Raw genomic sequence first — 81,835 nt, 5'->3', positions numbered from 1 at the left:
GCCCGCTGCTGTGAGCGGGCTTAATCCATATCAGGAGGAGACATGGAGGAGACAGGAACCACTATACACAGCGGTCTGACGCGACGCAACAAGTTTTTAAGGGAAAACCCGCAATCGTGCCAAATTGCCGCACTTGTTGTCGCACCTCTATGGTAGTTGGGCGGCAGCCAGGTAACGGCGGCGACTCAGCGGTGCCAGATCAGCCATCCGACCGCACCCCGCCGGCCGCACCTGATCCTCAGCAACGGAACGACAGCGCAAGATCCGGCAGGCCGTCATGCGTACAAGCCGTTACAGTGGGACCATCAAATCCGCCATTTGCGGGAGTCACGAAATGAACGCCATCCCGACCGCCGCTCACGGCGAGCTCGCCGCCGACTTCGACAGCACGCTTGCCCCCGGGTCTGCCACCGCATTTACCACCGACAGCGAGCGCTGGGCCGCCATCGCGGCTCGCGACGCGCGTGCCGACGGCCAGTTCTTCTATGGCGTGCGCACGACCGGCGTGTTTTGCCGCCCGTCCTGCGCGTCGCGCCTGCCGCGCCGCGAGAACGTCGAGTTGTTCGCCGATGCCGACGCCGCGCGCGCCGCCGGCTACCGCGAATGCAAGCGTTGCCGCCCCGGCGGTCTGCCGCGCGAGCTCGAGATCGTGCGCCGCGCCTGCGCCGCCCTCGACGCCGATCCGCAGGCGCGCCTCACGCTCGCGCAGCTCGGCGAGGCCGTGCATCTGAGCCCGTTCCATCTGCAGCGTCTCTTCAAGCGCGTGCTGGGCGTCTCGCCGCGCCAATACCAGGCCGCGCGCCGCGGCGCCGTGCTGCGCGACGCGCTCGCGCACGGCGCCGACGTCACGCGCGCGAGCGCCGACGCCGGCTTCAACTCATCGTCGCGGCTCTACGAGAGCGTGGCGGGCGAGCTGGGCATGGCGCCGTCGGCGTTCCGCCGCAAGGGCGCGGGACTCACGATCCGCTATGCGAACGCGGCCACGCCGCTCGGGCGCGTGCTCGTCGCGGCCACGGACAAAGGCATCTGCCGGATCGCATTCGGCGACGATCCGGGCGAGCTGAGCGCGAGCCTCGCCGCCGACTTCGCGAACGCGCGCTGCATCGAGGACACGGCGGGACTCGCGCCGTTCGTCGCGCAAATCGACGCCTATCTGCACGGCCGCCGCGAGCGCATCGAGCTGCCGCTCGACATTGCCGCGACGGCGTTCCAGCAACGTGTCTGGGACGCGCTCCAGCGCATTCCGTACGGCGAGACGCGCAGCTACACGCAGATCGCCGAAACGCTCGGCGCGCCGCGCGCGGTGCGCGCCGTCGCGAGCGCATGCGCGTCGAACCCGGTGGCGCTGGCGATTCCGTGTCACCGCGTCGTGCAAAAGGGCGGCGCGCTCGCGGGCTACCGCTGGGGACTCGAGCGCAAGGCGGCGCTCATCGATGCCGAGGCGCGGGCGGGCGAAGTCCACGTAGCCGAACCAGGACTCGCCGATGACCCACCGGCGCGGAGTTCGAAGCGCGCCCGCGCCACTGCCACGCCGGAGACCACCGCTTGAGCGCCGTCCTGCCGAACGAGGCGCTGCAATCGCGAAACGCCGGTCCGCAGCCGGATGCCACCGTCGAGCTGCCGTTTCGTGCGCCGTACGACTGGCCGCGCATGCTGCGCTTTCTGGCGGGGCGGGCCACGCCCGGCGTCGAGACCGTGGAGGACGGCGCGTGGCTGCGCGCGATCGATTTCCAGGGCGCGAGCGGCACGCTGGCCGTGCGCCGCCATGCGCGAAAGCGCTGCCTCGTCGTCGAAATCGACGGGCCGGTGAGTGCTCATGCAGCCGCGCTTGCCGCACCGCTCGCACGCATCTTCGACGTAGCAGCGGATCCGGCTGCGATCGGTGCGGGTCTCGCCACCGATCCGTGGTTCGCGCCGCTCGTCGCCGCGGCGCCCGGGCTGCGCGTGCCGGGCGCGTGGTCGGGCTTCGAGCTCGTGGTGCGCGCGATCGTCGGCCAGCAGGTCAGCGTGAAAGCCGCGACGACCATCGTGGGCCGCCTCGTCGAGCGCGTGGGCAAGCGCATCGACGGCCACGCGCACACACGCACCGCGTGGCGCTTTCCAACGCCGGCCGCGCTGGCCGCCGCGGACCTCGCTGGCATCGGCATGCCAGGCAAGCGCGTGGCCGCGCTACAGGGCTTCGCGGCCGCGGTGGCAAGCGGTGAACTCGCCATCGAGCGTGCGCCGGCGCAAGACGCCGCGCCTAGTGCAGCCAGCAAGCGCCGTAATCGTCCGGTCGAGCCCGGCGCCGACACGGCCGCCGAGCGCGCCACCCTCGACGCCATGCGCGCCGGACTGCTCGCGCTGCCGGGCATCGGCCCCTGGACGGTCGAGTACGTGGCCATGCGTGCGTGGCGCGACGCCGATGCGTGGCCCGCCACCGACCTCGTGCTCATGCAGGCCATCGCCGCGCGCGACCCCGCGCTCGTGCGCGCGACGCAGCAGCGCGCGCGCACCGACGCGTGGCGGCCCTGGCGCGCCTATGCCGCGATGCATCTCTGGAACGAGATTGCCGATCGCGCTGGCGCGGCGCGCGGCGGCTAACGGCCCCGCGATACCCATCCGCTAGCGGCGCTCGCACGAGCGCCGCCGCGAGCGCGCGAACTGCTCGTCGATCCGTGCACACGATCAGTCGGGCAATCGGGGGCAATGGCGGGCGCGTCGCGCGCACCGCCGGATCAGCCGCAAAACCCCGCCCGAAGGGGCCTCAAGCAGGTCTTCCGGCGAGATGTTAAAGTGCCCGCTACCGAAAATCCCTTGTCGGCGGCGTGCGCAGCACGGCGTCGCCGGCCAGAGCCCGACCTGCCTTCAATGCCAGATACGACCTCTACACGCACGAACGACGTTCTCACGCAGCGCCTTTCCGTGCTGAGCGCCGGGCCGCATCGCGACGCGCTCACGCGCGGTCTGCGCGGCATCGAAAAGGAAAGCCTGCGGGTGACGCGTGACGGCCATCTCGCCATGACGCCGCATGCGGCGGCGCTCGGCTCGGCCCTCACGCATCCGTCGCTCACGACCGACTACTCGGAAGCGCTGATCGAGATCATCACGCCCGCCGAACACGACGCGTCCATCACGCTCGCGAAGCTCGACGAGCTCCATCGCTACGTCTACGGCGTGCTCGCGCGCGACGGCGAGATGCTGTGGAACGAATCGATGCCGGGCCTCTTGCCCGACACCGACGACGGCATTCCCATCGCACGCTACGGCAACTCGAACATCGGCCGCCTCAAGTACGTCTACCGCATGGGGCTCGCGCTGCGTTACGGCCGCACCATGCAGTGCATCGCGGGCATCCATTACAACTATTCGCTTAACGAAGACGTGTGGCACGCGCTGCACGCGCACGAGCAGTCCACCGCCACTGAGACGGACTATCAGTCGGAGCGCTACCTCGCGCTGATACGCAACTTCCGCCGCACGAACTGGCTGCTGATGTATCTGTTCGGCGCGTCGCCGGCGCTCGACGGGCGCTTTTTGCGCGGCCGCGCGCATGCGCTCGACACCTTCGACGCGGACACGCTCTATCTGCCGTACGCGACGAGCCTGCGCATGAGCGACCTCGGCTACTCGAACACCACGGGCCAGTCCGCGCTGCGCGCCGACTACGACACGCTGCCGGGCTACCTCGACGCGCTCGCGCAGGCGGTGAGCCAGCCGTATCCGCCGTACGAGGCCATCGGCACGCACCGCGACGGCGAGTGGGTGCAGATCAACACCAACGTGCTGCAGATCGAAAACGAGTTCTATTCGACGATCCGTCCCAAGCGCGTCACGTACCCCGGCGAACGGCCGCTGCACGCGCTCGCCGCGCGCGGCGTGCAATACGTCGAAGTGCGCTGCATGGACATCGATCCGTTCGAGCCCATCGGCATCTCGCTCGAGACGGCGCGTTTTCTCGACGCCTATCTGCTTGCTTGCGCGCTCGAAGAGAGCCCGCTCTTGCCCGCAGCCGAATATGAGCAGGCGAACGAGAACTTCGGCCTCGTCGCGAAAGAAGGGCGCCGGCCGGGCCTCGAACTCAAGCGCGGCAATGCGACGATCTCGCTGCAGGATTGGGCCGCCGAACTGCTCGAGAAGATCGAGCACAGTGCAGCCGTGCTGGACGCGCTGCACGGTGGCGACGAGCATGCGCGCTCGCTCGCGACACAGCGCGCGAAGCTCGCCGATGCGTCGCTCACGCCTTCCGCACGCGTGCTGCAAACGATGCGCGACAACCAGCAATCGTTCCTGCAATTTGCGCTCGCGCAAAGCGAGCGTCATGCGGCGCATTTCCTCTCGCGTCCGCTCGACACGCAAGCGATGGCACAATTCGAAGCGCTCGCGCGCGAGTCGCTAGACGAACAGGCGAAGCTCGAGCGTGAGGAAGTCGGCTCGTTCGACGCCTTCGTGACCGCGTATCGCGCCTACACGCTCAATCGCTACAGCGTTTGACCCGTTGCCATACAGCGTTTTGCGCCGCATTTCGCGCGGCGCAAAACGCCATTGGCTGACGCGCGACGGCAGCGCGCGCCATGGAGCGCGCTGAGTCGCCCGATTCGGGCATCCCATTTGCTTGAAACACGGACGCGCGTGCGCGGTCCAATGTTTTATGAGCATGGCGCGCTGAAATACGCCGATGCCCCGCATGCCAACGACAAAACGACCGGGCCGCGCGCGACGCGTGCCCATTCAGGGAGGAACCCACGCGATGAAACGAACTCTGCCGATCCTGCTTTGCGCGGCGCTTGCGGCCTGCGCGCCACGCGGCCAGGTGAATCCCGACGTCATGCAGATCGCCACCGCGCCGCTCACCTGCAGCGACAAGCCACAGTGCGACATCTGGTGGCAGCGCGCCGAGGACTGGGTGCGCGGTCATTCGAAATACGAAGTGCAGACCGTGACCGACACGCTGATCCAGACCGCCGGCCCCGGTGGCGGCAAGCGCGCGCTCGCCTACGAAATCACGCGGACCCACAACAGCGACGGCACAACCACCATCGGCTTCGCGGCGCATTGCGACAGCTCGCTCGGCTGCAAGCCCGACCCGTGGGCCGCAGGCGCGGCATTCAAGCAATACGTACGCACCGGCATCGAGCAGCCGATCCAGGGCGCTGACAACGACCCCGCCGACACGAGCGCGGCGCCCGCCCAGATACCCGATCAGGCACCCACTCAGGCGCCCGCATTGGCGGTGCCGGGCGCGGCCCCCACGGCCTCCTCTCCTTGAATCCGCGTGATGAATCTGCGCCCTGACGACGCACCACGTCTGTCAGGGCGAGCGCCGCGAAGGAGACAAGGCGGCCCGCTCACTGCGATCGCGCGGAGTCCGAATCGAATCACTTCGATTGTGCATTTAAGCATTATCTGATTGGGTGACGTGTCGAGGGATCGTATCGTGGCACTGCTTCGGCGTGCGCCGGACGACAGTACATTCCTCTTCCATCATTCGAATCGAAAATGAAAATGCGACTTCTGCCAGCCAGCGCACTGGCTGCCCTTATCGTCGTCGCGGCTGGTTGCACGACCGCGTCAGGCCCGACCTACAACCTCGACATCGTGACGCTCGCCAACGGCACGCAGGCCTATCGCGTACAGTGTCTCGGCCTGCTCGAAAGCTCCAAGGCCTGTATGGCGAAGGTCACCGAGATTTGCGGCGACAAGGAGCCGCTGCGCGTCTCGTCCACGGATCGCGCCGTGTCGGGCTTCAAGCCCGAGAACGATCCGCGCGAGATCATGTTCATTTGCCAGGCGCCGCAGCCCGTTGTCCAGACGCCGCCCCCGCCGCCCCCGGTGCAGCCGCAGGTCAACACGACGCCGCAAACCATCACGCTGAGCGCGGACGCCAACTTCGCCATCAACAAGTACGATCTGCTGCCGGCAGGCAAGCAGGCACTCGACAAGTTCATCGCGGACAGCGACGGCGTGAACATCGGCACGGTCGTGATCGACGGCCATACCGATTCCACGGGCTCGACTGCGCTGAACGACCGCCTCTCGCTGCGCCGTGCGCAAACCGTGCGCAACTACCTGCAGTCGCACGGCCTGCATGTCGGCCAGTATGAAGTGCACGGCTACGGCAAGACGCGGCCGATCGCATCGAACGCCACGGCCGAAGGCCGCGCGCAAAACCGCCGCGTCGAAATCAAGACCAGCGGCATCACGGCACGCTAATCAGCCCACGTCGTCACGGCTGCAACAGCGCACACCGCCCGCGCATCTCGCGCGGGCGGACACCTCGGGACCGTCAGCAGGCCATCAATGGCCCATTGCCGGTCCCGCTCCTTTTCTGGGCTTCGTGATCCAGACCAGCGCCGCGAGCACGATGAACACCGCGCACGAAATGCGGAAAAAGTCGTTGGTCGCCATCATGTAGCCCTGCGCCGTCACCACTTCATTGAGCTTCGCGGTCAGGCTCGCCCCCGCATAGCCCATGCCCTTCAATGCGTCGCTGTACGCATTGGTGTTCGGCGAATAGACGCTCACCGACTCCGATAGCACCGCGTGGTGATAGATCGCGGCGTTTTCCCAGAACGTCGTGCTCGCCGCCGTGCCGATCGCGCCCGAGAGCGTGCGCAGGAAATTGGACAGCCCCGAGGCGCTCGCGAGGCGTTCGTCGGAGATGCTCGATAGCGTGATGGTCGTCATCGGCACGAAGAAACACGCCACGCCGATGCCCTGCACGAGGCGCGGCAGGATCACCGTGCTGAACGGCACGTCGAGCGTGAAGGTGGAGTTCCATAACGAAACAAACGCAAACACGATGAACGCGAGGCACGCCACCATGCGCAGATCGAGCCGGTGCATGTTGCGTCCGATCAGCGGCGAGAGCACGAGCGCGAGCAGTCCCACCGGCGCAGTCGCGAGGCCTGCGATTCCGGCCGTGTAGCCCATCACCGTCTGCAGCCAGAGCGGGAAGATCACGACCGAGCCGAAGAACGCCATGAAGCCGAACGAAATGATCAGTGCGCCAAGCGCGAAGTTGCGGTCGCGAAAGAGCGAGAGATCGACGACGGGCTCCTTTTCCGTGGCTTCCCACGCGAGCATGAACGCCAGCGACACGGCCGCGATGATCGCGAGCGCGACGATGAACTTCGAGTTGAACCAGTCGCGGTCCTTGCCGAGGTCGAGCATCATCTGCAGGCACGACACGCCGATCACGAGCAGCGCGAGGCCCACGGCGTCGATGCGCTGCTGCGTGGTTTTCGTCTCGCGCCCGCGCAGCAGCAGGTACGCGCACGCGCCCGAAAAGAGGCCGATCGGCACGTTGATGTAGAAGATCCACGGCCATGTGTAGTTGTCCGTGATCCAGCCGCCCATGACCGGACCGAAGATGGGTGCGACGATCACGGTCATGGCCCAGAGCCCCAGCGCGAGCCCCCGTTTCTCGGGCGGATAGGAGCGCATGAGGATCGTCTGCGACAGCGGCACCATGGGGCCGGAGACGAGGCCTTGGACGAGACGGAAGGCGATCAGCGTCTCGAAGTTGGAGGCAAAGCCGCAGGCCGCCGAGGCGAAGGTAAACAGGATCACCGAAAGGGTGAAGAGCCGCACTTCGCCCACCCGCCGCGCGAGCCAGCCGGTGAGCGGCACGGCGATCGCCGAGGCGACCGAGTACGAGGAGATGACCCACGTGCCTTCGCTATTGGCGACGCCGAGATTGCCGGAGATGGTGGGCACGGCGACGTTGGCAATCGAGGTGTCGAGCACCTCCATGAAGGTGCCGAGCGCGAGGCCCACGGTCAGCAATGCGAGCGTGGCGCCGGAAAACGGTGCGGGCTGCGCACTGGCAGGCGCGGGGGAGGGCGCGGCGGTGGAAGCGTCCATCTTCGGGGTCCTTGCTCAGCTTCGTGACTGATGTTTCTGGTTCAGGCGGACCATTGCTGCTGCAACGAGCCGCCCGCAGGTGGCGATCCGCAATTTCATGTCAAGGCATTGTCTGCCCAGACAGTAATCTATCCGCAATACGATGTGATAGAGGCGACGTCTATCCAGCGCAAAGGGTGCTGCGAAATCCGCCCTATGTCTCGTCGCGATCTTCGCCGGGTGCCCGGGATAGCCCATCCGTCGCGCTTTGCGCAGGGCCGCACACCATCGTCGCATCGACGTCGTTCGCGATGAAACGTTGCAAAAGATGGACGAGCGTCGTGACCTCGTCGGCGGAAAAGCCGCGCAGCTGGTCGCTCATCACCGAGGCAATCCGATCGGGCAATTGTTGCGCCGCGTCGCGCCCGAGTGGCGTAAGCGCGAGCTCGACCACGCGGCGATCGGCATGACTGCGCTGGCGCACGAGAAAGCCCTTCTTTTCCAGCCGGTCGAGCATGCGCGTCATCGAACCGGTGTCGTACGACAGCACGCGCGACATCTCGTTGGGCGTGCTGGCACGCTCGAACCACAGCAGCAAAATCACGCCGATCTGCGACGACGTCAGCCCGAGCGGCGCGACGGCGCGGTCCATCCGCGCAGCCAGCACGTTGCGCGCCGTCGACAGGAAATAGCCGAGGCTCGGCTCGACACCGACCTTGCCTGGCACGTACGAGCCCTCGCTCATGGGGAAGTCGTTCTCATGCATCTCGAAGACAGGCGAATTCTAGCCCGTTATATGTCTGCCTGGGCAGGCAAATTGAGTGACGCATCGATCATGGGTTCGTTGCTATAGCAGCGTAAAAACAACAGCACAATTGATGCGATGCAAAGTATGTTGTGGTTTGATTGCATAGTCAATATTATGACAGGCAAGCACTTCGACTCCCGGTAATCCCCAATTCTCCTGATCATCGCGCCATGCTGTACCTCAAGAACGCGCTCGGCGGCATCGGCCGCTCGGTCTCCTGCACTGCCCGTCTTGCCTTCGCGCAAACCGGCGGGGTGGCGCGTTGGCGCAAGCTCGCGGTCTACGCAGCGATGTTCGTCCTGCCCGGCGGCTCAATTGCCGTCGTGCTGATGATGTGGGCCGACCGCCGCCGCGCTCAGCGAGGCGAGGCGGGCACCTCCGTGGCCACCGGCGCCATGACGCCCCGGGTAGCGGATTCGGCCGTGGTCACCGCGGCCATGAGCGCAGCGGCGGCCACTACGGCGGCTGCAAAGGCTGCCTGTTCCGGTGTCCAGGTTGCGTGCCGCCGGGCCAGCACCACGCATGGCGCGCGTACGCGCGCGGGCACGGCAGCCCTTCACGCCGTCCATGCGCTGCGCCGCTGGCGCCGTAACGACGCGTAATTTGCGGCCGGCGCGCCGTAACACATCCTCAGACACTTCCGGCTTACGCTTGCCGGTTCCGCGCTGCGCGCGGCGTGTGCGCTACCATTGCCGCAATTTGCTGGCCCCTCGACCCGAGCCGGGCCTGGCGTAGCTCCGCACACAATGACAATGGCGCGCACCGCTGCGTGCTTGCGCGCGCTGGCCATTCGCGATCTTCGCCCTGGACTTTCGCCTTGATCGCCAGCCGCATCGACAGGAATTCCTTGCATGTCTTGCCGTTTCGTCCATCCCGACCGCCATCTTCAAACACTGAGCCGCCCGCGCGAGGGCACGCTCGCCGATGACGCCGCCCACGTCAGCCGTAGCGCGCGTCGCGCGCCGAGGCTCGCCCTGCTATGCGCGGCGGCGGCGCTCGCGTTTCAGTTGAGCGGTTGCGCCGTGGGTCCCGACTATCACAAGCCGGCCGCCGCGGTGCCTGCGTCCTACAAGGAGGCGCCGGAAGGCTGGAAAGTGGCGCAGCCGGGCGACACCACCGATCGCGGGTCCTGGTGGCTCATCTATGACGACGCGCAGCTCAACGGGCTGATGGATCAGCTCAATGCCAACAACCAGACCGTCGCGCAATACGCCGCCGCATACCGCCAGGCGCGCGCACTGGTGGGCGAGGCACGCGCCGCCTATTTCCCGGTGGTGAGCGCCTCGTTCTCGGGCTCGCGCTCGCGTACCCCCTCGCGCGTGTCGAGCTCGAACAGCGGCTTTACGGGCGGCAGCTCGATCTCGAACAACGTCAACCTGGGCCTGGACGCCACCTGGGAGCCGGATCTCTGGGGCAAGGTGAGCCGCACGGTCAGCGCGCAGGAAGCCGGCCAGCAGGGCGCCGCCGCCGACCTGGCCAACGCGCGCCTTTCCGCGCAGGCCACGCTCGCGCAGACGTACTTCACGCTGCGCTCGCTCGATGCGCAGCAAAAGCTGCTCGACGACACCGTCGTGGCGTATCAGAAGTCGCTGCAGCTCACGCAGAACCAGTACGCACAGGGCGTGGCGGGGCGCGCCGACGTGATTCAGGCGCAAACGCAGCTGCAGTCAGCGCAGGCCGCCGCCATCGACAATGGCGTGGCGCGCGCGCAGGACGAACACGCGATCGCCGTGCTGGTGGGCCAGCCGGCCTCGGCGTTCTCGGTTCCGCCGTCGCCGCTGACGGCCACGCCGCCCATCGTGCCCGTCACGATGCCCTCGGCGCTGCTCGAACGCCGCCCCGACATCGCCTCGGCGGAGCGCAAGGCCGCAGCGGCGAACGAGCAGATCGGCGTGGCGATCTCCGCGTTCTTTCCCACGCTAACGCTCTCGGCCAGCGGTGGCTTCGAAAGCTCGGTGCTCTCGCAGCTGCTTTCCATGCCGTCGCGCTTCTGGACGCTCGGGCCGTCGCTCGCGGCCACGGTGTTCGACGCGGGCTTGCGCAGCGCGCAGACCGAAGCGGCGCGCGCGGCCTACGACCAGCAGGTCGCGGTCTACCGCCAGACCGTGCTGGCCGCGTTCCAGGACGTCGAGGACAATCTCGCGTCGCAGCGCATCCTCGCACAGGAAATCGTGGTGCAGCAGCAGGCCGTGGAGTCGGCGCAACACGCGCTGCAGATCGTCACGAACGAATACAAGGCGGGTACGACCGATTACCAGAACGTGCTCTCCTCCCAGACCACGGCATTCACGGCGCAGCAGAAGCTCGCGAGCATTGCGGGGGAGCGCATGGTGTCGTCGGTGGGCCTCGTGAAGGCGCTCGGCGGCGGCTGGGACGTCGCGCAGATGGATCGGGAAACGGGAGCTGTTGCAGCGCCCGCGCCTGTCGCGGCATCGGGCGCGCAAGGCTCGGTGTCATCCACGCACGGTGCGACGCAGGACGCGGCAGCGCAACGCACCCGGTCGGAGTAAGCCCGCAGACGCATGCGGCGCCACGGGCTAATTCGTGCTGATTTGTGCTGCTTCGGGCCGCTTTGCGCGGCGCGAGCTTGAGTTCGAGAACTGCGGACCTCAGCGCATGAAAGTCAACGCCACGGTTCCTTCGCCAGTGGGCCGTCCCAGCAGGTTCAGCAATCCCGCCAGATTCTCGCGCTGATCGGGCGTTGCGCTCGCAGTGCCGTTGAACGACGCCGACGCGCGTGAGAACGTGCCGTGCCCATCGAGCAGCAACGGCCCCTTCTGCGTGCTCAGATCGAGCGTGGACGACGCCCCTTGCGCCTGGAGCACCGCCTCATACGACCCTAGCGGCTTCACCAGCGAGACGCGCGAGCTCATCTCCGCGAGCGTGACGGTGAGCCTCCCGAATGCATCGGTGCCGAATACGCGCCAGGGGCTCCACGCGAGCCGCACGTTGCCATCGAGATCGAGCGTGTTGAACGGCGCGCCGAGCCCCGCGAGCAGCGACGCGGGAACCACGATCGCGCCCGGCGTGACGGTCGCGCCGCGCAACGTCGCTTCGACGTCGACGGGGTCGGGCATGGCCTCGGTCTGGCGCATCTGCATGCGCACCCGGCCCGTGAGGAGCGCCCAGAACGACGTGCGCCATTCGATGCGGCCCGGCAGAAGTGTTGCCCCCTGCACGTCGTGGCCGGCGGCGAGCATGAGCGTGGCGGAGCCGCGCCAGAGCGAGCCTTGCGGATCGACGAGATTGATGTGGCCTTGGGTCGCGCGCGCGAACTGCGGCGCGATCCATGCGGCGGGCAGACGTACGAGCAGCACCACGCCCACCGACAACACGGCTACGAAGAGCCAGGGCAATACGGCGCTAGCGCGCCGCATCCAGTAAGACATGCTAAGGATCTCCTGTCGACCAGAGTTGGCGCTTTAGCGCCTTACTCTGGTCCCATGCTTCGCGGTCGGCCGCACTTGGCGCTTTAGCGCTTAGTGCGGCCCCATGCTTCGCGGTCTATCGGACTTGGCGCTTTTGCGCCCGGTCCAATCCCATGCAAAACCGGCCCGCGCTCAACGCGCGTTCGCCGGCTGCAGCGACGCAGTCAAATCAACCTGACCGTCGGCCTTGAGCGCCGTGATGTGCGCCTCGACCACCTGCACCTTGTACTGCTTGCGCACGTCGTCGAGCCAGGCCGACCAGGCCGGGAACGATGCATTCTTCATCTGCACCTGCGCCGTCGTGCCGATCAGCTGCACTTGCGCGCCCGGCATGCCGTGGTCGGAGAGCGAAGCGGTGAGCGCGTCCTTCAGCGCCTGGCCGTCCGGCGCCACGCTCGCCGCCGCGCCGGCGAGCGCGCGGGCCTCGTCGGCCTGCGCGGTCATCTGCGCGAGCCCGCGCTGCAGCGCGGGCAGGCTCTCGCGCAGGCGCGCGCGGCCGTCCGCCGCCGGCTGCCACAGCACCGAATAGCCGATCGCGACAGCCAGCAACGCGCCGCCCCACGTCAGGAGCACTTGTTCGCGCGCCGTGCGCGCCTCCCAGAAGTTGCTCCACTGCTCGCTCAAAGCCTGAGCCCACGCGCCGTTCGAGTCCGATGTCTTCACGATGCGCTCCTGATCGTCCATTTGCCGCTGCTGCTGTCCTGCGTGCCCGCAAGGCCATTGCGCGCGAGGCGCTTGTTGAGGTCTGCGTCGATATTGACGCCCGGCTTGAAGGTCACGTCGAGACGCCGGTCGTGATAGTCGAGCGCCGCAATCCCGTTCAAAGGCACGGGCCCGAGCGAGCGTGCGAGGCCATCGGCGAGCACGAGGAAATCGTCGGGCGAGGGCTCGCCCGCGGCCACGCGCAGCTGCGAGAGCTGGCGCGACATCTGCCCGGCGGGGTCGAGCACCACGGTGGTCTTCGGGAAGGCGTTGAGCAGCAATTCCGTCATCTGCGTGTTGATGGCGTCGCGCTGACGCGCAAGCATCAGCCACTGCACGTTCGCACCCACGATCGCCACCACGAGCGAGGCCGCCACCAGTGCGATGGGCACGCGCAGCCGGCGTAGCGTCGCGCGGTCGAGGCGCCACGGCTGCACCGCTAACTCGAACTGGCAGAGGTCGAATTTGCACGCGAGCGCGCGCTTCGCGAGCGTCTCGAAGCCGAGCGGCTGTGCGCCGGGCAGCGTGGCGGCGAGCGCGGCTTTCCCGGCGGCGCTCGAGGGCTCGCCCGGCACGCCGGTCAGCACGTAGCGCGTGACGCTAGCGTCGCCGGCCAGCGCCTCGACGGTCGCGGCGAGACTCGCCGCCGGCACCGCGAAGCCTTCCGCCGACGGGCCGCGCACGATCGTGAGCTCGAGCAGCGCGCCCAGCGCCGTTGCAGCGGTGCTGGCCGTGGGCGTTGTCATGTCCGGCAGCAGCGCGGGCGCCGTCGACATGACCGGGCCGAATACGCAAGCCGTCACCGGGACGCTGGCGCTGCCGGCCGCTTCTGCCGGTGCGGCCGATCCGGCAGGCTCGCCCGCATGCGCGGCGGGGGTATCTGCTCCGGTCTGCGCAGCGGCTGCCGCCGCGGCGCCGGCTTCCCCCCGGACGACGGGAACGGGCAGGCAGCACGCCACCGGCACCGCGCGCAGGTTGCGGTGCCCCGTGCCCGTGAAGGCCTCGACGAGGAAGCGGAACCAGCCGCGGTCGATCGCCGCGACGGTCTGCTTCCCGTCGGGCAGCCGCGCGGGATCCAGCGCGAGATGGCAGGTCTGCGGATCCTGGATCAGATGATCCTCGACGACGTTCGGCAGCGCCTGGCGCAGCCGCGGCCCTTTGAGCGGCGGCACCGTGGCGGCGACCGTGAGCAGGTCGCGCGCGGCGATCAGCAACACGGTGGCGGAGGCCTTCGGCAAGAGGCCGAGCGCCGCGCGGCCCGCGCGCTGCGTCTGGCCCGCCTTGTCGAGCAGCACGAACGGCAGCTCCGGCAACTGCCATTCCTGCGAGTGGACCGCCGGATCGCGCGGCGGCATCAGGACGATCAGCGTGCTCAAACGCACCTCTTTTCGATGTTGGACGGGTACGGTTTCATGGTTCGTCGCGCACGCGCACGATGCGCGTCGTATGGGTGAGCGGGTCGCGCCACACGAGCGTCATGCGGTCCACGACGGCGCGCTCGTGCTGCACGCGCCCATGGACCAGAAAATAGCTCGTATTGACGTCGCAGAGCGTCGAATCGACGCTGCTCTGTGGAGCGCCGGCGCCTTGCAGCGCGAGCTGCACGTCGGCGAGGTTATGGAAAAACACGGTCTGGCGCCGCGCCACGAAGGCTTGCGCACTCGAGAGGCTCATGCCCGGCACGATCGCCGCAATCACCTCGGCGCTGGCCGTGTTCATGTTCACGGGCGTCGTGGTGGGCAGGATCGTCACGAAGGGGCGCAGACGCGCGACGGCGTCGGGTGTGAAACCCGGCACGTCGAGCAGCGCATCGATGCTCGTCATGAGCAGCGGCGCGACGGCGCTGTCGGTATCGGCGTCGGACAGGCCGGGGTTGTCGGTGAAGTTCGCACCGCCACCCGCGCCACCCACGAGCTGTTGCGTGCTCGATGTGGTCGCCGCCGTGCCTGTGCCGCCCGTCGCCGTGGCGCCGGTCTGAAAGCGCGTGACCGAGTGGGCGAGCCCCGAGCGCAGATAAACAGCGGTGTTCTTCGCGAGCTGACCGTTGAGGCCGAGCAGCTGCAAGAGGCGCGCGAACGCCTCGATCTGCGTGAGATTGAGTTGCAGCGCGCCGGGCGCGGCCGCCGACACGAGATTGCGCAGATTGAAGCGCGCCTGGGCGTCTTCGATGGAGCCGGAGAGCCAGGTGTCGGCGCCCTGTTGCGCGCGCGTCTCGCCGATCTGCCCGAGAAAGTCCGAAAGGCGCGTCTTCGCGACCGGCATGCCCCACGCGCCGCCCAGATAGGTGATGCCAGGCGCGGTATCGGCTTCGGAGCGCAGCACGAGGCGCGTCCAGTCGAGCGCGGCGCGCGCGATCCATTGCGCTTGCGCGAGCAGCCGCTGGTTCTCGATGCGGCGCACCTGCACCTGCTGGCGCCACAGCATGCCCGAGACGAGAATCGCGGCAAGCGCGGCCACCAGCAGCGCGCTGATGATCGCCGCGCCGCGCTGCGGGCCGCGCGCGACCGCGCGAGCGGCCGGGCGAGCAAGGGAGCGGGAATGTCGATGCCGGCGCACGCTCATTCCCCCACTAGAAAGACGCGCGTGACCGGCCGGGCGAGCGAGCTGGCGCCCACGCTCACCTCGAGCCCCGTCACCGCGCGCGGCACGGGAGCGTTGCCGAGTTGCGGCACCTTCACGCTGTCGGCACTCGCCGCGATCTGTTGGCGCACCTCGTCCATGTTCGAGGTCCACCCTTCCTTCGGCACGTAGAGCCGTGCGTCGATTGAGCCCACGCCCTGCATCATCGGCAAGGCGCTCCATGTGCCGCTTTCGCCGCCGCGCAAGGCGCGCTGCAGCTCCCCGAAGTTGGCGAGCGGCGGCGATGCGTAGCGCACCACCTGGCCGTTGCTCACCCGGTAGCGCACCACCTGCAGGCGCGGCGGCGCGCCGGGCGGCACGGCGAACGCGCGCACGATCTGCAGCGCGCCGCCGTCGACGGAGACGGCGGGCGCGCCCGCTTCGTCGTCGCTGACGGCCTGGCGCGCGTCGATGCGCATCTGGTCGAACATCTGCGCGAACACACGCTCTTCGGCCATCGAGCGCGTCACGACGTCACGGCCGCGCACGATCTGGTCGAGGCCGCGCCACGACAAGATCGCGACCACGGCGAGAATCGCGATGGCGACGAGCAGCTCGATCAGCGTGAAGCCGGCGGCACGGTGCGCGCGCGCAGCGCCGGGGACCGCGTGCCGGGTGTGGCACGCAGGCCGCCGCGCGAGAGGCACGCGCTTTTGGCTCATCGAAACCTCACAGCGACCGGTTCGTCTCATTGCCGAGCACCGTGACGAGTTGCGCGAGATTGCCGTTGCGGCCCGGCATCGTCACTGAGACCTCCACGCGGCGGAAGACGGGATTGGGCGTGGCCGTGACGTGCTGCGTGCAGACGAGCTGCAGGTTGCCCTGCGAGCAGTCGAAGCTCTGCTCGCCGAGCTCGGGCCACGCATGCGCGAGACGCAGCTGCGCGAGCGCGTTGTCGGCGCTCCATCCCGCGAGCAGGCGCTCGTGCAGCTCGGCCTCGCTCGCCGCGAGGCTGCCCACCGCACGCAGCGAAGCCGCAAGCGCGATCGCCACGATGGCGAGCGCAACCAGCACCTCGATCATGGTGAAGCCGCGCATCGCGGCGCGGCGCGGCGGCTGCCGGCGCACGAGGCACCAAGCCAGGGGGCGGGCACCGCAACGGACGATGCGCATCTCAGCGGACCTCATACCGGCCCGTGCCGGTACCGATGATGGTGGCGCGGCCCGCCGCGGAGAACAGCGTGATTTCGACCGGCTGCTCGACCGCCTCGGTGCCGAACACGACGCGGTTCGCATGCAGGTCGTCGTCGCCACCGGGGTAGGTGATCGATACGCCCGTCACGCCGCCTTCCCACTTGCGCGGGCCGAGCAGGTCGTCGCGCAGCGGGCGCCAGCCGTCCTCGGTATGCACGTCGAAGCGAAATCCGCCCTCGACGGGCTGCCATGCGATGGGGCGCGCACGCACCTGCGCCTCGTCGCCGGCGGATTCGAACAGCAGTGCAAGGCGCTGCGCTTCTTCGTTCAGGTCGGTGCGCGGATTGCGCGTGAGCGAGAGCGAGGCGAGCGACACCAGCAGCCCCGCGATCATCAGTACGACCAGCATTTCCAGCAACGTGAAGCCCGCCGAACGCGCGTGCGCCACTTGCGCGGTGCGCATGGGCGTACGGTCGCGACGGCGGAAAGGGCGGGCGTGCATGGGGTGGAGGAACGCGAAGCTGGAGATGAACGGGAAACGAGGCGCGGGCGGCTTGATCAGGCGTGGGTCCGGGCACAGGGCCGCCGTTTCACGCGGCGGCCGGCCACGGTGGGTCCCGGATCTCCTCAGTGCTCTATTGCCAGGACCCGATGTCGGCGTCGTTGCCTTCGCCGCCCGGCTTGCCGTCGGCGCCATAGCTGAAGACGTCGATCTCGCCGTGCACGCCCGGGTTCAGATACTGATACGGATTGCCCCACGGATCGTTGGGCAGGCGCTCCAGATAGCCGCCGTCCTTCCAGTTGTTCGGCACGGGGTCGGTCGTCGGCTTTTGCACCAGCGCCTGCAGGCCCTGATCCTGGCTCGGGTAGCGGCCATTGTCGAGCCGGTAGAGCTTCATCGCCTGCATGATCGTGCCGATGTCCTGGCGCGCGGCGACGCGGCGTGCTTCATCGGGACGGCTCATGATCTTCGGCACGATCAGCGCCGCGAGAATGCCGAGGATCGCAATCACGACCATGATTTCGATCAGCGTGAAACCGCGCTGGCGACGGGCGCGCAGACGCTCGATTTCGGTGCGGCTGCGTAGCTCACGACTGTGGGTCCATATGGACATGAGTTCTTTCCCTCCTGGCGAATGATCGTTGCGGCGCACCCGTGTGCGCCCTGCATCGTCGTGCGCGCGAAACCCGTGTTCGCGCCCACATGACGGGTCATTGTAATGTCACACGATGACGCGCTTGAGTACCGGGTCGAGACCCGAGTCGCTTACCCAATGTGCGCCATCAAAACGCCCCCAATACTTCGTACAATGGAGCGCATGAACCCACTGCAAATCCGCCTTCTGTCACTCGCCGCGTTCGCGGTGTTCTGCGCCACGGCTGCGTGGTGGACGCTCGAAATCGCTGCCTCGCGCGCCGCTCCCGTGCAGGCCGCCGCCGCCCAGGCGCCCGTCTCGGTCGCCGAGGCCGGCACGCTCTTTGGCGGCAAGCTCGAGCACAACGTCGTGCAGGACATCCACCTCTTCGGCATCCTCGCGCTCCAGCAGGGCGCGGCGGCCATCGTGAGCGTGGGCGGCGACCCCGCGCGGGCCATCTCGCTCGGCGGCCCCATCGGCCAGGACGCGACGCTTGCCGAAGTGCGCGCCCGCTCGATCGTCATCGACCGCCACGGCGTGCACTCCGAAATCTTCCTGCCGGCCAACGCCGCCGGCCCCACCATCTACGTGCGCTGATCCGCCCCGCGCGGCGTGGCTCCACGAGCCGCCGCGCGATTCACTGCACAGCGCACCGCCGCGCTCACTGCACGAGGTTGTTCAGCTCGATGATCGGCAGCATCACCGCGAGCACGATCACCAGCACCACGCCGCCCATCGCCAGAATCAGCAGCGGCTCGAGCAGGCTCGTGAGAAACATCGTGCGCCGCTCGAGTTCGCGCGCCTCGCCTTCGGCGGCGCGGTCGAGCATGGTGGTGACGTCGCCGGTCGCCTCGCCCGAGCGGATCAAGTGCACCAGCACGGGCGGAAACGTCTTCGTATTGCCTAGCGCGCGAGAGAGCGACGTGCCTTCGCGCACGCGCACGATGGCGTCGTCCACGTTCGCGCGCATGGCGCGGTTCGAGAGCGTCTCGCCCGCCGCCTGCAGCGCGCGCAGGATCGGCACGCCCGCCGCGCTCAGAATGCCGAGCGTGCTCGCGAAGCGCACCGTGTTGTAGCCGCGCACGAGCTTGCCCGCGAGCGGCGCCGTGAGCAGCCACCGGTCGAACGCGAGGCGCGGCCCGGGCCGGCGCAAGATCCCGCGCACGATCCACGCGACGATGGCCACCGCGATCAGCACGGCCCACCACCATTGCCGCACGAATGCCGAGAGCGCCATCATCACGATGGTCAGAAACGGCAGCTGCTGCTTCGTGCTCGCAAATACGTTCACGACCTGCGGCACCACATAGCTGAGCAAGAATGTGACGATGCCAAACGCGATGATCGTGACGATCGTCGGATAGGTGAAGGCCAGCACGATCTTCTGCTTGAGCGCGTTGCGCTGCTCGATGTAGTCGGCCAGACGCGAGAGCACGATGCCGAGCTTGCCCGTGTGCTCGCCGGCCGCCACGAGCGCGCGGTAAATATCGGGAAAATCGCGCGGATGCTGCGAGAGCGCGTTGGCGAGCGAATGGCCGCCCAGCACTTCGGCGCGGATCGCGGCCATCAGCTCGCGGATGTAGTCGCGCTCGGCCTGCTCGGTGAGCACCGCGAGCGCCTCGCCAAGCGGCAGCCCCGCCACCAGCAGGCTCGCGAGCTGGCGCGTGAGAATCGCCTGCTCGCGCTGCGAGAGGCGCCGCCCGAGCGCGAGGCGCTGAGCGCGTGCGCCGCGCGTGCGGGTCGCGGCCGGCTCGACCACGAGCGGCGTGAGGCCCTGGCCGCGCAACTGCGCACGCGCGCCGCGCGCGCTGTCCGCGTCGAGCACGCCTTTTTGCGCCTTGCCCGCGGCGTCGATCGCTTCGAAACGGAATGCCGGCATCGTGCTGATCGCCCCCGGTCAGGTGCCGCCGGTCACGCGCAGCACCTCTTCGAGCGAGCTCGTGCCCGCGTCGAGCCAGCGCTCGCCATCTTCACGCAGCGTGCGCATACCCTGCGCGCGGCCCGCGGTGAAGATCTCGGCGTCGGCGGCGTTGCGGTGAATGAGGTTGCGGATCGGCTCGTCGATGAGCAGCAGCTCGTACACGCCGCGCCGCCCCGAGTAGCCCGAATGCCCGCAGCGCTCGCAGCCGACCGGATGCCAGCGCTTGCGCCCGTCGTCCTCCACGCGCACTTCCTTGCACACGGGGCACAACTGGCGCACGAGACGCTGCGCGAGCACGCCGAGCAGCGACGAAGCGAGCAGATAAGGCTCCACGCCCATGTCGGTCAGACGCGTGACCGCAGAGGCGGCGTCGTTGGTGTGCAGCGTGGCGAGCACGAGGTGGCCCGTGAGCGAGGCCTGCACGGCAATCTGCGCGGTTTCGAGGTCGCGGATTTCGCCGATCATGATGATGTCCGGATCCTGACGCAGGATCGAGCGCAGCGCGCGCGCGAACGTCATGCCGATGCGCTCGTTCACCTGGGTCTGGCCGATGCCCGCGAGGTCGTACTCGATCGGGTCCTCGACGGTCATGATGTTGGTCGTGGTGGTCTCGAGCCGCGACATCGACGCATAGAGCGTGGTGGTCTTGCCCGAGCCGGTCGGCCCCGTCACGAGCACGATGCCGTGCGGCCTGGCGATCAGCCGATCGAACTGCTTGAGCGTATCGGCGGCCATGCCGAGCGCTTCGAGATTCAGGCGCTGCGCGTCTTTTTCCAGCAGACGCAGCACCGCGCGCTCGCCGTGGCCCGTGGGCAGCGTGGAGACGCGCACGTCCACGGGGCGTCCGCCCACGCGCAGCGTGATGCGGCCGTCCTGCGGCAGGCGTTTCTCGGCGATGTCGAGCTGCGCCATGATCTTGATACGCGAGATCAGCGCGCCGTGCAGCGCCTTTTTCGGGCGCACCACGTCGCGCAGCGTGCCGTCCACGCGAAAGCGCACCACCGAGGCATTCTCGAACGGCTCGATGTGAATGTCCGAGGCCTGCTCGCGCGCGGCCTGCGTGAGCAGCGCGTTGATCATGCGGATGATAGGCGCGTCGTCTTCGGACTCGAGCAGGTCCTCCACCTCGGGAATGTCCTGCATCAGGCGCGAGAGATCGACTTCGCCTTCCACCTCGCCCACCACTTGCGCCGCGCTGCCATCCTGGCGCGCGTACGCCTGATTGATGGCCTGCGCGAGCTCGTCCGCGGGAATGCGCACGAGCGAGATCGCCCCGAAATTGCGTGCGACTTCGGCAATCGCCGCGCCCGTGGTGCGCTCGCTGATCCACACCTCGAGCCCGTCGGCGTGCTGTTGCGCGACGAGGATCTGGCCGCTGCGCGCGAAGCCATACGGCACGAGCCGCGCCGCGACGGGCGAGGGCGCCTCGCGTGGCGCCGCGATCTCGCGCGCAGCCGCGGTGGACGGGCGGGGCGTGTCGGCCATGCTCAAGGCTGCACCCTCGGCTGGGCGGTGAGCGGTTGCTGCGCGGGCGGATATTGCGCAGGCGCCGTTGAAGGATAAGCCGGCTGCATCTGCGTGGCGCTTGCGGGCGACGTGCCCGTCGGCACCGCGTAGCTGTTGACGCCAGGCGTCGCGGCCGGTACTGCGCCCGCACCGTTTGCGGGAGCGCCAGCAGGCGCCGCGGGCAGCGACCGCATCGCCTGCTCGCGCCGCATCTTGTCGAGATCGAACAGGTTCATTGTCGATCCGCCTTCGTTCGGGCCAACCGGCATCGGCGGCACCACCGGGTCGTCGTTATCCTTGATCAGGTTGTTATCGGACTTGTATGCGCCCGTCACGCCCTGAATATAGTCGTAGCGGTTCGACGTCACCGCTTGCGCGGTGCTGCTGTCATTGATGATCACGGGACGCAGGAACACCATCAGGTTGGTCTTCGCGCGCGTCTTGTTTTCAGAACGGAACAACTGGCCGATCCAGGGAATGTCGCCGAGCAGCGGCACCTTGCTGTTGCTGACCTGGTAGTTGTCCTGCATGAGGCCGCCAAGGACGATGATCTCGCCGTTATCGGCCAGCACGGTCGACTGGATCGAACGCTTGGTGAACTCGGGGCCGGCCGGATTGGTCGTCACATTGGTCGTGCCGTTGACGATGGCCGAGTCTTCCGTATAGAGCTGCAGCTTCAGGACGCCGCCGTCGGTGATCTGCGGCTTGATGTGCAGTGTCAGGCCCACATCGACGCGGTCGTAGGTGTTGAACGCCGAGCTCGTCGAGCCGCTCGTCAGATTCGAATACGAGCCCGTCTGGATCGGCACGTTCGTACCGACGACGATCTTCGCCTCCTGGTTGTCGAGCGTGATGAGGTTAGGCGTGGACAGCACGTTGGCGTCGGCCGTCTGCGACAACGCCTGCAGCAACGCGCCGAGCCCCTGCACACCGAAGATATTGTGGACCCAGCCCACATTCAGGCCCTGCTGGAGGCCGCCGTTGGCGGCGAGCGCGCCCGCGAGGCCGCCGGTGGCGGCGCTGGCTGCCGCGGCCGCCGTCAGGTTGATGATGCTGTTGCCGCCGCCGGTGGCCAGATTGGTGCCGGCCAACACCGCGCCGGTCCCGATCTGCCACTGGATGCCGAGGTTGGCATTCGTGTTCGAGTTCAGCTCGACGATCAGCGCTTCGATGTAGACCTGGGCGCGCCGCGCGTCGAGCTGGTCGATCACGGAGCGCAGGTTCCGGTACACCGGATCCGGCGCCGTGATGATCAGCGAGTTGGTCGCCGCGTCGGCCTGGATCATGCCGCCCGGCTGATTGTCGTCGCCCTTGTCTTTGTCGCCGCCCAGAAACGGGGCTTCGTTGCTGCCGCCGCTGCCGCCGGACGCGCCGCCCGTCAGCGAGCTGCCTGACGACGTCCCGCCGCCGAACGAACTGGGCAGCGGCGGCGTGCCCGAAAGGCCCGTCGAGGTGCTGCCGCCGCCACCGCCACTGCTGCCGTAGCCGCCCGAGCCCTGGTTGAACGAGTTCGCGCTGTTGCCCGACGACGAGTCGTTGCCGCCTTTGCCCAGCATCCCGCGCAGCGTCTTGGCAAGCTGCACGGCATCGGCGTTGCGCAGCGTGACGACGTGCATGTTGCCCGGCATGCTCGTGGGCGCGTCGAGTTGCTTCGCCAGCTGGACCGCGGCGGACAGACGTTGCGCATTCGATGCGCGCAGCATCAGCGAGTTGGTGCGCGGGTCGGCGACGACCGAAACCTTCAGCGACGGGTCCGATGCGCCGATGGCGCCCGGATCGAGCATCTTCGCAATCTGCGGTGCGATGTCGAGCGCATTGGCGTTCCTCAGTGGCACCACCTGCACCTGCTGGCCCGCGGCCGTGTCCACGCCGGCAATGATCGCGGCGATACGGCGCACGTTGTCCGCGTAATCGGTCACGACGAGCGTGTTGTTGCCTGGATAGGCGGCGATGGTGTTGTTCGGCGAGATGAGCGGACGCAGCACGGGCAGCAGGTTGTTCGCCGACTCGTTCCTCAGCGTGAACACCTGCGTGACCACCTGGTCGCCACGCGCCGAGGGCGAATTGCCCACATAGGTGGGCACGCCCTGCAGCTTGGCGTCGGCCTCGGGCACCACCTTGAGCACGCCATGATCTTGAACGAGCGCGAAGCCCTGCATGCGCAGCGCCGATTGCAGCGTCTTGAGCGCCTGGTCCTCGGGCACGGGGTTCTCGGAAACGAGATTGAGCTGCCCCTTCACGCGCGGATCGACAATGATCGTCTTGCCGGTGGCCGCGCCGATTGCCTTCGCCACCTGATCGATGTCGGCGTTGACGAAGTTGAGCGTGACCTGGGCGTGCGCGACTTGCGCCGCCATGAGTCCGCTCACGAGCAGCGCCGTGGCGACGCGACGCAAAGCCATACGATTTATTCTCATGGGTGTCATATCGAAGCCGGGGACGGACGCCGCCAGCCGGTCGTACTTATCGTGCTCAACGTGCTTAAGGTGATCGTCGTGGCTTGTCAGGCCAGCCAGCCTGCGGGACACGCTCGCAAAGACCGTCGCTTGATCGCCCCATCATCGGCCTACCGGCCAGGGCCAGCCGGCGCCGCTCCTCCCAGCAACCGGCGACCACCAAAAAGTGCAACAGTAGCAGCTTTTCGTGTCGAATTTGTCACAAAGAAATAACGTCTGGGGATTTCCTCTAACTTGCCGCAACATCCAGAAGCATTATGTAAGGATTGGGAATAGCCCAGGCCCGCAGTCACACCGCTTCCCCGTTGGCAGACCGCGCCTTGCTTGGGCGGTGGCGGCTCGCGTGCCGTTCGGCTGGCTTGACGCGACTTCGTCGGCCGGTATGATACGGGCGGTCCGCTGAACACACTGCTCAGCGCAGAATACGCCGGGCTGGCACGTTTTTTCCCCATATCGGGCGGAGCAGGCCGCCGGCCTCACGTAGGGCAACATCCCTCGGCCATCTGATGAAAAAGGTTGCATCCGCCACGATTGTCGCTGCCCTCACGCTCGCCGCTTTCTGTGCGAGCGCGCCGGCACGCGCCGACTGTTTCGACGAGGCGGCCCGCTATCAGAAGGTCAATCCGCTCATTCTGCGCGCTATCGCCTGGCAAGAATCGCACAACACGCCTGACGCATTGCACAGGAATGCGAATGGTTCGGTCGACTACGGTGTGATGCAAATCAACTCGGTTCATCTGCCAACGCTTGCGCAATACGGCATTTCGTCGAGCACGCTCATGCAGCCGTGCAAGAACGTCTATATTGCCGCCTGGCATTTGCGTCAGAAGATGAACAAGTACGGCAACACCTGGGCTGCCGTGGGTGCGTACCACTCCGAAACGCCCGCATTGCGCGATCAATATGCGCAGCAGATCGCCGCCATCCTGCGCAAATGGAAATTGATGCCCTGAGCGGTACGACGCTGGCCGCCCTGCCACGAAAGCGCTAGCGCGGCCGCCGGCCGCGCTGGGCGCAGGTCCGAAGCGCAGTCGCGCCAAGCCCGGGCCGGACGCGCACCGACCACGATCCGTCAGCGCGCCGCGCGCGCATGGTGCAAAATGCAGGCTTGCGCCGCCCCGACCGCTTCCGGCATCCGCCGGACACTTGCCGGTCCAGGCGGCCCGACCTCCCGCCTTTCTTATCACACACTGCAATGAATCAGCCGCCACTGCCCGTCACCGTGCTCTCCGGGTTTCTGGGCGCGGGCAAGACCACGTTGCTCAACCACGTCCTCGCCAACCGCGCCGGCCTGCGTGTCGCCGTGATCGTCAACGATCTCGCCGCCGTCAATATCGACGCCACACTCGTGCGCGACGCCGCTGCGCTCTCGCACGTCGAGGAACGGCTCGTCGAACTGTCCAACGGCTGCATCTGCTGCACGCTGCGCGACGACTTGCTCGCCGAGATCCGCCGCCTTGCCGACCCGGCGCTGGCCGGACAGCGTTTCGACGCCATCCTGATCGAATCGACCGGCATCGCCGAGCCCATGCCCATCGCCGAAACCTTCACCTTCGCGGATGAAGACGGCGCGACGCTCGCCGACATCGCCCGTCTCGACACGATGGTGACCGTCGTGGACGCCTTCAACTTCCTGCGCGACTACGCGAGCGCCGACCCGCTCGCCGAGCGCGGCGTGGCGGCGAGCGACACCGACGATCGCACGATCGTCGAATTGCTGATCGAGCAAGTGGAGTTCTGCGACGTGCTCGTGCTCAACAAGGCCGATCTCGTGAGCGCCGACGAGCTCGCGCGCCTGCAGCGCATTCTCGCGCGCATCAATCCGCGCGCGGTGCAGGTGGTGAGCCGCTTTGGCGAAGTGCCGCTTGCCGAAGTGCTCGATACGGGCCGCTTCGATTTCGACGCAGCCGCGAGCGCGCCGGGCTGGCTCGCCTCGCTGCACGAGGATGATCATGCGCATGGCGAGGACGACGCCGCGCACGCGCATCACAGCGAAGCCGACGAGTACGGCATCGGCAACTTCGTCTATCGCGCGCGCAAGCCGTTCCATCCCGAGCGTCTGTGGGCGCTGCTCAACCAGGAGTGGAAGGGCGTGCTGCGCTCGAAAGGCTTCTTCTGGCTCGCCACGCGCAACGACGTGGCCGGCTCGCTCTCGCAGGCGGGCGGCGTATGCCGCCACGGCCCGGCGGGCACCTGGTGGGCTGCGCAGCCGCGCGAGGATTGGCCGCAGGACGCCGAGCTGGAAAAGGAGATCGCGGCCGACTGGTTCGGCGACGCGAACGATACGCGCATCGGCGACCGGCGCCAGGAGTTGGTAATGATCGGCGTAGATCTCGACCGCGAGGCGTGGCAAGCGAAGCTCGATGCGTGCCTCGTGACCGACGCGGAATTCGCTGCGGGCCCCGACGCCTGGCAGGCGTATGCCGATCCGTTCCCGTGCTGGGATTTCGAGGACGACGATCATGACCACGGCGGCGAAGGCGAGATCGTCCACGGCCACGACTGAGTCACCATGCCGCGAATCCATGCATCCGGATTCGCGGCCGCCCGCTGCATGCCTGAATCCGGCGGGCGAAAAAAAACCCGCCAGGGGCGGGTGTCAACTTAAAGCGGCAATGCCTTAGCGCTTGTTGACGGCGTCCTTGAACGCCTTGCCAGCCGTGAACTTGACGGTCTTGGCTGCGGGAATCTTGATGGTTTCGCCCGTCTTCGGGTTGCGGCCCGTGCGCGCCGCGCGCTTGCCCGAGCCGAAGCTGCCGAAACCGATCAGCTGAACGGCGTCGCCCTTCGACACCGACTTCTTGATCACTTCGAGGAGCGTGTCCAGCGTCTCACCGGTTTGTGCCTTGCTAGCGCCCGTCTGTCCTGCGACGGCGTCGATCAGTTCCTGTTTATTCATTGAGAAGTTCCTTTCTGTGTTTAGGTTGACACGAACAGCGCGAACGCGCCGATTATACGGTCGCGTGCCGCGCCGTCGAGCAGCATCGGATCCGGGGCACCCCGGCGATTTTCGTTGCGGCGGCCAGCTTCGCCACGACGTCCGTGCTGCCGCTTCCCTGGGCGGCGCTTGCTATGATAGCGCAGCGCAAACCCAATAACGACAAGGGTTTCGAAGATTTAGAGGGGTTCGCGCGGGTTTTGCGCGCCGCTCGCGTGTTTCTGACGGGCGGCGCATGGCAAAAGCACGCCGCCGTCAGCAGATTTAACCTTCCCGGCGTTGCGCGGCGCCAACGCTTTGTGCCCGCAAACCCAGTGCCCACGGGGCTTTGCCGCCGCCGCTCGCGCTTCGAAACCCGCCGCTTCCAGCCAACGCGCCAGTCATGACTGCCACACTGATCCCCGCCACGCTCGCGTTCCGCGAAGACGGCACGCCGTATTCGCCGCGCTTTGACGATGTCTATCACAGCACTTTCGGCGCCTTTGAACAGGCCGAATACGTGTTTTTGCGCGGCAACAACCTGCCTGAACGCTGGCACAACCGGCGCATTTTCACCGTGCTCGAGACGGGTTTCGGCATGGGCGTGAACTTCCTCGCGACGTGGGCGGCGTGGCGCAATGCGTCCGCGCGTTGCGAGCGCCTGCACTTCGTCTCGGTGGAAAAGCATCCGTTTTCGCGTGACGATCTGCGCGCGGCGCTCGACGCGGTGGTTGCGCACACACCGCATGCGTCGGCCACAGCGGGCGCGTCAGGCACGTCGATCGCGCGTCTTGCGCACGAACTCGTCGACGCCTGGCCGATGCTCGTGCCCGGTACGCACCGGCTCGAGTTCGAAGGCGGACGCGTTACGCTCACGCTCGCTTTCGGCGACGCAATCGAGATGCTTCCCAAAATGTGGTTACGCGCCGATGCGATTTATCTCGATGGTTTCGCCCCGGCGAAGAATCCCGAGCTCTGGTCGCCGGCGATCTTCAAGGCGCTCGCGCGCGTCGCGGGCGAGGAGGCCACCTTCTCGACCTGGAGCAGCGCCGGAGACGTGAAGCGCGCGCTCGTGCAGAACGGCTTCGAATACCGCAAGACGGCCGGCTTCGGGGCGAAATGGACGATGCTGGCCGGCCGCTTTGCGCCGCGCTGGCGCGTGCGGCGTTACGAGCCGCCGCTGCCGCTCACGCTCGCTGAACGGCATGCGGTCGTGATCGGCGCGGGGCTCGCGGGTAGCGCGCTGGTCGAGCGGCTCGCGGCGCGCGGCTGGCGCGTCACGCTCGTCGAACGGCACGCGGCGCCCGCGCGCGAAGCCTCGGGCAATCCCGCGGGCGTGTTCCACCCGCTCGTCTCGCGCGACGACAGCAGCGCATCGCGCATCACGCGCGCGGGCTTTCTCTACGCGCTGCGGCGCTGGACCGCGCTCGATGCCGTGGCGCAAACATCCGCACATGGCGCAATCGAGGCGCCGGCGCGCACACACGCAGGACTCCTGCATCTTGCTACGGACGACGAATCGCAGGCCGTCGCTGCGGCGCTCGCATCATTTGGCTATCCCGAGGAATTCGTGCGCGGCGTCAACCGGGCAGAGGCCGAGTCGATTGCGGGGGTCGCGCTCGCGCAGGGCGGCTGGTTCTATCCGCGCGGTGGTGCGATCGATCCGGCCTCGCTGTGCCGCGCGCAGATTGCCGCGGCAAGGGCACTCCCGGATGCGCTAGTCGACGTGCGTTACGGCGTGCAAGTCGAGCGCATCGAGCGTGCCGGTGACACCTGGCAAGTCTTCGATGAAAGCAGCGCGCTCGTCGCCCAGGCGGGCGTGGTGATTTTCGCCAACGCGCACGACGCCGCACGGGCCGCCGCGCTCAACTTCGCCCCCACGCGCAGCGTGCGCGGTCAGCTCACGCTGCTGGACGAGAGCCCGCTCGCGTCCCTGCGCGTACCCGTGATCGGCGACGGCTACGCGGTGCCGCTGCCCGGCGGCGTGACGCTCGCGGGCGCCACCTACGAAGTCGACGACACCGATATCGCCCTGCGCGAAGCCGGACACGTGGAGAACCTCGAACGCGTCGCGCAGATGCTGCCGGGCCTGCAAGGCGCCGCCGCGGATGCAGCGGCCGGCGCACATCCGCGCGCCTGGCAAGGCCGCGTGGCCTTGCGCTGCGTCACGAGCGACCGTCTGCCCATGCTGGGCCAGCTCGGCGACGAGGCCGCGGCGCGGCGCGACGCACAACGGCTCTCCGGCGCCTGGCCGCTCGACTTGCCGCGCGCCCCGGGGCTCTATGGCGCGTTCGCCTTCGGCTCGCGCGGGCTCGTGTGGGCCGCGCTCGGCGCCGAGCTCATCGCCTCGCAGCTCGAAGGCGAGCCGTGGCCCATCGAGCGCGAGCTTGCCGAACAGGTCGATCCCGCGCGCTTCCTGCAACGCGCCTTGCGCCAGCGCAGTCTCTAGTCAGCCGCGCACGCGGCGCCCCACGCACGCAATGCGTGCACGCCATTTTCCATACGAATACCAGTACGGTTGTCCACGCAAACCTGTGGATAACCGCGCAGATTGTGGGTAAATCCGATGTGGACGCGATGTGGACGTAAACGGGGTAACTCGGCGCCCTGGTCGGGCGGCCCAAAAGTTACTCTCGGATGCCAGCCCGACTCTCACACGCTACGCATGCGGTTGTGCGAACGCCAAGCCGATGATTCACATAGGTATACAGGGGTTATCCACAGAAAAACCCCGCCTTTGTTAACTTCTACTACGTATACATACGGTAAACCGTAAACCCGAAGCTGGCGCCATCGTCATCGGCCATAAAGGCGCCCAAGGCGCGGCTGCGCCGCTCGAAGACCGTTCGCCACCGAACAGGCGCAACGGTCATTTTTTCCTTATTGTCGGAAAAGGTCGTCGAAAACGGACGCATTTACCGGCTTCGCCAACCTTTGCCGGCAGATCGGGACAACTGCAAAAAAGCTATGGCACAATCGCCGTTCTTTTCCGCGTCATGCGCCGCAACAGATGGCCGACGTGTCCAAGGAACGGATGCCGCTTGTCCTGAATCTCAGTGCTCAGGAGAGTCGGCAGCGTTCGTTCACCCAACGCGGGCGCTGACAAACCACAAGAAAGCGCCCGTACCGGCTGTTCGCCGCGCGAGCGGCACCGGTGCAGAGGTTTCCCGTTGTTGTCCGTCGTGGCTGGCCGCCGCCCGATCAGGTTGCGAGCCTGGGCGTCCCGTCTGTCAGCGCTTGCGGCGTCAAGAGCGCGGCATGGCGCACGGGGCTCGGCGCCCGACGCGATAACGCGGGCGCAACCGTGGCGCGAGGCGCCTCGCGCGGTTGCGTCGCTCGCGCTGCGCCGGTCCGGCACGCGGCTTGCCTGTGTGCCGGGCGCGAGATGTCAGGTGTTGTGATGTCGAGCCGGACAGCCGGACTGTCTTCTGTGTCGACCAGCGTTGTCGCTTTAGATGTCGGCCGGAGTGAGTGCTTCAGCACTGATTCCGGCCCCATGCAAAGCGCTTGCTCTGGTCCCATGCAGAGCTGTCGATCGGACCCGGGGCTTTGGCCCTGGACCACAGTAAGTGCTTCAGCACATGCTGCGTGTCCCTGCGAAGCGCCGGATCCAATCCCATGCAAGATGTTCTGCCAAGGAGAAGCCATTACGATGAAGTCGGCGTTTTCGTTCTTTCCGAGCTGGCCGTTGCAGCCAGACGGCATATTCTGGGCGGGGCTAGCGTTGCTCGCCGCCGGTCTCGTCGGCGAGCTGTGTTATCGCGCCTGGCGGCTGCCGCGTATTTCGGGCTACGCGATCATCGGGCTGATTGCCGGCTCGGCGGGCTTTGGCGTGATCGGCCTCGAAACGGCCGACGCCGCGCGGCCGCTGCTCGATGTCGCGCTCGGCCTGCTGCTGTTCGAGCTCGGCAGCCGGCTCGACTTGCGCTGGATTCGCCGCAACCCGTGGCTCATCCTCTCGAGCCTCGCGGAAGCCACGCTGACCTTCGTGCTCGTGCTCGTCGTGCTGCTGTTCCTCTCGGTGCCGGCGATGGTCGCCATCGTCGTGGCCTCGATCGCCATGGCGACTTCGCCGGCGATGGTGATCCAGCTCAAGACCGAGCTGCGCGCCGAAGGCCAGGTCACGCAGCGCCTGCTCACGCTCACGGCGCTCAACAGCATGTATGCGGTCGTGATCGAAAAGCTCGCGTCGGGATGGCTGCACCAGGAGATCTATGGCAACGTTTTCGCCACCATCCTGCAGCCGCTCTACCTGCTGGTCGGCTCGATCGTCGTCGCGTATATCCTCGCGCGCGCCTGCACCTTGTTCTACCGGCACCTGAGCCCGCAGGACGAGCATTCGTTCGTCGCGCTGTTCGGCCTCGTGCTGCTGGCGATCGCCGTGGCGCACCTGCTCAAGCTCTCGACCATCCTGAGCCTGCTGGCCGCGGGCATCATCGTGAAGAACCTCGAGGCGCGGCCGCAATTGTGGCCACAGCATTTCGGCACGGCCGGATGGCTGCTCACCGTGATCCTGTTCGTGCTCACGATGACCACCTTCGAATGGCACGACATTCTCGTCGGCGGCGTGGCGGCGGCGGGGCTCATCGTTGCGCGGTTCGTGGCGAAACTCGTCGGCGTGCTGATCTTCGCCAGGCCGAGCGGACTCGAATGGAAGCAGGGCATCGCGCTCGGGATTGCGCTCACGCCCATGTCCGCGCTGGCGCTCCTGCTCGTGGAGGACACCTACGATCTTTACCCGTCGTTCGATCCGCGCCTGCGCGCGATCATGATGTGCGCCATCGTCGTGCTTCAGCTCATCGGGCCGTGGCTCGTCTACCGCGCGCTTGCGCTCGTCGGCGAACGCGGCGAAAAGTGAATTCGGCGGCCTCGGCCGCCTGGTAACACCGCCCGCCGTCCGGCGCGCCGACACGACAATCGGCATCCCGGGCGGCGCGGCCGAAAGAGGGGATGTCATGTCACTGGAAACTTTTGTCGATTCGAAGCCGTTCACGTTCGGCGTCGAACTCGAAATGCAGGTCGTCAACACGCACGATTACGATCTGACCAAGGCCGGCAGCGACCTCATGCGCCTCATCAAGGATCAGGAGATCCCGGGCAATATCACGCCCGAGATCACCGAAAGCATGATCGAGCTCTCCACGGGCATCTGCACGCACCATGAGCAGGCCGTGGCCGATCTGCGCAAGATTCGCGACGTGCTGGTCGCCGCCGCCGACCGTCTGAACGTCGGCCTGTGCGGCGGCGGCACGCATGCGTTCCAGCAGTGGAGCGACCGGCGCATCGTCGATACGCCCCGCTTTCAGTACCTTTCGGAGCTGTACGGCTATCTCGCGAAGCAGTTCACGGTGTTCGGCCAGCACGTGCATATCGGCTGTCCAGACGCCGACAGCGCGCTGTTCCTGCTGCATTCGCTCTCGCGCTTCATTCCGCACTTCATTGCGCTGTCGGCATCGTCGCCGTACGTGCAGGGCGTCGACACCGGATTTCATTCGGCACGGCTGAATTCCGTGTTCGCGTTCCCGCTGTCGGGTCGCGCGCCGTTCGTGCTCAGCTGGGAGGAGTTCAAGGAGTACTTCTCGAAGATGGTGCATACGGGCGTTGTCAACAGCATGAAAGACTTCTACTGGGACATCCGCCCAAAGCCCGGCTTCGGCACGATCGAGGTGCGCGTCATGGATACGCCGCTCTCGGTCGAGCGCGCAGCGGCGATCGCCTGCTATATCCAGACGCTCGCGCGCCATTTGCTGATCGACCGGCCGATCCAGCCGCTCGAGGACGATTACCTCGTCTACACGTTCAACCGCTTCCAGGCATGCCGCTTTGGCCTCGCCGGCACCTGCGTCGATCCGCAGACGGGCGAGCGCCGCACGATTTCGGAAGACATTCTGGCTACGCTCGACAAGATCGCGCCGCACGGCGAGGCGCTCGGCTCCACGCGCGCGCTGGCTGAAATCGGCACGCTCGCGCGCGCCCAGACCAACGATGCGAGCTGGCTGCGCAGCGTGGTCGCCGAGGAAAAATCGCTGCACGAGGCGGTGCGGCAACAATGTTTGCGCTGGCGCGCCTGAGCGCGCAGGCTGGCCATCCGGCCAGGCCGGCGCGGGCCCGGCAGCGGGATGAGCCGGCCAGGTGTGCGATCCGGGCAACGTCGTAACGCCGGAAAGCACACGAAAAAGAGGGCAGCCCGCGGGCTGCCCTTGCATTTTCAGGGCTGTTCGCGGAACCTTGTGCTGGATGAAAAAAAGATTTTTTTGTCCCAGGCAAGATACCAGGGGGTTCTTATTTTTTTGATGTTCGCGTATACAGAGTCAATCGTTGCTGGCCTGACGGACCCCATCCTGTGGGTAACCGTCAAAATGCCTGAAAACTCAATGGCCTGCGTGCGTGGCTCACGGGTAGACTTCAGTTGCGCGGGCAGAAAAAATGAGGGATAACCAGGTAACGGTGGACGCCGGTATTGAGCATCATCAAGATTTAGTCCACATACCAATGGTGTACTTACCAACTGGTTATCCACAATTCGCATTGGATAAGTTAGCTGTGCGATTCGCCACTCTCGCATAGAATATCGGTTTGCTGAGCAGGCGCGAGGTTGGGAAGGAGACTTTGGGCCTGCAGGCGAGACGGAATGACTGTGCGCAGCGTGCGTTTCTTGCGCCGGCGAAGCAGGAATTTTTTGAGATGGTGCGGCCGATTTCCTGGAATCGGGCGCGAACTTTCCCACAAGGCCGTCGCCCGGTGCGGCGGCTGACGATGCAGCGCAAGCTGCCAATAACCAGCGAAAGACTATGAGCGAAGGCGTATACGGAGAGCAGGCAGCCGGGCGGGTGACCCATAGCCTGCTGCGACTTAGCACGGCAATGCGGAGCCAGGCGTGGGACTGGGCCGAAGGGGCAGGACTCACGCCGACCCAGGGCGAAATTCTCGTGCTGCTGATGCAGCGCAAGGGGCCGATGCGCCTCGGCGAGATCGCCCGCGAGACGGCGCTGACTGCCGCCACGACCAGCGATGCGGTGAGCACGCTCGAAACCAAGGGTCTCGTCGAAAAGCGCCGTGCGCTCGACGACGGCCGCGCGCTCGCGGTGCGCCTCACCGCGCGTGGCCGTACGGCCGCGAAGAAGGCCGCGCAATGGCCTGACTTCCTCTCGAAGGCCGTCGGCACGCTGCGTGCCGACGAGCAGTCGGCGGTCTACCGCACGCTGCTCAAGACGGTCTACGTGCTGGAGTCGCAGGAAGCCATGCCGCAGCATCGCATGTGCCTCACCTGCTCGCACTTCGAGCCGAGCAAGAACCCGAAGAAGACGCCGCATCGTTGCGGGCTGCTCAAGATCGACATGTCCGACACCGACCTGCGTCTCGATTGCTCGGTGTACGAACAGGCCGACGCGACGACGCAGAAGAAGAACTGGAAGATCTTCGCGGCGTAATGCTCAGGCGGGCCCGGCGGCTGTTCGCGGCTGCGTGGTCCGCTCGCCCGAAGGATCCGGTTCTCGTCCGGTTTGGTCGTGCGCGCGGCGCGTTTGCGCCGGCGTGCTTATCGTTGCACGCACGTGCGTGCTCCAGCGTGTGCTTTTCGTGTGAGTCCGGCATGCATCCCGCATGCGGTTTGCGCGAGGCGTTGCATTGTGTAGCTGACCCAGGGATTTGCCGATGAATCGCGAAGTATTGGCCATTCGCCACGTATATTTCGAGGACCTCGGCAGCTTCGAGCGCGTGCTCGGCGAGCGCGGGCGTCCGGTGCGCTATGTCGATGTCGGCTTTGCGCGCGTCGGCGCGCTCAATCCCGTTTCCGCTTCGTTGATGGTGATCCTCGGCGGTCCCATCAACGCCTGCGACGACGCACGCTATCCCACCCTTGCGCCCATCGCCGCGCTGATCGAAAAGCGCATCGCCGCCGGTCTGCCCACGCTCGGCATCTGTCTCGGGGCCCAGCTCATCGCGCGGGTGCTCGGTGCGCGTGTCTATGCCGCCGGGCATCAGGAAATCGGCTGGACGCCGCTCACGCTGACCGATGCGGGCCACGCGTCGCCGCTGCGGCACGTCGATGGCGCAGCCACCTCGATGCTGCACTGGCATGGCGACACGTTCGATCTGCCGCAGGGCGCGACACGTCTCGCATCCACGCCGCTGTGTGAAAACCAGGCGTTCTCGTGGGGCTCGCATGTGCTCGGGCTGCAATGCCATCCCGAAGTGCGCGCCGACCGCTTCGAGCCCTGGCTGATCGGCCATGCCGCCGAGATCGACGCGGCGGGCATCGACGTCAACGCACTGCGTGCGCAGACTGCCCAGCACGGTCCGCGTCTCGAAGCGCAGGCGAGCCGCATGTTCGGCGAATGGCTCGACGCCGTCGACAACGCAAATACCAGCGTACCCGCGAAGTCGCCCTGAGGCTTCGGCCTCTCCTTCTGCTTTTCCCGCGCGCGCACGCTGGGTGCTGCGCGTCGTGCCCAGGGCGTGTTTTGGGTTCGCGTTGCATCGACTTTGCGGCCGTTCCACACCTGCCTCGCGCCTGTGAGCGTTGCCAGCAGCTGTCAAAGGCGCGTGCTATTCTCGAACGCTCCCACCACCGTTCGCACTCCTCCCATGAGCACGCTCTTCACTCCGCTCGAGCTGCGTGGCGTGACGCTCGCCAATCGCATTGTCGTGTCGCCGATGTGCCAATACTCGGCGGTGCGAGGCGAGGCCACCGACTGGCACATGATCCACCTCGGCCATCTCGCGCTTTCGGGCGCGGCGATGCTGTGTATCGAGGCCACGGCCGTCGAGCCGGACGGCCGCATCACGCCCGGCGATCTCGGCCTTTGGGACGACGTGACCGAAGCCGCACTCGAACCGGTGATCGCCGCCATTCGGCGCTATTCGCCGATTCGCATCGCCATGCAGATCTCGCACGCGGGACGCAAGGCGTCGAGCCACGTGCCCTGGGAGGGCGGCCAGCTGATTTCCGTGGCCGATGGCGGCTGGTTGCCGCACGCGCCCTCCGCGCTGCCGCACAAGGCCGATGAAACGCCGCCGCTCGCGCTCGATACGGCCGGCCTGAACCGCGTGCGCAATGCGTTTGCAGCGACGGCGCGACGGGCCGCGCGGCTGGGCATCGATGCGCTCGAAGTCCACGCGGCGCATGGCTATCTGCTGCATCAATTTCTCTCGCCGATCGCCAACCAGCGCACCGACGAATATGGCGGCTCGCTCGAAAACCGCATGCGCTTTCCGCTCGAAGTATTCGACGCGATGCGCGCGGAATTTCCGGACGATCGTCCGGTTGGCGTGCGGGTATCGGCAACCGATTGGGTCGAAGGCGGCTGGACGCCCGAAGACACGGTCGTGTTCGCTCAGGCGCTCAAGGCGCGCGGAGCAGACTGGGTCGACGTGTCGTCGGGCGGTGTTTCGCCATTGCAGAAGATTCCACTCGAGCCCGGTTATCAGGTGCCGTTCGCGCGCAAGGTGAAGCAGGAGACCGGCGTGAATACGGTCGCGGTGGGGCTCATCACCGATCCACTGCAGGCCAATCAAATCCTCGAAGACGGTGAGGCCGACATGATCGCGATGGCGCGCGCGATGCTCTACGATCCGCGTTGGCCATGGCATGCCGCCGCGCAACTCGGCGCGAGCGTGAACGCGCCGCCGCAGTACTGGCGCTCGCAGCCTCGCGAGCACAAGACGCTCTTCGGCGAGACGACGCTCGGCCAGCGCTGAACGCGTAGCGCCCGCGAATGGCGCGCGAGTTGAAGGGAAGAGGGGCTAACGTGTACGATGCCGGTTGCGGTGCGCGTCTCGATTGAACGCGTGCTCATGAGCGCGGCGCCGACAAGGCGCCGCGTTTGCATCGAAAGCTGACTTCACAAGGATTCATTCAATGAGTGTACGCAGGATCGTCGTGCGCCAGTCGGGCGTACACGGCAAGGGCGTATTTGCGGCCGGGGCGATCGAGGCTGGCGAACGCCTGATCGAATACAAGGGCGAACGCATCTCGTGGAAGGAAGCATTGCGGCGTCATCCGCATAATCCCGACGAACCGAATCACACCTTCTATTTCGCACTCGACGACGGCGACGTGATCGACGGCAAGGTGAACGGCAACAGCGCGCGCTGGATCAATCATTCGTGCGCGCCGAATTGCGAAGCCGAAGAGATCGACGGTCATGTGTACATTCACGCGCTGCGCGATATCGCCGAGGGCGAGGAGCTCTTTTACGACTACGGCCTCGTGATCGACGCGAAGCAGACCAAGAAGCTCAAGCGCGAATACGAATGCCGCTGCGGCGCGCGCAAGTGCCGCGGCACGATGCTCGCCCCGCCCGAGGAGGGCAAGGGCGGCAAGGCGAAGAAGGCCAAGAAAAAGAAGTAAGCATGGCGGCTGGCTGGGTCGTGCATGCGTGTTGTCATGTACCGCTGAAATGAATATGGGCCGCAAAGATGCGGCCCATATTTTTTCTGGATGCTGGACGCGAAGCGAATCGCGCCGCGTCAGTTATCGACAGGCGCCTGGTGCGTCGGTTTTTTCGCGGGCCACTGCGTCGACTGTCCAGATTGTGCGTCGGGACCCGCTTGACGATCGTCGGCGTGCGGCGCACTCATGCCCAGCGCGTGATCGCCCGCTACCGTGTCCTTCGTGCGTTTCATCTGCTTGCCGTCTTTCGCATCGAGTGCGGGATGGTTCGTGAGCGGCACGCGCACGATGAAACGCGCACCGCCTTCCGGCGCGTCTTCGTAGTGCACGCTGCCACGATGCAGCGTCATGATGTCGTGCACGATCGCGAGGCCGAGGCCCGCGCCGCTGTCCACGCCGCTCTCGGTCTGGCCGTCGCCGCGGAAGAAGCGCTTGAAGAGATCGGCCTGCTGCGCTTGCGGCACGCCGCGGCCGTTGTCCTCGACGACGATCTCCGCCATCGGCACGCCATCGGTGAGCGTCTCGGTCACGGTGACGGTGATGCGCCCACCCTCGACGCGCGCGGGCGGCAAATACTTCAGCGCGTTGTCGAGCAGATTGGCGATGACTTCGCGCAGCAGCACGGGGTTGCCGCGCACCATCAGTGGCGTGTCGTTTTCGGGGTCGTCGAGGCGCTGGAAGCCGAGGTCGACGTGGCTCGCGAGCGCGCGCGGCACCCACTCGGCGCCGGTCTCGAATGCCAGCGCGGCCATGTCGATGTCGACGAAGCGCGCCGCCTGCTCGCCCGGCTCGGCGCGCGCGAGCGAGAGCAGCTGATTCGACAGACGCACCGCGCGGTCTGCGGCGGCGCGCAGCTCGCGCACGGCGTCGCTGACCTTCTGCGGCTCGCGTGCGTTCACGGCTTGCTCGGCATGCAGCTTCACGGCCGTGAGCGGCGTGCGCAACTGATGCGCGGCGTCGGCGATGAATTTGCGCTGAGCGTCGAGCGCGGTCTTCAGACGTCCAAGCAGCGCGTTGAGCGCACCGGTGAGCGGACGGATCTCGACCGGCACGAAGGTCTCGTCGACGGGTTCGAGCGAGGTGTGCGTCTGGCGATTGAGCGAGTCGGCGAGATCGGTGAGCGGGTTGAGCTGCTGGTTCACCACCCGCCAGACGATCGCCCAGCCGGCGAGCAGGAGCAGCAAGAGCGGCATCATGATCGCCACGAGGAATTCGGCGGCGATGCGCGCGCGGTGATGCACAGGCTGGCCCACTTCCACGACGATGGGATTGCCTGTGGCCTGCGGCACGCGCACCTGCGCGACACGCACGCTCACCCCCTTGTAGACGGTCTCGAACACGAACGCATAGTGCATGCGGCGCACGTTGGTGCCTTGCAGCGGCAGGTCGTGGTCGCCGGCGATTTCGGTTTCGCCGTTGCTGATGCGGTAGACGAGGTGCTCGACGGGGTCGGAGAACATCGCCTGGGCGAGCGGTGGCACGGTGATGGGCGCTTCGGGACCGGCGATCTGGATCTGTTTGGAAATGGCGGTGGCGAGGTCGGCGAGCGAGCGGTCGACCACGTGCTGCGTGTATTGCCACGCGAGCCAATAGGCAATCAGGCCGCTCATCAGCGCGAGCAGCGAAAGGGGAGCGGCGAGGCGCCGCAATAGCGTGCGCCGCAGGCTCGTTGCGGCCGGTAGGGACATGGTCGGTTCGGGCGATGTTGGGGTCACGGGCACGGCGCAGCATCTTCGGGGCTGCGTGCCGCGCGGGCTCGGACCCATTTTACGCGGGTGGACGGGCGCGCGGCAGACCGGCGCTGGCCTGGGCGTCGCCGTGGCGCTCTGGGTGTGTTCCGGGTGGATGGCTGTTTGCGTGGCCGTTTGCACGGCTGAGCGACGCTCAGGAGCGCAGAGAGGCTGCATGGCGGGCGCCACGGGCTTCAGCCCGGCACGTGGCCAGGCTGGCAGCTCGAACGGGGCGTGCAGGAGCGCATGCGGACATGCGCTCCTGATCTGGCGCCTGACGGCGCGCGAGGGGGCTGATGCGGCCAAGCGGCCTTGACGGGCCCTGAGGGACCCTCAGGGGCCTTAAGCGGCCTGGCGGATTTCCTGCAACAGATAGCCGAAGCCACGCACCGTGACGATCTCGACACGGCAGTTCTCGAGCTTCTTGCGCACGCGGTGCACGTAGACTTCGATCGCGGTGTCGCCGAGATCGCCGCCGAAGTGCGTGAGGTGGTCCTGCAGTTGCGCCTTGCTCACGACGCGGCCATGACGCAGCAGCAGCATTTCGAGCACGGCGAACTCGCGCGGCGAAAGCTCGAGCGGCTTGTCGTCGTTGAAGATGCGGCGGTCGACGCCCGACAGGCGTACGCCGCCGAGCGAGACTTCGGGACGCGGCACGTCGCCGTGCGGGCCGCTGCGGCGCATCACGGCGCGAATACGCGCTTCGAGCTCGGCCGGTTCGAACGGCTTGAGCATGTAGTCGTCGGCGCCCGAGTTGAGGCCCTGGACGCGGTCGTTCAGTTCGTCGCGTGCGGTCAGCACGATGACGGGCGTGTGCCGGTTGCTCTGACGAAAGCGCGAGAGCAACGTCATGCCGTCGATGCCGGGCAGGCCGAGGTCGAGAATCACGAGCTCATGCCGGTTCTGTGTCAGTGCCTGTTCGGCGAAGATGCCGTCGTGGACCATGTCGACCGTAAAGCCGGCTTGTTCGAGGCTGGACTGGATGCCGCGTGCGATGGGGCGGTCGTCTTCGATCAGAAGGAGTCGCATGGGATTCGCTCAAGTACAAATGGGTTTAGCAGTCAGGCATGCGCGATCAACTTCTGGCGCAACCGCTCGCCCTCGAGTGGCGATGAACTTGCGTTGTGCCAGGAGGCGCGCTCCAGGCCCTATGCGCTGCTGATTGTACAGCGTCAGAACGTCTTCTCACCGGAACGGTTGGACCCCATTGCAAAGGCTGCCTGGGAGTCTTACGTATCCTTCAAGAATGGCCTTCAAAGCTGAAGGTTTGGACGCCTGATACCCTGCATTATGCTTTCATTGCGGCGCGTTTGCGTGCTGTGCGTCGTGCGGGCTTCTACCTGGCGCACGATGCACGACGCACGCAAACCGCTTGCACGTCTTCTATTCAGGCCGAGGCCGTGAGCGGGCCGGGCGCGATCGAGTCGATGAAGCGCGCGAGTTCGACGTCGCGCGCCGTGAGGCCGTCGGCCTCATGGGTCGAAAGGGTGATTTCCACGCGGTTGTAGACGTTGAACCATTCGGGGTGGTGGTTCATTTCCTGCGCCTTGATTGCCACGCGCGTCATGAAGCCGAAGGCTTCGTTGAAGTCGGCGAAACGGAAATGGCGCTGGATGGCGTCGCGGCCCGCGACGGCGTGCCAGCCGCGCAGTTCGGCGAGCTGCGTGGCGCGCTCTTCGGATGTGAGTCGGTTGATCATCGTGGCACCTGTATGCGTTACGTCTGTTCCGGGCCCGGCAAACGCGCCAGGCCGATGGGCCATTTTTTCACGGAAGTGCGACACGCGCGAGCGCACTCGACGGCGCTGCGGCAATTCGTGGCCGGCGGTCGGTCAGGTCGTTGGCTTGGAGCGTGCATGGCGTACGGGAGGCGCCGCTGGCCATGCTGAGGCTCGCGGCGCCTGCCGCTCAGACGTCGCCGCCTTCGAGCCAGCCTTCACCCGTGCCGCGGGTGTACACCGTGTCGCCATGCAGTACGTCGCCGGCGGTGTAGGGCTCCACGGCGATGAGCGGCGCGGGATCGGCGAGATGCGCGGCCATGCCGGCGCCAAGCGCGTCGAACAACTGCGCGAACGAGTCGATCACGAAGTAGGTCTTCTGGAACGTGTCGATCCGGTAACGCGTGCGCAGCACGCGCTCGAGGTCGAAGGCGAGCCGGTTGGGCGAGTCGCTCTCCACGCTGTAGAGCGACTCGCCCTTGCTCGACACGATGCCCGCGCCATAGATCTTCACGCCGTGTGTCGCGCGTGTTTCACCGCTTGCGTCGCCGCTTGTGTCACGCATCAGACCGAATTCCACCGTGTACCAGTAGAGGCGCGCGAGCAGCGGCAGCGCGCGCTCGTCCACGGCAAGCGCGGCACGACCGTAGGCGTGGATCGCGTCGGCGAACACGGGGTCGGTGAGGAGCGGCACGTGGCCGAACAGGTCGTGAAAGCAGTCCGGCTCCTGCAGGTAATCGAGCTGATCGGGACGGCGCATCCACCACGTCACCGGAAAGCGGCGGTGGGCCAGGTGCTCGAAGAAGATGCGATCGGGCACGAGCCCCGGCACCGCCACGATGCGCCAGCCCGTGGCGGCCATCAGGCGCTCGCTCACGGCCTCGAAGTCGGGCACGTGCGCGACGTTCAGCCCGATCCGCTGCGCCCCTTCGATGAACGCCTCGCACGCGCGGCCTTCGAGCAGCGCCATCTGCCGCCGGTAGAGCTGGTCCCAGACCGCGTGATCGACCGCGCCGTAGCGTTCGAGCGGCTGGTCGATGGTGAAGTCAGGGCGGGTTTCCAGGCCCGCATCGAACTGCTCCTGCAGTTTCGCGGTGGCGGCGATGGCCATGTTCGTAACGCTCCAATAAAAGCACTTGCTGATACGCAAGTCTAGAGCGGTTCGGGCGCAGGGTGCGCGCATTCTGGGTGGCTATTCGTTTGTGTATGCAATAATCGAGCATCAACAAGCCAATCAATGCAGGATTTTTTCATGCTCGAACTCGATCATTTCGATCTCGCGCTGCTCGACGTTTTGCAGCGCTTCGGCCGCGCCACGCATCAGCAACTCGGCGAGCAGGTGCCGCTCTCGCCCTCGCAGATCGGCAGGCGGTTGCAGCGGCTGGAGGCTTCGGGCGTGATCGACGGCTATCGCGTCGTGCTGCGGCCCGAAAAGCTCGGCCTTGGCGTGACCGCGTTCACGAGCCTGAAATTGAAGCACCACGGGGATTCGATCATCGAGCAATTCCAGCAGCAGATCGACGTGCTGCCGGAAGTGCTCGAATGCCACGCCGTGGTGGGCGACGCCGACTATCTGCTGCGCATCGTGGCGCCGGATCTGAACGCGCTGTCGTCGTTCGTGATGAAGAAGCTGATGCGGGTGCCCGGCGTGGACAGCGTGCGCTCGAACATCGTGCTCACGACCTTCAAGCGCAACGGCCCGCTGCCGCTCCGGCATCTGGAGCCCGGTGCGGCGGCGCCTTGATGCAGGCGCCGCGCGCCATGCGCCGCCGGGTGGCGCTGGGTGGCGCCGGGTCCCGTGAACGGGCCCGGGTCACCGTGGGGGGCTCATCGGATACTCAGGCCGCGGCGGCCGGCGTGTTGAGCAGATCGACGTAGGCCACGGCCACCAGATCGCTTTCATCCACGCCGAGCTGCCGGAACATGGCGTGCGCTTCGGCTTCGCCACCTTGCTCGTCGTCCTCGGGCCCGAGCACCACTTCGAGCTCGACGAAGTCGCCCAGCCCGTCCACGCGATCCAGATGGATGCGCGTGCGCCCGGCCAGATACACGTGGCGCTCCTTCGAGACGATGCCGCGCGTCGTGAGCGCCGTGGCGAGCAGCGAATGCATCGCCTCGGCATTGGTGACGGGGCTGCGCGTGTAGTAGGAGGCCTTCGGGCCGTCGCGGTCGTCGCGCTGGTAGAAGATCAGCTCGGGAGGCGTGCCGTCGTCGAACTGGCGCAGCTTCAGGCGCCCGCGCGGCACGTCGTAGAAGAAGTCCTGCTGGCGAAAGATCAGCGGCGCATCGGATGCGAGCTGGGCGGCGCGCTCGCGCAGGGCGTCGAAATGACGGGCGCGGGCTTTGATTTCGATGTTGCGGGCCATGCAAGGCTCCTGTGGAACGGGGGAACGAAGGGCGGGGCGCGGAACGCTCCGCGCCTCGACGTCTTGCGAGTCAGGCGTGTGAAAAACGCGGAGCGAATAGCGAATCTAGCAAAACTTGTGTGACCGCGCTGTTACACCGACGAACAGCGCACGTCGCGATAGATCAGACAAAAATTGCGCCATGAGCCGCGCGTTCATGAGCGCGGCTCATATCGCCCACTGCGTCTCGATGACCTTGAGCGCAGCCGCGATGGTGGGCTCGTCGCGCCGCGCGGCCAGCGTGATGAAGGTGAGCTCGGTGGGCACTGTCACGCCTTCGACGATGGTCAGTGCATGCGCATGCGCCTCGGCGAGCGCGGTCGCGTCGCGCGCGAGCGAGAGACCCACGCCCGATTTCACGAGGTCGATCATCGAGGGTTCCTGGTCCACCTCGGCGACTTTCACGGGCTTCGCGTGCGCGGCTTCGAAGCGCACCGAGAGCAGCCGGTTGTGCGCCGATGCGGGTGGCGTCCAGATCCAGGGCAGGGCCGCGAGTGCGCGCCAGTCGTGCGCACCCTTGACGCGGTCCTTCCAGCCGGCGGGCGCGAGCACGCGGTATTGAAATCGCGTGAGCGTGATCGTATGGAAGATCTCGGGGTCGGGGCTGGGCTGGCCGATGTAGTAGCCCACGTCCAGCTCGCGCGCGCGCACCTGGTCGAGCACCCAGCCCGACATACCGTGACGCAGCGCCGTCTCGATCTGCGGCCAGGTTTCCACGAGCTGATGCAGGAAGCCGCCGAGCCGCAGGAACGTGGGGTCGAGAATGGTGCCGATGCGCAGCCGCCCGCGCACCTCGTGGCGCAGCGCGGCGGCGGCGCGTTGCACGTCGCCGGCGGCGGTGAGCGCGCGCTCGGCGTGCGGCAGCAGCGCCTGTCCGTCGCGTGTGAGCACGAGGCCATGCGAGGTGCGGGTGAACAGCGTGACGCCCAGCGTCTCGTGCAGGTGCTTGATCTGCAGGCTCACGGCCGGCTGAGTCAGATGCAGGTGCGTTGCCGCGCGCGTGAGATTGCCCTCGCGCGCGACCGTCACGAACGCGCGTAACAAGGTCAGGTCCATGCGCTGATATTAACGCGCCTTATATCTCAGTTGAGGATTAATCATTGGATCGCCGATGCCCCGCGCGATTACGCTAATTGGAATCCATCGAGCGTTCGTTGCCCGTCGTTGGGCATGGCAATACGCAAACAAGCATAAGCGCGCGGCATAAGCCGCCATGGCTCACAGGAGACACATCATGGCCGCACTGAGCGATGCATCGGCAGGGCGCCGTCTCGAAGGCGAATTCGACTACGTGATCGTCGGCGCCGGCACGGCGGGCTGCGTCCTCGCCAACCGCCTGACGCAAGACTCCGATGTCTCTGTTCTGTTGATCGAAGCGGGCGGCAAGGACGACTATCACTGGATCCACATTCCGGTTGGCTATCTGTATTGCATTGGCAATCCGCGCACGGACTGGCTGTACAAGACCGCGGCGGAGAAGGGCCTCAATGGCCGCGCGCTCTCGTATCCGCGCGGGCGCGTGCTCGGTGGATCGTCGTCGATCAACGGCATGATCTATATGCGCGGCCAGCGCGAAGACTACGACGCGTGGGCGCGCGTGACCGGCGACTCGGGCTGGTCGTGGGAGTCGGTGCTACCCGTGTTCCGCGGCAGCGAGGACTACCACGGCGGCGCGAACGCGTATCACGGCGCGGGCGGCGAGTGGCGCGTCGAGAAGCAGCGCCTTAAGTGGAAAATTCTCGAATCGTTCGCGCAGGCCGCCCAGGAGCAGGGCATTCCCGCCACTGACGATTTCAATCGCGGCGACAGCGGCGGCCCGAACGGCGGCGTGGGCTATTTCGACGTGAACCAGAAGCGCGGCATACGCTGGAATACGTCGAAGGCGTTTCTGCGCGCCGCCATGAAACGGCCCAATCTCACCGTCGTCACGGGGGCGCTCACCGAGCGTGTGATCTTCGAGGGCACGCGCTGCGTGGGCGTGGAGTATCGCGGCGACGTTGCGTATGTCGCGCGTGCGCGCTGCGAAGTCATCCTGAGCGCGGGCGCGGTGAACTCGCCGCAACTGCTCGAGCGCTCCGGCGTGGGCGATGCCGCGCGGCTTGCGCGGCTCGGCGTCGGGGTCGTGCAGGACTTGCGCGGCGTGGGCGAGAATCTCCAGGACCATCTGCAACTGCGCATGGCGTTTCGCGTGAACGGCGTGCGCACGCTCAACACGGCCTCCGCGCACTGGTGGGGCAAGCTGATGATCGGCATGGAGTACGCGCTGTTCCAGAGCGGCCCGATGTCGATGGCGCCTTCGCAGCTCGGCGCGTTCGCGAGGTCGGATGCGAACATGACGCGCCCCGACCTGCAGTATCACGTGCAGCCGCTCTCGCTCGACCGCTTTGGCGAGCCGCTGCATCGCTTCAATGCGTTCACGGCGTCGGTCTGCAATCTGCGGCCCACGTCGCGCGGCAGCATTCATGCGGTGTCGGTCGACCCCAAGGACGCGCCCGTGATTGCGCCGAATTATCTGTCGACCGAGGAGGACTTGCGCGTGGCCGCCAATGCCATGCGGCTCACGCGGCGCATTGCGGCTTCGCCCGCACTCGCGCGCTATCGGCCCGAAGAGATTTTGCCGGGGCCCGCCTTCGAGAGCGAGGCGCAGTTGCGCGAGGCGGCCGGCAACGTGGGTACGACGATCTTCCATCCGGTGGGCACCTGCCGCATGGGCCGCGCCGACGACGCCGATGCCGTGGTCGATGCGCGTCTGCGCGTGCGCGGCGTGCAAGGTTTGCGTGTCGTGGACGCATCGGTGATGCCGTTCATCACTTCGGGCAACACCAATTCGCCCACGCTGATGATTGCCGAGCGCGCCGCGCAGATGCTGCGCGAAGACCGTCGTGCGGGCGCGTCCACGAACGTGCGCAACGATGCCGCCGCATCGGCGACGCCAGCGTGAAGCGCACGCTTAACATTGGAGACCGGCACGTGCCCGAGCCAGGCGAGCATCGAACCTGAGCAGGATCGGGGCGCCGTCATTCGCAACGGGCCTGAACAGGACGCGCGTTCCGGACCAGTATCCAGGACATGCGCCGCGTAAGCGGCGCATGCGCATTCGCATGTTTTGCGTGAAATTGTGATGCGTCGAACGCGTCGTCATTTCGACGTCATCGTGCTGCCATTTGTCGTCAAGTAGCGCGTCGTAGGCGCGTGGATATTGCCTCTCACCCGTAAGTGCAAATCCCAATGATTGCGCTGCATCATTGGCGAGACAATGGCGCGGAATGACAGAGCGGGCAAGCGCGCGCCCAAACATGGCGCGCCGTGCAAAGTCGTGCACAGCCCTGCACGAACGATCTGAAGTGTTACGCCTTACTTCGCGTGGAAGGGGACATGATTCTCGGCGACACGATTCTGGAGACACGCGGCCTCACGAAACAGTTCAAGGGTTTCACGGCCGTCAACGGGGTGAACTTGCGCGTGTGCCGCGGTTCGATTCACGCGCTCATTGGACCGAATGGCGCGGGCAAGACCACTTGCTTCAATCTCCTGACCAAATTTCTCGTCCCGAGTGCGGGGCGCATTGTCTTCAACGGCATCGACATCACGCATGAGCGGCCCGCGCAGATCGCGCGGCGCGGCATCATCCGCTCGTTTCAGATTTCGGCGGTGTTTCCGCATTTGAGCGCGCTGCAGAACGTGCGCATTGGCCTGCAGCGCCAGCTCGGCACCGCGTATCACTTCTGGAAGAGCGAGCGCTCGCTCGCCGAGCTCAACGACCGCGCCATGGACCTGCTCACCCAGGTGGGCCTCACCGATTTCGCCGACGTGCCCACCGTCGAGCTCGCCTACGGGCGCAAGCGCGCGCTCGAAATCGCGACGACGCTCGCCATGGAGCCCGAGCTCATGCTGCTCGACGAGCCCACGCAGGGCATGGGCCACGAGGACGTGGACCGCGTCACCGCGCTCATCAAGAAAGTGTCGAGCGGCCGCACGATCCTGATGGTCGAGCACAACATGAACGTGATCGCTGGCATTTCCGACACCATCACGGTCCTGCAGCGCGGCGAGGTGCTGGCCGAGGGCAGCTACGCGGAAGTGTCGAAGAATCCGCTCGTGGCCGAAGCCTATATGGGCAGCGCCGATGCGGCGCTCGCGGGGGCGCACGCATGAGCACCGTGACGGAGCGGGGGAACGAAGCGGCAGCCGATGCCGCGCCGGGCGAGAGCGCGCTAGAAATCGCGGGCTTGCAGACGTGGTACGGCGAGTCGCATATCCTGCATGGCGTCGACTTGTCCGTGAAACGCGGCGAAGTCGTCACGCTGCTCGGGCGCAACGGCGCGGGGCGCACCACGACGCTGCGCGCGATCATGGGCCTCACGGGCCGGCGCACGGGGTCGATCCGCATCGGCGGGCGCGAGACCATCCAGATGCCCACCTATCGCATCGCGCATTGCGGGGTGGGGTATTGCCCCGAGGAGCGCGGCATCTTCGCAAGCCTCTCGTGCGAGGAAAACCTGCTGCTGCCGCCCGCGATCGGCATGAAGGGCACAAAAGGCGCGGGGGGAATGTCGCTCGACGAGATCTACTCGATGTTTCCGAATCTCGCGGAGCGCCGCAATAGCCAGGGCACGCGGCTCTCGGGCGGCGAGCAGCAGATGCTCGCCGTGGCGCGCATCCTGCGCACGGGCGCGAACCTGCTGCTGCTCGACGAGATCTCCGAAGGCCTCGCGCCGGTGATCGTGCAGACGCTCGCCCGCATGATCCTCACGCTGAAGTCGCGCGGCTACACGATCGTGATGGTCGAGCAGAACTTCCGCTTTGCGGCGCCGCTCGCCGACCGCTTCTACGTAATGGAGCACGGACGCATCGTCGAGCGCTTCGGCATTGCCGAGCTCGAAGGCAAGATGCCGGTGCTGCACGACCTCCTCGGAGTCTAGTTTTCATGTTTGCCTCGCGCGCGGCGGTGGACCGCGCCGCGCGAACTGTTTTGCCTCCGCTTGTTCATGGAGTGTTCCTGAATAACAACGTAACCAATGAAGGAGACTGCAATGAAGAAAACCACGTTCGCACGGCTTGCGGGCCTGTTTGCTGCCTCGGCCGCCGTGATGGCGTTCAGCGCGGGGAGCGCGCAGGCCGCCAACGACGCGGTGAAGATCGGCTTCATCACCGACATGTCGGGCCTGTATGCGGACGATGACGGCCCGGGCGGCCTCGTGGCGATCAAGATGGCGGTGGCGGACTTCGGCGGCAAGGTGCTGGGCAAGCCGATCCAGGTCATGTACGCGGACCACCAGAACAAGGCCGATATCGCGGCGTCGAAGGCGCGCGAGTGGGCCGACCGCGACGGGCTCAATTTGCTGCTCGGCGGCACGAATTCTGCCACCGCGCTCGCGATGAATCAGGTCGCGCAGGAAAAGAAGCTTGTATACATCAACACCGGCGCGGGCACGGATGCGCTCACGAACGAGCAGTGCACGCCGTACACGGTCCACTACGGCTATGACACGGTGGCACTCGCGAAGGGCACGGGCCTCGCGGTGCTCAAGCAGGGCGGCAAGACCTGGTTCTTCCTGACCGCCGACTACGCGTTCGGCAAGTCGCTCGAGAAGAACACCGCGGACGTCGTGAAGGCGAACGGCGGCCAGGTGCTCGGCGAGGTGCGGCATCCGCTTTCGGCGTCGGACTTCTCGTCGTTCCTGCTGCAGGCGCAGGCTTCGAAGGCGCAGATCCTCGGCCTCGCGAACGCCGGTGGCGACACGGTCAACGCAATCAAGGCCGCCAAGGAATTCGGCATCAACAAGACCATGAAGACCGCGGCGTTGCTGATGTTCCTGCCTGACGTTCACAGCCTCGGGCTCGAGACGACGCAGGGCCTCGTGCTCACGACCGGCTGGTACTGGGATCAGAACGACGCGACCCGCAAGTGGGCGCAGCGCTATTACGACCAGACCAAGAAGATGCCGTCCGAGCTGCAGGCGGCCGACTATTCTGCGGTGACGTCGTATCTGAAAGCCGTGCAGGCGGCCGGCACGACCGATGCCGACAAGGTCATGGCGCAGCTGAAGAAGAACAAGATCGACGACATGTACACGAGCAACGGCTATATCCGCCAGGACGGCGTGCTGATCCACGACATGTATCTGGTCGAGGTGAAGAAGCCGTCGGAATCGAAGAAGCCGTGGGACTACTACAAGGTCCTGCAGACGATTCCGGGCGAGCAGGCGTACACGACCAAGCAGGAGAGCAAATGCGCGCTGTGGAAGTAACTACCCCCAAGGCTTGCAGAATCCGAAGGGTGTAATGGCTGTGTGTCAGGCAGGCGGCACGCGTCGCGGCGAGGAGCCCGCGCCGCGTGCCGCGTGTGTGCGTAACCGTTGTTGGCATTCATGGCGGCTTTCATGACGATCTTTGGCATTCCGCTTCCGGCAATGCTGAGCCAGTTGTTGCTCGGGCTCGTGAACGGTTCGTTCTATGCGATCCTGAGCCTGGGTCTCGCGGTGATTTTCGGCATGCTCAACGTGATCAACTTCACGCACGGCGCGTTGTTCATGCTGGGCGCGATGCTCACGTGGATGGGTCTCGCTTACTTCAACCTGCCGTACTGGGTGATGATCTTCGTCGCGCCCATCGTGGTGGGACTGGTGGGGATGGTGATCGAGCGCACAATGCTGCGCTGGATCTATCGGCTCGATCATTTATACGGACTCCTGCTGACCTTCGGGCTCACGCTCGTGCTGGAAGGGGTGTTCCGCTCCATCTACGGCTCTTCCGGGCAGCCGTACGACGTGCCCGACGCGCTTTCGGGCGCGACCAATCTCGGCTTCATGTATCTGCCCAACTACCGCGCGTGGGTCGTGGTTGCTTCGCTTGCCGTGTGCTTTGCCACGTGGTTCGTGATCGAGAAGACGCGCCTTGGCGCCTATCTGCGTGCGGGCACGGAGAATCCCAAGCTCGTCGAGGCGTTCGGCATCAACGTGCCGCTGATGATCACGCTCACCTACGGCTTCGGCGTCGCGCTCGCCGCGTTCGCGGGCGTGCTGGCCGCACCGGTCATCCAGGTCTCGCCGCTCATGGGCCAGTCGATGATCATCACGGTGTTCGCCGTGGTCGTGATCGGCGGGATGGGCTCGATCATGGGGTCGATCATCACGGGCCTCCTGCTCGGCGTGATCGAAGGCTTCACGCGCGTGTTCTGGCCCGAGGCTTCCGCGACCGTGGTGTTCGTGATCATGGCGATCGTGCTGCTGATTCGCCCCGCTGGTCTCTTCGGCAAGGAACGGTGATGCAAAGAAAAGTGCTTTATGGCCTGCTGCTGATCGGTCTGATCGCGGCGCCTTTCATAGGCGCGTACCCGCTCTTCGTGATGAAGGTGCTGTGCTTCGCGCTGTTTGCCGCCGCGTTCAATTTGCTGATCGGCTACACCGGACTGCTTTCGTTCGGGCATGCGATGTTCCTCGCGTCGGCGGGCTATACCACCGGCTATGCGATCCAGTCGCTCGGCTTCACGCCCGAGCTGGGCGTGCTGGCCGGCACGGCTGCCGCCACGCTGCTGGGGGCGATCGTGGGCATGTTCGCGATCCGCCGCCAGGGGATCTATTTCGCGATGGTCACCCTTGCGCTCGCACAGATGGTGTATTTCGTGTTTCTGCAGGCGCCCTTCACGCATGGCGAGGATGGTTTGCAAGGCGTGCCGCGCGGCAAGCTGTTCGGGCTCGTCTCGCTCGACTCCGATCTCGCGCTGTATTACGTCGTGCTCGTGGTGATGGTGCTTGCGTTCCTGTTGATCGTGCGGATCGTGCATTCGCCGTTCGGGCAGGTGTTGGGCGCGATCAAGGAGAACGAGCCGCGCGCCGTTTCGCTCGGCTATGACACCGACCGCTTCAAGCTGCTCGCGTTCGTGCTGTCGGCGGGTCTCGCGGGTCTGGCCGGGTCGCTCAAGGTCCTCGTGCTCGGTTTCGAGACGCTCGGCGACGCCTACTGGACCATGTCCGGCCTCGTGATCCTGATGACGCTCGTGGGCGGCATGGGCACGCTGTTCGGGCCGCTGCTGGGCGCGGCGCTGATCGTGGCGCTCGAAGACCGGCTTGGCGACATCGGCACGGCGCTCGCCCATCTGACGGGCGTGGACTGGTTCCGCTCGCTCGGCGAGTCGGCGACGATCGTCACCGGCCTCATCTTCATTGCCTGCGTGCTGGCGTTCCGGCGCGGCATCGTCGGCGAGATCGTGGCGCGCGTGCGGCCGCTGCGCGCTTGAAGAGGGCGGTGCGCGTGGCCTTTTGTTGCAGTCGGTGAGACAATGGGCGTTGAAGCGCCCCATTCGGGTGCCGCACTGCACCACTAGGGTAAATGCTAGTTGCCCGGAAGGGGCCTGAAGTTTAAAGTTCACCCAGTTCTGATGCACCGAATTTGCAGGTGGAGAACGAGGAGACAACTGAGGCACAAAGTGCCCGGACAAGGAAGCGCTGTTGGATGAGAGTCCAACAGCGCTTTTTATTTGTGCGCCATTTTTTGTGCGATGCACACACCTCGTTCTCCCGATTATCTTTTTCCTCCTCCGCTGTTCCTTTTTTCCACTCGCATTACGTTCGCCTGGCGTTTGCCCGCCGTTCGTCAATAATCGGCACTTCTGCGCGAGTTTTCCCCCTCTCCGAATTACGCAAATTTCTCCGCGGAGCGTGGAATGCCTGTCTCTGATGGCTTCGCGCGTTACGCATTGCACACGGCTTTGCATGTGCGTTGCGTTCGTGTTGTAAGCGAATGGAAAGCGCTTGCCGCGCCAAACATCACTCCGTTACACTCGCCATTCGCCGACCATGCGGTCAGCATTATCTGCTGGTTGCGCTTACCGATTCGCCGGTAAGTGAATCACGCGTGAAAACACGAACGCCACCGGATTGAAATCCGGTAGCGCTGAAAATCCGGGGCAATAAAGAAAACGATTTATCGAAGGAGTGGAGATGCAGTTGGTTTGGCGTTGGATGAGCGCGGCATGCGTCGCGACCGGGGCACTCGCGGCTACAGCAGGTGTGGCGCAGGCGGACGTGAAGATCGGTGTGACGTTGTCGGCCACGGGGCCCGCCGCCTCGCTGGGGATTCCCGAACGGAACACCATCGGCTTGTTGCCGAAGGAAATCGCGGGTCAGAAGATCGATTACATCGTGCTCGACGACGCGACCGATTCGACTCAGGCCGTGAAGAACGCGCGCAAGCTCACGAGCGAAGATCACGTGGACGCGCTGATCGGCTCGACCGTGGTGCCCAATTCGCTCGCGATGATCGACGTCGCCGCAGAAACGGCCACGCCGATGATCTCCATGGCCGCGGCGGCCTCGATCGTCGAGCCGATGGACGCGAAGCGCGCCTGGGTCTTCAAGACGCCGCAAAACGATCAGCTGATGGCCGGCGCCATCGCGCAGCACATGGCGGCGCACGGCGTGAAGACGGTGGCCTTCATCGGCTTCTCCGATGCCTACGGCGAGAGCTGGTACAAGGCGTTCGGCGCGGCGGCCGCGAAGCAGAACATCAAGGTCGTGGCGAGCGAGCGCTTCGCGCGCAACGACGCTTCCGTCACGGGCCAGGTGCTCAAGATGATCTCGCAGCATCCCGACGCCGTGCTGATCGCCGGCGCGGGCACGCCGGCCGCGCTGCCGCAGAAGACCCTCAAGGAGCGTGGCTACGCGGGCAAGATCTATCAGACGCATGGCGTGGCGAACAACGACTTCCTGCGCGTCTGCGGCAAGGATTGCGAGGGCACGTATCTGCCTGCCGGCCCGTTGCTCGTGGCCGACCAGTTGCCGGCCACGAACCCCGTCAAGCAATCGGCGCTCGCGTACACGGCGGCCTACGAGAAGGCCTGGGGGGCAGGGTCGATCTCGACGTTCGGCGGCCATGCGTGGGACGCGGGTCTACTGTTGCAGCACGCGATTCCGGTCGCGCTGAAGGCGGGCCAGCCCGGGACGAAGGCGTTTCGCGAGGCGCTGCGCAAAGCGCTTGAAGATTCGCATGACGTCGCGGGCGCGCATGGCATCTTCGACATGAGCGCGACCGATCACGCGGGCCTCGATCAACGCGCGCGCGTGATGGTGCAGATCACCGGCGGCAAGTGGAAGCTGGCCGGCGACTGAGTTTCACGAGGAACGCGCAAGCACATCAAGCAAGAGACCAAGAAAGGCACGCTCGAACGAGGTGCCTTTTTTGTTGCCGATGCAACGACGCCGTGCAACACGGCGCGGGTATAGAGCAGGGTGGCTTTGCATGGGACCAGAGTAAGTGCTGAAGCACCGACTCTGGTCGACAGCTGAAGCACTAACTCTGGTCGACAGGGCAGTAGACAAAACGGAACGCGCACCGTGCGCGCGGCGGCCAGTGCCGCGCTGCGGGCAGGGAAAACCATGCATCACACGCGCGATCCCGATTACTACACTCAGAGGCCGGCGCCGGGTTTACGAAGATCGTAGCAATCGGCGCGGCATGACTCGATAACACGCAGACAAAGCGTTTGGAGACGCGCAATGAAAACGAAGAAGTGGGTTTTGAGGTCGATTAGCGCGGGACTCGCAGCCGCGTTGATGGGCGTGGCAGGCATGGCCGCCGCGCAGGTGAAGATCGGCGTGACGCTGTCGGCAACGGGGCCGGCTGCGTCGCTCGGCATTCCGGAGAAGAACACCATCGCGCTGCTGCCCAAGGAGATCGCGGGCAAGAGCGTGCAGTACATCGTGCTCGACGACGCCTCCGACACGAGCAAGGCCGTGCAGAACACCCACAAGCTGATCGACGAGGATCACGTGGATGCGATCATTGGCTCGTCGGTGACGCCCAATTCGCTGGCGATGCTCGACGTCGTCGCGCAAGGCAAGACGCCGATGATCTCGCTCGCGGCGTCGGCGGCCATCGTGCATCCGATGGACGACAAGCGCAAATGGGCCTTCAAGACGCCGCAGAACGACAGCCTGATGGCCGATGCGCTCGCGGGCTATATGGAGAAGCACGGCGTGAAGACGGTGGGCTTCATCGGCTTTACGGACGCCTACGGCGACAGCTGGTACAAGGAGTTCAGCGCGGCGGCGGCGAAGCACAACCTCAAGATCGTCGCGAACGAACGCTATAACCGCACGGATTCGTCGGTCACGGGCCAGGCGCTCAAGCTGATGTCGGCGAACCCCGACGCCGTGCTGATCGCCGGCTCCGGCACGCCCGCGGCGCTGCCCGCGACCACGCTCAAGGACCGCGGCTACAAGGGCAAGATCTATCAGACGCACGGCGTGGCGAACAACGACTTTCTGCGCGTGTGCGGCAAGGACTGCGAAGGCGAGCTGTTGCCCGCCGGCCCGATTCTCGTCGCCGATCAGCTGCCCGACTCGAACCCTGTGAAGCAGTCGGCGCTCGCCTATAAGGCGGCGTACGAGAAGGCCTATGGCGCAGGCTCCGTGGCGACCTTCGGCGGCCACGCCTGGGATGCGGGCCAGATGCTCCAGCGCGCGATTCCGGTCGCGCTCAAGACGGCGCAGCCCGGCACCGAGGCGTTCCGCGTGGCGCTGCGCGATGCGCTCGAGAACGTCAAGGAGCTGCCGCTCTCGCACGGCATCATGAACACCACGCCCACCGATCACAACGGCCTCGACGACCGCGCCCGCGTGATCGTGGAGGTCGTCAACGGCAAGTGGAAGCTGCAGAGCGAGTGACGAGAGCGTAGCAACGTAATGACGTGACGCTGCGCGGGTGCGTAGTGTCACGTGAAACGCACTCGATACTCACAACACTCACGCTTCATTTCGGCCACCGACAATGGCCGCGCATCGCGGCCTCGCGGTGCGCTCCCGCAGTGCATCCTTGAACGCGGCGCAGCCTGTGTGGCTGCGCCGCGCGTTTTCCCCGCTTCGCCATCCTTTCCGACGTACCTGGTTTCACGCGCTACAGAAAGAGGAGTTATGGATTTATCGATCGCCGCGATCCTCGCGCAGGACGGCATCACCACCGGAGCGATCTACGCGCTGCTCGCGCTCGCCCTGGTGCTGGTGTTCTCCGTGACGCGGGTGATCTTCATTCCGCAGGGCGAGTTCGTCTCGTATGGCGCGCTGACGCTCGCCGCGCTGCAATCGCAGAAGTTTCCCGCCACCTGCTGGCTGCTCGTCGCGCTGGGCGCCGCGTGCTTCGTCGTGGAGACGGCGGGGCTCGTGCGGCATGCCGAGCGGCGCAAGCATGCGCCGCGCACGCTCGTGACGCTCGCGGGCAAGTATCTGCTCTTTCCCATTGCGCTCTATGTGCTCACACGCGGCGTGGCCGGTCAGCAACTGCCCATGCTCGTGCAGATTGCGCTCACGCTCGCGATCGTCGTGCCGATGGGGCCGTTCATCTACCGGCTCGCGTATGAGCCCATCGCCGAGGCGACCACGCTCCTGTTGCTGATCGTCGCGGTGGCGGTGCACTTCGCGATGGTCGGGCTCGGGCTCGTGATGTTCGGCGCGGAAGGTTCGCGCACGAACGCATTCACCGATGCCACGTTCAACGTCGGGAGCCTCTCGATCTCGGGGCAAAGCCTCTGGGTGATCGGCACGGCGGCGGTGCTGATCGTCGCGCTGTATGTCTATTTCGATCGCACGATCTCGGGCAAGGCGCTGCGCGCGACCTCGGTGAACCGGCTGGGCGCGCGCCTCGTGGGCATCGGCACGACTCAGGCCGGGCGGCTCGCGTTCACGCTCGCCGCAGGGCTCGGTGCGCTGTGCGGCGTGCTGGTGGCGCCGCTCACCACCATCTACTACGACTCGGGCTTCCTGATCGGCCTGAAGGGCTTCGTGGGCGCCATCATCGGCGGTCTGGTGAGCTATCCGCTGGCTGCCGCGGGCTCCGTGCTCGTGGGCCTGCTGGAGTCGTACTCGTCGTTCTGGGCAAGCGCCTACAAGGAAGTGATCGTGTTCACGCTGATCATCCCCGTGCTGCTGTGGCGCAGCCTTTCCACGCCGCATGCCGAAGAGGAAGAGGAGTGAAGCGATGAAACGACTTGTTCTGCATAACCGCTTCTTCTGGCTGTTCCTCGTGGTCATGTTCGCGCTGCCGGTGCTGCCGCATCCCTTGCACGTGCCCGAATACTGGATCACGCTGCTCAACTACATCGGCCTTTATTCGATCGTCGCGATCGGGCTCGTGCTGCTCACCGGCATCGGCGGGATGACGAGCTTCGGGCAGGCCGCGTTCGTCGGGCTCGGCGCCTATGCGACCGCGTATCTGACCACGCAGTACGGCGTCTCACCGTGGCTTGCGCTGATCGTCGGCGTCGTCATCACGGCGCTCGTTGCGCTCGTGCTGGGGCTCGTCACCATGCGGCTCTCGGGGCACTTCCTGCCGCTCGGCACCATCGCCTGGGGGCTCGCGCTGTTCTTCCTGTTCGGCAATCTCGACATGCTGGGCAAGTACGACGGGATCAACGGCATTCCGGTCCTCAACGTGCTCGGCATCGACCTCGAGTCGGGGCGCCATATCTATTACCTGATCTGGGTGGTCGTGCTGGCGTCAGTCATCTCCGTTCAGAATCTGCTCAATAGCCGCACGGGCCGCGCGATCCGCGCGCTGCGCGGCGGCGGGCAGATGGCCGAGGCGATGGGCGTGAACACGGCATGGATGCGCGTCGTGATCTTCGTCTACGCGGCCGTGCTCGCAGCGGTATCGGGCTTCCTCTACGCCCATCTGCAGCGCGCGGTGAACCCCACACCGTTCGGCCTGAACCACGGCATCGAATACCTGTTCATGGCGGTGGTGGGCGGCGTGGCGCACGTCTGGGGCGCCGTGCTGGGCGCGGCGATCCTCACCGTTCTGCAAGATTGGCTGCAGACGCTGCTGCCGAAGCTGCTGGGCGAGAACGGCAATTTCGAGATCATCGTGTTCGGCATCTTGATGGTCTTGCTGCTGCAATACGCGCGGCGCGGCGTGTGGCCGTTCGTGGCGCGCTTCTTTCCTCGCGGACCGCAGGCGCACGTGCCCGAGCACGCCGAGCCCTTGCCGCAGCGCAGCAAGCCCGCCACAGGCGAATTGCTGCTGACCGTCGACAAGGCGCGCAAGCAGTTCGGCGGGCTCGTGGCTGTCAACGACGTGAGCTTCGAGGTGAGGGCGGGGCAGATCATCGGCTTGATTGGCCCGAACGGCGCGGGCAAGTCGACGACCTTCAACCTCGTGACAGGCGTGCTGCAGCCGACCAGCGGCGCAATCACGTTCCGCGGCGAGCGTATCGACCGCCTGACTTCACGTGAAATCGTCGCGCGTGGCATCGGGCGCACGTTCCAGCACGTCAAGCTGCTGCCGACGATGACCGTGCTGGAGAACGTCGCGATCGGCGCGCATCTGCGTGGCCATTCGGGCGTGCTGCGCAGCGTCGTGAAGCTCAACGCGGCGGAAGAGGGCAGGCTGATGAGCGAGGCGGCCAGGCAGCTTCGCCGCGTGGGCCTCGAGCAGCACATGTACGACGAGGCCGGCAGCCTCGCGCTCGGGCAGCAACGCATTCTGGAGATTGCGCGGGCGCTTTGCTGCGATCCGACCCTGCTGCTGCTCGACGAGCCCGCGGCCGGCCTGCGTTATCAGGAGAAACAACAGCTGGCCGGCTTGCTGCGCAGGCTGAGAGAAGAGGGGATGAGCGTGCTGCTGGTCGAACACGACATGGACTTCGTGATGAATCTCACCGATCGACTGGTCGTGATGGAATTCGGCACGCGGATCGCGGAAGGATTGCCGCAAGAGGTGCAGCAGGACCCGGCAGTGCTCGAGGCTTATCTGGGCGGGGTGGAATGATGAGCGCTCCTGTACTCGAAGTCTCCGGACTCGCCGTGCGCTACGGCAAGATCGAGGCGCTGCACAAGGCGGCAATCAAGGTGGGCGCGGGGCAGATCGTCTCCGTAATTGGCCCGAACGGCGCAGGCAAGTCCACGCTGCTCAATGCCATCATGGGCGCGTTGCCGGTCACGGGCCATGCCAGTGGCCGGATTGCCTATCTGGGCGAGGATATCGGCACGCTGCCCATCGAGCGGCGCGTCGCGCGCGGCATGTGCCTGGTGCCGGAGAAGCGCGAGCTGTTTGCCTCGATGACCGTCGAGGACAACCTCGTGCTCGGCGCCTACCGCCGCAAGCGGGCCGGTGAGTGCAACTTCCTCGACCAGCTCGAGCACGTGTTTCAGCTCTTTCCGCGGCTCAAGGAGCGGCGCGCCCAGGCTGCGGGTACGCTCTCGGGCGGCGAGCGCCAGATGCTTGCAGTCGGACGTGCGCTGATGGGCAAGCCGGATTTGCTGATGCTCGACGAGCCTAGCCTTGGGCTGGCCCCGCTGATCGTGAAAGAGATCTTTCACATCATCAGCGCGCTGCGGCAGACGGGCGTGGCGACACTGCTGATCGAACAGAATGCGCGTGCCGCACTGCAGATCTCCGACTACGGCTACGTGCTGGAAACGGGCGATCTGGCGCTGGAAGGGCCGGCGGACGAGCTGGCGCAGAATCCTCGGGTGATCGAGACTTACCTAGGCTTGGCCAAGAAACCGGTCTGATCTCGTCAACCTCTGCAGAAAACGGCGGCGTGTTTCACGTGAAACACGCCGCTTTTTTTAGAGTGACGGCGGAACGAAATTCGGGAGTGAACGGCCCAAAACCCGAAACCGTTATAATTCGCGCATACCACTTTTTTCTGAGAAGGCTCACGCGGTCCATTTGTCCGTGCGTGAGGTCCCGCCATGCTTTTTCCCACAGAATTTGACGTAATCGTCGTCGGCGGCGGTCACGCCGGCACCGAGGCAGCGCTCGCCGCTGCCCGCATGGGCGTCAAGACGCTCCTGCTCACGCACAATATCGAAACGCTCGGCCAGATGAGCTGCAATCCGTCGATCGGCGGCATTGGCAAGGGCCATCTGGTCAAGGAAGTCGACGCGCTGGGCGGCGCAATGGCCGCGGCCACCGACGAGGGCGGCATCCAGTTCCGCATCCTGAATTCGTCCAAGGGCCCGGCCGTGCGTGCGACGCGCGCTCAGGCCGACCGCATCCTGTACAAGGCGGCGATCCGTCGACGCCTCGAGAATCAGCCGAATCTCTGGCTGTTCCAGCAGGCGGTTGAGGACCTGATGGTCGAAGGCGATCGTGTGGTGGGGGCCGTGACGCAGGTGGGCATCCGCTTCCGGGCGCGTGCCGTGGTGCTGACGGCGGGGACGTTCCTCGACGGCAAGATTCACGTGGGCCTGAATAACTACACGGGCGGACGCGCTGGCGATCCGGCCGCCGTGACGCTTTCGGCACGCCTGAAGGAACTGAAGCTGCCGCAAGGCCGCCTCAAGACGGGCACGCCGCCGCGCATCGATGGCCGATCGATCGACTTTTCGGTGCTCGAAGAGCAGCCGGGCGACCTCGATCCGGTGCCGGTCTTCTCGTTCCTCGGCAGGGCAGAGCAGCATCCGCAGCAGATTCCTTGCTGGGTGACGCACACCAACGAGCGTACGCACGACATCATTCGCGGCGGTCTAGACCGCTCGCCCATGTATACGGGCGTGATCGAAGGGGTGGGGCCGCGCTATTGCCCGTCGATTGAAGACAAGATTCACCGCTTCGCCTCGAAGGAATCGCATCAGATCTTCCTGGAGCCAGAAGGCCTCACGACTAACGAGTTCTACCCGAACGGGATCTCGACGAGCCTGCCGTTCGACGTTCAGCTCGAGCTCGTGCACTCGATGCGCGGGCTGGAGCACGCTCACATCCTGCGCCCTGGCTATGCGATCGAGTACGACTACTTCGATCCGCGCGGGCTGAAGGCCTCGCTGGAAACGAAGGTCATCAATGGCCTGTTCTTTGCGGGCCAAATCAATGGCACGACGGGCTATGAAGAGGCGGCCGCGCAAGGCCTGCTCGCGGGTATCAACGCCGGCCTGCAGGTGCAGGGCAAGGACGCGTGGTGTCCGCGTCGCGACCAGGCATACCTTGGCGTGCTGGTCGACGATCTGGTGACGCGCGGTGTTTCGGAGCCGTACCGCATGTTTACGAGCCGCGCCGAATACCGTCTGAGCCTGCGTGAGGACAACGCCGACATGCGCTTGACGGAGATCGGCCGCGAGCTCGGTGTCGTCGATGACATCCGCTGGGACGCATTCAGCCGCAAGCGCGATGCTGTTTCACGTGAAACAGAGCGCCTGAAGTCGACGTGGGTGAATCCGAAGACGCTTGGTGCGGAAGAGGCGACAGCACTCCTGGGCAAGCCAATCGATCGCGAGTACAACCTTGCGGATCTGCTTCGCCGTCCTGGCGTGCGCTACGACGGCGTCTGCGGTCTGCGCGAGGGTGCCTGCGCGCCGGAAGCACCGCTTGCCGACGACGAGGTCCTGCTTGCCCAAATCAAGGAGCAGATCGAGATTGGCATCAAATATCAGGGCTATATCGACCGTCAAGCCGATGAGATCGAGCGCAACGGCGCCCAGGAGAATACGCGTCTGCCCGAAGGCATCGATTACGCCGAAGTGCGCGGCTTGTCGTTCGAAGCGCGCCAGAAGCTGAACCAGTTCCGTCCCGAAACGATTGGCCAGGCGTCGCGTATCTCGGGCATCACGCCTGCCGCAATCTCGCTGCTGATGGTTCACCTCAAGCGCGGCCTCGGTCGCCGCCGTCAGAGTCCGTCCGATCAGGGCACCGACAACACGCCGGTGGCCCAATGACGGGCCGCGCACGGCAACCCGGCATCGCGGACCGCGACGCACTCGCGCAACTGCTGAAGGAGGGCGCGCAAGCGCTCTCCCTCGACCTGAGCGAGCGGCAGCACGAACAACTGCTGGCCTACGTTGCATTGCTGGCGAAGTGGAACGCCGTCTACAACCTGACGGCGATCCGCGATCCGCGCCAGATGCTGATTCAGCACATCCTCGATTCGCTTTCGATCCTGCCTCACTTGCCCGCGCGTGCCGATGCCGCCGTGCTCGACGTCGGCTCGGGCGGCGGTTTGCCCGGCATCGTGCTGGCGATTGCGCGACCGGACTGGCAGGTCACGTTGAACGACATCGTGCAGAAGAAGTCGGCGTTCCAGTCGCAGGCCAAGGCGGAATTGGGTCTTACGAACCTCTCCGTGGTGACAGGGCGGGTCGAAACCCTGCGTCCTGGAGTCGAAGTACCGAAAAAATTCGATTTGATCGTCTCGCGGGCATTCGCGGAACTCGCCGATTTCGTTACACTGGCCCGTCACCTCGTTGCGGACGGTGGAGCGATCTGGGCGATGAAGGGCGTACGGCCCGAAGGCGAGATCGAACGTTTGCCGGCCGGCGCTCGCGCGGTGCAAACGATCCGCCTCACGGTGCCGATGCTCGACGCGGAACGGCATCTGACCGAGGTGCTGGTCGAACCGGCAGCAGCGGTCTGATCGCTGACACAATAGCGTGATTCACTGGCCGTGATGGCTTAGGCCAGACGGTCCAGGCCGAGATGGCCCAGGCCAGGATGGCCCAGACCGAAAAGCCGGATAGCGCGTCCGATAGCGGATGCGCTATAACGTAAGCAAACTTTTTAAGGCAGTAAAAGGGACACACGAAAGATGGCAAAAATCTTCTGCGTTGCGAACCAGAAGGGCGGCGTCGGCAAGACGACGACAACGGTCAATCTCGCCGCGAGCCTCGCATCGCAGGGACAACGTGTCCTTCTCATCGATCTCGACCCGCAGGGCAATGCCACGATGGGCAGTGGCATCGACAAGGCGGCGTGCGAGAACACGGTTTATGAAGTCCTCGTCGACGGCGTGACGGTGCCGCAAGCGCGCACGCGCCCGGAGCAGGTGGGCTATGACGTGCTGCCCGCCAACCGCGAACTGGCCGGCGCCGAAGTGGAGCTGGTGACAGTCGAGCAGCGCGAGCGCCGCCTGCGGGCCGCGCTCGCACAAGTCGACGACGAATACGACTTCGTGCTGATCGACTGCCCGCCGGCGTTGTCCTTGCTCACCCTCAACGGGCTGTGCGCGGCGCACGGTGTCGTGATTCCGATGCAGTGCGAGTACTTCGCGCTCGAGGGCCTGTCGGACCTCGTCAATACGATCAAGCAGGTGCACGCGAACATGAATCGCGACCTGAAGGTGATCGGTCTTTTGCGCGTGATGTTCGATCCGCGCATCACGTTGCAGCAACAGGTATCGGAGCAATTGAAGGAGCACTTTGGCGACAAGGTGTTCGACGCGGTGATTCCTCGCAACGTCCGCCTTGCGGAAGCACCCAGCTACGGCTTGCCGGGTGTGGTGTTCGACCGCGCGTCGCGTGGTGCGCAGGCTTATGTGCAATTCGGCGCGGAAATGATCGAGCGCGTACGCGCACTCTGACGCAGACTGGAGAAGCACGATGAACGCAGTAGCACGGAAGAAGGGGCTGGGTCGAGGACTGGAAGCATTGCTCGGCGGCAGCGCGGACATCACCGAAGCGGTGAAGATCGATGGCGCGCCCAATACGCTTGCGCTCACGCAGATGCAGGCCGGCAAGTACCAGCCGCGTACGCGCATGGACGAAGGCGCGCTGCAGGAGCTTGCGGCGAGCATTCGTGCGCAGGGGCTGATGCAGCCGATCCTCGTGCGGCCGGTCGGACCCGAGCGCTACGAGATCATCGCGGGCGAGCGGCGCTTCCGCGCGGCGCACATCGCCGGACTCAAGGAAGTGCCGGTGCTCGTGAAGGATGTGCCCGACCAGGCCGCCGCCGCGATGGCGCTGATCGAGAACATCCAGCGCGAAGACCTGAATCCGCTTGAAGAGGCGCAGGGTATCCAGCGTCTGCTCGACGAATTCAGTTTCACGCACGAGCAGGCCGCGGAGTCGGTGGGGCGCTCGCGCAGCGCGGTGTCGAACCTGCTGCGTCTTTTGAATCTTGCCGCGCCGGTACAGACCATGCTGCTCGCAGGCGATCTCGACATGGGCCACGCGCGCGCATTGCTCGCGGTGGATGCCGCCACCCAGATCGTGCTCGCCAATCAGGTGGTCAACAAGCGCATGTCGGTGCGTGAAACGGAGAAGCTCGTTTCGACCACGACCAAAGCCGCGCCTGCGGTGAAGGCCAAGGCGGCGCACGACGGCGGCCGTGACACGCGTCGCCTTGAAGAGGAACTGTCTGATTTGCTGGCCGCGGCGGTCAGGATCAAGCTCGGCCGGCGAGGGCGCGGTCAACTTACGGTCGACTTCGGCGACCTCGATGCACTCGACGGCATTCTGATCCGCCTGCGTGGCGAGACCGCTGTTTGAGGCAGGCTTGAGCGCGCAAGACGAATCGGTGCCGCAGACTCAAGGTGTCAGGCAAGGCCCCATGCGCGTATTGCGCCGCCTTGGCGCGGTGACGGCCGGCGAGCCCGTGCTAACGACCCTCATCGTCGCGTTCGTGTTGCTTCAGTTATTTGCGCCGCGCGGCTGGGCTTCGTTACCTGCGCTTGTTGATTGGCAAACGGTGATGACGCTTGCGGGCCTTCTCATCTTGACGAGGGCCGTGGAATATTCAGGACTGCTAACCTGGATTGCCCACCGGCTTGTTCGCCACGTCCATTCCGAACGGGCGCTTGCCCTGTTGCTGATCGCGCTGGCAGCTGGACTGTCCATGGTGGTGACCAACGATGTCGCGCTCTTCGTCGTCGTGCCGCTCATGCTTTCCTTGCACGAACTGACGCCATTGCCGCTGCGGCGGCTCGTGATTGTCGTCGCGCTTGCAGTCAACGCAGGCTCCGTGTTGACGCCGCTCGGCAATCCGCAGAATCTATTTCTCTGGCAATTGAGCGGTGTCTCGTTCGGCCGATTCGTCGCTGCGCTTGCACCACTTTGTGCGACGTTGATGGCCATGCTGTTCGTCCTCGTCGCGCTTGTCTTCAAGTCGCAGCCTCTCGATCTTTCGATGGACGTTGAGCCGCATCCGGTCGATCGTCCGCTCGCCGGCGTTGCCGGGGTGCTCTTCGTTGCATTCGTGTTGCTCGCGGATGCGCATCATGCTGGCATCGCACTCACGGGCGTCGCTGTAGGATTCTTGATCTGGCGCGCGCGCATCGTGTGGAAGATCGACTGGTTGCTGCTCGGCATCTTCGTGCTGATGTTCATCGTCTTGCGCAGCGTTGCCGCATTGCCATGGATCCACGCTTTGCTCGGTGGTCTCGCTCTGGACACTCCGCTGCGCGGATATGCCGCAGGCGCCGTGCTTTCGCAGATCATCAGTAATGTTCCGGCCGCCATTGTGCTCGCGAGCTTTATTCACGACTGGCGTGCGCTAGCCTTCGGCGTGAGCGTGGGCGGCTTCGGCTTCGCGATCGGCTCGCTTGCCAACCTGATCGCCGTGCGTTTGGCCCGGCTACGTGGCATGTGGCTGCCGTTCCATCTCTATTCCATACCGTTCTGGCTGCTTGGCGGCGCGGCGGGCGGTTGGCTGCTGTCGCATTTTTGACACGGCTTTCGAGCGCATTTGTGCGGCGTTTTTCCCATGGCGCCGATGCCGATTCGTGGCGCACGCTTACGCCTCGCGCGACCACCTTGCAGTTGTGGTCCATTTCCATCCTGGACGCCCTTTCTCGCATCATGATGTGCCGTTTCACTGGCATTATTGAATAGTCTAAAATCTTGAACCCCCTGCGACTATCGCTTACAATCTGCCCGGATTGACAGTTTGATGCGCCTGAAGGCCTTGCTAAGGCGTAGGCCGAACCAAGGATCTGCATGACGCGCAAATCGCCTGACCTGCCGCCGTCCGAGGCGTCAGCTGAGGGGGGGGCGCCAAAGCGCTCCGACGCTCGGACTTCATCCCCGCAGGGTGCTTGGGACGAGCAAGAAAATATCATTCCACTCACGCGGGACGAAGCCAGGAAACTGTTCGGCCCGAAAGTGGACCGCCCGTCGCGCATAACGCCGCTGCGGGTCGTGGCAGCACAAATAGCAGTGTCATTGTTGGTGGCGCTTGTTGTCTCGCTGTTTCCTGGCCAGTCCACGCATGCCGTATTGTCGGCCCTGCTTGGCGGCGCAGCGTGCTGGGTTCCGGGCGCTCTGTTCGCGCTGTATCTGAAGCGCGCGGGAGCCCGCTCCCGGATGGCACTGATTGCAGGCGAAGCATTCAAGGCCGGAATAACGTTGGTGCTCTTCGTCGTTATCGGCGAGACGTATCACGAGGTGCGCTGGTTGCCGATGTTGGTGGCCTATGCGGTGGGACTCAAAGTGTATTGGGCCGCACTGGCGTTTTGATCAATGTTTGTCGAGTTTGGTAACCGCGCGCGTCCTGCAGGCAGGCGCGCCGACGGGCTGAGCGCGGCAGGCTGACCGTATTTTAATATTGCTGGGGTGTCCGAAAAAATGGCAGCAAGCGAACCGCACGTGCTCGATCCCTCTGAGTACATCGCGCACCACCTGACGTTCTTCTCGAACAAGCCGCAGACGAGCGTCGTCGATTTCTCCATCATCAATTACGACACGCTGTTCTGGTCGATTCTGACCGGCGTGCTCACGATTTTCATACTGTGGCTGGCCGCGCGCAAGGTCACATCGGGCGTGCCCTCGCGTTACCAAGGGGCGATAGAGATGCTGGTCGAGCTGGTCGAGGATCAGTCCAAGGCCATGATTCACGGCAGCCGCGCTTTCATCGCGCCGCTGGCGTTGACCGTATTCATCTGGGTGGCCCTGATGAATACGCTGGACTTGGTGCCGGTCGATCTGGTCACGCGCATCATCGGTGTGCTGGGTCTATCCACGGTGATTCCGCATCAGCGCATTGTGCCGACGGCAGACGTCAACGCCACCTTCGGCATGGCATTGGGCATTTTCGTTCTGATGCTCTATTACAGCGTCAAGATCAAGGGTCTCGGTGGCTGGTTGCACGAGTTGATCTCTGCACCGTTCGGTGCGCATCCGCTGCTTTGGATTCCCAATTTGGGCCTGAACATCATCGAATATGTGGCCAAGACGGTTTCGCTCGGCATGCGGTTGTTCGGCAACATGTATGCGGGCGAACTGCTGTTCCTGCTGATCGCGCTGTTGGGCGGCCTGTGGAGCTTCGATCTGAATTTCGGTGTCCTGGGTTTTATCGCGCATGTGATCGCGGGCAGCGTATGGGCGATCTTCCACATCCTGATCGTCCTGTTGCAGGCGTTCATCTTTATGATGCTGACGCTGGTCTATCTGGGGCAAGCGCACGACAAGCACTGAGTCTCGTGCTGCCCGGTCCGCCGGGCTCAGGCTTCGCTTCGCCGGTTTGTTTTATTGGTCTCTGGTTTTTTAAATCAAGTAATTAAGTCTTTTTCAGAGGAATAATCATGCAAGATTTGCTCGCCAACATCCACGCTCTGACCGCTCTCATCCAGGGGCCGACCGCCATCGGCATCGGCATCATCATCGGTCTGGGCGCATGCGGCGCATGTATCGGTATCGGCATGATGGGTGGCAAGTACATTGAAGCCTGCGCGCGTCAGCCTGAACTGATGAACCCGCTGCAAACGAAGATGTTCCTGCTGGTTGGCCTGATCGACGCGGCGTTCCTGATCGGTGTGGGTCTTGCAATGCTGTTCGCGTTCGCCAACCCGCTGCTGTCGAAGCTCGCAGGCTGAATTCCCGGTTTATAGCGTCTCCCCCATCGCTGAGTCTGGCCGCTAGTCGTGCAAGCGACTCCAATGAGAAGTTTGCCAGCTAAGCCAGCCCCGGCGTGGTACCGGTGACGGGATGCTCGGAGGGGGCTCCGATCCACAGGATCCGGCCACCGATCGCCGGGCATCTCTATAGCAACGTTAGGAAGGAAACACCGTGAATCTCAACGCAACCCTGTTTGCGCAAATGATCGTGTTCCTGATCCTCGCGTGGTTCACGATGAAATTCGTGTGGCCGCCGATGATCAACGCCATCGACGAGCGCTCGAAGAAGATTGCCGACGGATTGTCGGCAGCCGAAAAGGGCAAAGAGGAACTGGCGGCGGCGCACAAGCGCGTCGAACAGGAACTCGCGCAGGCCCGTGTCGACGGGCAGCAGCGCATCGCCGACGCCGAAAAGCGCGCTCAGGCATTGGCAGAGGAAATCAAGGCTCAGGCGTATGCCGAAGCCCAGCGCATCGTCGCCCAGGCGAAGGCCGACGCCGAGCATCAGGTCGTCAAGGCGCGCGAAGTACTGCGCGCAGAAGTTGCTGTGCTCGCTATCCAGGGTGCCGAGCAGATCCTGAAGCGCGAAGTCGACCAGACGGCCCACGCCGACCTGCTGAATCAACTGAAAGCCGAGCTCTGATCATGGCCGAACTTGCAACCATCGCCCGCCCGTACGCAGAAGCCCTGTTCGCCGTGGCCGAAACGGGTGACGTCGCTGGCTGGTCCTCGCTCGTCGCGGAGCTGGCGCAGGTTGCGGCCTTGCCGGACGTGCTGTCGCTTGCATCGAGCCCGAAGGTGAGCCACGCCCAGGTCGTGGACCTGCTCCTGTCGGCGGTGAAATCGCCGCTCAAGGAGAGCGCCGAGGCCAAGAACCTCGTGCAGATGCTGGTCTTGAACCATCGACTGGAACTGCTGCCGGCAATCCACGCGCAGTTCGAAACGCTGAAGAACGCGAAAGACGGCGCAGCCGACGCGCTGATCGTCAGCGCGTTTCCGATCGAAGGTGCGCAGCTGAACGACCTCGTCGCCAGCCTCGAACAGAAGTTCAAGCGCAAGCTGAAGCCTACGGTCGAAGTCGACAAGTCGCTCATCGGCGGCGTGCGCATCACAGTCGGCGATGAAGTGCTCGATAGCTCGGTCCGCGCGCGGCTCGCCAGCATGCAGGCGGCACTGACCGCCTGAGCGCATTGATTGCGCATGGCGGCTGGCACGCAACAGAATTGAACATCAGGAGCGAATAATGCAACTCAATCCCTCTGAGATCAGCGAGCTGATCAAGAGCCGGATCCAGGGCCTTGAAGCGAGCGCGGACGTTCGCAACCAGGGCACCGTGATCTCCGTGACCGACGGCATCGTGCGCATTCACGGCCTGTCGGACGTGATGCAGGGCGAAATGCTCGAATTCCCGGGCAACACCTTCGGCCTCGCGCTGAACCTCGAGCGCGACTCGGTCGGCGCCGTGATTCTCGGTGAGTACGAGCACATCTCGGAAGGCGACATCGTCAAGACGACGGGCCGCATTCTCGAAGTGCCGGTGGGTCCGGAACTGATCGGCCGCGTGGTCGACCCGCTCGGCAACCCGATCGACGGCAAGGGCCCGATCAACGCCAAGCTGACCGACGCGATCGAAAAGATCGCCCCGGGCGTGATCTGGCGCGAAGGCGTGTCGCAGCCGGTGCAAACCGGTCTGAAGTCGATTGACTCGATGGTGCCGATCGGCCGTGGCCAGCGCGAGCTGATCATCGGCGACCGTCAGTGCGGCAAGACCGCTGTGGCCGTTGACGCGATCATCAACCAGAAGGGCAAGAACCTCTTCTGTATCTACGTTGCGATCGGCCAGAAGGCGTCGTCGATCCAGAACGTGGTGCGCAAGCTCGAAGAGACGGGCGCGATGGAGTACACCATCGTCGTCGCCGCCTCGGCTTCGGAATCGGCTGCGCTGCAGTACCTCGCGCCGTACGCCGGCTGCACGATGGGCGAATACTTCCGCGACCGCGGTCAAGACGCCCTGATCATCTATGACGACTTGACCAAGCAAGCCTGGGCATACCGTCAGATCTCGCTGCTGCTGCGCCGTCCGCCGGGCCGTGAAGCGTACCCAGGCGACGTGTTCTATCTGCACTCGCGTCTGCTCGAGCGCGCCGCGCGCGTCTCGGCCGACTACGTCGAGAAGTTCACGAACGGCGAAGTGAAGGGCAAGACGGGTTCGCTCACCGCACTGCCGGTCATTGAAACGCAAGCCGGCGACGTGACCGCGTTCGTTCCGACGAACGTGATCTCGATTACCGACGGCCAGATCTTCCTGGAAACCGACCTCTTCAATGCGGGTATCCGTCCGGCTATTAACGCCGGCGTGTCGGTGTCGCGTGTGGGTGGCGCGGCGCAGACCAAGATCATCAAGAAGCTGTCGGGTGGTATCCGTACCGACCTCGCGCAGTACCGCGAACTCGCAGCGTTTGCGCAGTTCGCCTCGGACCTCGACGAAGCGACCCGCAAGCAGCTCGAGCGCGGCCGCCGCGTGACCGAACTGCTCAAACAGCCGCAGTACCAGCCGCTGCAAGTGTGGGAGCTGGCTGTCGCGCTGTTCTCGGCGAACAACGGCTACCTCGACGACCTCGAAGTCAAGGACGTCCTGGCGTTCGAGAAGGGCCTGCGCGAATACTTGAAGTCGAAGCACGCTGACCTCGTGAAGCGCATCGAGGACACGAAGGATCTGTCGAAGGACGACGAGAACGCGCTGCACGCGGCGATCAAGGACTTCAAGAAGTCCGGCGCATACTGATCCGTCCGGGAATCAACCACGATAAACGGACATTGAAGCGGCGCGGGCAGTAGCCGTACCCGCGCATCGCTTCGATCAAGGAGCAAGCTATGGCTGGAATGAAGGAAATTCGCGGCAAGATCAAGAGCGTGCAGAACACGCGCAAGATCACCAAGGCGATGGAGATGGTCGCAGCGTCGAAGATGCGCCGCGCCCAGGAACGCATGCGCGCGGCTCGCCCGTATGCCGACAAGGTCCGTGCTATCGCTGCGCACATGAGCCGTGCGAACCTGGAGTACCGCCATCCGTTCATGACGTTGAACGAAGGCGCCAAGACCGCTGGCATCATCCTCGTCACGACCGACAAGGGTCTGTGCGGCGGTATGAACACCAACGTGATGCGCGCGGCGTTGCAAAAGTTCAAGGAACTGGACGACAAGGGCATCAAGGTCGAAGCCACTGCGGTCGGTAGCAAGGGTCTCGGATTCCTGACTCGTTTCGGCGCGAAGGTGGTTTCGCAGGTCGTGTCGCTCGGTGACACGCCGCACCTCGAGAAGTTGATCGGTGCCGTAAAGGCCCAGCTCGACCTGTATTCGGAGGGCAAGTTGTCGGCTGTCTATCTCGCGTACACGCGCTTCGTCAACACGATGAAGCAAGAAGCGGTGATCGAGCAGCTGCTGCCGCTCTCGTCGGAGGACTTAGCCGACGACGCGAAGACGCCATCCATGTCGTGGGATTACATCTACGAGCCGGATCCGCAGGTGGTCGTTGACGCGCTGCTGTTGCGTTACATCGAAGCGCTCGTGTACCAGGCTGTCGCGGAAAATATGGCGTCGGAGCAGTCAGCGCGCATGGTCGCGATGAAGGCCGCGTCGGACAACGCGAAGACGGTGATCAGCGAGCTGCAGCTGTCGTACAACAAGAGCCGTCAGGCCGCGATCACGAAGGAATTGTCGGAGATCGTCGGCGGCGCCGCCGCCGTGTAAGCGGACGGGAACCCGGCTCGAGAGTGCGCCTTTGCGCGAGTAAAGATTCAGGTATTGAAAGGAAAATCGATGAGTACAACTGCTTTGTCAGAAGGCAAGATCGTACAGTGCATCGGCGCCGTGATCGACGTGGAGTTCCCGCGTGAGCACATGCCGAAGATTTACGACGCACTGATTCTCGAAGGCACGGAACTGACCCTCGAAGTGCAGCAGCAACTCGGCGACGGCGTCGTGCGCACCATCTGTCTGGGTGCGTCGGACGGCCTGCGCCGCGGCACCGTGGTCAAGAACACGGGCGAACCCATCAGCGTGCCGGTCGGCAAGCCGACGCTCGGCCGCATCATGGACGTGCTGGGCCGTCCGATCGACGAAGCCGGTCCGATCGTCAGCGAAAACAAGCGCGCGATCCACCAGAAGGCTCCGGCGTTCGACGAGCTCTCGCCGTCGGCCGAACTGCTCGAAACCGGCATCAAGGTTATCGACCTGATCTGCCCGTTCGCAAAGGGCGGCAAGGTCGGTCTGTTCGGCGGTGCAGGCGTGGGCAAGACCGTCAACATGATGGAGCTCATCAACAACATCGCGAAGGAGCACGGCGGTTTCTCCGTGTTCGCGGGCGTGGGCGAGCGTACCCGTGAGGGCAACGACTTCTACCACGAAATGAAGGACTCGAACGTTCTGGACAAGGTCGCGCTGGTGTACGGCCAGATGAACGAGCCGCCGGGCAACCGTCTGCGCGTCGCGCTGACGGGTCTCACGATGGCCGAGTACTTCCGTGACGAAGGCCTCGACGTTCTGTTTTTCGTCGATAACATCTATCGTTTCACGCTGGCCGGTACCGAAGTGTCGGCACTGCTCGGCCGTATGCCTTCGGCAGTGGGCTATCAGCCAACGCTGGCGGAAGAAATGGGCAAGCTGCAAGAGCGCATCACGTCCACGAAGAAGGGCTCGATTACCTCGGTTCAGGCCGTGTACGTCCCTGCGGACGACTTGACCGACCCGTCGCCGGCTACGACCTTCGGCCACCTGGACGCAACCGTCGTGCTGTCGCGTGACATCGCCTCGCTGGGTATCTATCCGGCAGTCGACCCGCTCGACTCGACTTCGCGCCAGATCGACCCGAACGTGATCGGCGAAGAGCACTACTCGATCACGCGCCGCGTGCAGCAGACGCTCCAGCGCTACAAGGAGCTGCGCGACATCATCGCGATTCTGGGCATGGACGAACTGTCGCCGGAAGACAAGCTGTCGGTCGCCCGCGCACGGAAGATCCAGCGTTTCCTCTCGCAGCCGTTCCACGTCGCGGAAGTCTTCACGGGCTCGCCGGGCAAGTACGTGCCGCTGAAGGAAACCATCCGTGGCTTCAAGATGATCGTCGACGGCGAGTGCGATCACCTGCCGGAGCAGGCGTTCTACATGGTCGGCACGATCGACGAAGCCTTCGAAAAGGCCAAGAAGATCCAGTAAAGGTTGAGTTGTTGAAGAAAAGGTGTTGCGCTTCGTTCGTGAGGCGCCACGCCCACGCAACCACTCAACCAGCCGTGCATGAGATCGGAGTTAGCGCTGAAGCGCTAACTCCGATCGACAGGAGTCGACACATATGGCAGCAACCATCAAGGTAGACGTCGTCAGCGCCGAAGAGAGTATCTTCGAGGGCCGGGCGAAGTTCGTCGCGCTTCCGGGCGAGGCGGGCGAGCTCGGCATCCTGCCGGGTCACACGCCGCTGATTACGCAGATTCGTCCGGGTGCCGTGCGCATCGTCGCCGAAAACGGCGGGGAGGAGTTCGTGTTCGTCGCCGGCGGCATTCTCGAAGTGCAACCGGGCGGCGTGACGGTGCTTGCCGACACCGCGATCCGAGGCGAGGATCTCGACGAGGCGAAGGCCGCGGAGGCGCGCAAGCGCGCCGAAGAGGCGGTGCAGAATGCCGGCTCGAATCTCGAATACGCAACGGCGCAGGCGGAGCTCGCCTACGCGGTCGCGCAGCTCGCGGCAATCGCGCGCCTGCGCAAGATGAACCAGCATTGATCTCGCGATGGCGCGCCCCTCGGGTGCGTGCCAATCGTACTGAAAAGGGCTCCCCGATGTGGGGGGCTTTTTTTTTGGTTCTTCACGGATTCGCGGGAAGGCGAGTCCAAAAGGAAAGCGGTGACAGAAGGGATAGACTGGTTGTGCGACCAATCAGCTTCTCCCGATCACCACCGCTTTCATGGCCGATCATAAGTTTGAACTCCCGTTCCGGGAAAGCTTCAACGTCACTCAATTCCAGCGCGAACCCGGCGCAACACACATTACCCTGATCCCTCACGACGCACACCCGGCGCGGTGCTCCGGCTGTGGCTCCAGTGGCGAGCGCGTGCACGAGCGGAGCTGGCGCACGATCCGCGACCTGCCGATGCTGGGCGACGCGGTGTGGCTGCGCGTGTGATTGCGGCGGGTACGGTGCACCACATGCGGGCCGCGCACGGAGCGCGTGAGCTGGCTGGAGCGCCACGCGCGGATCACCCGGCGCCTGGCGGAGTTTGTCGGCCGCTGGTGCGAGACGCTGCCGATTGCCCACGTCTGCGAGCTGTCCGGGCTGCATTGGGAGACGGTGCGGCGCATCGATACGCGCCGCCTGCAAGCCAGGCTGGACGCCTTGCCTCAGCCCGAGCCCCGTCGTCTGGTGATGGGCGAGTTTGCCTTGTACAGGGGCCATCGCTACGCGAGCGCAGTGCTGGATGCCGACACGCGGCGCGTGCTGTGGATTGGCGAAGGTCGTAGCCGTGAGGCCGTTCGCCCCTTCTTCGAATGGCTGGGCAAGGCGCGCTGCGCTCGCATCGAGGCAGTCGCGATGGACATGAAGACCGCGTTCGATGGAGGTGCAGGCCCATTGCCCGGATGCGCGCGTCGTCTATGACCTGTTCCATGTGGTGGCCAAATACGGCCGGGAGGTGATTGACCGCGTGCGCGTGGACGAAGCGAACCAGCTCAGACAGGAGCGCCCGCTGCGGCGCGTGGTCAAGCGTGCCCGTTGGCTGCTGCTGTGCAATCCCGACAATCTGCAAAGCGATCAGCGCATCAAGCTTGACGAGTTGCTGGCTGCCAATCAGGTCCTCATGACAGTCTACGTGCTGAAAACCAGCCTCAAAGAGCTCTGGCAGCCCATGCATACGTGGCAATGGCGTCGCGCCTGGCGGGCCTGGCGGGCGCAAGCGCGCGACAGTGGCATCGAAGCGTTGGCGCGCTTCGCCCGCAACCTCGCTCCCTACTGGCGCGGCATCCTCGCCCGCGTACGCTGGCCGATGCACACCGGCCAGCTCGAAGGCATCAACAACCGCATCAAGGTCATCAAGCGCATGGCCTACGGCTACCGCGGCGCCTACTTCTTCCTGAAGATCAAGGCCGCCTATCCCGGTAATGCGCGGAGGACTTTTTTTTTTGCGGGTTCGCCGAGCGAAGAAGCCCGGCGATTCGCCCCTCAGCGCCGACACGAGAAAATCACTTGACGTTTACGGAAAGGTAATGCGAAATCATGCCTTCGTGCCTGGCGACGACACGGTCGCAGGCGTCGGCCGCAGCTCATGCGCTGCGGGTAAAACTTGATGCTGCTGGCCGCGCGCACAGTGGCACAATGGTTTTCAAATCCATTTCAATCGGGAGTGAGACTCCCGGGGAGACAGCCATCATGGCCATCGACGCAGCAGGTGCGCGCGAAGCGCTCATCGCGCCGAAAGACGGGCTTTCCTACGTGCGTGGAGCGACCGATACGCCGCTTTCCGACGCCACCATCGGCACTTTCCTGCGGGAGACCGCGCAGCGCTTTCCTGAGCGTCCTGCGGTGGTGTTTCGCGAACAGGACATCCGCTGGACCTGGCGCGAGTTTGCCGAGGAAGTGGACGTGGTCGCAGCCGGCTTCCTCTCGCTCGGCGTTGCGCCGGGCGACCGGGTCGGCATCTGGTCGCCCAATCGCTTCGAGTGGCTGCTCACGCAGTTCGCCACGGCGCGCATCGGCGCGGTGCTGGTCAACATCAATCCCGCCTACCGGCTCGCCGAGCTCGAGTACGCGCTGAACAAGGTGGGCTGCAAGGCGATCGTCGCGGCGGAAAGCTTCAAGACCTCGAAGTACCTCGAGATGCTGCAGGCGCTAGCGCCCGAGCTCGCGAACGCGACGCCGGGCGAACTGCACGCGGCGAAGCTGCCCGAGCTGCGCGCGGTGATCCGCATGTGCGACGCCGAGACGCCTGGCATGCTGAACTTCGGCGAGCTGATCGAGCGGGGCCGCGAGCGGCTCGAGCGCGACGGCACGGCCGAGCTCGACGCGATCGACGCGACGCTCGTCGCCGACGATCCCATCAACATCCAGTTCACGAGCGGCACCACGGGCAACCCGAAGGGCGCCACGCTCACGCACCGCAACGTGCTCAACAACGGCCGCTTCATCGCCATGGCGATGCGGCTGACCGAAGAAGATTCGCTCTGCATTCCGGTGCCGCTCTATCACTGTTTCGGCATGGTGCTTGCGGTGCTCGCGTGCGTCTCCGTGGGCGCGGCCATGGTGTTTCCGGGTGAGGCCTTCGATCCGCGCGCGACGCTCGAAGCGGTGTCCGAAGAGCGCTGCACCGCGCTGCACGGGGTGCCGACGATGTTCATCGCCGAGCTCGATCATCCCGACTTCGCGCGCTTCGATCTGTCGCGCCTGCGCACGGGCATCATGGCGGGCTCGCCTTGCCCGATCGAAACGATGAAGCGCGTGGTCTCGAAGATGCATCTCGCGGAGATCACGATCGCCTACGGCATGACGGAGACGAGCCCGGTATCGTTCCAGAGCTCGACAACCGACCCGCTCGACAAGCGCACGACCACGGTGGGGCGCATCCAGCCGCACCTCGAGGTGAAGATCGTCGACGCGCTCGGTAACATCGTGCCGGTCGGCGAGACGGGCGAGCTCTGCACGAAGGGCTACTCGGTGATGCGCGGCTACTGGGGCGACGAGGCGAAGACAGCCGAATCGATCGTCGATGGCTGGATGCACACGGGCGACCTCGCGACGATCGACGCCGAGGGCTACTGCAATATCGTCGGGCGCCTGAAGGACATGCTGATCCGCGGCGGCGAGAACATCTACCCGCGCGAGATCGAGGAGTTCCTGTTCCGCCATCCCAAGGTGCAGTCGGTGCAGGTGTTCGGCGTGCCCGATGCAAAGTACGGCGAAGAGGTGTGCGCGTGGATCGTGCTGCGTCCCGGCGAGGCGGCCACGCCCGAGGAGATTCAGGCGTTCTGCCAGGGGCAAATCGCACACTACAAGATCCCGAAGTACATCCGCTTCGTCGACGAAATGCCGATGACGGTAACGGGCAAGGTGCAAAAGTTCGTAATGCGCTCGCGCATGATCGACGAACTGAAAATCAGCGAGCAGAAGACGGCTTGAGTGCGCTTGATCCTGATGTTTCGCCGCGGCGCCAATGTGCCGGCGCGGCGAAACAACTCAAGCGGATCAAACGCCAGATGCTTTGCATGCCGAATGAACTGAGCGGCAATGGGAATAGCCGCGAATTGGCAGTGGCGGGTTAACCCGGAAAGCGGCCTGAATACGAATACCGGCGGTGGAGGTTTGTGCGCGCGATTATTCTTGCCAGCACAACAACGGCTGGAAAAAAGCGCTGAACACGGGGAATAGGCGAAAAAAAAGCGGGCCTGGAGCCCGCTAAAAACCACACGCTACGGGGTTAGCGCGAGGAGACCAAATGAGGAGCCGGGTCTTCGTACGTGCAAAACGCCGGTTACGGCTCCAGCAAGGATGCCCCCGGAAAGGGCTTCGGCATGACGCCGACCGGCTGGTGTATCGTGTCCGCTCACACTTGCACCGAGCCACATCCGTGTTGAAACCGTTGAAGGCATTGTGGGCGAATTAATGAACCTTGGCGGTAACAAAGTGTTTCAGGTTGTAACGCCCGTCAGATAAGGCTCTGCGGGATTTTTTGCCGTCCTGAGCGTTTTTCGAAAGTCATTTTTACCTGCATTTTTTATTGCTGTCAGACGATGCGAAGACGTGAATTCGGTGCGTCATTCTTCGTGCATGAAAAGAGTCCCGCCATATGGGCATTGCAGGAAATGCCCCGCGTAAAAACGCAAATCGCATGCGCACATGCAGCATGGATTCCTGATTGAATCCGTGCGTGAAATGCAAGGATGGCGCATACCGCACTGCAACGTGCGGTTGCAACTCCTCATACAAACTAGCGAATGATGTCGCGCCGGGTGGGTCCCGGCGCCCGCTAATGCACGGTCACATTACTTGAGCCATTTGTCCGAGATCGCCTGATACTCGCCGCTCGCGCGCGCGAGGTGCAGCCACTGATCGACGTACTGCTGGAACACCACGTCGCCGCGCGGCACCATCCACGCCTTCTCGCCATACTGGAACGGCTTGTCGGGGTGCACCGAGCACAGCCCCGGGTTGAGCTTTTGCTGCAGTAGCGTTTCGGATGCGTCGGTGACCATCACGTCCGCCTTGCCCGCGAGGATCTGCTTGAAGATCGTCACGTTGTCCGGATAGACGGTGAGGTTCGCGTGCGGGAAAAACTGCTTCGCGAAGCGTTCGTTCGTCCCACCCGGGTTCACGATCACGCGCGTGGAGGGCTGGTCGATCTGCGCGACCGTCTGATACTTGCTCACGTCGTCGCAGCGCACGATGGGCGTCTTGCCGTCGACCTGGTAGGGCTCGGTGAAGAATGCGCGCTTCTGTCGCTCCAGCGTGGTCGACACGCCGCCCACCGCGACGTCGCATTTCGCGAGGAAGTCGTTCATCAGGTTCGACCACGTCGTCTTGACGAACTCGGCCTTCACGCCCAGCGACTTTGCGAGCGACTCGGTCATGTCGATATCGATGCCTTCGAACGTGCCGTCCGGCTTGTAGAACGAGTAGGGCTTGTAGTCGCCCGTCGTGCACGCGCGCAGCGTGCCGCGCGACAACACTTCATCGAGCCGCGATGGCGTGGCGACGCTCGGCGTAGCGACGCCCGGCGTGGCCGGGCTTTGAGCAAATGCCTCAGGCGTGACGGCAATGCCGGCAATACCAGCAGCAAGCGCGGCAATCAATGAGCATGCGGCGGCGGCCTTCTTCTTGTTCATGCGGCGTGTCTCCTCTCTTATGGATTTTTCGATGTAATGGATCGGAAAGGCATCCGATCATAGCCCGTGCGCAGGCACGCGTTAAGCATGGAGTGACCTGGTTGGCGCGCATGCAAAGGGCGCCCGGATGCCCATGAGATTTGCATGCGTCTCGTGCGGCGTGCGCTGCTTATCCCGGCCATCAGCGTCATGCCGCGGCGGCGGCTCCGGTAGAATGGCCGTCTGCTTTCGAATCTCGCGCGTCAAGCGCCTCCCGCCCGTGGCCCACACTCTTCTGAACGACACCTTCCTGCGCGCGTTGCTGCGTCAGCCGACCGAATACACGCCGATCTGGCTGATGCGCCAGGCGGGCCGCTATCTGCCGGAGTACAACGCCACGCGCAGCCGCGCAGGCAGCTTTCTCGGCCTTGCCAAGAACCCGGACTACGCGACCGAGGTGACGCTGCAGCCGCTCGAGCGCTATCCGCTCGATGCCGCGATCCTTTTCTCGGACATTCTCACGATCCCTGACGCAATGGGTCTCGGTCTCTCGTTCCAGGTGGGCGAAGGGCCGAAGTTCGCGCATCCGGTGCGTAGCGAAGAGGATGTCGCGAAGCTCGCGGTGCCCGACATCGGCGCGACGCTCGGCTATGTGACCGACGCCGTGCGCGAGATCCGCCGCGCGCTGACCGACGCGCAAGGGCGCCAGCGCGTGCCGCTCATCGGCTTCTCGGGCAGCCCATGGACGCTCGCCTGCTATATGGTCGAGGGCGGCGGCTCGGACGATTTCCGCACCGTGAAGTCGATGCTCTACGCGCGCCCCGACTTGATGGAGCGCATTCTCGAGGTCAATGCACAGGCAGTGGCTGCGTATCTGAATGCGCAGATCGAAGCCGGCGCGCAAGCCGTCATGATCTTCGACACCTGGGGCGGTGCGCTCGCGGACGGCATCTATCAGCGCTTCTCGCTTGCATACATCAAGCGCGTGGTCGCCCAGCTCAAGCGCGAGCACGATGGCGAGCGCGTGCCCGTCATCACCTTCACGAAGGGCGGCGGCTTGTGGCTCGACGAGATCGCCGAAACGGGCGTCGATGCGGTCGGACTCGACTGGACCGTCAACCTTGGCCGCGCGCGCGAGCGCGTGGGCGATCGCGTAGCGCTCCAGGGCAACCTGGACCCGACGGTGCTGTTCGCCTCGCCGGCGGCGATCCGCGAGCAGGCGCGCGCGGTACTCGACAGCTTCGGTGCCCACCCGGGCCACGTGTTCAACCTCGGACACGGCATCTCGCAGTTCACGCCGCCTGAAAACGTCGCCGAACTCGTCGACGAAGTGCATCGTCACAGCCGGGCTTTGCGCGCCGCGGCGGCGTGATTTTTTGTTGCGTCGCAGCGAACTGGGCTCTGGGCACCAGGGTCTAGCCTGGCTCAAGAACCCATCTAGATGCCGTTGCGCCGCTGTCAAGACTTGACTTATACACACTTACCTCGTTGCGGCGCGCAAGAGGGAAAAATTGCCGCATGGCAGTAGCGATGCCTGTGAGCAATCATTCAGGCCCTTGACAGATAAGGCTTTCGGCGCTCCACGGCGATTTGTGCGGTGTCCCACATAATGACCCTGGAACCTTGTCGGCGGCGCGGGGTGGTCAAGTTCTTAACAAAGTTATCCACAGGTGCGGCGCCGGGAGCGTGTTTGTTCTGCGGAATCCAAAACTTAGCGCGGATAGTGAAGTTCTACTTTAACTTCGGACGTCGGTGCGCCAGCGCACGGTGCCAGCGCCGTGTTCGTCGGGGCTGCGCATGACGCCATGCTTCGTGCGCGTGGCACTCGACCATCCGCTGCCCGTCCTCTACGACTACCGCTATCCGCCGGACGGCCCGCAGCCGCAGCCCGGCATGCTGGTGCGCGTGCCGTTCGGCCGTCGCGAGGTGGTGGGGCTGATCTGCGAAGTGAGTGCTCACAGTGACGTGCCGGCCAACAAGCTGCGCGACGTGAGCGCCGTGTGCGCGGAGTGTCCGCCGCTTTCGGCGCAATGGCTCGCACTCGCGGGCTTCGCCGCCGACTACTATCAGCGCGGGCTTGGTGAAGTCGCGCTGCCGGCGCTGCCGCAGGCGCTGCGCGATCCGGCGCGCTGGCCGCGTCTGATGGCGCCCGAGGAGCGTTACCGGCTGCTGCCGCCGGGACGCGAGGCCTTGCCTGATGCGCTGCCCGCGCGCGCCCAGGCACTGCGGCGGCTTGCGCAGGCCCTGGTGGACGCGGGCGAGCTCGATCTTGCCGACGCGCGTGCACTGCACCCGAAAGCGGCGGCCACGCTCGAATCGTGGCGCGAGGCGGGCTGGGTCGAGTACGAGTGCGTGGCGTTTGGTGAGGCGGGACACTCGTCCGCCGGGGACGGAGGCGAAAACAACGCCGCAGGCGCTGGAAACCCCGGCAGCGCCATCGAAGGCGCCGTTGCGGCAGCCGCGTTGCATCAGCTCAGTGCCGAGCAGGCCGTCGCCGTCGAGGCGATCCTCGAGGCGCGCGGTTTCGCGCCCTTCCTGCTGCACGGTGTCACCGGCAGCGGCAAGACCGAGGTCTATCTGCGCGCGCTGTCAGGCCTGCTCGAACGCGAGCCCGATGCTCAGGCGCTCGTGCTCGTGCCGGAAATCAACCTCACGCCGCAGTTCGAGGCGGCGTTCCGCACGCGCTTTGCGGGTGTGTTGCCCGACGACGCCATCGTCACGCTCCACAGCGGCCTTGCCGAAGGCGAGCGCGCGCATCATTGGCTTGCCGCGCATACGGGCCGCGCACGCATCGTGCTGGGCACGCGCCTCGCCGTGCTGGCCTCGCTGCCGCGTCTGGCCATGCTGGTGGTGGACGAAGAGCACGACCCTGCCTACAAGCAGCAGGAAGGGCTGCGCTATTCGGCGCGCGATCTGGCGATATGGCGCGCCAAGCAGCTTGGCGTGCCCGTCGTGCTGGGCTCGGCCACGCCGTCGCTCGAAAGCTGGTGGCAAGCCGAGCAGGGCCGCTACACGCGCCTCACGCTGTCGCGCCGGGCCATCGCCGAGGCGGTGCTGCCAACCGTCAAGCTGATCGATCTGGAAGAAGAGCGCCGGCGCGGCCGCGCCTCGTTCGAGGGCCTCTCAGGCCCGCTCGTCGCGGCCATGAAGGCGCGCCTCGAGCGCGGCGAGCAAAGCCTCGTGTTCCTGAACCGGCGCGGCTACGCACCGGTGCTCTCGTGCGACGCCTGCGGCTGGGTGGCCGGCTGTCCGCGCTGCAGCGCCTACGTGGTCCTCCACAAGCCCGAGCGCGCGCTGCGCTGCCACCACTGCGGCTGGGAATCGCGCATCCCGCATTCTTGCCCGGACTGCGGCAACGTCGATATCGCGCCGATGGGCCGCGGCACGCAGCGCATCGAGGAGGCGCTCGCGAGCGCGGTGCCGGGTGCGCGGGTGCTGCGCATCGATGCCGACAGCACGCGCCGCAAGGGCAGCGCGCAGGCGCTGTTCTCCGATGTCCATGCCGGCGATGTCGACATCCTCGTTGGCACGCAGATGATCGCCAAGGGGCACGACTTCCAGCGCGTCTCGCTGGTGGGCGTGCTCAATGCCGATAACGCGCTTTTCTCGCACGATTTCCGGGCCAGCGAGCGTCTTTTCGCGCAACTGATGCAGGTGAGCGGCCGAGCGGGGCGCGCGGGCTTGCCCGGCGAGGTGATCGTGCAGACGCGCTATCCGCGCCATGCGATCTATCACGCGCTGGCACGCCACGATTACGTGGGCTTTGCGAATTCGCAGATCGCCGAGCGCCGCGACGCGCATCTGCCGCCGTTCGTCTACCAGGCGCTGCTACGCGCCGAAGGACGCACGCTGGAGGCGGCGCTGGCCTTTCTCGCCGAGGCCGCGCAGGCGCTCACGGCGATCCAGGCCGCTGAGCGCGTCACCGCTTACGATGCCGTGCCGCTCACGATCGTCAAGGTCATGAACGTGCATCGCGCGCAACTGCTCGTGGAGAGCCAGTCGCGCGCCGCGCTGCAGGCGACGCTGCGGGCGTGGCAACCGGCGCTGCGCGCCTTGCGGGGCGTGCTGCGCTGGAACCTCGAAGTCGATCCGCTCGATATCTGATCAGCGCTTCATCGCGTGTGGCGCGTCGCCACGCCGGTCCTGCGTCACGCGCACTTTGCGCATGGCGGGCGCGGTCGCACCACGAATGAACAACACCGCGCACAGCGCGCACATGCTCCAGACACCCGCTACCACCAGCCACTTTTCCATTTTTTGGTCCTCGCGCCAGATTCGTTGATCGGCCCCCGTTGATGTTTGTATAACGGCGCGGCGGCGGAATCGATTAGGGTTCACCTGATTGTTGCTGGCCAGGGAAAATACCGAGTGCAACGCGCCGGCCAATGCCGGCGGGCGTTGGCCGCAAACCCGCGCCCCATAAGGCTCCGCGCGTGGTGCAACCAAGTCCGCAGAGTGGTTGCACCTTTTTATTGAGAGGGGTACGATTCGCGAACTTTTTGGTCTTTCGCCGGTGCGGGTCAGCCGGCATACGAAGGAAACATGGCTAGCACTACCCTTGGCGTCAAGGTCGACGACCTGCTTCGCTCGCGGCTCAAAGAGGCCGCCACGCGCCTCGAGCGCACCCCGCACTGGCTCATCAAGCAAGCGATCTTTGCCTACCTCGAGAAGATCGAGCACGGCCAGCTGCCCCCCGAACTGAATGGCCACGTGGGCGCCGCCGAGTTCGGCGAGGGCGCAACCGGCGAGAGCGACGAAGCGGCGTCACA

Annotated in this window: 73 protein-coding genes and 1 pseudogene; 52 read left to right on the top strand and 22 right to left on the bottom strand. The window is 65.3% G+C overall.

Annotated elements, in window-relative coordinates:
- The first annotated feature begins 334 nt into the window (after window positions 1-334).
- The 5 genes from ada (at window position 335) to BO1_RS26195 (ending at window position 6,192) form a co-directional block, all read left to right on the top strand.
- On the top strand, window positions 335-1,549 hold the full coding sequence (gene ada / locus BO1_RS52810) for a bifunctional DNA-binding transcriptional regulator/O6-methylguanine-DNA methyltransferase Ada (RefSeq protein ID WP_084688196.1): 1,215 nt from the start codon (window positions 335-337) through the stop codon (window positions 1,547-1,549).
- 101 nt (window positions 1,550-1,650) lie between these two features.
- A complete protein-coding gene (locus BO1_RS26210; protein WP_156992407.1) occupies window positions 1,651-2,583 on the top strand; it encodes a DNA-3-methyladenine glycosylase family protein in 933 nt (310 codons plus the stop codon).
- A gap of 267 nt (window positions 2,584-2,850) precedes the next feature.
- Window positions 2,851-4,473 (top strand): glutamate--cysteine ligase, encoded by a 1,623-nt coding sequence (gene gshA, locus BO1_RS26205; RefSeq protein WP_028220088.1) that lies wholly within the window; start codon window positions 2,851-2,853, stop codon window positions 4,471-4,473.
- A gap of 256 nt (window positions 4,474-4,729) precedes the next feature.
- Complete coding sequence (locus BO1_RS26200) at window positions 4,730-5,248, top strand: hypothetical protein (protein ID WP_028220087.1); 519 nt, start codon at window positions 4,730-4,732, stop codon at window positions 5,246-5,248.
- A gap of 230 nt (window positions 5,249-5,478) precedes the next feature.
- On the top strand, window positions 5,479-6,192 hold the full coding sequence (locus tag BO1_RS26195) for an OmpA family protein (protein WP_028220086.1): 714 nt from the start codon (window positions 5,479-5,481) through the stop codon (window positions 6,190-6,192).
- 84 nt (window positions 6,193-6,276) lie between these two features.
- On the opposite strand, the gene BO1_RS26190 is transcribed toward BO1_RS26195, so the two are convergent.
- Together BO1_RS26190 and BO1_RS52805 are read right to left on the bottom strand one after the other, a co-directional pair.
- On the bottom strand, window positions 6,277-7,845 hold the full coding sequence (locus tag BO1_RS26190; protein WP_028220085.1) for a DHA2 family efflux MFS transporter permease subunit: 1,569 nt from the start codon (window positions 7,843-7,845) through the stop codon (window positions 6,277-6,279).
- Between the two features lie 193 nt (window positions 7,846-8,038).
- Window positions 8,039-8,569, bottom strand: a complete 531-nt coding sequence (locus tag BO1_RS52805; RefSeq protein ID WP_043286540.1) for a MarR family winged helix-turn-helix transcriptional regulator — start codon at window positions 8,567-8,569, stop codon at window positions 8,039-8,041.
- A 233-nt stretch (window positions 8,570-8,802) separates the two neighbouring features.
- Here BO1_RS52805 and BO1_RS56515 point away from each other — a divergent pair, with 233 nt between their 5' ends.
- Window positions 8,803-9,234 (top strand): hypothetical protein, encoded by a 432-nt coding sequence (locus tag BO1_RS56515; RefSeq protein WP_052409603.1) that lies wholly within the window; start codon window positions 8,803-8,805, stop codon window positions 9,232-9,234.
- A gap of 249 nt (window positions 9,235-9,483) precedes the next feature.
- Complete coding sequence (locus BO1_RS52795) at window positions 9,484-11,142, top strand: efflux transporter outer membrane subunit (RefSeq protein WP_084688194.1); 1,659 nt, start codon at window positions 9,484-9,486, stop codon at window positions 11,140-11,142.
- A 99-nt stretch (window positions 11,143-11,241) separates the two neighbouring features.
- On the opposite strand, the gene BO1_RS26170 is transcribed toward BO1_RS52795, so the two are convergent.
- The 8 genes from BO1_RS26170 to gspG form a co-directional block, all read right to left on the bottom strand.
- Entirely contained in the window at window positions 11,242-12,021 is a 780-nt protein-coding gene (locus tag BO1_RS26170) for a type II secretion system protein N (RefSeq protein WP_028220084.1), read from the bottom strand.
- 171 nt (window positions 12,022-12,192) lie between these two features.
- On the bottom strand, window positions 12,193-12,723 hold the full coding sequence (locus tag BO1_RS26165) for a type II secretion system protein M (protein WP_407670002.1): 531 nt from the start codon (window positions 12,721-12,723) through the stop codon (window positions 12,193-12,195).
- On the bottom strand, window positions 12,720-14,138 hold the full coding sequence (gene gspL / locus BO1_RS26160; protein ID WP_028220082.1) for a type II secretion system protein GspL: 1,419 nt from the start codon (window positions 14,136-14,138) through the stop codon (window positions 12,720-12,722). Before gspL ends, BO1_RS26165 begins: the two co-directional genes overlap by 4 nt.
- Before the next feature lie 34 nt (window positions 14,139-14,172).
- The gene (gspK, locus tag BO1_RS26155; RefSeq protein WP_028220081.1) at window positions 14,173-15,324 is read right to left on the bottom strand and encodes a type II secretion system minor pseudopilin GspK; all 1,152 of its coding nucleotides are present in this window, start codon (window positions 15,322-15,324) and stop codon (window positions 14,173-14,175) included.
- A complete protein-coding gene (locus tag BO1_RS26150; RefSeq protein ID WP_084688193.1) occupies window positions 15,321-16,043 on the bottom strand; it encodes a PulJ/GspJ family protein in 723 nt (240 codons plus the stop codon). Before BO1_RS26150 ends, gspK begins: the two co-directional genes overlap by 4 nt.
- Window positions 16,044-16,050: 7 nt before the next feature.
- Window positions 16,051-16,419 (bottom strand): type II secretion system minor pseudopilin GspI, encoded by a 369-nt coding sequence (gspI, locus tag BO1_RS26145; RefSeq protein WP_245643906.1) that lies wholly within the window; start codon window positions 16,417-16,419, stop codon window positions 16,051-16,053.
- 76 nt (window positions 16,420-16,495) lie between these two features.
- On the bottom strand, window positions 16,496-16,978 hold the full coding sequence (locus BO1_RS26140; protein WP_028220078.1) for a GspH/FimT family pseudopilin: 483 nt from the start codon (window positions 16,976-16,978) through the stop codon (window positions 16,496-16,498).
- Window positions 16,979-17,150: 172 nt separating this feature from the next.
- Window positions 17,151-17,630, bottom strand: a complete 480-nt coding sequence (gene gspG / locus BO1_RS26135; protein WP_043286532.1) for a type II secretion system major pseudopilin GspG — start codon at window positions 17,628-17,630, stop codon at window positions 17,151-17,153.
- Between the two features lie 204 nt (window positions 17,631-17,834).
- On the opposite strand from gspG, the gene BO1_RS26130 reads away from it, so the two are divergent.
- Window positions 17,835-18,248 carry a general secretion pathway protein GspC gene (locus BO1_RS26130; protein ID WP_028220076.1) on the top strand — a complete coding sequence of 138 codons (414 nt, stop codon included), beginning with the start codon at window positions 17,835-17,837 and terminating at the stop codon, window positions 18,246-18,248.
- A 64-nt stretch (window positions 18,249-18,312) separates the two neighbouring features.
- On the opposite strand, the gene gspF is transcribed toward BO1_RS26130, so the two are convergent.
- Genes gspF through gspD form a run of 3 tightly spaced genes read right to left on the bottom strand, consistent with a single transcriptional unit; the run spans window position 18,313 to window position 23,480 of the window.
- Window positions 18,313-19,530 carry a type II secretion system inner membrane protein GspF gene (gspF, locus tag BO1_RS26125; protein WP_028220075.1) on the bottom strand — a complete coding sequence of 406 codons (1,218 nt, stop codon included), beginning with the start codon at window positions 19,528-19,530 and terminating at the stop codon, window positions 18,313-18,315.
- An 18-nt stretch (window positions 19,531-19,548) separates the two neighbouring features.
- Complete coding sequence (gene gspE, locus BO1_RS26120) at window positions 19,549-21,057, bottom strand: type II secretion system ATPase GspE (RefSeq protein WP_084688192.1); 1,509 nt, start codon at window positions 21,055-21,057, stop codon at window positions 19,549-19,551.
- Between the two features lie 2 nt (window positions 21,058-21,059).
- Window positions 21,060-23,480, bottom strand: coding sequence for a type II secretion system secretin GspD (gene gspD, locus BO1_RS52790; protein ID WP_043286529.1), 2,421 nt, complete (start codon window positions 23,478-23,480; stop codon window positions 21,060-21,062).
- Window positions 23,481-24,040: 560 nt separating this feature from the next.
- Here gspD and BO1_RS26110 point away from each other — a divergent pair.
- A complete protein-coding gene (locus BO1_RS26110) occupies window positions 24,041-24,487 on the top strand; it encodes a lytic transglycosylase domain-containing protein (protein WP_028220073.1) in 447 nt (148 codons plus the stop codon).
- A gap of 242 nt (window positions 24,488-24,729) precedes the next feature.
- A complete protein-coding gene (locus BO1_RS26105) occupies window positions 24,730-26,040 on the top strand; it encodes a GTP-binding protein (protein ID WP_028220072.1) in 1,311 nt (436 codons plus the stop codon).
- A gap of 114 nt (window positions 26,041-26,154) precedes the next feature.
- Here the strand turns inward: BO1_RS26105 and BO1_RS26100 are convergent, their stop codons facing one another.
- Window positions 26,155-26,433: an HU family DNA-binding protein gene (locus BO1_RS26100; protein WP_006050811.1), complete on the bottom strand. Its 279-nt coding sequence runs from the start codon at window positions 26,431-26,433 to the stop codon at window positions 26,155-26,157.
- A 421-nt stretch (window positions 26,434-26,854) separates the two neighbouring features.
- Between BO1_RS26100 and mnmC the strand changes: the two genes are divergently transcribed.
- The 7 genes from mnmC (at window position 26,855) to BO1_RS26055 (ending at window position 36,802) form a co-directional block, all read left to right on the top strand.
- Window positions 26,855-28,900 (top strand): bifunctional tRNA (5-methylaminomethyl-2-thiouridine)(34)-methyltransferase MnmD/FAD-dependent 5-carboxymethylaminomethyl-2-thiouridine(34) oxidoreductase MnmC, encoded by a 2,046-nt coding sequence (gene mnmC / locus BO1_RS26095; RefSeq protein ID WP_028220071.1) that lies wholly within the window; start codon window positions 26,855-26,857, stop codon window positions 28,898-28,900.
- Between the two features lie 1,203 nt (window positions 28,901-30,103).
- Complete coding sequence (locus tag BO1_RS26085; protein ID WP_028220070.1) at window positions 30,104-31,309, top strand: cation:proton antiporter; 1,206 nt, start codon at window positions 30,104-30,106, stop codon at window positions 31,307-31,309.
- A 97-nt stretch (window positions 31,310-31,406) separates the two neighbouring features.
- Window positions 31,407-32,522 carry a YbdK family carboxylate-amine ligase gene (locus BO1_RS26080; RefSeq protein WP_028220069.1) on the top strand — a complete coding sequence of 372 codons (1,116 nt, stop codon included), beginning with the start codon at window positions 31,407-31,409 and terminating at the stop codon, window positions 32,520-32,522.
- A gap of 720 nt (window positions 32,523-33,242) precedes the next feature.
- Complete coding sequence (locus BO1_RS26075; RefSeq protein WP_028220068.1) at window positions 33,243-33,881, top strand: MarR family winged helix-turn-helix transcriptional regulator; 639 nt, start codon at window positions 33,243-33,245, stop codon at window positions 33,879-33,881.
- Window positions 33,882-34,104: 223 nt separating this feature from the next.
- Entirely contained in the window at window positions 34,105-34,842 is a 738-nt protein-coding gene (locus BO1_RS26070; RefSeq protein ID WP_028220067.1) for a glutamine amidotransferase, read from the top strand.
- Window positions 34,843-35,037: 195 nt separating this feature from the next.
- Window positions 35,038-36,150, top strand: coding sequence for an NADH:flavin oxidoreductase/NADH oxidase (locus BO1_RS26065; RefSeq protein WP_028220066.1), 1,113 nt, complete (start codon window positions 35,038-35,040; stop codon window positions 36,148-36,150).
- A gap of 160 nt (window positions 36,151-36,310) precedes the next feature.
- A complete protein-coding gene (locus tag BO1_RS26055; RefSeq protein ID WP_028220065.1) occupies window positions 36,311-36,802 on the top strand; it encodes an SET domain-containing protein in 492 nt (163 codons plus the stop codon).
- 313 nt (window positions 36,803-37,115) lie between these two features.
- Here BO1_RS26055 and BO1_RS52785 read toward each other — a convergent pair.
- A pseudogene (locus tag BO1_RS52785) lies at window positions 37,116-38,532 on the bottom strand (sensor histidine kinase); the annotation flags it as partial.
- A 384-nt stretch (window positions 38,533-38,916) separates the two neighbouring features.
- A complete protein-coding gene (locus BO1_RS26045) occupies window positions 38,917-39,603 on the bottom strand; it encodes a response regulator transcription factor (protein ID WP_027815974.1) in 687 nt (228 codons plus the stop codon).
- Between the two features lie 3 nt (window positions 39,604-39,606).
- Here BO1_RS26045 and BO1_RS57935 point away from each other — a divergent pair, with 3 nt between their 5' ends.
- Window positions 39,607-39,837: a DUF3717 domain-containing protein gene (locus BO1_RS57935; RefSeq protein WP_084688197.1), complete on the top strand. Its 231-nt coding sequence runs from the start codon at window positions 39,607-39,609 to the stop codon at window positions 39,835-39,837.
- A gap of 124 nt (window positions 39,838-39,961) precedes the next feature.
- Here BO1_RS57935 and BO1_RS26040 read toward each other — a convergent pair whose 3' ends face one another.
- Complete coding sequence (locus BO1_RS26040) at window positions 39,962-40,336, bottom strand: 4a-hydroxytetrahydrobiopterin dehydratase (RefSeq protein ID WP_281179201.1); 375 nt, start codon at window positions 40,334-40,336, stop codon at window positions 39,962-39,964.
- 145 nt (window positions 40,337-40,481) lie between these two features.
- Complete coding sequence (gene phhA / locus BO1_RS26035; RefSeq protein WP_028220063.1) at window positions 40,482-41,402, bottom strand: phenylalanine 4-monooxygenase; 921 nt, start codon at window positions 41,400-41,402, stop codon at window positions 40,482-40,484.
- Window positions 41,403-41,543: 141 nt separating this feature from the next.
- Between phhA and BO1_RS26030 the strand changes: the two genes are divergently transcribed.
- Window positions 41,544-42,035 carry an Lrp/AsnC family transcriptional regulator gene (locus tag BO1_RS26030; RefSeq protein ID WP_028220062.1) on the top strand — a complete coding sequence of 164 codons (492 nt, stop codon included), beginning with the start codon at window positions 41,544-41,546 and terminating at the stop codon, window positions 42,033-42,035.
- 94 nt (window positions 42,036-42,129) lie between these two features.
- Here the strand turns inward: BO1_RS26030 and BO1_RS26025 are convergent, their stop codons facing one another.
- Window positions 42,130-42,657, bottom strand: a complete 528-nt coding sequence (locus tag BO1_RS26025) for a class IV adenylate cyclase (protein WP_028220061.1) — start codon at window positions 42,655-42,657, stop codon at window positions 42,130-42,132.
- Window positions 42,658-42,864: 207 nt separating this feature from the next.
- A complete protein-coding gene (locus BO1_RS26020) occupies window positions 42,865-43,752 on the bottom strand; it encodes a LysR family transcriptional regulator (RefSeq protein WP_028220060.1) in 888 nt (295 codons plus the stop codon).
- A 178-nt stretch (window positions 43,753-43,930) separates the two neighbouring features.
- Here BO1_RS26020 and BO1_RS26015 point away from each other — a divergent pair, with 178 nt between their 5' ends.
- The 30 genes from BO1_RS26015 to BO1_RS59430 all read left to right on the top strand — a co-directional run bounded on the left by BO1_RS26015 (window position 43,931) and on the right by BO1_RS59430 (window position 75,527).
- Window positions 43,931-45,637, top strand: coding sequence for a GMC family oxidoreductase (locus tag BO1_RS26015; RefSeq protein WP_028220059.1), 1,707 nt, complete (start codon window positions 43,931-43,933; stop codon window positions 45,635-45,637).
- 434 nt (window positions 45,638-46,071) lie between these two features.
- Window positions 46,072-46,851, top strand: coding sequence for an ABC transporter ATP-binding protein (locus tag BO1_RS26010; RefSeq protein WP_028220058.1), 780 nt, complete (start codon window positions 46,072-46,074; stop codon window positions 46,849-46,851).
- Window positions 46,848-47,618 carry an ABC transporter ATP-binding protein gene (locus tag BO1_RS26005; RefSeq protein ID WP_028220057.1) on the top strand — a complete coding sequence of 257 codons (771 nt, stop codon included), beginning with the start codon at window positions 46,848-46,850 and terminating at the stop codon, window positions 47,616-47,618. The genes BO1_RS26010 and BO1_RS26005 overlap by 4 nt, the downstream gene beginning before the upstream one ends.
- 111 nt (window positions 47,619-47,729) lie before the next feature.
- On the top strand, window positions 47,730-48,947 hold the full coding sequence (locus tag BO1_RS26000; protein ID WP_043286520.1) for an ABC transporter substrate-binding protein: 1,218 nt from the start codon (window positions 47,730-47,732) through the stop codon (window positions 48,945-48,947).
- A 132-nt stretch (window positions 48,948-49,079) separates the two neighbouring features.
- On the top strand, window positions 49,080-49,964 hold the full coding sequence (locus tag BO1_RS25995) for a branched-chain amino acid ABC transporter permease (RefSeq protein WP_028220055.1): 885 nt from the start codon (window positions 49,080-49,082) through the stop codon (window positions 49,962-49,964).
- On the top strand, window positions 49,964-50,935 hold the full coding sequence (locus BO1_RS25990) for a branched-chain amino acid ABC transporter permease (RefSeq protein ID WP_028220054.1): 972 nt from the start codon (window positions 49,964-49,966) through the stop codon (window positions 50,933-50,935). Before BO1_RS25995 ends, BO1_RS25990 begins: the two co-directional genes overlap by 1 nt.
- 703 nt (window positions 50,936-51,638) lie before the next feature.
- A complete protein-coding gene (locus BO1_RS25985; RefSeq protein WP_028220053.1) occupies window positions 51,639-52,805 on the top strand; it encodes an ABC transporter substrate-binding protein in 1,167 nt (388 codons plus the stop codon).
- A 387-nt stretch (window positions 52,806-53,192) separates the two neighbouring features.
- The gene (locus BO1_RS25980; RefSeq protein WP_028220052.1) at window positions 53,193-54,362 is read left to right on the top strand and encodes an ABC transporter substrate-binding protein; all 1,170 of its coding nucleotides are present in this window, start codon (window positions 53,193-53,195) and stop codon (window positions 54,360-54,362) included.
- A 246-nt stretch (window positions 54,363-54,608) separates the two neighbouring features.
- Window positions 54,609-55,664 (top strand): branched-chain amino acid ABC transporter permease, encoded by a 1,056-nt coding sequence (locus BO1_RS25975; RefSeq protein WP_028220051.1) that lies wholly within the window; start codon window positions 54,609-54,611, stop codon window positions 55,662-55,664.
- 4 nt (window positions 55,665-55,668) lie between these two features.
- On the top strand, window positions 55,669-57,456 hold the full coding sequence (locus tag BO1_RS25970) for a branched-chain amino acid ABC transporter ATP-binding protein/permease (protein WP_052409602.1): 1,788 nt from the start codon (window positions 55,669-55,671) through the stop codon (window positions 57,454-57,456).
- A complete protein-coding gene (locus BO1_RS25965) occupies window positions 57,453-58,202 on the top strand; it encodes an ABC transporter ATP-binding protein (protein WP_028220049.1) in 750 nt (249 codons plus the stop codon). The genes BO1_RS25970 and BO1_RS25965 overlap by 4 nt, the downstream gene beginning before the upstream one ends.
- A 183-nt stretch (window positions 58,203-58,385) precedes the next feature.
- Complete coding sequence (gene mnmG / locus BO1_RS25960; RefSeq protein WP_028220048.1) at window positions 58,386-60,344, top strand: tRNA uridine-5-carboxymethylaminomethyl(34) synthesis enzyme MnmG; 1,959 nt, start codon at window positions 58,386-58,388, stop codon at window positions 60,342-60,344.
- Window positions 60,341-61,039, top strand: a complete 699-nt coding sequence (rsmG, locus tag BO1_RS25955; protein WP_028220047.1) for a 16S rRNA (guanine(527)-N(7))-methyltransferase RsmG — start codon at window positions 60,341-60,343, stop codon at window positions 61,037-61,039. Before mnmG ends, rsmG begins: the two co-directional genes overlap by 4 nt.
- 171 nt (window positions 61,040-61,210) lie before the next feature.
- Window positions 61,211-61,981, top strand: coding sequence for a ParA family protein (locus BO1_RS25950; RefSeq protein WP_028220046.1), 771 nt, complete (start codon window positions 61,211-61,213; stop codon window positions 61,979-61,981).
- Window positions 61,982-62,000: 19 nt separating this feature from the next.
- The gene (locus BO1_RS25945) at window positions 62,001-62,888 is read left to right on the top strand and encodes a ParB/RepB/Spo0J family partition protein (protein ID WP_028220045.1); all 888 of its coding nucleotides are present in this window, start codon (window positions 62,001-62,003) and stop codon (window positions 62,886-62,888) included.
- 61 nt (window positions 62,889-62,949) lie between these two features.
- Window positions 62,950-64,065, top strand: a complete 1,116-nt coding sequence (locus BO1_RS25940; RefSeq protein ID WP_043286516.1) for an SLC13 family permease — start codon at window positions 62,950-62,952, stop codon at window positions 64,063-64,065.
- A gap of 269 nt (window positions 64,066-64,334) precedes the next feature.
- Entirely contained in the window at window positions 64,335-64,853 is a 519-nt protein-coding gene (locus BO1_RS25935; protein ID WP_028220043.1) for an ATP synthase subunit I, read from the top strand.
- 108 nt (window positions 64,854-64,961) lie between these two features.
- Window positions 64,962-65,810, top strand: coding sequence for a F0F1 ATP synthase subunit A (atpB, locus tag BO1_RS25930; RefSeq protein ID WP_028220042.1), 849 nt, complete (start codon window positions 64,962-64,964; stop codon window positions 65,808-65,810).
- Window positions 65,811-65,917: 107 nt separating this feature from the next.
- Window positions 65,918-66,208 carry a F0F1 ATP synthase subunit C gene (gene atpE, locus BO1_RS25925; protein ID WP_156992403.1) on the top strand — a complete coding sequence of 97 codons (291 nt, stop codon included), beginning with the start codon at window positions 65,918-65,920 and terminating at the stop codon, window positions 66,206-66,208.
- A gap of 193 nt (window positions 66,209-66,401) precedes the next feature.
- Complete coding sequence (locus BO1_RS25920) at window positions 66,402-66,872, top strand: F0F1 ATP synthase subunit B (RefSeq protein WP_028220040.1); 471 nt, start codon at window positions 66,402-66,404, stop codon at window positions 66,870-66,872.
- A 2-nt stretch (window positions 66,873-66,874) separates the two neighbouring features.
- Window positions 66,875-67,414, top strand: a complete 540-nt coding sequence (locus tag BO1_RS25915; protein WP_028220039.1) for a F0F1 ATP synthase subunit delta — start codon at window positions 66,875-66,877, stop codon at window positions 67,412-67,414.
- A gap of 58 nt (window positions 67,415-67,472) precedes the next feature.
- Window positions 67,473-69,014 (top strand): F0F1 ATP synthase subunit alpha, encoded by a 1,542-nt coding sequence (gene atpA, locus BO1_RS25910; protein WP_028220038.1) that lies wholly within the window; start codon window positions 67,473-67,475, stop codon window positions 69,012-69,014.
- A gap of 89 nt (window positions 69,015-69,103) precedes the next feature.
- Window positions 69,104-69,979 carry a F0F1 ATP synthase subunit gamma gene (atpG, locus tag BO1_RS25905; RefSeq protein ID WP_028220037.1) on the top strand — a complete coding sequence of 292 codons (876 nt, stop codon included), beginning with the start codon at window positions 69,104-69,106 and terminating at the stop codon, window positions 69,977-69,979.
- Window positions 69,980-70,048: 69 nt separating this feature from the next.
- Window positions 70,049-71,443, top strand: coding sequence for a F0F1 ATP synthase subunit beta (gene atpD, locus BO1_RS25900; protein ID WP_028220036.1), 1,395 nt, complete (start codon window positions 70,049-70,051; stop codon window positions 71,441-71,443).
- A gap of 133 nt (window positions 71,444-71,576) precedes the next feature.
- Entirely contained in the window at window positions 71,577-72,002 is a 426-nt protein-coding gene (locus tag BO1_RS25895; RefSeq protein WP_028220035.1) for a F0F1 ATP synthase subunit epsilon, read from the top strand.
- 181 nt (window positions 72,003-72,183) lie between these two features.
- Window positions 72,184-72,402 (top strand): transposase family protein, encoded by a 219-nt coding sequence (locus tag BO1_RS52780; protein WP_043286513.1) that lies wholly within the window; start codon window positions 72,184-72,186, stop codon window positions 72,400-72,402.
- Window positions 72,403-72,447: 45 nt separating this feature from the next.
- Complete coding sequence (locus tag BO1_RS60770; RefSeq protein ID WP_043286510.1) at window positions 72,448-72,873, top strand: ISL3 family transposase; 426 nt, start codon at window positions 72,448-72,450, stop codon at window positions 72,871-72,873.
- Window positions 72,830-73,462 (top strand): ISL3 family transposase, encoded by a 633-nt coding sequence (locus BO1_RS57930; RefSeq protein ID WP_043286507.1) that lies wholly within the window; start codon window positions 72,830-72,832, stop codon window positions 73,460-73,462. Before BO1_RS60770 ends, BO1_RS57930 begins: the two co-directional genes overlap by 44 nt.
- A 179-nt stretch (window positions 73,463-73,641) precedes the next feature.
- On the top strand, window positions 73,642-75,384 hold the full coding sequence (locus BO1_RS25885) for an AMP-binding protein (protein ID WP_028220034.1): 1,743 nt from the start codon (window positions 73,642-73,644) through the stop codon (window positions 75,382-75,384).
- Window positions 75,381-75,527 carry a hypothetical protein gene (locus BO1_RS59430; RefSeq protein WP_156992402.1) on the top strand — a complete coding sequence of 49 codons (147 nt, stop codon included), beginning with the start codon at window positions 75,381-75,383 and terminating at the stop codon, window positions 75,525-75,527. Before BO1_RS25885 ends, BO1_RS59430 begins: the two co-directional genes overlap by 4 nt.
- Before the next feature lie 720 nt (window positions 75,528-76,247).
- Here BO1_RS59430 and BO1_RS25880 read toward each other — a convergent pair.
- Window positions 76,248-77,087, bottom strand: coding sequence for a transporter substrate-binding domain-containing protein (locus tag BO1_RS25880; protein ID WP_043286505.1), 840 nt, complete (start codon window positions 77,085-77,087; stop codon window positions 76,248-76,250).
- A 259-nt stretch (window positions 77,088-77,346) separates the two neighbouring features.
- Here BO1_RS25880 and hemE point away from each other — a divergent pair, with 259 nt between their 5' ends.
- Together hemE and BO1_RS25870 are read left to right on the top strand one after the other, a co-directional pair.
- The gene (hemE, locus tag BO1_RS25875; protein WP_028220032.1) at window positions 77,347-78,438 is read left to right on the top strand and encodes a uroporphyrinogen decarboxylase; all 1,092 of its coding nucleotides are present in this window, start codon (window positions 77,347-77,349) and stop codon (window positions 78,436-78,438) included.
- Window positions 78,439-78,863: 425 nt separating this feature from the next.
- Window positions 78,864-81,170: a primosomal protein N' gene (locus BO1_RS25870; RefSeq protein ID WP_028220031.1), complete on the top strand. Its 2,307-nt coding sequence runs from the start codon at window positions 78,864-78,866 to the stop codon at window positions 81,168-81,170.
- On the opposite strand, the gene BO1_RS60285 is transcribed toward BO1_RS25870, so the two are convergent.
- A complete protein-coding gene (locus BO1_RS60285; RefSeq protein ID WP_167338391.1) occupies window positions 81,171-81,320 on the bottom strand; it encodes a hypothetical protein in 150 nt (49 codons plus the stop codon). It abuts the gene before it with no gap.
- 288 nt (window positions 81,321-81,608) lie between these two features.
- Here BO1_RS60285 and BO1_RS52765 point away from each other — a divergent pair.
- On the top strand, window positions 81,609-81,835 hold a 227-nt coding region (locus BO1_RS52765), incomplete at its 3' end, for a hypothetical protein (RefSeq protein ID WP_043286498.1).

This window comes from Paraburkholderia oxyphila NBRC 105797 (assembly GCF_000685075.1).
Lineage (GTDB): Bacteria > Pseudomonadota > Gammaproteobacteria > Burkholderiales > Burkholderiaceae > Paraburkholderia > Paraburkholderia oxyphila.
Note: the sequence above shows the minus strand (reverse complement) of the source record. Positions and strands in the feature narration are given on the sequence as shown.

Bases quoted from the DNA above. Each gene is read 5' to 3' on its own strand.
- ada (WP_084688196.1), top strand. From the start codon at position 335: ATGAACGCCATCCCGACCGCCGCTCACGGCGAGCTCGCCGCCGACTTC.
- BO1_RS26210 (WP_156992407.1), top strand. From the start codon at position 1,651: ATGCTGCGCTTTCTGGCGGGGCGGGCCACGCCCGGCGTCGAGACCGTG.
- gshA (WP_028220088.1), top strand. From the start codon at position 2,851: ATGCCAGATACGACCTCTACACGCACGAACGACGTTCTCACGCAGCGC.
- BO1_RS26200 (WP_028220087.1), top strand. From the start codon at position 4,730: ATGAAACGAACTCTGCCGATCCTGCTTTGCGCGGCGCTTGCGGCCTGC.
- BO1_RS26195 (WP_028220086.1), top strand. From the start codon at position 5,479: ATGAAAATGCGACTTCTGCCAGCCAGCGCACTGGCTGCCCTTATCGTC.
- BO1_RS26190 (WP_028220085.1), bottom strand. From the start codon at position 7,845: ATGGACGCTTCCACCGCCGCGCCCTCCCCCGCGCCTGCCAGTGCGCAG.
- BO1_RS52805 (WP_043286540.1), bottom strand. From the start codon at position 8,569: ATGAGCGAGGGCTCGTACGTGCCAGGCAAGGTCGGTGTCGAGCCGAGC.
- BO1_RS56515 (WP_052409603.1), top strand. From the start codon at position 8,803: ATGCTGTACCTCAAGAACGCGCTCGGCGGCATCGGCCGCTCGGTCTCC.
- BO1_RS52795 (WP_084688194.1), top strand. From the start codon at position 9,484: ATGTCTTGCCGTTTCGTCCATCCCGACCGCCATCTTCAAACACTGAGC.
- BO1_RS26170 (WP_028220084.1), bottom strand. From the start codon at position 12,021: ATGTCTTACTGGATGCGGCGCGCTAGCGCCGTATTGCCCTGGCTCTTC.
- gspK (WP_028220081.1), bottom strand. From the start codon at position 15,324: ATGAGCGTGCGCCGGCATCGACATTCCCGCTCCCTTGCTCGCCCGGCC.
- BO1_RS26150 (WP_084688193.1), bottom strand. From the start codon at position 16,043: ATGAGCCAAAAGCGCGTGCCTCTCGCGCGGCGGCCTGCGTGCCACACC.
- gspI (WP_245643906.1), bottom strand. From the start codon at position 16,419: ATGCGCGGCTTCACCATGATCGAGGTGCTGGTTGCGCTCGCCATCGTG.
- BO1_RS26140 (WP_028220078.1), bottom strand. From the start codon at position 16,978: ATGCGCACCGCGCAAGTGGCGCACGCGCGTTCGGCGGGCTTCACGTTG.
- gspG (WP_043286532.1), bottom strand. From the start codon at position 17,630: ATGTCCATATGGACCCACAGTCGTGAGCTACGCAGCCGCACCGAAATC.
- BO1_RS26130 (WP_028220076.1), top strand. From the start codon at position 17,835: ATGAACCCACTGCAAATCCGCCTTCTGTCACTCGCCGCGTTCGCGGTG.
- gspF (WP_028220075.1), bottom strand. From the start codon at position 19,530: ATGCCGGCATTCCGTTTCGAAGCGATCGACGCCGCGGGCAAGGCGCAA.
- gspE (WP_084688192.1), bottom strand. From the start codon at position 21,057: ATGGCCGACACGCCCCGCCCGTCCACCGCGGCTGCGCGCGAGATCGCG.
- gspD (WP_043286529.1), bottom strand. From the start codon at position 23,480: ATGGCTTTGCGTCGCGTCGCCACGGCGCTGCTCGTGAGCGGACTCATG.
- BO1_RS26110 (WP_028220073.1), top strand. From the start codon at position 24,041: ATGAAAAAGGTTGCATCCGCCACGATTGTCGCTGCCCTCACGCTCGCC.
- BO1_RS26105 (WP_028220072.1), top strand. From the start codon at position 24,730: ATGAATCAGCCGCCACTGCCCGTCACCGTGCTCTCCGGGTTTCTGGGC.
- BO1_RS26100 (WP_006050811.1), bottom strand. From the start codon at position 26,433: ATGAATAAACAGGAACTGATCGACGCCGTCGCAGGACAGACGGGCGCT.
- mnmC (WP_028220071.1), top strand. From the start codon at position 26,855: ATGACTGCCACACTGATCCCCGCCACGCTCGCGTTCCGCGAAGACGGC.
- BO1_RS26085 (WP_028220070.1), top strand. From the start codon at position 30,104: ATGAAGTCGGCGTTTTCGTTCTTTCCGAGCTGGCCGTTGCAGCCAGAC.
- BO1_RS26080 (WP_028220069.1), top strand. From the start codon at position 31,407: ATGTCACTGGAAACTTTTGTCGATTCGAAGCCGTTCACGTTCGGCGTC.
- BO1_RS26075 (WP_028220068.1), top strand. From the start codon at position 33,243: ATGAGCGAAGGCGTATACGGAGAGCAGGCAGCCGGGCGGGTGACCCAT.
- BO1_RS26070 (WP_028220067.1), top strand. From the start codon at position 34,105: ATGAATCGCGAAGTATTGGCCATTCGCCACGTATATTTCGAGGACCTC.
- BO1_RS26065 (WP_028220066.1), top strand. From the start codon at position 35,038: ATGAGCACGCTCTTCACTCCGCTCGAGCTGCGTGGCGTGACGCTCGCC.
- BO1_RS26055 (WP_028220065.1), top strand. From the start codon at position 36,311: ATGAGTGTACGCAGGATCGTCGTGCGCCAGTCGGGCGTACACGGCAAG.
- BO1_RS26045 (WP_027815974.1), bottom strand. From the start codon at position 39,603: ATGCGACTCCTTCTGATCGAAGACGACCGCCCCATCGCACGCGGCATC.
- BO1_RS26040 (WP_281179201.1), bottom strand. From the start codon at position 40,336: ATGGCCCATCGGCCTGGCGCGTTTGCCGGGCCCGGAACAGACGTAACG.
- phhA (WP_028220063.1), bottom strand. From the start codon at position 41,402: ATGGCCATCGCCGCCACCGCGAAACTGCAGGAGCAGTTCGATGCGGGC.
- BO1_RS26030 (WP_028220062.1), top strand. From the start codon at position 41,544: ATGCTCGAACTCGATCATTTCGATCTCGCGCTGCTCGACGTTTTGCAG.
- BO1_RS26025 (WP_028220061.1), bottom strand. From the start codon at position 42,657: ATGGCCCGCAACATCGAAATCAAAGCCCGCGCCCGTCATTTCGACGCC.
- BO1_RS26020 (WP_028220060.1), bottom strand. From the start codon at position 43,752: ATGGACCTGACCTTGTTACGCGCGTTCGTGACGGTCGCGCGCGAGGGC.
- BO1_RS26015 (WP_028220059.1), top strand. From the start codon at position 43,931: ATGGCCGCACTGAGCGATGCATCGGCAGGGCGCCGTCTCGAAGGCGAA.
- BO1_RS26010 (WP_028220058.1), top strand. From the start codon at position 46,072: ATGATTCTCGGCGACACGATTCTGGAGACACGCGGCCTCACGAAACAG.
- BO1_RS26005 (WP_028220057.1), top strand. From the start codon at position 46,848: ATGAGCACCGTGACGGAGCGGGGGAACGAAGCGGCAGCCGATGCCGCG.
- BO1_RS26000 (WP_043286520.1), top strand. From the start codon at position 47,730: ATGAAGAAAACCACGTTCGCACGGCTTGCGGGCCTGTTTGCTGCCTCG.
- BO1_RS25995 (WP_028220055.1), top strand. From the start codon at position 49,080: ATGACGATCTTTGGCATTCCGCTTCCGGCAATGCTGAGCCAGTTGTTG.
- BO1_RS25990 (WP_028220054.1), top strand. From the start codon at position 49,964: ATGCAAAGAAAAGTGCTTTATGGCCTGCTGCTGATCGGTCTGATCGCG.
- BO1_RS25985 (WP_028220053.1), top strand. From the start codon at position 51,639: ATGCAGTTGGTTTGGCGTTGGATGAGCGCGGCATGCGTCGCGACCGGG.
- BO1_RS25980 (WP_028220052.1), top strand. From the start codon at position 53,193: ATGAAAACGAAGAAGTGGGTTTTGAGGTCGATTAGCGCGGGACTCGCA.
- BO1_RS25975 (WP_028220051.1), top strand. From the start codon at position 54,609: ATGGATTTATCGATCGCCGCGATCCTCGCGCAGGACGGCATCACCACC.
- BO1_RS25970 (WP_052409602.1), top strand. From the start codon at position 55,669: ATGAAACGACTTGTTCTGCATAACCGCTTCTTCTGGCTGTTCCTCGTG.
- BO1_RS25965 (WP_028220049.1), top strand. From the start codon at position 57,453: ATGATGAGCGCTCCTGTACTCGAAGTCTCCGGACTCGCCGTGCGCTAC.
- mnmG (WP_028220048.1), top strand. From the start codon at position 58,386: ATGCTTTTTCCCACAGAATTTGACGTAATCGTCGTCGGCGGCGGTCAC.
- rsmG (WP_028220047.1), top strand. From the start codon at position 60,341: ATGACGGGCCGCGCACGGCAACCCGGCATCGCGGACCGCGACGCACTC.
- BO1_RS25950 (WP_028220046.1), top strand. From the start codon at position 61,211: ATGGCAAAAATCTTCTGCGTTGCGAACCAGAAGGGCGGCGTCGGCAAG.
- BO1_RS25945 (WP_028220045.1), top strand. From the start codon at position 62,001: ATGAACGCAGTAGCACGGAAGAAGGGGCTGGGTCGAGGACTGGAAGCA.
- BO1_RS25940 (WP_043286516.1), top strand. From the start codon at position 62,950: ATGCGCGTATTGCGCCGCCTTGGCGCGGTGACGGCCGGCGAGCCCGTG.
- BO1_RS25935 (WP_028220043.1), top strand. From the start codon at position 64,335: ATGACGCGCAAATCGCCTGACCTGCCGCCGTCCGAGGCGTCAGCTGAG.
- atpB (WP_028220042.1), top strand. From the start codon at position 64,962: ATGGCAGCAAGCGAACCGCACGTGCTCGATCCCTCTGAGTACATCGCG.
- atpE (WP_156992403.1), top strand. From the start codon at position 65,918: ATGCAAGATTTGCTCGCCAACATCCACGCTCTGACCGCTCTCATCCAG.
- BO1_RS25915 (WP_028220039.1), top strand. From the start codon at position 66,875: ATGGCCGAACTTGCAACCATCGCCCGCCCGTACGCAGAAGCCCTGTTC.
- atpA (WP_028220038.1), top strand. From the start codon at position 67,473: ATGCAACTCAATCCCTCTGAGATCAGCGAGCTGATCAAGAGCCGGATC.
- atpG (WP_028220037.1), top strand. From the start codon at position 69,104: ATGGCTGGAATGAAGGAAATTCGCGGCAAGATCAAGAGCGTGCAGAAC.
- atpD (WP_028220036.1), top strand. From the start codon at position 70,049: ATGAGTACAACTGCTTTGTCAGAAGGCAAGATCGTACAGTGCATCGGC.
- BO1_RS25895 (WP_028220035.1), top strand. From the start codon at position 71,577: ATGGCAGCAACCATCAAGGTAGACGTCGTCAGCGCCGAAGAGAGTATC.
- BO1_RS52780 (WP_043286513.1), top strand. From the start codon at position 72,184: ATGGCCGATCATAAGTTTGAACTCCCGTTCCGGGAAAGCTTCAACGTC.
- BO1_RS57930 (WP_043286507.1), top strand. From the start codon at position 72,830: ATGGAGGTGCAGGCCCATTGCCCGGATGCGCGCGTCGTCTATGACCTG.
- BO1_RS25885 (WP_028220034.1), top strand. From the start codon at position 73,642: ATGGCCATCGACGCAGCAGGTGCGCGCGAAGCGCTCATCGCGCCGAAA.
- BO1_RS25880 (WP_043286505.1), bottom strand. From the start codon at position 77,087: ATGAACAAGAAGAAGGCCGCCGCCGCATGCTCATTGATTGCCGCGCTT.
- BO1_RS25870 (WP_028220031.1), top strand. From the start codon at position 78,864: ATGACGCCATGCTTCGTGCGCGTGGCACTCGACCATCCGCTGCCCGTC.
- BO1_RS60285 (WP_167338391.1), bottom strand. From the start codon at position 81,320: ATGGAAAAGTGGCTGGTGGTAGCGGGTGTCTGGAGCATGTGCGCGCTG.